Here is a 115,343-nt window from a genome sequence, read left to right as displayed (position 1 = left end):
TGAGCTGCTCCTGGACCCGCTGCGGCAGCTTGTCCCACAGCAGCTCCCGCGTCAGGCCCAGGCCAACAGCCAGCGAGGCCGCCTCAACTTTCGCCTGGCCGAGCTCCCCCGGTGTGGGCCAGCGGTCCGGGTTGGCCGGATTGGTGCCGGCGTCCAGCCCCCGGGCATACCAGTCAGCGATCCAGCCAGTGCCTTCCGGGTCCCCCGCCATCCGGAAGGAGGCCAGCAGGAATGTCCGTGCGAACGCTTCGAGTGAGTCGCTGCGCGGGCCGTTGGCACTGCTGGCGCCGGGAAGGTGGAGATTGGCGTGGTCGTCAGTGGCATGCCGGTGTGCCGAGCGCAGCAGGTAGTCCGCGTAGGCGCACCAGTGCTCGCGGGTCAGGCCGGTGAACGGCGAGAGCTGCCGGTCCAGCGGGGGCAGGGTCAAGGAAACGGGAGGAGCTGTGGCGGGCATGGATTCCCCAGGGGTCAGGTGGCGTGGGCAGGTCAAGCGGGTCAGGCAGGTCAGCGGGTCAGCGGGTCAGCCAGGACATGGCACGCCGCAGCAGTTCCCGGTGTTCCGGGGAGTCATAGGAGGCGGCGTCGTGGCCCAGGGCGTCGTAAAACGTGCGCCCGGCCGGGTGCCCGTCGGGTGACTGGCGGAGCAAAGACCACATGAGCGGGTGCTCAGTGCCTTCATGCGTATGGGTGGCGTGAACGGTGATGCCGGGGGCGGTGCGCAGCCAGCTGTAGCGCTCATCGGGCAGCGTAAAGTCCTGCATTTCCGCAACCAGGGGGCCGGACTCGGGCCGGATCCGGACGGCGGCCGGTCCGTAGTCGGGGTGCATGGACGTTCCGCGGACCCAGCGTCCCCCGAGGCCGCCTTCCCATTCCGGGAAGTCCACGAAGCTGGTGGAGCTGGAGTGGCTCACCAGCATGGGGCGTCCCGAGCCAAGCCAGCGCGCCAGCCCGGCGGCGGCAGCAGGAGTTCCGGGAGACGGACGCCCGTCGCGGGGCAGCCCAATGTTGACCACCAGCAGGTCCGGCAGGTGAGTGTCCGCGGTCCCGGCCAGCTCCTCAAGCGTGCTGTCCACGTCAGCGGGAATTACGACGTCGAACCCCGCCTCCCGCAGCAGGCCGGCCAGGGCGGCAGACGTCTCGGCGAACGGATGCCACGGATCCGCGTAACGGCCCACGCCGCTGAGCAGCAGGGCCTTCGGTGCTGCTGCCGCATCCCGGCCGGCAGGCGCGCCGGCAGCGTCCCGGCCAGCGGGCGGGGCGGTCACTGCGGGACCTGCGGCATGCCGGCCGCCGGGGACTGCGGGGCTCCCACCGAGGATTCACGCAGGATCAGTTCCGGGTTGAGCTCGACCCGGTGCACGGGCCGCATGCGGCCTTCCGCCAGCCGTGCCGCCATGAGCTGCACGGCCACCTTGCCCACGTACTGCTTGGGTGGCCGCACCGCGGAGATCGCTGGCTCCGCAAGGTAGGCCACTTCGTCGTCGTACCCCACAACGGCGATGTCCCCGGGCACCTGCAGCCCCTTGTCCACGCAGTGCTGCACGAACGCCACGGCCTGTGTGTCCGAGTGGACCAGCATGGCGGTGGTCCCGGTGTTTCGGCAGAGCTCCAGGACATGGTCGAAGTGGCCGGCCCGGTCCCCGCCGGGCTTTGCAGAATCGTCGTGCACGGAGCCTCCCTCGGGAATCTTCAGGGTGGACAACGCCTGGCGCCAGCCGCGCACCACGTGCGGGCTGGTGGGGCTGGAGGAATCCGTGAGGCAGCCGATCCTTCGGTGCCCCTCCTGCCACAGGTGCCGGACGGCCATCCCGGCGCCGAAGGCATGGTCCGTGGCCACCCACTCCAGCCGGTGGGCGGGAATCTCGATCGGTGAGCGCCGCTCGGCGAGCACCACGGGGATGGGCAGGGCGTTGAGCCAACGCAGCAGCTCCTGGCCTTGGTCCCCGGTCAGGTCCGGCGCCACGATCAGCCCGTCGATGTTCTGCGTGTCCAGCAGGGCCTGCACCTGGCGGCGGTTATCCGCGGCATCGTAGGCGGACCCCCGGACCAGGATCCGCAGGTTCTGCTCTTCGGCTTCCGCCCGCGCTCCGCTGATGACCTGCGGCCAGTAATACTCCAGCGAGGGCACAACCATACCGATGGCGTAGCTGTGGTGCGCCAGCCGGCCCGCAGCCGAACGGTCCAACTTGCTGGGCAGGGTGGCGCCGCCGTGCACCCGAGACACCAGCCCTTCATCCGCAAGAATGTTGACGTCCCGGCGGATGGTCAACTCGCTGACACCCAGTTTGGCCGCAATGCCGCGGACGGTGATTGCTCCGTGGGCGCGGAGTTCCTCCATCAGCCGTTCCCGGCGCTGCAGCGAGAACAGGGACTTCCCCGCCGGTTCGGCGGGTTGTTCCGGGCTCATGGCGTGGCCTCGGGGGTGGGGGCGATTGCGCAGGAGGCGCGGGACTTTTCCGTCATCGGCAGGCGGAGCCGCAACCGGGCCAGCTTTTCGTCCCCTACCCCGGCGAGGAGGGGTTCCTCATGACCCGAATTCCCGAGCTGGGTCTTTCCAGCAGGAACCAGAACGCTCGACCTGCTTTTGGCCAGCAACTGCACGGGACGGGGCGCTGAGGCACCAGCCCCACATGCGTAAGCCAATGGCATGGCTTTGCTGAGCATGGAACGGCCAGTGATGGAGAGGGAGTTCATGAGTCGATGCGCCTTTTGTTCATATCAGACCGAGTTAGACCGGTTGTGATCAATGTGGATGAACTGCATTGTCTACGAGTATCTACTGATTATTAGATGTGATGCAAGACGTAACCAGCCCGGCAAGGGCAACACCAGAAACAGGAAAGGAGGTCACCCGTGCCATCCAAACTCAAGGCGTTGCTGGTCATGAACCGTGGAACGTTTGCGGATCAATTCGATTCAACGCGGCTGGAGCGCCTTACTGGCCTCGTGGACCTGGGCCGGGAGCCCTGGACCGATTCGCTCGATGTCGTTGAACACCCCGAGCTCGCGGAGCGGCTGGCAGGGGTGGAAATCCTCCTGACCAGCTGGGGCGTTCCCCGCCTGGATGCCGACGCGCTGGCGCTCATGCCGAAGCTGCGCGCCGTGTTCCACTGCGCCGGTACGGTGCGGAGCTTTGTCAGCCAGGAAATGTGGGACCGGGGCATCCTGGTGACCAACGGCGCGGACGCGAACGCCATACCGGTAGCCGAGTTCACCTTCGCCTCCATCGTGCTGGCGGGCAAGAAAGCCCATGTTCTCTCCAACGACGCCAGGACGTTCCGCGAGGACTGGAGTTACACCACCAGCCGCGGCGAGCTGGGCAACATCGGAAGGACGATCGGGGTCATCGGCTTTTCCCGCATTGGGCGCAGGGTGGTCCAGCTGGTCCAGCAATTGCAGGACGTCACCTGCCTGGTCAGCGATCCCTACGCTGATGCCTCGGCCGTGGCAGCAGCCGGCGGGCACCTGGTTCCCCTTGCGGAGCTGCTCCCGGCTTCGGACGTGGTCACGGTCCACGCGCCGGCGCTGCCCGAGACGCGGCACCTGATCGGGGCACCCGAACTGCGGGCAATGAAGGACCACGCCACCCTGATCAACACTGCCCGCGGTTCACTCGTGGACACCGGCGCGCTGGAAGCCGAATGTGCCAACGGGCGTATCAACGCGCTTTTGGACGTCACGGAACCCGAACCGCTGCCGGCAACGTCGGTGCTCTACGACCTTCCGAACGTGGTGCTCACGCCGCATATTGCCGGTTCGCTTGGAACAGAAACCCGCAGGATGTCTGACGCAGCCCTGAACGATCTCGAACGGTACCTGACCGGACGGAAACTCCTGGCGCAAGTGGTCTCGGACGACCTCTCCCTCAGCGCCTGAAAACCTCACGCCGCAAGCGCGGTCACATCAAACCGAATTTAAGGAGAACGCAATGAAGCGCACAACGCTCGCCGCCATCGCCCTGGCAGTGACAGCAGGACTCGGGCTGACCGGCTGTGCCGGCGCCGCCGGTCCCGCGGAACCCCAAAGCCAGGACGGCAAAACCCGCCTGAAAGTATCCGTGTGGAATTACGAAGGAACTCCAGAGTTCAAGGCCCTGTTCGATGGCTACGAGGCAGCCAACCCGGACATTGACATTGAGCCTGTGGATATCCTCGCCGAGGATTACGGGCAGAAAGTCGTGACAATGCTCGCGGGCGGCGACAACACCGACGTCCTGACCATGAAGAACCTCATCGACTACGCCCGCTACGCCAACAACGGCCAACTCCAGGAAGTCAACGGCGTGGTGGACGCCATCGGCAAGGAGAATCTTGCCGGCGCCGATGCCTATGCCGTTGACGGGAAATACTTCGCGGCACCGTACCGGCAGGACTTCTGGCTGCTCTACTACAACAAGGATCTGTTCAAGGCCGCCGGCGTCGAAGAGCCCAAGGACCTGACCTGGGACGAGTACACAGCCCTGGCCCAGAAGCTCACTACCGAAACCAACGGCAAGAAGGTCTACGGCACCTACCACCACATCTGGCGTTCCCTGGCGCAGTCCCTCTCAGCGGCCCAGAACGGCGGTGACCAGATCAGCGGCGAGTACAGCTTCTTCGAAGACCAGTACAACACCGCCCTGGAACTGCAGAAGAGCGGCGCCACCCTGGATTATGGAACGGCAAAGAGCCAGAAGACCAGCTACCGGACGATGTTCGAAACCGGCCAGGCCGCCATGATGCCGATGGGAAGCTGGTACATCGCCGGCGTCCTTCAGGCCAAGAAGGACGGCAAAACCAATGTCGATTGGGGACTGGCACCCCTGCCCCAGAAGGAATCCAACGGTAAGGTGACCACCTTCGGCTCCCCCACTGCGTTTGCTGTCAACAAGAATGCCGCGCATTCCGAGGAAGCCAAAAAGTTCATCGAATGGGCCGCCGGTGAGGAAGGTGCCAAGGCCATCTCCAAGGTCGGAGTGGTTCCGGCGTTCAAGAACGACGAGGTGACGGACACCTACTTCCAGCTCGAGGGCCTGCCCACGGACGAACTGTCCAGGAAGACATTCACCCCGGACGAGAATGCCCTTGAAATGCCGGTCAGCGACAAGTCCGCTGCCACAGACACCATCCTGACCCAGGAGCACGACCTGATCATGGTGGGCGAACGATCTGTGGCTGACGGCATCGCCGAGATGGGCAAGCGTGTCAAAAGCGAAGTCCTCGGCGAGTAGGCGGCCATGACTACTGAGACACTTCCTTCCGTTGCCCCGGCTCCGGCACCTGCCCAGAGCCGGGGCAACCGGAAGCAGGCGCGGCGCAACACCCTGGTGGGCTGGACGTTCATCCTTCCGAACTTCCTGGGGTTCCTGGCGTTCACCCTGATTCCGGTCATGGCCGCCTTTGCCCTCTCCTTCATGGAGTCGAGCTCCTTCACGGCTCCGCGCTGGATCGGGCTGGAGAACTTCCAGCGTTTGTTCCAGAGCGATACCTTCTGGGTGGCGCTGCGCAATACCGTGGCCTACGCCCTGGGGCACGTACCCCTCACCATGGCCCTAGCGCTGCTCCTGGCCATGCTGCTGAACCGCAAGCTCAAGGGCATCGGCTTCTTCCGGGTTGCCATCTTCTTCCCGTACATCACCTCGCTGGTGGCCGTGGCCGTGGTCTGGAACATGCTGTTCAGCCCGGACAGCGGCCCCATCAACCAGTTCCTCAACGCGATCGGCATCGCCGAGGCACCCGGCTGGACCTCGAGCTCGGACTGGGCAATGCCTGCCGTCATCATCACCAGCGTCTGGCGTGACATGGGCTACTACATGATCCTCTACCTGGCCGGCCTGCAGGCCATCCCCAACGAGCTCTACGAGGCCGCGGAGGTGGACGGTGCCAGTGCGTGGCAGCGCTTCTGGAACGTCACCATCCCGTCCCTGCGCCCCACCACCTTCTTTGTGGTGGTCATGCTGACAATTTCCAGCTTCAAAGTGTTCGACCTGATCGTGGTCATGACCAATGGCGGGCCGGGACGCTCCACCACGGTCCTGTCCCAGCTCATTTACCAGTCGGGCATCGTCGAGGGAAAGTTCGGCTATTCGTCCGCCATCTCCTTGGTGCTGTTCGTCATCGTCCTGACGGTCACCGTCCTGCAGTTCAAGATCCAACAGCGGAGGGAACGCTGATGACCAACATGGCCGAAGACCTCAAGGCCGAGGCACCCTACGCCGGGGCGGGCCTGGCACCCACCCCGGAAGACCGCCGTCGAACGCAGGAGAGACGCTCACCGCGTGCGCAGAAGAAGCGCACCGCAGACCTCGTCATTTACGGCGTGCTGGTGGTGTTGGTGGCGGCGCTGATGGTGCCGTTCATCTGGATGGTGTCCTCCTCGCTGAAGGAGAACAACCAGGTCCTCACAGTGCCCATCCAATGGATTCCGAGTGAATTCGTCTGGAGCAACTACACGGACATCTGGACCCGGATCCCCATGCTGGGGTATTTGCAGAACTCGCTGTACCTCGCGGTGATCATCACCTTCCTGCAGGTCCTCACCGGTTCACTGGCCGCCTACGGCTTTTCCAAGGTGCGCTTCCCAGGCCGGGACGTGCTGTTCCTCGCGTACATCGGCACCATTGCCGTGCCGTGGCAGGCCTACATGGTGCCGCAGTACATCATGATGCAGAACCTGGGCCTGACCAACAGCTTCAACGCCCTGATCCTGCTGCAGGCCTTCGGCGCGTTCGGCGTGTTCCTGATGCGGCAGTACTACATGACCATTCCGGATGAGCTCTGCGAGGCCGCCCGGATCGATGGCCTGAGTGAGTACGGGATCTGGGCCCGGGTGATCCTGCCGCTGTCCAAACCGGCACTGGCCAGCCTGGCGCTGCTGACGTTCGTGAACGTCTGGAACGACTACATGGGACCATTCATCTACCTCACGTCCAACCGGCTCTGGACCGTCCAGCTGGGTCTAAAGTCCTTCGTGGGCCAGTTCGACGCCGAGTACGCCATGATCATGACCGGCTCCGTGATCTCGGTCATCCCCATCCTGGCGATCTTCCTTCTCGGCCAGCGGTACTTCATCCAGGGCCTCGCCACCAGCGGCATGAAGGGATGAATACCGTCCAGGAGGAGCCGAGAGGCACGAAGCCGAGGCGGCGTGCCGGACGTATCCATGGCGCAGGGTTTGAAACTTTCGGCAGCATCTTCGGTTTCATCTACACCTTCCTGGCCGGGAACGTGCTGCTGGCCCTGGCGAACGCCCCGCTGGTGCTGTGCCTCGCCCTGGTGGCGGACCCGGTTGCCGCCTGGCCGTTCTTCCTTACGCTTTCGGTGACCGTTCCGCCATCGCTCGCGGGCCTGTTTGCTTCCTTCCAGGCATTGAACGACGACGGCGCCGCGGTTAAGCCGGTTGCATCGTTCCTCAGGGGCTACGTCGGCGGTTTCCGGCGGGCCGCCCCGCTGGGGCTGGCCGCCGTGGCGGTACTGCTGTTCCTTGGCGTGGACCTGTCGATCACCCTGTCCATGCCGGCAGCGGCCGTGCTGGTTCCCATCATCGTGGTGGCCGCCGCCGTCACCGTGGCCGTCACCGTGACGGCGAGTGCCGGCGTCGTGCTCTTTCCTGAAACGGGACTCAAGGCACTGCTCAAGGCAGCCCTCTACCTGTGCGTGCAGCGCTGGTACCTGAGCCTTGCCGCACTGGTCCTGCTGGGCATCATCGCCTCTGCCGCGCTGCTGCAACCGGTGCTGGGTGTCGCCCTGGCACCAGCACCGCTGCTGTTTGTTGTCTGGAGTAATTCGGCATACGCCTTCCACGGAGCTCTCCACCCCGCTAGCTGGAAACACCAGAAGCTCACGACAGAGATTCGGTGCCCCAGTCCCCTGCTTGAGCAGAAGCAGGCCTCAAAACCCCTTCAACAGTAGGCACGAATTTGATAGCCAACGTCGCGTAAGACAAAGGATCAGGTTGAACCCACAGTCCCTTCAGATCGAGGTGATCATAAACCGCAAAGAGTCCAAAGATCGAGAGCTTGCCGGGCAGTCGAGGCACTCCTACCTGGAGCTGTTTTGTTGTCGGATTAGGCCGTAGGGTACGGCCGGATGCGCCCGGACGACGTAGCTACCTGGACCTGTTCTGGTAACCAGGACGCCAATCGAGTGGTTTGTCGCTGTTTTGGTGACGATGGCGATGGCGTCTTCCAGCGCCTGATCGAGGTCCTGGGCTCTGATTACGTTTACTTCGATCATTCCGGGGAGGCGGTCGGTCTCGCCTTGCACCTGCCGGGAGTCCGGCTGGTTCGCCGGGATGGTGCTGGTCATTTTCATAGGGTGCTTTCTAGTCTGGGCTCCTGCAGACAGCGAATCCAAAGCTGTGCCTACAAAGCCGAACAGCAGACCGTTTGCCTTTCGTCGGGTATGCGGCGGGGACGAGCCGGTGCGCCGGCTGACTTAGTCAGCCGGACACACCTGGCCTTGTCTGGACTATCCGTCGAGGTGAGTGAGGCAAAAGCTTCGGAATGTCGCGGATTTGGTCTTTCGTACGCCGTCTGCGGCGGCGATGCCGACGAAGGTTCCTGTGAATCCTCCTGCCGCTTCATCTGACATGTAGGTGATATCGATGGGGCCAGCAAGTGGTTCCCAGTGATTTTCTTGTCTCGAGAACCGGAACTGGACTGTACCGCTTCGAATCTCTGCCCGCAGAGTAATGCTCTCTGCCTCTGAGGGGACTGCCCTCTCGGTGAGGGGAAACTCGATTTTTTCGCCCTTCCGCGCCAGTATCACCCCGAGCACGGGGCTCTCTCGCTCTTCATCCCATGTCAGGCGTGCGTAGGCAAAGTTCAGGTTGTCGTAATAGACAACGAGACCTGCTGTTTGGGAGAAGTGTGAGGGGTCGAAAGAAAATGTGGTCTCTGCGTCGGCGTCGAATTCAGTGAGCCGGGTGGCGACGATGGAAGGATCAAACCTCGAAAATAGCGAGTCGCGCCCCACGAGCTTGAGACCTTCTTTTCCGGTCCTGCACCATGCCGTGGTCATGGGCCCGCGCAGTGATGCGAACTGTCGGTTCAAACGTGAATCGAACATGGTCTTGACGTCATTGCCGGAAGCTGGCGCCGCTCTCCCCTTGACGCTGTATGTTTCGCGCGCGAGGTTTCCTCCCGCTTCAAGCCGCAGCCACCCTTCGTCTGTCCACTTCACGTTCTGCAGTGAAGTCTCACGCCCGAGAACGGAGAGTCTGGTGCCCGGCAGGGTTCGCGACGACAAATGTGCCACATACCAATCGCCGTCGGGCGTGTCCACCAGGCTGCCGTGCCCTGCCTTCTGCACAGCCGTCGCGGGGTTGAAGTACTCCTCACGAAGGTAGGCGCGATTGTTGCGTCCAAAGTACGGAATCGGCCAACTCGTAATGAACGGGCTCCCGGGATCGGACTCGTAGGGGCCTTCGATCCTGGTGGAGCGGGCCAGGCAGACGCCGTGGCCAAATCCGGTCCCGCCTTCAGCGGTCATCAGGTAGTAGTACCCGTTGTGCTTGTACAGGTGGGGAGCCTCGACTGCTCCACGGTCCGTAATTCCGTGGTTGATGCGGATGGGGTCCCCCACCTCGCCATTGTCCGGATTGAACGACTGGATGACGATCCACCCTGGGTGCTCGTGCCCCTCACGGGTTTCCCACTCCAGGGTGACTACCCATTTCGATCCGTCATCGTCATGGAAGAGGGATGCATCGAAGCCTACGCTGGTCAGGTAATGGGGCTGCGACCATGGACCGGTGATGTCGTCTGCCCAAATGACGTAATTATCCACGTCGAACGCTTCGGCCACCTGGCTCTTCATGATGGAGAAGACAAGATAGAAGCGCCCGGTCGCCTGGTCAACGCTCAGACACGGGGCCCAGACACCGCCGGACGCCGGCACTCCTCGCAGATTGATGCGGTCATCGCTGATACCGTGACCGACGAGCGTCCAGTTGGCAAGGTCCGTTGAATGATTGAGCTGGACGGCAGGGAACCATTCGAACGTCGAGGTGGCGATGTAGTAATCGTTGCCGCGGCGCACGATCGACGGGTCCGGGTTGAATCCCCGCAGCACCGGATTGCTGATGCGCGTGGTGGCGTCCTCTTGCGTGAAGTTCTCATCCCGGATTGCAGTGCTGATCTCGTCCGACACACTCATGCTTCCCCCTTACTGGCGTTGGTAAGGTCAACGCTCAAACGTATGTCTTCATGGGACTCCCCCACCCAGTACTCCCTGTCTGGAGAAAAGTCTTGTGCGCCGGACGGCAACCAGGAACGCAACCGGTCCGCAGGCACATCAATCACTACCCTGAGTGTTTCCCCCGGCTGCATGTGGAAGCGACCGAAACCGGCAAGAACACGTTCAGGGCTGACACCCGCGCTGCTTGCCGGCCCGACATAGATCTGCGGTGTGGCGGTTCCGGGCCTTGGCCCGGTGTTCCGGATGGTGAATTGAATCTCGGTTTCTTCGTTCTGCCTCGTCACTGACAGCGCGCTGTAGTCGAACGAGGTGTATTCAAGGCCGTGTCCGAACGCGAACAGCGGCTGAACCCCTGCCCGATCAAACCACCGGTACCCCACCCGGGTGCCTTCCCTGTAATCGATCACGCCCGCCTCAGATACCGGGAGGGTCCCAGCCGCCACGTCCGCGTCTTCGGACCGGGGGAAACTGACCGGAAGCCGGCCCAAGCCCTGGACGTCTCCGAACAGGACCGAGGCGGTGGCATCTCCGAACATCTGCCCGGGGTACCAAGCCTGGACCACGGCTGACACGGCATCGATCCACGGCATCAGGACGGCGCCACCGGTGTTGAGAACAACGATTGTTTTCGGGTTCGCTGCCGCAACTGCAGAAATCAGTTCGTTTTGGTCTCCGGGTAGTGCCAGGGAGTGCCTGTCCATTCCTTCCGATGCCACAAAATTGGCGAAGACGATTGCTACGTCCGAATGTGCTGCGAGGTCGACGGCTTCGGCAACTCCCGAGGCGCTGGGGGGTTGCCAGGTGAGGGAGATCGAGGGGGCGTGGAAGCCGGCCGCTTCGGTGGTGTATTCGACGACGACCTCGACCGGGTGCTCTGCGGAGAGGTCGGCATAACCTGAGAGGGGCAGTTGCGGCCCGGCCAGAAAGACGATTTCCTCGCGTTCGCCGGACGCGATTTCCGTTCCGTCGACGAGCAGGCGTGCCCTTCCACTGAACAGCAGGGTGAAGTAGTGCCGCCCTGTCTCATTGGGCAGGAGAGTGGTGGTCCAGCGTGCCGAAAAGTCCTCCCCCATGTTTTCGGGCAGTCCCTCATGGAAGATCTGCTTCTCGACCCGGGTTACTGTCGGATCCCCATGGCGCTCGGTGGTGTTCCAATAGCTGGCGCTCCATCCCTGCTGACCGTTTTCGCCTGTCCGGGCCAGGCGGGCATCAATGCTGCCCGGGTAGGGGGCGTCAGCGCGGGTGCCTTGGGCGTGTTGCACCGTTATGCCGGGTCCGGACCGGGCGTGAATTGCATCCAGAGGTGTGCGCAGCTCTTCCACCGGTGTTGTGACGGCGGCGGACCCACCGATGGTGTAGATGGCGTCGAAGGCAGCCGGACCGATCACGGCAATCGTTGTCCCGGGCGCAGGTGCGAGCGGAAGCGTGGAGTCATTCTTGAGCAGGACCGACCCCTCTGCCGCGATCCTGGTGGCGAGTTCGCGGTGTTCAACGGTGCTGACGATCTCGCGCGGGGTGGCGGGAAGTGGGTTGTCGAACAGGCCGGAGCTGAAGACCATGGTGAGGATTCGCCGGACGCTGTCATCCAGCCGGTCCTCTGTGACGAGGGTCGAATCGAAGACGTCGCGGCCACGGCCACCGTTTCCCTGGTCAAACTGGGGCAGGTCAACGCCAGCTGCTGCCGCAGCTACCTGATCCCTTACCGCCCAGCGGTAGTCGGGTGTCACCACGCCGTCCCAGTCGGATTTAATGAGGTCGAGAAGGTGCTTGTTCTCGCACGCCTGCACACCGTCGAGCCTGTTGTAGGAGCACAGAACGGCGTCTGCGCCGCCGTCGCGGATGGCTTCGCGGAAGGGCTGGATATAGATCTCTTCCAAGGCGCGTTCGTTGACGTGAACATCGACGCCCGGCGTCCGGTCGCCGTCGCCGCGGCGGTATCCGATGCGTTCGGTTTCCTGGTTGTTGGAGACAAAGTGCTTGACCGTCTGGATGGTGTGTGTGGACTTGGCGCCCAGGATGGCGGCGCGGGCCATGCGACCGGAGAGTACGGGATCTTCGCCGAAGGCTTCCGTTTGGCGGCCGGCGTACGGTGATCGTGTGATGTCAACGGCTGGGCCCAGCCATACTGCACGGGCCTTTCCCCTGAGTTCGGTTCCAACGGCTTTGCCGAAGGCCCAGGCGAGGGCCTCATCGAAGGTCGCCGCGAGGGAATAGCCCGACGGGAAGGAGGTTGTGCCGGGCAGCGACAACCCGTTGGGCCCGTCCTGCGAAAGAAGTACGGGAATCCCGTACTTGTTCAGCGGTTCCAGGTCCCCTGTTGCGGCACTGATCTTCTCGTCCCGGGTGAGAACTGCCAGAAGGGATGCTGCACGTTGTTGTGTGGGCGTGTCCGGTGAGCGCCAGGGGCCGTCTATCTGATCATGTTCCTGCGTCATTTTCCGAATCCTGCTGTCAGGCCGGCCACGAGGTAGCGGCGTCCGAAGATGTAGGCTGCCAGCATCGGCAGCGCGGAGAGGACAACGGCAGCAAGGATTGCAGGCACGTTGACTGAGAACTGCCCCTGGAACGTCCACAGCGAGAGCGGGAGGACGCGGTTCTGGGGGCTTTGGGTAAGAATCAGCGGGAACAGGAATCCGTTCCAAACGCCAAGGGCATTGTAGATTCCCACCGTGACCAGCGCCGGCTGGACGAGAGGCAGGACAAGGGAACGCATGATCCGCCAGTCCCCCGCGCCATCCATGCGCATTGATTCGAAAAGTTCCTGAGGGATGTCCCTGAGGAAGTTCACGATGATCAGAACGCTGAGGGGAACTGCGAAGGCCGCTGCGGGAAGGATGATCGCCCACAACGTGTCATACAGTCCGAGCCGCGTAATCAGCAGATACACGGGAATGATCGTGGCCTGCAGGGGAATCGCCAGGCCGAGCAGGTACAGCGACATCGTCCCCTTGGCGAAGCGGCTGCTGCTGCGCACAATCGGGTAGGCCGCGAGGAGCGACACAACCAGGGTGAGTGCCGTCGCCACCACTGTGACAAAGAGGCTGTTGGTGAAGTACCGCGCGAAGTCGTTCTGCAGGACGAGAACATAATTCTCCAGCGTCGGGTTGGCGGGCAGCGCCAGTGGGCCATCTGCGTAGATATCAGCCTGCGTCTTGAGGCTGGTGATGATCACGTAGTAGATCGGGACGATGATGATGGCGAGCCACAGGAAACCGCCCAGCGCTCCAAGGATGTTCGGCGTGCTCCGGCCCCCGAGCCGGCGCCGTCCCTGCGCCTTTGGCGCTGGGCTTGTTGTTACGGTGTCGTCGGCAGTCAGCGCAGTCATTATGCACCTTCTCTCTGGCTTGTCATGCGGTTGGATCCGCTGAGGCGGCTCAGCAGGACCGCGAGCCCGACGCCCACCACCGCCAGGATGACGGCGATGACGCTGGCGACGCCCATGTTGTACGACCGGAACCCTCTCAGGTACATGTCGAGGGCGAGAACGCGGGTTGCAGTTCCGGGACCGCCTTGGGTCAGGACGAAGATCAGATCGAAGTAAGTGAGGGATCCGATCAGGATCAGCGTTGTTGATGTGATGAGGGTGTGCTTCAACTGAGGCAGGGTGATGTACCAGAACTGCTGGAATCTCCCTGCTCCATCCAGTGTGGAAGCCTCGTACATGGACGCCGGGATCTGTCGCACGCCGGCGGCAAAGAGAAGCGTGTGGAAGGGCACGAACTGCCAGGCGATCACGAAGATGACAGTGGCCAGAGCGAGGACCGGGTCCCCGAGCCAGTTCTGGGCAAGGATCCCGAGGCCCTTGATGGAGCCAAGTCCGAAAGTGGGGTCAAGCAGTGCTTTGAAGGCGATCGCGATGGCCGCAGAGGACAGCAAAAGCGGCACGAAGTAGAGCACCGACAGCACCGTCCGGTATTTCTGGTGCCCTGCCGTAAACACGCCCAACAGCAGGCTGAGAGGCGTCTGGACGATCCAGCTCACCACCATGACCAGCAGGGTCAGCCGCAGGGCGTTGTAGGTCAGTGGATCCGCGAATGCCTTGGGCCAGTTACCGAAGCCGACCCAGGTCGGCGTACCCAGGCCGTCCCAGGACGTGAGGCTGAGAAAGACGACGCCGAGAAGGGGGATAACGGCGAAAACGCCGAACAAAATGAGCGCGGGGGCGGCCATAATCAGGGTCGACCCGGCGCGGCGGCGGCCCGCGCCGGTTCCTGTCGTTATTGCGGTCACGCGATCACGAACCCAGTGTTGCGTTCATTGCGTCGACGAACCCCTGCGGGGTCATCTGGTTCAAGAAGACCTGATCAAGGTTGGTCAGGAGTGCCTGCGCCTGTGACGCAGGCAACGCCTGATCCCAGGAGAGCTGGAAACTCGGGGCATCTACTGCCCGCTTGTACACCCAGCCGAGGTAGCCGGCGTCATCGAGTTTGGCAATCTTGTCTTCGATTCCCTTGATCGGGGGAACGGCCCCGCCCTTCAGCAGACGGTCGACGTAGGCGTCATCCAGAACGGCTTTGTTCAGGTAGCTGGCGGCGGCATCCTGCGCTTCAGTGCTCGAGGAGGCAGAGACCGACCAGAAGTTCGCGGGATTCCCGACGATGTTCGCAGGGTTGCCCTTGCCGCCGCTGACCGCGGGGAAGTTCACATAGCCCACGTTCCCTGCGGTAAAGAAATCCTTCGCGTCGTTCTTGAAGTTGGGGTAGACCCACGACCCCTGCAGGATCATGGCGGTTTTGCCTGTGTAGAAGGCTGCAATGTCAGCGGTGGCATCCGCGGTGGTGGACTCGTAGCCCTTCATGAAGCCATTTGCCTTGACGAGGTCCTGAATCTTTTCGAGGGATTCTTTGAAGGCCGGGTCTGACCAGGCATCTTTCTTGCCGTCAACGACCGCCTTGAATGCTTCAGGTCCGCCGATGCGGTCGGCCAGGTACTCCAACCACATGAGTTCGGGCCACTTGCTGGCTCCGGCGAGGGCGAACGGCGCGATGCCCTTGTCATTCAATTTTGACACCAGTCCCATGAGGTCGTCCCAGGTCCGGGGCGGCTGCAGGCCTTCCTTTTCAAACAGGCCCTTGTTGTACCAGAGCACAACCGACTGCATGGAATTGTTCGGGACGGCATAGGTCTTGCCATCAACGACGCCGTTCGCGGCAACGGACGGGATCAGGCGCGACGTAAGCTCCTTCGTCTTATCCGCTATATCGACCACGTTCTTGTTCTTTACATAGTCGGTCAGCGTGCCGCCGGCCCAGGAGTAGATCAGCGTCGGGGCATTGCCTGAACCAACTGAAGACCGGACCTTCTCCTTGAAGGCATCGTTGGCAAAAAACTGGGGATCGATCTTCTGGCTGGGGTTCGCCTGGTTCCATTCGTCGAATGATCCCCGGAACGTCTGCTCGTCGCCGCCGGTGAGGGCCCAGGCGGAAGCTGTCTTGGACTCTGCACTACCGCCGCCGCCTCCGCAGGCGGATAGGCTCAGCGCTCCGACGACAGCAAATGCGATCGCAGAGCGGCGGGTTATTGGGGCAAGCTTCATTGCTTCATCCTTTTCTGGAAGATTGGCCTGCATCCGAAAAAGTTTCGAACTCGACCGATAATTTGTCGCCAAAACATTAGGTGCGTCCGCGGGTGGAGTCAAGGACTTTTTTCATTGGCCACAGCGATATAGTTGCCAGCAGCTACGAAAAAGTTGCCAGAACGGACCGTGTCAGGGAGATGGGCTTGAGCGAAAAACAGCAAACGGGGAAACAACGACGTGCAACCCTCAGTGCGGTAGCAGCCCGTGCAGGCGTCTCAGTAGGCACCGTGTCGAAGGTCCTGAATCTTCGCCCCGATGTTTCAGAGGAAACGCGTCAGCGCGTCATGCAAGCCGCCAAGGCCCTTGAATACTCTCCGACCACGTTTCGCTCCGATGCGCGCGACCCGGTCGTTGACATCGTCTTCGACAGCATCGTCAACCCTTACTCGACGCAGATCCTGGAAGGGGTAATCGCGGCCGGAACGGAGTTGGGGGTGGACGTTGTGGTCCGCATCATCCCCAGGGACGCGGAGGAAGATGCCGGCTGGGGCCGGGAGGTACGGGCCAAGGGCCGCACCGGCATGATCGTCGTGACCTCCCAAATGACCAGCCAGCACCTTCGCGCGCTGGCCAGGGCATCGGTGCCGCTGGTGGTTGTCGACCCGATCAACTTCGGCCGCCCGGACATCGTCAGTGTCGGTGCCACGAACTGGGCCGGGGGCTTGGAAGCGGCGCGGCACCTCATCGACCTGGGTCATGAGCGGGTCGGCTTCATCGGTGGGCCCAAGGCGTCCGGATCGAACCAGGAGCGCTATCACGGTTTTCGGGCTGCGTTGGAAACGGCCGGGCTTGAACTGGACCCCGCCCTGGCATCCTGGGGAACATTCACCTATGAGTCAGGCCGGGATCTTGCCATCAAACAACTCTCACTCCCCAAGCCGCCCACCGCCATCTTTGCGGGGTCGGACACGATAGCCCTGGGCGTTATCGAGGCCGCCCGGTCCCTCGACCTGACAGTACCGGACCAACTAAGCGTGGTCGGCTTCGATGACACTCGGCTCGCCTCATGGTCCTCCCCCCAGCTCACCACAGTCCGTCAGCCCCTTGAAGCGATGGGGCGCATGGCCCTTCGGACTGTCCTCCAACTGCACGATGGGCAGGAGCTGGACTCCAAGCACATTCAGCTGTCCACATCGCTTGAGGTGCGGGACTCCACTGCCGCCCCCGGCCGAAAGCAGCCCGGAAGCTGACAGGAATCCTCCACCGCAACCCCAAAGCCGAGAAAATTTCGCTTCATAGATCCCTTTTCTGCTATTGACACCGCTAGCCGGGCCTCTCTAGGGTTACCGGGCCGAGCGGAGCTAAGGCTTCGAAAAATTTTCCGGCGGCAGGGCGCTCCCCGGAAGGAGCTCTCCTGTGTTGTCCATGCAGCGACCCATCTTTGGACACCTCCTGCCCGGAAAGCTTGTGCCCCGGCTCCCGGCTGCGGCCGAAACCCATTCAAAGGAGAATCTCATGGGGTATTCCAAGCGAGGCCAACATCGGACGACACCCGAGGCACCGCGCGGTTCCCTTGTCCGGCGCGGGATGGTATCCATCGTTGTTTCGGGGATCGCCGCCCTGGCGTCCGCCGGCGTGACGCCGATGCTGCCGGCTTCGGCTGCAGAAACATGGCGACCGTACGCAGGGTCCGATATCAGCACGTTGACGGCAGCCTGGACAGCCGATTGCGCCACGGCGCCCTGGATGGACCGTTCAAAGACACCGGAGCAGCGCGCAGATGCATTGCTCAGTGTGATTTGTCGGATGGCGGGACAGCATCAAGTGCCATTCAGCATGTGGTCGAAAAAGCAGACTTAAGTTGTCCACACCACTTTGGCCGAACAACCGATCACATTGCCGCCCCACTCGACCACAGCAAGCTGCTGGGCGAAGCGAAATAGCTTCGAAGAATCTCGCCCACGTCATGTCACGTACTGTCTCACTCACGGATGCGACGAAGCACAAGGGCGTTCCGCAGGGTCAAGTGGGTGGGATTTGCGTAACCCCCATCTGACGTCGGGTCGGCAGCCGAAGCTCTGTCAGAGTAAAGTCCGATTCTGAAAGAGCAGGCTCAGGTAGTCACCCAGATAGCCGGGCGTCCAGACACGGACCGGCCGGATCAACCAAACCTGGACCGCCCCGGAAGAAGAGTCCGGATCCCACACACCGCCGCCCTGTCGGCGGATCGTGTGCCGGTTCCAATGACCAGCAAAGCGGGGAGGCCTTCTCTAGCTCGGACTGGGCGCGTCTGCTTACCAGGACGGCAGTGCCGGCGCCGGACCGTCAATATCCACGTGTTCAGCGTCCCCGCGCGCCAGCCACTGGAGCAGGCCCTCACGGTCGGACACAACGCGCAATCCGCCGTCGCCGATGACCCACTCGTCACGCTCTTCGGTCACCAGCGTCATACCGGGAGCACCCTTGGCACGCAGGGACCGCACTACGGCTTCGAGGGCATTCAGCAGCGAATCCGGATCGGCCTCTTCGACGGTCCAGGCGGTGTTGAGGTCGTGGTGATGCACCACCACCTCGGCAATACGGAGGGCCACGATGGACGTGGCGGGGACCGGCTTGCCGTTTACCTGCACTTCCGTGGCCGCGAGTTCGCCGCTAAGCCGTTGTGCCTGCTCAGCAAAGTTCCGGACGGACTCCCGCAGTTCCGCAATTAGCTCCTGGCGGGGCAGGGCCGCGAGTGCAACGATCTCTTGGGAGCGGGCCGCGGGTGACGCGTACAGGGGACGCTCCTCCCCGGAGGTGGCCCAGTCGATGAGATTTACCAGGACAAGGCCGCTGGTTGCGACGTGGGCTATGACATCAGCCCGGGTCCAGCCCTCGCACAGGGAGGGAACAGTCATTTCGTCGTCGGCAAGGGACTCAACGGTGGCCAGGAACATGTCTGTTTCCCTGCCGAGGCGGGACAGGTCCGAATGAAGGCGTGCAGGGTTGATCATTTTCCCAGCCTACCCACGGGCATGTTCTCAAACCACCGTTCACGACCCGCCGTTCCATATCCAGATCGTCTCGACTGAGACCGGCAGCACCGCCGAGGGTTACCTCGGCAAGGGGGGGCCGTTTGAGATCGGCGGCGTATGAATCGCCCCCGGGCGGAAAGCCGGGCATTCCCCTCATATGTCACGGGTCACACCTCTGTCAGGCTAAAAGCACTTGGAGGACGGCCCCTCGGGTTCTCCCGGCGCCGCAGGCCTCCACTTGAGTCAGAGAGGACTTAGGGACCATGTCACAACCGCACGCCGTTATAGCCGAAAATCCACAGAAGGAGGCGCGCACAGCCAACTGGGTGGCCCTCATCATCTGCACAGCCCTCCTGTTTGACGGCTACGACCTTGTCATTTACGGCACCGTACTGCCAGGACTGCTCGCGGACCCAAGCCAGATCGGAACATTCGATGCAGTCACCGCCGGCCTCCTCGGCTCATGGGCCCTCATCGGGGTACTCGTAGGCTCACTGGCTTGCGGCGCTGTCGGTGACTTTTTCGGCCGGCGGCGGCTGATGCTCCTGGGCATTGCCTGGTTCTCCATCGGCATGTTTGCCACAGCCTTTGCCACCAGTGTCCCTGCCTTTGGTGCCCTGCGGTTTGCCACCGGCCTTGGGCTGGGCATAGTTATCGCCAGCGCCGGTGCCACCATGGCTGAATTCGCACCTGCTGGAAAGCGGCAGTTCTACAACGCCATTGTGTATTCGGGCATCCCGGCAGGCGGCGTCCTGGCCTCCATCCTGGGCATCCTCTTCCTCGACAGCATCGGCTGGCGCGGGCTGTTCATCATCGGCTCGCTGCCGCTTGTCGTCCTCCTGCCCATTGCCTGGCGCAAGCTCCCCGAATCACCGCGGTGGCTGCTGTCCCGGGGCCGGGAACAGGAGGCCCTCGCCGCCGCACAGCGCACCGGCGTCCCGCTCATCGAAGAGCGGATCATCCTGGAGGTCGGCGCTGCACCCCAAAAATCGGGCTTTGCAGCCGTGTTTTCCCGCCAGTTTGCCGTCGCAGCGATTCTGCTGGGCCTGATGTCCTTCTGCGGCCTGCTGCTGACGTACGGTCTTAACACGTGGTTACCCAAAATCATGGAGGGCTACGGCTACGGGCGGACGTACTCCCTGTTCTTCCCGCTGGCACTGAACCTTGGAGCAGTAGCGGGCGGCCTGCTTGCTTCCCGGCTCGCGGACAAGAGCGGGCCGCAGCGGGTCATCGCGGCCACCTTCGCGCTGGCGACCATTTCCCTGGCGCTCATGACGTTCAGTTTTCCGTTGCCGCTGCTTTTTGCCTTCATCGCCCTCGCAGGCGTGGGAACGCTGGGAACCCAGGTGCTGATCTACGGGTTCCAGTCCAACTACTTCACCACCAATGCCCGTGCCGCAGGCGTGGCATGGTGCGCCAGCGTGGGGCGGCTGGGCGGCGTGCTCGGTCCAATCATCGGCGGGTGGCTGGCCGCCGCCGGCATCGGCGGATCCACAGCCTTCTACATCTACGGGGCCGTGGCCCTGGTCGGCGCCGTGGTCACCGTGCTGGTGCCTCGCCAGCGCAAGCTGGAGCAGGCCGAGCACAAGGTCGAGGAAATCGCAGAAGGCCGGGCAGAAAAGAGCATTCCTGCTGAACGGCTGCAGTAGTCACCGCCCACAATATTACGTCGTTGAAATATCCTAGTAGGGCTCATTAGGGTTATTCTTTGAATCAATCACGAGCCCAACAGAATCCATCGGGGCCGGTCAGCGGAAGGACGGCGCCACTTTGGACATCCGCCAACTGAACTATTTCATCGCCGTGGCTGAGGAAAGGCACTTCGGCCGGGCCGCCAAGCGCCTGCATATGGCGCAGCCACCTCTCTCGCAGCAGATCCGCCAACTGGAGGATCAGCTTGGAGTCAAGCTGCTCAACCGGACCACGCGCAGGGTTGACCTCACGGCGGCGGGTCAGCTCCTGCTGGACCGCGGACGGCAGATCGTCAACGACGTCGCCAAGCTTCAGGCCGATGTGTATCAGGTCGGTCGGGGCGCCACCGGCGTCCTGCGGGTGGGTTTCTCAGGTTCCGCAACCTACGGCGTCATGCCCCGGATCGCCCGTCTTGCCAAACAGGTCCTGCCAGGCCTGTCCCTGGCGCTGCACGGCGAAATGCTCACGCCGTCCATGGAAGCGGGCCTGCGGGACGGCACCCTGGACGCAGCGCTGCTGCGCCCGCCGGTCGCTTCGCAGGACATCGACTACCGGACGGTGACCCGGGAGCCGCTCGTTGTCGCGCTTCCCTCGTTCAGTGCGCTGGCCGTCGATCGTCCCGTGGCGATGCACGAACTGCAGGACCAGGACTTTATCGCGTACGGGCCGGAGTCGGTCCTCTACCGCACTACCGCAGACCTGTGCCGCCAGGCGGGTTTCCAGCCACGCATCACCCAGGTGGTTGGGGAGACTTCGACCATGCTGGCGTTCGTAGCAGCAGGCGGCGGGGTTGCGGTCATGCCGTCCAGCGTTCAGGCCTTCCAGCTTGAAGGCGTGGCTTACCGCGAGATTGAAAACGTCCCCGAAGTGGAACTCGCTGTCGCTTGGATGCGCGGGCATCATTCGGCGCTGCTACGCAATTTTCTGGACGTCGTGGTGACCGCAACTGCGGAACCGACGGCGCCTGCCCCGGTCCCCGGCCCTGCGCCGTTTCCCACTGATGAAAGGCTCACCCAGGCATGAAGATCGCAGCCATTGAAGCGATTCCGTACTCAATCCCCTACCTTCATCCACTGCACTTCGCGTCCGGTTCCGTGCACGAGGCGGACCATGTGCTTGTCAGGTTGCGCACGGATGACGGCGTGGTGGGCACCGCTGACACTCCGCCGCGCCCCTACACCTACGGGGAGACACAGAAGTCGATCATGGCGGTGGTGGAGGACATTTTTGCTCCGCAACTGATCGGCGTGGACATTTTCGACCGTGAGAAGGTCCAGGCCATCCTGTACCGGACCGTGCACAACCAAACCGCCAAGGGTGCTGTGGACATCGCGCTCTGGGATGTCATCGGCAAGACCCTCGGCCAGCCGGTCACAAAACTGCTGGGCGGGTACACCGACTCGCTGCGCGTCTCCCACATGCTCGGGTTCAAACCCGCCGAGGAATTGCTGGCATTGGCCTTGGAGTTCCGGGAGACGTACGGCATCAACACGTTCAAGCTCAAGACCGGCCGCCGCCCCCTGTACCTCGACGTCGAGGCCGCCCGGGTACTGCGCGAGGGCCTGGGCGACGATGCCGAGCTCTACATGGATGCCAACCGCGGCTGGTCAGCCAACGAGGCGGCCGAGGTCCTGCGCCGCACAGCGGAATTGGGCCTGCAGTTCCTTGAAGAGCCCGACGACGCCCGCGAAGTCCTGGGCCGCCGCCGCCTTGTGGAGAATTCCCCCATCCCGATCGCCGCAGACGAATCTGCCGCCAACCTCGGTGAGGCCGCACGGGAAATCCTCACCGGGGGCGCCAACCTCCTGGCGGTAAAGACGGCCCGGTCCGGTTTCACCGAGGCGGCCAAAATCGTCGGCATGGCCGAGGGCATGGGCATCGACGTCTACATAGGCAACCAGATCGACACCCAGGTCGGCACGGCAGCCTCGGTGACCTTCGGCGCCGCCTTCGCCCACACGGCCAAACGTGCAGCGGAACTTTCCAATTACCTCGACATGGCCGACGACCTGCTGGCCGAGCCTTTGGCCATCACCGGAGGACGCATCCGGGTTCCTGAAGGCCCCGGCGCGGGCACCGCTGTGGACGAAGACAAGCTCGCCCTCTACCGCACCGACCGATAGCAAACCCCGGTACCGAAAGGATATTCATGAAATACCTGGTCCACATGGACGTAAACCTGCCTGCCGACCTTCCGGCCCACGAAGCCGCAGAGATCAAGGCTACGGAGAAGGCCTACTCGCAGCAGCTGCAGCACTCAGGCAAGTGGCCGGAAATCTGGCGGGTGGTGGGCGAATACGCTAATTACTCGATCTTCGACGTCGATTCGAACGACGAACTCCATGAGATCCTGCAGAACCTGCCGCTGTTCCCCTACATGGACATCTCAGTGGTGCCACTGGCGAAGCACCCCTCGGACGTCAAGTAGGCGTCCTCGCAAAGTGCGGCAGGTCCGGCCGTGTCCGGGGTCAGTCCTTGGCCCTGAACACGGCCGCGAGCTCGCTGCGGGAGCGGATTCCCATTTTCCGGTAAAGCCGGGTCAGGTGGTACTGCACGGTCTTCTCGGCCAGGAACAGAGCCCGTGCTGCTTCCTTGTTGGTAGCGCCGGCCGCTACCAGCTCGGCCACCGCCCGCTCCTGCGCTGTGAGCTGGAGGTGGTGGTCGCTGACCGCAGCGAGCACGGGGTCGGCCGGGTCCGGCATGTTGCCGACGTCGAGGCCTGTCGCCTTGAGTTCCCGGTCGCACCGCTCCACATATGTGACCGCCCCCAGGGTGTCGTATAAGTCGCGTGCCGCGCGCAGAACGGTCGAGGCCAGGCGCCGTTTGCCCGCACGGCGCATGCTCTGGCCGAAAGCAAAACTAATCCGTGCCCGCAGATACGGCCGGTTGAGCCCCCTAAGGTGGCCCAGGGACGCCTCAAAATGTTCCCGTGCGGTGTCCGGGTCTCCCTGTGCGGCCACGAGTCGGCCTCTCGCCCACGCCATGCGCGCCATATCCGACGGGATCTCCCGCTCGCGTGGCACACGCTCGAACGCCGTCAGGAAGGAGTCGGCGGCGTCAAGCTGGTCGGTCATGACAAGGGCATTGACGTAGGTGTCCTGCCAAGGCCAGAAGGACACCCGGTGCTCGGTCCATGGGTCCAGCTCGGTCAGCGGCTGAAGGACAGCCAAGGCGCCCTCATAGTCCGCCCTGGCCTCGTGGAAGCGGGCACGGGCGAGGCTCGCCGGCACCTGCATGGCGCGGTATGTTCCAGGCTGGACTGCGGCCTGGGAAACGTAGTACCGGGCCCGCTCCCAGTCCCCCCGCATGGACCAGAGCTCCGCCGCAGTCCAGAAGAGCAGGGGGCGGATCAGGGGCATTCTCGAGGTCTCGAGGCGCACGGATGCGCGCGCCACGGTGGCGGCCGCTGCATCCCAGTTGCCGAGCACCAGGTGGGTGCGCGCCAGCCAGGCCTCGGCCCAGAGGGAGATCCGCATCGAGCCGCCGCGGTATTCAGTGGGGGCCGCGGACTCGAAGTTCACCAGCGCCGTCTCGGCGTTGTCAAGGCGCAGCGCCAGCCAGCCCGCGCCCATCTGGACGCGCTGCTTCTGGGCGTTCTCGGCAGCATGTTCGAAGGCCCGGTGGTAGGCGGCTTCCGCCTCCGAAATCCGGCCTTGCGCGTACAGGCCCAGGCCGTAAATGGCCTCCGACTCAACGTGGGCGGGGGTTCCAGGCTGCGTTAGGTCCATGGCCCGTTCAGCCCAGGTGGTTATCATCGGGCCGTCCCAGGACGCTACCCCGTGCAGGACGAAGCGTTGCGCCACCTGCGCAGCGGCAGACGGATCACGCTGCGGGTTGGAGGTGCGCCAGGCCATCTCCAACTGCGTCTGCGCGCTGTCGTTCTGCCCCGACGCCGTGGAAAGGTAGCCAAGGACGGAGGATCGAAGCGGCGACGGCGGCAGGGCGTCCACCGCCGCCATCCATATCTGGGCCTCGGCAATGTTGCCGGAACCCACCAGGGCATCCACAGCCCTGAGGAGCCTGTCGTTCCGGGAACGGATGTCGAGAGAAAGCCGGGACGCGGAGAACAGCGCTGTTGAGGCGTCCTGCCACGCGCCTACCCGGGCCTGACGCCGGGCGAATTCCTCCAGCTCCTCAGCCAAGGACTCGTCCGCGCCGGGGGTAGCGGCGACGCGGTGGCCCAGCCGCTGACCCTCGGGCTGCACCGCCGCAGCGGCCAGCCGGTGAAGCGCAATGCGCCGGCTGGGAACGATCTGTTCGTAGATGGCCTCCGCAGTGCCTGGTTCAAAGAACACGACGGCGGAACGGGCCTGGTCAACGGTCAGCCCCAGCAGCCCGGCACGGTGTCCCTCATCGAGTGCCTCCATGACGGACCCCACCCCGCTGACCTCGGAAACCTCTGCCACGCTTGCGGCGCTCCCGAGCACTGACGCGGCCTCCGCGACAGCAACCAGCCCCGGGGACGCTGCGGCCAGGACACTCCGCACCCGGGCGCGCACGCGAGACGTCGGAGGGAGGGAGGGAAACCACGTCTGCCAGGTTTCCGCCGGCAGTTCGTGGAGCAGCTCCACGATCGGTTGTGCGTGCCCGCCCGTGTGCCGCACCAGGCCGTGGGCCGCCGTCGCACTCAGATCGACGCCGAACATCCGCCTGGCGAGGTCCTGCACCTGTTGCGGGGTGAGGGGCTCCAGCGGGATCGTGGCCACCTGGTGGCCCGTCAGGAAGTCCAACGTACCGGCGGGGACGCGTAAGGCATCGTCCGGGTTGAGGGTCAGCACAAACATAATCCGCTTGCCGTGCAGTCGGCGCATCACGAAGGTGAGGATGCGCAAGCTCTCCACGTCGAGTCTATGGACGTCATCCACGGCGACAACCACGCTGCCATGGGACTGCAGTCCTTCCAGGTGGGTACTGAGCGTGGAAGCGTAATTAACCACCTGGTCGGGGGTAAGCGCCGCAACGGGCCCCGCGGGCAGCGCCGGGCCGCCGTCGTAATTCTTTGCCGAACGCAGCGGCGGGGTCAGCATGAGTTGGGAGTAGCCAGCGAGGGGAAACTGCGCTTCCCACTCATCGCCCATGGCGGACAGCACGCGGACACCACGGGCCGCCGTGCGGCAGTGCTCAAGGAAGAACTCCAGAACCGCGGTCTTTCCGGCCCCCGTGGGGCCGGCGATCACCACTGCCCCCACTTTGCCTTTGCGGACGGTCCGGAAAATCTCCAGCAGTTCCGCAAAGACCCCCGACCGGCCAACAAGCGCTAGATCCTCCGCCATTTCACCGTGTGTGGAGGCCCCTGTCATGGCCGCAACTCTACCGGAGACGCCCTGCCGGACCCGGCTGCGGCCATCCATCATGGCGTACTCAGCCCAGGTCCCCGCCAGCGACCGGAAGGATGCTGCCGGTGACGTAGGACGCTTCGTCTGATCCGAGGAACACGATGGGTGCGGCCTGTTCGTCCAATGTCCCGTAGCGTTTCAGAAAGGACGAGTCCACGGTCTGGTCAACGATCATCTGGTACCAGGCCTTTTCCGTGGCGGATTCCGCTTCGGGACCGCGCTTGACCTGGCGGGGCGGAGCCTCGGTGCCGCCCGGGGCTGCCGCTACCACGCGGATGCCGCGTCCGCCCACTTCCATCGCCAGCGACTGGGTCAGGGCGTTGACCCCGCCCTTCGCTGCCGAGTACGGCACGCGATGCATGCCGCGGGTGGCCACCGAGGAAACGTTGACGATGGTGCCTGAACCTTGCTCCAGCATGGCCGGCAGCACCGCGCGGCAGGTCCAGAGGGTGGGGAAGAGCGAGCGGCGGATCTCTTTCTCGATCCTCTCCTCGTCGTACTCTTCATACGGGCGGGCCCAGATGGTCCCGCCGACGTTGTTGACCAGGACGTCCACCCGGCCGTGGGCGGCGAGCGCCGCCGCCACGGCCTGCTGCGCTCCTGCGAAGGTCTCAAGGTCTGCGGTCACCGCGGTGGCCGAACCTCCTGAAGCGGAACCCTGCCCGGACGCCTGGATCTCCTGCGCCACCTCGTGGACCAATTCGGCCCGGTCTACCAGGACGACGGCGCCTCCCTCGGCACTGATGCGCTCGGCCACCTTCCGGCCAATTCCCTGGGCAGAACCCGTCACCATGGCCACCTTGCCTGCGTACCGGCCGGGGGTAACGAACTGTCCGGCGTATGGTCGGGTCATCAGCGGGCCGCCTTGGCTTCGATGGCTCCGGCCATGGTTTCTTTGGCGTCGTGTGCGTGGGCCATGATGACCTCCCGCACCCGTGCCTTGTCCTGGCGCTCAAAGGCGTCGACCACATCAAGGTGGTCCTGGGTGACCCGCTCGAAGATGGGGGTTCCCGCCTCGAAGGCCGCGGCCATCTGGGCGTGGACGTCGAGCCGGCGGTAGGACTCCAGCAGCATGGGGTTGTTGCAGGCCACGAAGAGGTATTCGTGGAACTCCTCGTTGGTCCGCGCGAACTCGTCCGGTTCCTGGATAGTGCCTTCTGTTACGGAGCGGGTGGTGGCCTCGGCGAGCCGGCGGAACTGGTGCAGCTGCTCTTCGCTGAGACGGCCCAGCATCAGCTCGCTCACCGCGAGCTCCAGGCCCATGCGAGCGTCCAGCTGGGCGAAGCTGTCCTCCTTGCGGAAGTCCAGCCGGCCGGTTTCCAAGGAAGAGACCGCCTCGCTGCGGCTCATTGTGTCGCCTTCGGCCGCAATCCGTTCTGCGGGTGCGGGTGCCCCTGTTTCGGCGTCGCCCCCGGTGGTTTCCTTCGGGGCAAACCGCTCAAAGTAGAAGTTGGCGGGTTTGATGCCCTCGGAATCCAGCCACTTCGACACAGCGTTGACCATGGGGGGCGGACCGCACAGGTAGATGTCGACATCGCCGTCGTTCAAGTGCTTTGGTTCGATGATCTGGGTGACGTAGCCCGTGTGGGGAGCAGATGTGCCCGGTTCGGAGGCAATGTAGTCCCACGTGAAAGCGGGCAGCTTCGCCTCATACTCGCGCAACCAGTCCAGGCCAACGATGTCCGCCTCCCTGGTCAGGCCATAAATCAGATGGACCGGTACGGACGGCGGGTTCTCGGAAAGCTTCTCGAGGATGGACAGGAGCGGCGCCAGGCCGGTGCCGCCCGCCAGGAGCAGCAGGGGCCGCTTGGGCTCGCGCAGGAAGAACGACCCGTACGGACCGGTGAACTCGATGGTGTCGCCCACCGCAGCCCGGTCCCGCAGATACTCGGACATCGCACCCTGCGGCGTCACCCGCACCATGAACGATGGGTCCTGAACCTCGGGGCCGCTGCTGAACGAATAGGAGCGCTCCGCGTCCGTTCCGGGGACCTTGATGTTGACGTACTGGCCCGGGAGGAAGGCCAGGGCGTCCCGGTTTTCCGTCTCCAGGGTGAAGGAAACCGTCGTTTCGGAATGCTTGTTGAGCTCCTTCACGGTGGAGGTGAAGGTGGTGGCCGAAGTCTTCGCTGATTCCGACGTGGCAGGGATCTGAATGCTCAGGTCCGACTCCGGAACAGCCTGGCAGGTGAGCAGGTACCCCTTCTCGAGCTCCGCCTCCGTCATCGCATCGTCAATGTAGTCGCCCGGGTCGAAGGAGCCGGAATCGCAAAAGGCCTTGCAGGTGCCGCACGCACCGTCCCGGCAGTCCGATGGAATGTTGATGCGTGCCTTGTACGCAGCGTCCATCACGGTCTCGTAGTCGCCGACCTTGATGACCTTGGTGACGCCGTCCTCGAAGCTGAGGGCTACTTTGTGGCCCATGGTTTCCTCCTGGCTGGGAATCGCGTCGACGCGACCCGGGTGGTTCGGATGTGCCCGACGGGCACGGATTTTGAAACGGCCAAGGTCGGTGCCGGGCAGGATGCCGGGCACCGGCCGGGAGCCGTCAGATCATGTAGACGTCCACGACGTGGTGGATGTAGTCGTTCTTGAGGACAACCTTCTTCTTCAAGATGACCGGCTCGCCGCCGGCGAGGTCGATCGTGTAGAAACTGGTCCCGAAGTACGTGTCCGTAGTGTTGTACCGGAAGTAGAGGGTTAACCAGTTGAAGCGCACCTTCACCTGGCCGCCGTCGTGCTCCATGATTTCGACGTCGGTGATGTTATGCCCGGTGCGGGGCTCGGGCAGGGACGTGGCCGAGGACCGGTCCGTTTTGATCCGGAAGACCCGGTCCTCAATGCCGCCGCGGTTGTCGTAGTAGATGAGCGAGATCTCGTTCTGCGGGTCCTCTGTCAGCCGGTCATCGACGTCCCATGCGGGCATCCAGAACTCCGAGTCCGGGTGGTAGCACTGAAGCCACTCATCGAACCGGCGGTCATCCAGCAGGCGGGCCTCCTTGTACAGGAAGGCGCGGACGGTCTCGAGGGTGGCGATCTCCCCGGCGTTCTTGAGCGCCGCAGCGGGTGTTGTCAGGTTGGTCATGGGTTGTGCACTCTCTCTGGTTCCACGTGGACGGGGGTCAGGCTGTGACTGGAAGAGCATCCAGGGTGGAGGTCTCCTCCTCCGCCAGCGCCCGGTCCATGACTTCCTTCCAGTACCCGTGCTGAATGGGGTAGAGCCCCTCGTCCTCCGTGCGCACCCCGGAGGCGATGACCCTGGTCATGCCCAGCGCCTGGGCCTGCTCGTCGGGGCCTGCGATCTCATGGGTGGACCCGCGGGTCATGTCGTTCCAAGGCGCCGAGGTGGCCCAGTAGGTCTTGTTGCAGGACCGGAACTCCTCGAGGTCGTCGGGCGTGGCCATGCCGGTGGCGTTGAAGAAATCCTCGTACTGGCGGATCCGTTTGGACCGGTTCTCCTGTGATTCGCCCTTGGGCGCGATGCAGTAAATGGTCACCTCGGTCTGGTCCGCCGAGATGGGCCGGAAGTGCCGGATCTGCGAGGAGAACTGGTCCATGATGTAGACATTCGGGTACAGGCAGAGGTTCCGCGAGATGTTGATCATGAAGTTGGCCATCTCTTCGCCGTACTTCGTGACGAGCTCCTCGCGGCGGTCCCACAGCGGGCGGTCCTCCGGGTTGGTCCATTCCTGCCACAGCAGCAGGTGTCCGTGGTCGTACGAATAGAAACCGCCCTTGACCTTGCCCCACTTGCCGGCGTCCATGGCCTTGGTCTTGTTGGCGGAGTCGCCGGCGGTGCGGCGGGCCGTGGTGGCCGCATAGTTCCAGTGCACGGCGGTGACGTGGTAACCGTCTGCCCCGTTCTCGGCCTGCACCTTCCAGTTGCCGTCGTAGGTGTAGGTGGACGATCCGCGCAGCACCTCGAGCCCCTCCGGGGACTGGTCCACGATCGAGTCGATTACCTTGGCGGCATCACCCAGGTGTTCTTCGAGCGGGAGCACGTCCGCCTTCAGGGAACCAAAGAGGAAACCGCGATAGGACTCGAAGCGGGCCACTTTGGTGAGGTCGTGGGAGCCCGCTTTATTGAAGGTCTCCGGGTAGCCCGCGTTTCGCGAATCCTTCACCTTCAGCAGCTCGCCGGAGTTCTTGAACGTCCAGCCGTGGAACGGGCAGGTGAAAGTGGTGCGGTTGTCCGTCTTGCGGCGGCACAGCATGGCACCCCGGTGCGAGCAGGCGTTGACGAGGCAGTTGAGTTTCTCGTCCTTATCGCGGGTGATCATCACGGGGGTGCGGCCGATGTTGGTGGTGAAGTAGTCCCCCACGTTGGGGATCTGGGATTCGTGGGCGAGATAGACCCAGTTGCCTTCGAAGATATGCTTCATCTCCAGTTCGAAGATCTCTTCATCGGTGAAAATTTCGCGCTTGGCACGGATGACGCCGTTCTCACGGTCGTCGATCACGGCGTCGGCAAGGACGTCGCGGAGGTGGGCCAGGTTCTCGGTCATGGCGTGCTCCTTCATTGGAGAGTGCTGGACGGATGGTCAGGAATTTTTGCCGGCGGCGGTGTTCCCGCGGGACGTTGTCAGGCAAGTCTTGCCCATCGTGATGGCTCTCACATCAGGCAAATACCTAGGTTCGACCAAGGGTTCCTTTATGTCTGCTTCTTGACAGAAAACCGGCCTAATCGATATTTGTTGCGTCCTTATTTGACGCCTACGATGAGACGGACATCACGGGAACTGCGCCGCGACAGGTTCAGATCCTGCCCCCAACCCGGTTGGCACCGGGTTCGGGAGCAGTTCCCGTCCCCTATTCAAAGAGGAGTATGGACATCACCATGACCGAGACCCAAGCAGACACCCGCCACGAGGACGAGGGCACTGCAGTCGAAGCCGGCTCCAAGGCCACGGAACGCTTCGCCGCATCAGGCAAGCTCTCCCACCTGGATGTGCCGAAGGAACGAGTGAGTCTGCTGGCGGGGGCACTCATCAAAGCCGCCAATGACATCGTCGTCGAGCACCAGGTCACCTACGAGGAATACAACGCACTCAAAGCCTGGCTTATCAAGGTGGGCACCGACGGGGAATGGCCGCTCTTCCTTGACGTGTGGCTGGAGCACACTGTGGAGGACGTCAACTCCCAGGATCGCCCCGGAACCGTGGGCACCATTGAAGGGCCTTACTACGTGCCGGGGTCCCCCGCGCTCCCGACCCCTGCCACTGTAGAGATGCGTGAGGACGAGGAGGGCACACCGCTGCACTTCAGCGGCCGCTTCACCGATACGGACGGTAACCCCATCCAGAACGCACAGGTGGAGATTTGGCACGCCGACAGCGCCGGGTTCTACTCCCAGTACGCGCCGGGTCTCCCCGAGTGGCTCTTCCGTGCAACGGTCAAAGCAGATGATGAGGGCCGCTTCGAAATCAACACGATGCGCCCGGCTCCCTACCAGATCCCCACGGACGGGGCATGCGGGCAGCTGATTAGCGCGGCAGGATGGCACGCCTGGCGCCCGGCGCACATCCACATCAAGGTTTCCGCGCCGGGATTCCAGGCCGTAACTCAGCAGCTGTACTTCCCGGGCGACCCGCACAACGCGGACGACATCGCCTCGGCAGTCAAGGCTGAGCTGATGCTGGAACCCAAGAGGCGCACGGATGGCGGGGCCGGCGAAGAAGTGGTGTATGACTACGTGCTCGCCAAGGAAGGCCAGCACAAGTAAGAGCCACCGCTGACAGATCGGTGCCGGCGCCTCGGCCCGGCACCGAGGGCGCTCTGGAGTGCAAGCTCCGGGGCGCCTTCCTTTTGCCGCCCCTGCAAGGAGCCCTGATGCCGCCATCCCGACAGAACCCGTCCGCCATCGCTCATGTGGAAGCCGTAGAGGCTCCGAAACGCCAACCGCTGTTGGAACGTCCGGGCGTTCGCCCCGCAGGCGTACGCCGGGTTCTCCGTGACCTCGGCCTGCCCTACGTCTCCAACGGCGTGATCGGCCTCATCTTCTCCGCCTCCGGCCCCATAGCCGTCACCCTCGCCGTGGGAGCGGCGGGAGGCCTCACCGAGGGCCAACTTGCTTCCTGGGTGTTTGGCATCCTTTTTTCGGGCGGGGCGGCGACGCTGGTGATGTCTCTCCTCTACCGACAACCCCTGGGCTTTGCCTGGTCCATTCCCGGGACGGTGCTCCTGGGTCCGTCCCTGCAGCACTTGTCCTTTCCAGAGGTGGTGGGGGCTTTCTTCGCGTCCGGATTGCTCGTCCTCGCGCTGGGCGCCACCGGATTGGTCCGCAGGATCATGGCAATGGTGCCCATGCCGATCGTCATGGCGATGGTGGCCGCGGTGTTCCTGAAATTCGGCACGGACATAGTTGGTTCAACCCAGGCCAACCCTGTAGTGGCTGCACCGATGGTGGTCGCATTCCTGGTCCTCACTGCCGCGCCTGCGCTAGGCAGGTATATTCCGCCAGTGCTCGGTACTCTTGCGGTTGGTGGTGTCGCTGTGGCGCTAAGTGGCCAATTTTCCCTCCAAAAAGGCGGCCCGGTTCTGGCCACCCCGGTCTTCACCGTTCCTGAGTTCACTTGGGCTGCCCAGCTGGAACTGGTTGTTCCCCTCGCCCTGACGGTCTTGTTTGTTCAGAATGGGCAGGGCATCGCGGTTCTCCGTGCCGCAGGCCACAACCCGCCGGTCAACGTGTTCGCCATCGTTTCGGGTGCGTTTTCGTTGATCAATGCCGGCTGCGGCGCTGTCTCAGCGTGCGTGACCGGTCCAACCAACGCCCTCATGACTTCCTCAGGAGCCAGGCAGCGCCAGTACACGGCGGCCGTGGTTTTCGGCGTCCTGGCCATGACCTGCGCCCTTCTCGCTCCCGCACTGACCCGGCTCATGCTCGCAACACCCAGGGAATTCATATTGACCCTGGGCGGCATTGCGATGCTTCGGGCACTCCAGCAAGCCTTTGTCACCGCGTTCGCCAATGCCTTCACGCTGGGGTCCTTGGTGACATTCGTGGTGACCATGTCCGGGATGAGCCTTGCCAACATTCACCCGGCATTCTGGGGCCTGGTCATCGGCTACACAGTGTCCCGGGTCCTTGAACGCGCGGACCATCCTGCAACAGGATCCTAGCGAGGTGTTTTCATGATTCTCCGCAGGGCGAGGTCATGACCTGGGCCCGCGACCGGTCCCTGGGACTGTTCAGAAGCGTCCTGTCCATCAACTCATGGCAGGCGTACACCCGCCCGAAGCCGCAGCCATTCCCCCGGCAGACCCTGGTCCGTGCCGCAGCATGCAGTAAGCAGGCTGATGGACGCCGACGCGGGCGGGCCTCAAACTGATTTGATGGACGATACGGAAAAACGAGAGACCATCGCCAAAGTCACGGACCGCCTGTCCGAACGATATCCCGAAACATCCCGGTACTACATCGCCGGGCTCGTCGCCGAAGAGTACGCCCGTCTGGACACCAGCCGGATCCGCACCTACATACCGACACTGATCGAACACGGGGCCAAGAACCGACTCCGGGGGAACGCCAACCGGCCACCGGCAGAACACTGACACCAACAGTCTCCCGCGATAGCACGGCGCATATAATCTGAGCATGCCAATCACGCACCTCACCCAGGACCTTCACGCCCGACAGCCTGCCCTCGACCACCGAGGGAGCGAGCTGTGAGCGGCGGTCTTGTCGCGCTGCTGGACGACATCGCAGCCCTGGCCCGCATAGCTGCCGCCTCGGTGGACGACGTCGCTGCCGGTGCCGCCAAAGCGGGGGCAAAGGCCGCAGGTGTGGTGATCGACGACGCCGCCGTCACCCCGCAGTACGTGTCCGGTGCAGACCCTTCACGCGAACTGCCTATGATCAAGCGGATCTTCTGGGGCTCGCTCAAAAACAAGCTGCTGATCATCCTGCCGGCACTGCTTCTTATCAGCGCCTTCTTCCCAGGGGCCATACCCTTCATCCTCATGGCAGGCGGCACCTACCTCTGCTACGAGGGCGCCGAGAAGGTCTGGCACAAGTTCCGCGGGCATCACTCCGCGGAGGAAGATACACCGGCGGTCGAACGGGGACCCGAGGCGGAGGCCAAGGTCGTCAAAGGCGCCATCACCACGGACTTCATCCTGTCCTGCGAGATCATGGTCATCTCGATGAACGAGGTGGCCACTGAATCCCTGTGGGTCCGGGCCCTCATCCTGGTCGTCGTGGCTCTCGTGATCACAGTGCTCGTGTACGGCGCCGTCGCACTCATCGTCAAAATGGACGACGTCGGCCTGCACCTGGCCGCTAAGGACTCCAAGGCTTCCCAGCACGTCGGCGAGATGCTCGTCAAGGGGATGCCCTCCGTGCTGGCCGCTATTACCTTCGTCGGGACGATCGCCATGCTCTGGGTTGGCGGGCACATCATGCTGCAGGGGGCCTACGACCTAGGCTGGCACGCCCCTTACGACCTCGTCCATGTCCTTGAGGAGCCCGCCGCCGGGTTCGCTGTGGTTGGCGGCTTCCTGGGCTGGCTCGTAAACACGCTGTGCTCGGCCGTCCTCGGACTCGCCTGGGGCCTCATTGTCATGGCCATCGTCGGCCCGCTGCTGAAAGTGCTGCCGTTCGGCAATAAGGAAAAAGGGCACGATGAGAGCGACGCAGTCGCAGCGCGCGGGCCGGCGAACCGTAACTCCGATCCGGCTTCATAGCTTGTGGCCGGTGGGGTGGCCGGGGTTTCCGCTCAGGCTCAAGGAAGGGCTTTGAGAGCACAGTGAGATCCGCTCCGGGCTCGCCGTCTGAGAAGCTGAACCGGGCTGTCCGCACACCTGCAGCTGACCGAGGGAGTCCTGCTCCCCGGCACACGGCTGACCGAATCCACCATTGCCGAGGACATCGGCGTCTCGCGGAACACGGTGCGCGAGGCCTATGCCGAGCTGGCCAGCGAACGGCTGGTGGTGCGGCACCCCAACCGGGGTTTGTGGCGAGCCTGGAGCCCGGCGACATCCACGACGTCTACACCGTCCGCCGAACCATCGAAGTGGGCGCTATCCCCGGCGGAGGCAGCCCGGAGGCTGTGGCAGCCCGTGCGCGCGCCGGTGGAGGAAGGCAAGATCGCCGCAGCAGCGGACGACGACGAGGGGCTGGGTGCCGCAAACCAGCACTTTCACGGGGCGATAGTCGCGTTGGCGGGCAACGGCGAACTCGAGCGGGCCGCCGAGCTGCTGCTGGCATACTTGGACCGCTCCGAGGCAAAGCAGGCCGAAGTCCACGGCGAGTGACGCCTGCGGAATTTGGCGTGGGTGTCGTCCTGGCGAACGCCCACACGCGCCGCCAAGGAACTGTTTGCTGGACCTCCGGACACAGCCGTGGGAAGCTCCAAGGGCGGGCTGAGCACCAAAATCCACCATGCGTGCGACGGTAAAGGCCGGCCACTGGCGATGATTGCGGGACTGGGGCAGGGCGGCGACTGGCCAATGTTCTTGCTGATCGTTTGCTTGTCTCTGCAGGGGGTGGACTGCCTGGCCCGCGTCAGCCATCATGAAAGCAGGCGCGGGGTTCCGGCGACCGCAGCAACACGGCCGCTCCTTGCGCGTTGGAGGCGCAGCGCAATGTCCCCAAGAACCGGCCCTGCAGATCATGCGCCGGCGGACCCTTCCGTCGAGGTACCGGACAAGTTCCTGACAGGCTACTACGAGCTTGTGGCCGACGACGACCTGCGGAACTACACTGCCGAATCGCTCCGGAACCGTGCGGAATACCATCGCTCGCTGGCCGCTACCCGGGGCCCGGGCAAGGCCGTCATCGGAGTGCTGAGTGAAACGGACGCCAGCATAGTGGCAATCGTGGCTGAGGATATGCCGTATCTGCTTCCCTCCATCACAGCGGCACTGGCCCGTGACAATGCCGCCATACGCTGGCTGGTCCACCCCACGTTCACCGTAGCCAGGGACCGCGGAACGAACAGGCTCGTGGACATCCAGCCGGTACCGCTGCGCACTGCCTTGCCGGTGGGAAACGAGCCTTCAGCGATGCCGTCATGGCCTGAATCGACTGGAGATTTGAGCTGCGCGGAAGCCTGGATCGCCGTCGAAATCGCCAGGCTGCCGGATCAGGCCAGTGCCGACCGGCTCACTCTGAATCTCCAGGCGGTCCTGGCCGATGTTCGGGCGGCCGCCGAGGATTCCGCAGCCATCCACCGGCACCTGACTGCGGAAATTGCCGACCTGGATGCCAGCGCGGCTGCGGCCAGCGACGCAACCGTGCAGGAGACCAAGGATTTGCTGCTGTGGCTGGACGACGGCAACTTCCTTTTTCTCGGGTACCGCGGGTATGGCCTGGACGACGACGCCGGACTGCCGGTCCTCGCGGCGCGGCCGGGGTCCGGGCTCGGGCTCCTCCGGCACCGGGAGCAGATCCGGCCTCTGCAAGGCTCCGCCATGCCTGGGCCCCCCGGTCCGGCCCTGGCCCTCACGAAGGCGAGCATCCGTTCCACAGTCCTCCGGGACGCCTACTTGGACGAAGTCAGCCTCCTGAGGTTTGACGTGGCCGGTAATCCCGCCAGGGAAGCGTGCTTTGTTGGCCTTTTCGCCCCCGGCGCTGCAAGCCGGTCCGTGCTTCAGATCCCGGTCATCCGGGACAAGGTGGCCACGGTACTGGACCGTTTCGGATTCCCGCCCGGGTCCCAGGCCGGCAAGGAACTGCTGGCCGCCATTGAGGCCTATCCGCGTGACGAACTCTTCCACATCGACGCGGACGATCTGGCCGGCCACACGCGCGAAATCCTCCGCCTCCAGGAACGCCACAGCACCCGGTTGTTCCTCAGGCCTGATTCCTATGGACGCTTCATGTCCGCCCTGGTTTTCCTCCCCCGCCGCCGCTACAGCACGGCGGTCAGGCTCAACATCGAGCGGGAACTGCGGGAGGCCTTCAACTCGAAGGCCGTCGAGTTCGAACTTCGACTCAGCGAGTCGGCCATGGCCCGCGTGTTTTTCCGGATCCTCCTTGCGGACGGAGGAGGGGCCGCCGTCGACGCCTCAGCACTGGAGCTGCGCATCATTGCTGCCACGAGGTCATGGGCCGAGGGCTTGGATGAGGCGCTGCAGGCCAGATTCCCCGCTGGCGACGCCGCCCGGTTGTCCATGCAGTGGGCGCGGGCGTTTCCGGCAAGCTACAAGGCTGACTACGAGGTGGAGGATGCCGTCGAAGACATCATCAAATTCGAAAGCTTTGACGGACCTGGCGGCAGGAACCGCGATGACCCGCTGCTTTCTGTCTACGCACGCCCGGGGACTGCGGTGCTGGCCGAGGACGCCCGGATCCGCCTCTACCTGACACGGCCGCAGAGCCTGACGCAGATTCTGCCGTTCTTCCACAACCTGGGGCTTGAGGTACTCGACCAACGGCCCTTCGACGTCCGGCGTGCCGATGGCCGAACCTTCTTCCTGTACGACCTCGGGCTGAAATACCCCTCCGGCGTGGACCCCCTGGGTACCAGCGAGCTGCTTGCCGACGCGTTTTGCGCCGCCATGAGAGGAGACATCGAGTCCGACACATTTGACGCACTGGTGATCAGGGAAGGAATCGGATGGCGTCAGACGGCCATCCTGCGCGGCTATGCGAAATACCTGCAGCAGCTCGGGACCACCAACTCCTACGGCTTCATGGCGGACACGCTGCGGGCAAACGTCCGGGCCACGCGCGCACTCCTTGCGTTGTTCGAGGCAAAGTTTGATCCGGATCTCGACCAGCCAACCCGCCTCTTCGACATGGACTCCGCCAGAAGCGAGCTGACGGCTGCCATCGACGCCGTGCCGGTCCTGGACGCCGACCGGCTGCTGCGTTCCTTCGCGAGTCTTGTCGAGGCCACCCTGCGCACCAATTACTTCCTGGACAAGCCCTACCTCAGCTTCAAGCTGAACCTCTCCGGCGTCCCCGTCGCACCTGCCCCGCGGCCAAAATACGAAATCTGGGTCTACTCGCCCCGGGTTGAAGGGGTGCATCTGCGTTTTGGCGCCATTGCCCGGGGCGGGCTTCGCTGGTCCGACCGCCGGGAGGACTTCCGGACGGAGATCCTGGGACTGGTGAAAGCGCAGACTGTCAAGAACGCTGTCATCGTGCCAACGGGTGCCAAGGGTGGTTTCTATCCGAAGCGGCTGCCCGACGCCGCCACGGACCGTGCGGCCTGGCTGGCGGAAGGCCAGGAGAGCTACCGGATCTTCATCCGCGGCATGCTGGACATCACCGACAATCTACTCACATCCCTGGACGGCGCCCACGGCTCCACCGAGCTGGTTGTACCGCCCGAGCGGGTGGTCCGGCACGACGGCGATGACTACTACCTGGTTGTTGCCGCCGACAAGGGGACAGCCGCGTTCTCGGACATCGCCAATGCCTTGGCCCTCGAGTACGGATTCTGGCTCGGCGATGCCTTCGCCTCGGGCGGCTCGGTAGGCTATGACCACAAGCAGATGGGCATCACGGCACGCGGGGCCTGGGAGTCGGTCCGGCACCATTTCAGCGAGCTGCTCATCGACTCCACGGCCCAGGACTTCACGGTAGTGGGCATTGGCGACATGAGCGGTGACGTGTTCGGCAACGGAATGCTGCTGTCCCGCCACATCCTGCTGGTGGCGGCGTTCGACCACCGACACATCTTTCTGGACCCGAACCCCGATCCGGCCGTCGCCTATGCGGAGAGGCAGCGGCTGTTCGGGCTTCCCCGTTCCTCCTGGGCCGACTACGACGTCTCGAAAATCAGCCCGGGCGGCGGCGTGTTCTCCCGGCTGGAAAAGTCGATCGAGATCACTGAAGCGGTGCGCCGTGCCCTTGGGCTGGAGCCGGGGACGACGGCGATGAGCCCACCGGAGCTGCTCAGGGCCGTCCTTATGGCCCCCGTGGACCTGCTCTACAACGGAGGCATCGGCACGTACGTCAAGGCCTCCACCGAGACCCACTCGGATGTGGGCGACAAGACCAACGATGCCATCCGTGTCAACGCCAGTCAGCTGAGGACCAGGATCATCGCCGAGGGCGGCAACCTCGGCATCACCCAGCGAGGCAGGATAGAGGCGGCACTGGGTGGGGTCCTGCTGAACACCGACGCCATCGACAATTCCGCCGGGGTGGAATGTTCGGACCACGAGGTAAACATCAAGATCTTCCTCGACCGGATGATCGCTGCGGGAAGGATGTCCCAGGACGAAAGGACAGGCTTCCTGCACTCCCTTCAGGAGGAAGTCGGACGCTTGGTCTTGAGAACCAATGCGGACCAGAACGTGCTCCTCCTCAACGACCGCCAGCTGGTGCTTCACTGGAGCCCGAGCTTTGAGCGGACCATGGACTGGCTGGAGGCCGTGACGGACCTGGACAGGAACCTTGAATGCCTGCCCAGCACGGAGCAACTGCACACCCGTCTGCAGACCGGCGCAGGCCTGACATCTCCGGAGCTCTCCGTGCTGGCCGCGTATGCCAAGATCGAGCTGGCCAGGGAACTTACACTCAGCGGACTGGCCGATGACCCTTGGTTCGCCCGGACGCTGCGTGACTACTTTCCGCGCCAGCTATCGGAGCGGTTCGGGGAGGAGCTGTCCACGCATCCGCTGCGGCAGCAGATCGTGGCCACTGTTATTGCCAACGACATGATCAATCTGGGGGGCATTGCCTTCGCCTTCCGGGCAATGGAAGAGACCACGGTATCGGCGGCCGCCGTGGCCCGCGGGTTCGTGGTCATGCGCGAGATCTGGGACTTTGACTCAATCGCCGAGGCCCTCTCACAGCTGCCGGCAAGCATCCCTAGCGAGCACGGGTGTGCCGTGGCGCTGGACATGCGCCGCACGCTTGACCGCTCGACACGGTGGTATGTCAACCACGATTTCCGGGACAAGCCAATCGCCGATGCAATGGCCCGGCTCGGGCCCCCCATGTCGCTTCTGCGCCCAAAGTTCAGCAGCTTCCTTCACGGCGTGAATCTGCAGCATGTGATGACCCGCCTGGCCCACACCGACGCCGTCGGCCTGCCCCATGAATTGGGTGTGCGTGCCTCCGAGATCCTGGTCAGCTATGGTCTTCTGGACATCACCGCCATATCGGAAGAACTCCAAGAGCCCGCGGACACCGTGGCCGAAGTGTACTTTGCCGTCTTCGAGCGGATCTCGGCGGTCCCCATTCTTGAACACATCACGGCGCTGCCGCGGGAAACCCACTGGCAGGCCCTCGCGCGGGCGGCGCTTCGAGACGACTTGTATCTGGTCCTTGCAGGCATGACGAAGGCTGTTGTGCGGACTACTCCACGCCCCTCCGCCCCCGGAACCGATCCAGTGGAGCGCATCGTCGTTTGGGAAACTGAAAACATCGAACAACTCGGCAGGATCCAGGAAACCATCAAGGAGGCCATCAAGCCGGGCCCGGTGGATATTGCAGCATTGTCCGTTGCGGTCAAGCTGTTGCGGGCCTTGGTCAGCCGCTAGCTAGAGGTGCATTCCCCGGCTCCGGTTCCATATCGAAGCCACTGGTCCACCAGACCCGGCCTGTCGAGCCAGATACACCGTTAATTCCACAGTCCCGTGGGTCAGGGTTGGAATCGGTAGCCGATGCCGGCTTCGGTGAGGAAGTGGCGGGGGGTGCCTGGTTCCGGTTCGAGTTTGCGGCGGAGCTGGGCCATGTAGACGCGCAGGTAGTTGGAGTCGGTGGCGTACGCGGGCCCCCAGACTTCGGTCAGCATCTGCCGCTGCGTGATGAGTTTGTCCGGGTGACGGACCAGGAGTTCCAGGATGTTCCACTCGGTGGGTGTCAGCCGAACGTCCTTGCCATCACGCATGACGCGGTGTCTGGCGAGGTCCACGGTGAATGAGTCCGTTTTGACGGTGGGATCCTGGCTATGGTCCGATGCCCGGCGCAGCAGGGCGCGCAGCCTGGCCAGAAGTTCGTCCGGTCCGAAGGGTTTCGTGATGTAGTCGTCCGCTCCTGCGTCCAATGCCTCCACCTTGTCCTCGGAGCCGTGCCGGGCCGAGAGCACGAGGATGGGAACCGGGTTCCAGCTCCTGAGCTCTTTGATCACGGCAGTCCCGTCCATGTCGGGCAGGCCCAGGTCTAAGACGATGAGCCGCAGCGGATGCTGCGTGGCGGCCAGGAGGGCGGATTTACCGTCCGTGGCGGTAGTGACGGTGTAGCCGTTGGCCTGGAGGGTGATCTTCAGGACTTTCAGCAGGAGCGGATCGTCGTCGACGACCAGGACAGCGGTCATGGGTTCTCCGTAGTGGACGATTGGAAGGGCCGCGAGTCGGTGCGCCTGGCCAGCAAGGACTGCGGCTGCACGGGCGCTTGCCGGTCACCGCCATCGGGGGCCGCACCGGTCGAGAGAGGAAGCAAGATGACCATGGTGAGTCCCCCGCCCGGGGTTTCTTCGGCACTGAGTGTCCCGCCCATGGCTTCCGTGAACCCCTTGGCGACGGCCAGTCCGAGCCCCACCCCGTTGGTTTGCGGGATATCGTCCAGGCGCTGGAACGGGCGGAACATTTCGACAACGCGTTCCGCCGGTACGCCCTGGCCGTGGTCGATGATCCGCAGCTCGCTGGCTGGCCGCCCGGCGATGGTGGCGGACCTGAAGCCGCCGACTGCTCCCACGAGGACGATCTCGGAATCGGGGGCGTATTTCACCGCGTTCTCGACGATGTTTGCAATGACGCGCTCGAGCATCCCCGGGTCGGCGTCGATTTCGGGCATGTTTGCGGGCAGTTCCACCCGGACACGTCCCGGGGGCGTGCCGTGCAGGGCGGCGGGGACGACTTCGGACCAGCGCACGGGACGGAGCAGGGGGTTGACGGAGTCGGCGCTGATGCGGGACATGTCCAGGAGGTTCCCGACCAGCAGGTCCAGCCTGTCTGCGGAGGCATCGATGGTCTGCAGCAGGTCCTCTTCTTCTTCAGGAGTGTATTTGACGCCGTGCTGGAGGAGGCCGCCGACGGCGAGTTTGATTCCGGCAAGAGGCGTCCGCAGGTCGTGCGACACGGCACGGAGGATGGAGGTGCGCATGGTGTTGCTTTCCGCGAGCCGGAGGACCTCCCGGCGGCTGGCAGCCAGTTGTTGGCGTTCCAGTTGGGCGGACAGGTGCACCCCGAACGCGCCGAGCAGCCTTCTGTCGCTGGCCGGAAGGGTCCGGCCGGTGAGAACCAGCCGGGTTGTGGGGTCGATCTGTTCGATGTTGTCGGCAGTATCCGGTCCGCCGGGAGGGCGTGTGCCGGCTTCTGCAACGGGCCGCCAGACGGTTCTGCCGGGCGCCCCTGTGTCCGTGTCGCCGGTGGATGTGTAGAGGGCTGCGCCGCTGACTTGGAAGACGTCCAGGGCCTGTTCGAGTAGTCCTTTCAGGGTGTCTTCGGCGCGGGCTGCGCCTCGGGTGAGGTCTCCGAGCGTGGTGGCTTCTGCGCGGGCGCGGGAGGCTTCTTTGGAGCGGCGTGCCGAGATGTCGACGACGACCGCGACGGCTGCGGAGACTCCGACGAAGACCACCAGGGCCAGGATATTCTGCGGGTCGCTGATGGTCAGTGTGCCGACCGGTGGGGTGGAGTAGTAGTTGACCAGCAGGCTGGACCAGAGGGCGGCGAGAATGGCCGGCCAGAGGCCGCCGATGAGTGCGACGAGTACGCAGCCGCTCAGCTGGATGAGTGCGGCTGTGGTGATGTTCGGTTCAGGATTCGCAGAGAGCATGAGCTGAACGAGTATGGGCAGTACGACGGCCAGGCCGAATCCGATGGTGACCCTGATCCTGCCGAGGTCGCGTTGCCGGACCGGACCAGTACCGCGCCCGCCGAGGGGGTGGGAGACCATGTGCACGTCGATGTCTCCGGAGTCGCGGACCACCCTGGTGCCGATGCCTCCGCCGAACAGTGCGCCCAACAGGCCGGCCAGCTTCTTGTGGCGGGAGATGCCAACGACGATCTGGGTGGCGTTGACGCTGCGGGCGAAGTCCAGGAGCGCGCTGGCGGGGTCTTCGCCTGCCACAATGTGGTAGCTGCCGCCGAGGTCCTGGATTAGGCGGCGCTGGGCCTCCAAGGCCTGGGGGGATTCCTCGGCGACGCCGTCGGCGGCGCGGACGTGCACGGCCAGAAGGTCCCCGCCGTTGACACGGTTCAGGATCCGGGCAGCCCTGCGGATGAGAACTTCACCTTCGGGGCTGCCGGTCAGCCCGACCACGATGCGTTCGCGGGCCGGCCAGGTGGCCTGGATGTCGTTTTCTTCCCGGTACCGTGCTAGTCCTTCATCCACCCTGTCGGCCAACCACAGCAACGCCAGCTCGCGCAATGCGGTGAGGTTGCCCAGGCGGAAGTAGTTCGAGAGGGCGGCATCGATCTTGTCGGCGGAGTAGATCTTCCCGTCGCCCAGGCGCTGGCGGAGGAGCTCCGGGGAGATGTCGACCAGGTGGATCTGGTCGGCCCTGCGGACGATTTCGTCCGGCACGGTTTCGGCCTGGCGGACGTCGGTGATGGCGTTGACGACGTCCCCGAGGGAGGCCAGGTGCTGGATGTTGACCGTGGAGAGGACGTTGATGCCGGCGTTGAGGAGTTCGTCGATGTCCTCCCACCGTTTGGGATGCCGGCTGCCGGGGATGTTGGTGTGGGCGTATTCGTCGACGATGGCTGTCTCGGGTGCCCGGGCCAGTACGGCGTCCAGATCCATCTCATCGAATTCGGTGCCCCGGTACGGCAGCCGCCGTGGCGGGATGACTTCCAGCCCGTCCAGCAGCGCGCGGGTGTCGGCACGTCCGTGGTCCAGGGCGAACGCGACGACGACGTCCTCGCCACGTTCGCCCAGACGGTGGGCTTCCTCGAGCATTTCGTAGGTCTTGCCGACTCCCGGGGCGGCCCCCAGGAAAATCCGTAGTGTTCCGCGTGCCATGGGGTCAGTCTTTCACCTGAACAGGGCACGGTCTCACGGCTGAGGGCCGGACTGTGCCGCTGATGCCACGGCCAAGTTCAGGGCGGTGACATTGACCGATGGCTGGCCCAGGAACGCCTCCAGACCGCCGCTGGTATGCCTCGCCACAAGAGCCCTGACCGCCTCGGGGCTCAGCCCGTGGGCCGCGGCGACACGGGGTATCTGGACCCGGGCATAGTCCGGCGAGATGTCCGGGTCCAGGCCCGAGGCGCTCGCTGTCACGGCGTCCGCGGGCACGTCCGCTTCGCTGATGCCTTCGGATCCGGCGACGGCGGAGCGGTTGGCCTTGACGGCGTCGAGGAGTTTGGAATCATTGGGCCCAAGGTTGCTGGCGGATGACGATGCCGGGTCCCACTTCACGGCGGAAGGCCGGGCGTGGAACCAGCGCAGATCCTGCGCGCCGGCGTCGTCGGCGGCTGACTGGGCGATTAGGGCGGACGCTGCGGGGGCCCCGCCGTCGTCTTTGAGGATGGAGCCGTTGGCCTGGTACGGGGCAACCACTTGCGCGGCGCCAAAGACGGCCAGGGGGTAGGCGACGCCGAGGACGAGGGTGGCCAGGAACAGGAAGCGCAGGGCGGTTCCGGCCTGGCGGAGGTAGCCGGTGAGAGCGTTCATGGGATGTTCCTAGCCGATTCCGGGGATGAGGGCGATGATCAGGTCGATGAGTTTGATGCCGATGAACGGGGCGACGAGGCCGCCGAGCCCGTAGACCAGCAGGTTCCGGCCAAGCGCCTGGTTGGCCGAAACGGCACGGTACTTGACCCCGCGGAGCGCGAGCGGCACCAGGGCGATGATGATCAGCGCGTTGAAGATCACCGCCGACAGGATGGCCGAGGCCGGTGTGGCCAGCGCCATGATGTTCAACAGCCCGAGTCCGGGGAAAGCTGCGGTGAAGAGTGCTGGAACGATGGCGAAGTATTTGGCGACGTCGTTCGCGACCGAGAATGTGGTCAACGCTCCGCGGGTGATGAGCAGTTGCTTGCCGATCCCGACGATGTTGATCAGCTTAGTGGGGTCGGAGTCGAGGTCCACCATGTTCGCGGCGTCCTTCGCCGCCGGGGTGCCGGAGTTCATCGCGACGCCGACGTCCGCCGCAGCCAGGGCGGGGGCGTCGTTGGTGCCGTCCCCGGTCATGGCCACGAGCCGGCCGGCGGCCTGCTCTTTCTTGATGACTGCGAGTTTGTCCTCCGGGGTGGCTTCGGCCAGGAAGTCATCGACGCCGGCCTCGGCCGCGATCGCCTTCGCAGTGATGGGGTTGTCGCCGGTGATCATCACCGTTCTGATGCCCATCTTGCGCAGCTCGGCGAACCGGGCGTGCATGCCGGGTTTGACGACGTCGGCGAGATGGATGGTGCCCAGGATGTCCGCGACGCCGTCCTTTCCGACCTTGGCGACCAGCAGCGGTGTTCCGCCCTGGGCCGAGATTTCTTTGACCCGGTTCTCTACCTCGGCCGGGGTGTGTCCGCCTAGCTCTGCGACGAATGCCCCCACCGTGGAGGCGGCGCCTTTGCGGATCTGCAGCCCGTCAAGATCCAGCCCGCTCATGCGGGTGCTGGCACTGAACGGAACCACCGCAAACTCGCCGGAACTGTGTTCCAGGGCGGCCAGATCCGGACCTGTCATTCCTTTGTCGGCGGCGAGGTCCACGATGGAGCGCCCCTCGGGGGTGTCGTCGGCCAGGCTGCAGACCCGGGCCGCCTCGATCAGATCGGTGCGCTCCACGTGGTTGGCGGGGTAGAAGTTGACGGCGCGGCGGTTGCCGTAGGTGATGGTGCCGGTCTTATCCAGCAGCAGCGTGGTGATGTCCCCGGCGGTTTCCACGGCACGGCCCGAGGTGGCCAGCACATTGTGCTGGACCAGCCGGTCCATGCCGGCGATGCCGATCGCCGGCACCAGCGCGCCGATGGTGGTGGGGATCAGGCAGACCAGCAGCGCCACCAGCACGATCGGCGACGGTGTGGCTCCGGCGAGGGACGCGAACGGCGCCAGTGACATGGTGACGGCCAGGAACACAATGGTCAGGGACACCAGGAGCACGTGCAGTGCGATCTCGTTCGGGGTTTTCTGCCGGACTGCGCCTTCGACCAGCTTGATCATCCGGTCAATGAAGGTCTGGCCCGGTTCAGCGGTGATGCGGATGACGATCCGGTCCGAGAGGACTTTCGTGCCGCCGGTGACGGAGGACCTGTCGCCCCCGGATTCACGGATGACGGGCGCTGATTCACCGGTGATGGTGGACTCGTCGACGCTGGCCAGGCCGTCGATGATTTCGCCGTCCGAGGGGATGACGTCTCCGGCCTCGCAGATGACGGTGTCGTTGAGCCGCAGTTCCGTGCCCCGAACTTCTTTGGTGGTGCCGTCGGGCTGACGGAGTCTGGCCATGACGCCTTTCCGGCTTGCGCGGAGGCTGTCGGCCTGGGCTTTGCCCCGGCCTTCGGCGATGGATTCCGAGAGGGTCCCGAACAGCACGGTGAGCCACAGCCAGGCGGTGACGGCGGTGCTGAACACGTCCGGTTTGAGGACGGAGATGACCGTGCATAGGGCGGCCCCGACGAGGACGGTGAACATCACCGGGGAGTGGATCATCTGGCCCGGCGACAGTTTTCGGACAGCGAGGGGCAGGGCCGCTGCGACGGAGGCGAGCGTCAGTTTCGCAGGTGCCTTGGTGTGGTGTTTGTGTTCGCCGGGGGTGCCGAGGGGGTTGCCGTCGGCGTAAGTCTGGGCGGCAGTGTCCGTCCGTGACGGGGTCATTTCAAGAGTCCTTCTGCGAGGGGGCCCAGGGCAAGGGCGGGGAAGTAGCTGAGGGCGGTCAGGATGACTGTCACGCCCAGCAGCAGCGAACCAAACAGCGCGCCGTGCGTGGGGACGGTACCGGCGGAGGCAGGAACCTTGGCCTGCCGGGCGAGGGATCCGGCAAGGGCCAAAACCAGCACAATCGGCAGGAACCGGCCCAGCAGCATGGCCAGGCCCATCATGACCGAGAGGAACGGCCCGGAGGTGGTGATGCCGCCGAACGCGGAGCCGTTGTTATTTGCCCCGGAAGTGAAGGCATAGAGCACCTCGCTGAACTGGTGCGGTCCGGTGGCGGGTGCGTTGGCCATGATGTCCGGCAGCAGGACGGTAATGCCGGCCAGGGCCAGAACCAGGGTCGGGGTGACGAGGATGTACAGGGCGGCGAGCTTCATTTGCTTCGGCCCGATCTTCTTGCCCAGGTACTCCGGTGTGCGCCCGACCATGAGTCCGGCGATGAAGACTGCGATGATGGACAGGATGAGCATGCCGTAGAGCCCGGACCCGGTGCCACCCGGGGCGACCTCGCCAAGCATCATGTTCACCATCGCAAGGCCACCGGCCAGCGGCGGCAGGGAGTCGTGGGCGACGTTGACGGCGCCGGTTGAGGTGAGCGTGGTGGACGCGGCGAAGATCGCGCTCGTTGCTGCGCCGAAGCGTTGCTCGAATCCTTCGCCCAGACCGCCCGTGGCCGCGGTGGCGGTGCCCTGGGCTGTGGCAACGGCCCATCCCATCAACGAAACCGAAGCCAGCCACAAGGCGCCCATCACGGCGGCCACCGTGTAGCCCTGCTTACGGTCCCCCACCATCCGGCCGTACGCGTACGGCAGCGCGGAGGGGATCAGCAGGAGCAGGAAGACCTGGAACAGGCTGATGAAAACATTGGGGTTCTCCAACGGGTGCGCGGAGTTGGCGTTGAAGTACCCGCCGCCATTGGTGCCCAGGATCTTGATCGCCTCCTGCGAGGCGACCGGGCCGCCGGGGATCGTCTGGCTGATGCCCGTTGCCTGGTTGGTGACGTCGGTGGACCAGAAGTTCTGGACCACCCCGCCGATCACCAGCACGACGGCGGCGGCTGCTGCCAGCGGGAGCAGGACGCGGAAGCTTGTCCGGGCCAGGTCCACCCAGAAGTTGCCGAGCCTGTCAGTCCGGGTGCGGGCGATGCCCCGGATCAGGGCGACGGCCACGACGATGCCGACGGCGGCGGATAGGAAGTTCTGCACTGCCAGCAGGGACATCTGCACGAAGATTCCGACGGTCGTTTCGGGGACGTAGGTCTGCCAGTTGGTGTTCGTAACGAAGGATATGGCAGTGTTCATCGCCACCCACGGATCAACCCCCGGCAGTGAACCGGCACCCGGGAGAACACCTTGGAGCCGCTGGAGGCCGAACACGGCCAGAATGGAGACGGCGGAGAAGGCCAGGACGCTGCGGAGGTACACGGGCCAGGTCTGTTCGGTGCCGGCGTCGACTCCGGCGAGCCGGTAGAACAGCCGCTCCGGGCGTGTCGACGTCGTGTCCTCAAAAACGCGGGCGAGATAGAGGCCCAGCGGTTTATGGGCGGCCGCCAGGGCCAGGATCAGGACGGCGATCTGGGTGAGGAAGGATGCGGTGTTGAACGTCACCTGGTACTCACCACTTTTCCGGGTGGATCAGCACTGCGAGAAGGTAACCGAACAAAGCCACGCCAGAGATGAGCAGGACCAGCCACATGATCGCGTCGAGGCTCATTGCCCGCCCTCCGGCCTGTCATCGGCTCCGCCGACCATTCCGGCCAGGACGTGGCCGATCCACATGACGAACCCCATGGACACCATGAGGATTCCGATAACAGCCAGGTCGGCCATTGCAGGTTCCTTTCATCCGCGCCCCGTTTGCGGGGCTACTGACAGTCAACTCCCCCGGCGGAGACAGAATGAGGTTCCTGATGTTTTCTTAACGCGCTCTCAGCGGATCTTGACGCCGTCTTAACGCGCCGGCCTGCAGCGGCAGTCAGCCTACGTGGACCCAAGGCCGTTTGGTGACGTCCGGTTCGGCTTCGCGGAGCACTTCGCGGGTCACCGGAGCGATTTCACCTTCACCCAGGAACAGGAACTTCAGCAGGTTAGTGACCGGATTGCCCTCGGTCCAGCGGAAGTAGATGTGCGGCATCAGGCCCGTCACGTCCCTGATATGCAGCAGCACCGAAGCGATCGTGTTCGGTACCACCGGTCCGTGGACCTCCAGAATCTGGTACCCGTGCCGGGTCACGCCGCGCACTTCCAGTGCTGTCTCAAAATCGGAGGAATCGTCCACTACCACTTCCAGGAACAGCGCCTGGTAATCAACAGGAATGTGGCTGACTTCGATCGCAGAGGTCAGCTTGTCCCTGTAGGCCTCCGGGCTCAGCCGGAGCGGTTCGTGGGCGATGAGCGCGATCGGGCCGGAAAGGTTTGAGGACATGAATTCCAACGCCTGCCGGTCCAGATGAACGTGGGTGGCGTGGAGTTCAAAGGACCGCCGGACCCGGGAGAGCAGCGAGATCACGATGATGCCGGCGATGAAGAACGAGGCGATCCGGATACCTTCGGGCCGTTCAAAGATGTTGGCCACCGTCGTGTAAATGAACACCACGGCGATGACACCGAACCCGAGGGTGCGTTTGCGCTGTTGCCGGCGCCTTGCCGACAGGGTCACGGCAACCGCTGCAGAGGTCATCAGCACCAGCACGCCGGTGGCGTATGCGCCGCCCTGGGCATCGACATCGGCGTCGAACAGCCAGGTGACCAGGAACCCGACGGCAGTGAACACGAGCACCAGCGGCCGCACAGCCCGTGCCCACCCGGGGGCCATACCGTAGCGGGGCAAATACCGCGGGACCAGATTCAGCAGGCCCGCCATCGCGGAAGCGCCCGCAAACCAGAGAATCGCAATGGTGCTCATGTCATACACGGTCCCGAAACCCGGGCCAAGGTATTCGTGGGCCAGGAAAGCCAGGGCGCGGCCGTTGGCCTGGCCTCCGGGCTGGAATTCCTGCTCCGGGATCAGGATCACGGTCGTGAAGCTGGTGGTGATCAGGAAAGCACTCATGATGACGGCCGCGGTGGACAGGAGCCGTCGGGTCCCCTCGATCCGGCCGACCGGCCTATTTTCGGTATCCCCGGGCCGGCCCTTGATCTGCGGCATCACGGCCACCCCGGTCTCGAAACCGGACAGGCCCAGCGCCAGCTTCGGGAAGACCAGCAGCGCAATCCCGACCACCATGAACGGATTCCCGTGCGAGGTGGTCAGTGCCTGCCACCAGCCGCCCACGGCAACGGGGTGAGTAAACGCTTCAAAGATGGTGGTGATCACCACCACGACATTCAGTCCCAGGTAGATGCCGACCAGGACGACCGCCACACCGATGGCCTCCTTGAAGCCGCGCAGGAAGACGGCGCCCAGCAGGGCGAGCAGGAACAGCGTGACCGGCCCATTTTGTCCCTGCATCCAACCCGGAACGAAAGGGTTTTGGATCGCATGGGCCGTGGCATCGGCTGCCGAGAGCGTCATAGTGATCATGAAGTCAGTCGCTGCGAACCCCAACAACACCAGAACCAGCAGTTTCCCGCCCCAGCGCGGCAGCAACCTCTCCAGCATGGCGATGGACCCCTCGCCCCGGTGGCTCTCCCCCGCAACCCGACGGTACACGGGCAGGGCACCCAGCAGGGTGACCGCAACCAGCACCATGGTCGCCAGCGGTGAGATCACGCCCGCCGCCAGGGCCGCGATGGCCGGCTGATAACCCAGGGTGGAGAAATAATCCACACCCGTCAGGCACATCACCTGCCACCACGGATGTTTCTTCAAGTGCGAATCGCCAACCGCGCCGGGCCCCTGGTGGACCCCCTTGGCGTCCACCAGGCCGAACAGCAACCATCGCCTGAAGTTGTCCCCGGCTCCCGGCCGTGCGGCCTGAGGATCCGCTGGCGGCCTGCTCATCGTGGTCATAGCGGCCTTCCTTGCGATGCGCGCCATCGCGTCCAATGCCGACGATAACACCGGCCCCGCGCGGCGCTCCCGGCCCCGGGACAATCTTGACGGATCCTTAACGCCGCAACGACCCGCGGTTCCCGCCTGACTCGCCGCGGGTGAGGGAACAGGCACTACTGAGGCGGAGGCGGAACTTCAATGTAAAGGTTGAATCCGGCGGTCGCCGGCAGGTACCAGTGCCTGCGGTGCCGCAACGGCCGGTAGACGTGACCGAACGGGTCCTTCACGTGGACATGTTCCGGCAGGTCCCGACGCGCGAGCCGGCGATCAACTTCCACCAGACCGGCCGGTTGCGTCCGCGGCAGCCTGGTACCGCTGGAACAACGCCAGTACTACCTCCGCGACGACGTCGTCACGGCAAATTTCGCCCCCTCGACCCTGGAAGGGGCTGCCGGAGCGGACGCCTGACCGCCACGACATTCGCCGCCAGTCCGGAACCGCAACTGGCGGAATCCCGGGTGTTGGCCCGGGCGGGGGCTAGCGTCTGACTCGAGGACCCGTACCGCGGCGCCTTGACTTACGAACTACCCGGACAATGGCCTGATGCTGAATTCATCCGAGTCCAGCAGCCGCCTGTCTCCCGTGCACGAATCGCTAATCCAAAAAGATTACTGGACTGAAGAATGCGGGCCACGCGGCCCCGATGAGCAAGCTGACCCCGGTACCACGCTTCAATCTCCAGGCCCACAGTAAGCGGCGCCCAAGAAGCAGTCAGAGCGGCGGAGGCTTCCTCAGCCAATTCGGGCTTCTGTTCAAGGCTATCCATCACAACTTAACGATGCCCGAGACACGTTTCCCTGGTCTTTCGAGAGGATGACCATCCGATGTCTGCGGGCATACCAGCCGGGGTGGGGTGCCACATTAAGGCCGCATCAGCGTGCCTCCTTGGTTTCGCCCGTCCTCGCATTCTGCACTCGCCCCTTGCCGTGTGATGAACCAGGCCGTGGACGGCTCTAGTCATTCCCGCACCCGAAGTTAACAGGAAAGGGTCTCTCATGCAGCCCCTCGACGGCGGGGAGTTCGTCGCGCACCCCGGTGGCCACCAGCACACGGCGGCTCGAAACCCTCTGGTCATCGGAGAGCAGGACCTTGAAACCGGACTGGCCGTCAGCGACAAGTTCATCAACGATGCCGCTACGGACTTCGCTGCCGTAACGCTGTACTTCGTCCCTGCCCATGGCCAGCAGCCGGGCCGGAGACATCCCGTCCCGGGACAGGAAGCCGTGCATGTGCGACGCCGGCGCGTTCCGTGGCGCCCCGGAATCGACCACCAATACTTTCCGCCGGGTGCGGGACAGTACCAGCGCGGTGGACAGGCCGGCGGCTCCGCCGCCGACGATTACCACGTCAAAATCGGGCATGACCCATCTTCTTTCCATTGGCGAAGGGTCAGGGTCACGGTGTCTGTACCTACAGCCCCGGCATGAGAGCGTTACGGACCGCGTCGATGGCCGCGTGGGCTAGGCCTGCGCCGGCCAGGTTGCCGGTACGGCGCCACGCCATTGACAGGAAGAATCCAATCAGGCTGTGCCAGACGATCACAAAGAGAATTAGGAGCGGAATGGGGAACCCGCTCGGGGAGACGGGAAAGTGCCACAGCCCCCACAGGGCGGAAATGAACAGGGCGGACTGCCGTCCGCGAGGTTCGCCGGGTTCGTGGGCGTGGGCGTCCAGGGCACCGCGGAAGGTGACTTCCTCGAGGACGAAGGTCACCGGGAGGTAGATCGCCAAGTATTTGAGGATGGTGCCGGCCGCTGCCAGCCCGTCGAGCGGAGAGCCAGTGATGATGTGGAGTCCACCCAGCCCCAGGCCCAACACGCCTGTACCGACCGCTGAGGGCACCACGGCGGAACGCAGCATCAGCTTGAATGGAATGGAACGCAGGGCGAACGCTGCGTACACGGCGCCGGCGGCGGCTACCAGCCACCAACACACCAGGGCCCACCGGGCCCCTTGTAGGAGTGCCTGCAGTCCTAAGTGCAGAGGGGTGACCATGAACGCTCCGGCGAGAGCCAGGCCGCGGCGGTCCAGCGTGAAAGCGGGAGCATCCCTGACCCACAGTTCGCGCAGCGGGCGTCTGCGGATGAGGAGCTGGAATGCAACCGTGAGCGGTACGCCCATCAACAGGTAAGTTTCGGAGTCGACCCGCAAGAGGTGTCCGAGGACTGCCCATACGGCAACGAATCCGGTCACCTCCACGAGGCGGCGCCTCTGCGACGTAGTTACAACAGTTAGGACGGAAGCCGCTTCGGGTTGAATCGGAGTACTGCTGCTCATGGTGATTCCTCCTGGGCTGTATGGGGAGACAGGATTCAGCGTGCGCTGAGAGGAGTGCCGGTGCGGACAGCTGTGACGACGTCGGTAATCGCATGGGAGGATTCTTCGGCGCCGTGCACTTCTTCGATCAGGCCCGCATGAGTGGACTCAACGTCCCTGTGCATGCAGTTGAAAGAGAGGGCTGCGAGCTTGTCCTGGGCTGCGTCCCATCCGGCTATTCCGAGGGATGATTCAGACGCAGTCAGTACAGCCAGTGGTGCCCCGTTCAGCGTGGTCAGGGCCTGCGCCTGCTGGAACACCTCAGGAATCATGGCGATCACGTCCCGCGCGTTCCTGGCGGCGCGGGCGGTGGAGGTCAGGGCCTGAACCCCGTCGGCTGCCGGGGCGGGAAGGTGCGATCCGGAGCTGAAGAGCGGACCCAAACCGATCCTTGCAAGGGTGGGTCCCATCGCCAGGCCGCGCAGCATCGCCGCGTACTGGCCAGGGTAGCTCGGGATGGCGGTCATCTGTTGGGGACTTGAACTGTCCAGCAGCACCATCCCGGAGACTTGCTCGGGGTACTTCGCTGCGAAGCTCATGGCGTAGGTCCCGCCGATAGAATGTCCGGCCAAGACGTAAGGGCCCTGTTCGCCGGCCTGGGCGAGCAGAAGTTGAAGTTCCTCGGCGGCGGTCACCCCGTCCTGGACAGAGGTGGCATCTTCGCTCCAGCCCTGCCCGGCGCGGTCGTAGGCGCACACCCGGGTGGTGCCGGCGAGTTGGTCAGTGACCCGCGCCCACGACCCCGAGAACTCCCCGAGTCCGTTGAACAGCACCACCGTGGGGCTGCCTTGGCCTCGGCAGTCAAGATGCAACTGGTGGTCTCCCACGGACACCAGCTTCCCGGTGGCCGGGTACGACTGCCGGGCATTGGTGTCGGCGATGTTGGAGGTGACAGCTCCGATGCTTGCGGCTGCCAGCACAGCAAGGACAGGTGCGATGAACCACCGGCCGCGGCCCTTCAGGGCAGCCAGCATTTTCACCGCGGACCAGGCAACGAGGGCAAGCATCACCGGCGGCCAGACCCAGTTCAGGACGGTAAGGGCGGCATCCCGCGGAGCGAACACCAAGAGTGCTAGACACATGGTTCCCATCACGGCCGCAGGAACGGTGCTCCAGCGCTGAGGCCGGGAGGTGAGCCTGGAGGTCAGCACAGCCAGCATCGCCCAGCCGAACCCGAAAGCCAGCAGCAACGAACCCGTGATGACATGCTCGGGCGCGCCCGGGACCACGACCAGGACAAGGAGGAGGGCCGCGACGCCGCCCGCCGTCAGGGAAGCGGCGACGACACGCCCAACCGGGGTGCCGTCCGGCCGCGTCTCCGCAGGCTGGGCGCCAGCAGCGTTGGTTGTCGGGGACTTGGTGTTCATGGCGGTCTCGCTTTTCGTTGGGGAGGGAACCTTGTTGTTCAAGTGTGTTTCCGACGGCCATCTGGTCGCCCCGGCAAGATGGCCGGGATCGCGAGAGTAATTCCTTCGCGTGGAGCCGGGGCCCCAAACGAAAGGGCCTCGACCGGGTTAACGGTCGAAGCCCTTTCCCGGCTCAGAAAAGCCGGGCGCTGAAGATGCGTTCGGCGGATCGCCCCTATTCGGAAACGTGGATGGCAATCTTGCCCCGAACACGGCCCGCCTCAAGCTGCCCCATGGCCTGCGGAACCTCTTCGAGTTTGTAAACCGTGTCAATGCTCGGCATCACCTGGCCCGCTTCGATAAGGGGAGCGAGTTGTTCCAGGTCGCTGGCGCGTTCCTTGGAAGCGAGCATGGCCAGGCGCTCACGCACAAAGAGCGAAAACAGTGGTGCCCGCAGGTTCCGTCCGAAGCCTCCGGTCCACTTGCCGCCCGACTCGCCGCCAACAATGATGGCCGTTCCACCGGGTGCGAGGGCCCGACGCAGCCGGGACAGCGGCGGGTTGCCTCCGATATCGAGGATCAGGTCGTAGCGCCGCGTCCCGTCGGCGAAGTCCTCCCGCGTGTAATCCAGGACGTGGTCGGCGCCCAGGGAACGCACCAGGTCAACCTTTCCGGTGCTGCAAACGCCCGTGACCTCGGCGCCATTTGACTTGGCCAGCTGGACGGCGAAGGTGCCAACGCCGCCTGAGGCGCCCAGGATGAGAACCTTTTGCCCGCGCTCCACCTTGCCGGCGTCCAAAGCCTGCAGAGCCGTGCCGGCCGAGATCGGCACTACCGCCGCCTGTTCGAATGACAAGTTGGAGGGCTTATGGGCGAGCTTTTCCTCCAGCACGGCGGCGTACTCAGCGAAGGATCCCCGGGAGATCCCGAATACTTCATCTCCCACCGAGAAGCGCGACACCTCGGATCCGACAGCGACGACGGTGCCGGCGACATCGAGCCCGGGCACCCGGTTTTTAGGTCCCCGCACGCCGAACCCGAGGATCCGGATCAGGTAGGGGCGGCCGGTCATCATATGCCATGTTCCCCGGTCCATGCCGGCCGCGTGCACGCGGACCAGCACTTCGTTCGCAGCGACCTCAGGCAGCGCGATCCGCTCCTGACGGTAGACGTCGACAGAGCCATACCTGTCCTGGACGATTGCTTTCATCGTATTGGCAGTGCCAGGCGTCTGCCCCTTGCTTGAGTTCATCTGTTCGGACATGTTCATTATGGGTCTCGCTTTCGCTAGGGAGGGAACCTTGTTCCTAGAGTTTCCTTTCTCCGCCACCCCGTCGCCCCGGCAACATTGCCGGGATCCGGCTGGTTTGGGGTCAGACGAGATCGAGCCGTGCGAGCTCGCTGCGGGAGGTGATGCCGGCCTTCGAGAAGATGTTGCGCAAGTGGAACGCGACCGTCCGGGGCGACACCCAGCACTCGGTGGCGACGTCCTTGTTGGACATTCCGGAGCCGACGAGCCGGGCGATCTTCAACTCCATGGGCGTCAGCTTGACCAGGGTGGAAGGATCGCGCTTCCGGGCGGTTTCGCCGGAGGCGCGAAGTTCCTGGGCGGCGCGCTCCGCGAGGGGTTCTGTGTGCGCATCCCGGAAGGTTTCAAGGGCCAGGCGCAGATGGTGCCGGGCGTCGACCCGGCGCTGGGCCCGCCGCAGCCACTCCCCGTAGGCGAGGTGCACGCGGGCCTCGTCCAGGGGCCGCCGGGCCCGGGAGTACTCCGTCAGTGACTCGCGGAACAGCGCGTCGGCGGGGGCCCCGTCGCTGGTGAGCGCCCGGCCGTACGCCGCCGCGGCGCGTGCCCAGGGACGGTTTGTCGCCTGGGCAAACTTTTCCAGCTCGTGCGTCCAGGCGCGTGCGCGGTCGATGTCCCCGGCGCGGACGGCTGCATCGAGCCGCTCCACGGCCGCCATCCGGGCCAGCGCCGGGAGCCGGAATCTGGAGAGGTGATGAAGTGCGCCGGACCGGTCGCCGGTAGATACTGCGCGCGCGCCCTTCGCCCAGCGGGTGAGATCGTGGACAGGGTCAGCGAGGATGCCCAACGCCTGGTTGGGGACGTCGTCGAGCCGCGACACCAGTCCGTCGTATTCGTCGCTGCCTTGCATCGCTGCCAACAAGCACAGCCACGCAGTGGGGAGCAAGGTCATCGACGGCTGGCCAATGCTGAGCACCAGCGCCATGGCTTCCTCAGCGGAGCTTCGCACAGCGGCGGCGTCGCCGGCAAGGAAATGGCTGAAGCACAGCCGCTGCAGTGCATAGGCCACCGCGGTGCCGGCACCCGCCTCGCGGGCACGCGAGAGTGCCCCGGAGTAGAAATGCAGCTGGGCCTCATCGTCTCCCAGGTGCAACGCGGCGTTGCCAAGATTCCATAACACCTCCCGGTCGTCCACGTCCGCGCTGCTCCCCGCCGCCCGGTCGAAAGCCTCAATCGCCTCGCCCCAGCGGCCTTCCACGCTGAGGTTCATGGCCGCGAACATGTCCTTCAGGCACCGGGTCCTCGGGGTGTCCCCGGCAGCCGGCTCCAGCGAGAGGCCATCCGCCGGGAAAGCTGTCCCGCTGTCGGCCTGATAGGCGCGCAGGGTTGCGGCCAGGACTGCCATTTCCAGGGCGCGGAGCGGCTCGGCGTGCTGCGCGGCCCTTGCCGCTTCCACGAAAATGCGGTGGGCGAGGCCTGCCGAGCCGAGATTGACCTCAATGTGCCCGCGCAACCGGGCGATGTCCGCTACCAGTCCGGGTTCCGCCGCGCCCCCGTCCGCCTCATTGAGCAAGGCGCGAGCGTGGAGCCCCTGCCCGCAGGCCCACGCGCTGCGGGCTGCGGCAAACGTCAGCGCCGCGCGCCGCTGCGGGTCGGAACTCAGGGAGGCCGCACGCTCGTACGTAGCCAGCGCCGAGGCGTGGGCGCCGCGCCGCACCGCCCGAAGCCCCGCACGCTCCAGGGCCAGGGCCAGGTCGGGGTCAGGCCCGTCCGCCGCCGCGGCGCGATGCCACGTTTCGCGCTCTGTGTCGCCGCCCGCCGCATGGACTCCAGCCAGGGCCAGATGGACCCGGCGGCGGTCCTGGGTGTTGGATGCCTGATAGACCGCGGAACGGACCAGCGGGTGCCGGAGGGTAGTCAACTCAGCACTGAGGATCAGCAGCCCCGAATCAGCGGCCTCCCGGAAGACGTCCGCCTCCAGCCCCAGGTGGTCAGCTGCCCGCCTGATGACTCCGGCGTCCTCCGTCTCGTCCGCCGCGGCCAGCAGCAGCAACAACTGGACCGGTTTCGGCATCTGCCGGATCCTGCCGAGGAAGACCTGTTCCACCCGTGTCGGCAGGTGCAGGTGCGGCGGGAGCGCTGCCGCACCCGTACGCTGGGCCTCGCTCAAGTCGGCCGCGATTTCCAGCAGGGCCAAGGCGTTGCCGCGGGTGTCGGAAACGAGCCGGTCGGCGACTTCGGCGGCGCAGGCCCCGGGTCCCGAGCTCATCAGCAGTTCGGTGGCAGCGCCGGGATCAAGCCCGCCCAAAGTCATCTCGGGCAGGCCGTGGTCTTCAATCCTGCCCGCGGTGCCTTCCCGGACGGCGAACAGCATGACTGCCCGGTCCGCTCCCAGCCTCCTGGAGCAGAAAAGCAAGGCATCGGCGCTGGCCGGATCGAGCCACTGGGCATCGTCGATGACGCACAGCAGAAAGTGCTCCTCAGCGGCGGCAGCAAGTACGCCCAGCGTCGCGATTCCCACCAGGAAAGGCTCCACAGCCGGGCCGTCTTCCTCGCCGAATGCCATGCGGAGTGCCCTGGCCTGGGGCGGTGGGATCTGCTGGCGCAGGCGGGTAACGGGCCGGAGCAGGCGGTGCAATGCGGCGAACGGAAGGGGGGCTTCAACTTCGATGCCCTGAGTGCGGAGCACTGTGGCGGGCGGGGATTTGCGCACCACTTCGTCGAGCAGGGCGGATTTTCCGACACCGGCTTCACCACGGATAAGCAGGTTGCCGGCCGATCCGTTACGTCCCCGGGCCACGATTCCGGCCAGGACTTCAAGCTCATGCTCACGACCAACCAGCACAGGCAGAGCTTACCATCGGCCGGCACCTTTGAACCTTCGCCAAACCCGGCCGTTTGACCGGGGCGAGACGCTCTTCAGGCCGCCAAACTTGTGAACATCACAACGGCCGTCGCCGCGCCGTCAATCCGCACCATCAGACACCAACGCCAGGAGGCCCAGCATGACCACCCCTTCACGCCCATCTGCCAACCGGAACCCAGCACCGCGAAGCAGCCGCCACATCAATCTGTTCCTCTTTGACGGCGTGGAGGAACTCGACGCCGTCGGCCCCTGGGAAGTCCTGGGCCACTGGACGCAGGAATATCCCGAGGACGGGTGGAGCATCAGTTGCGTATCCGTTGACGGCGCGGACGTCGTGGGCGCAAAGAACCTCGTCCTCGGCGCCCACGGCTCCGTGGCGGACTATCCCTCGCCCGATGTCCTGATCTATCCTGGCGGCCCCGGCACCCGGCGCCTCCTGAAGGAGGAGCCGCACCTGGAGTGGGTCAGGAAGCAGCGGGCAGAGGTTCCACTGATGGCCTCGGTCTGCACAGGGAGCCTCGTATACGCGGCGGCCGGGCTACTGACCCGAAGGCCGGCCACGACGCACTGGGCCTCGCTGAACCTGCTCTCCGAGCTTGACCCGACCGTCGTCACCGACGTGGACGCGCGGTTCGTGGACGACGGCGACCTCATCACCAGCGCGGGCGTCAGCGCCGGCGTCGACATGGCCCTGCACCTGGTCGCCCGGTTCGCCGGGACCGAACGCGCGCAGGACGTCCGCCGTGGCATCCAGTACGACCCCGAACCGCCAGTCTGAGGCCGCCGGCCAGAAGCCTGGACCAGGAGACCAGCAGAACGACCCTGAACATCCCACGGTGTGCGGTAATCACTGTGCAGGGTTCGGCCACTGCGCCAGGATTCCTCGTTGCATAGCACGGCCACGGACCTTATGGCGTCCAGCTGACCGGTGTCGTCCCCCTACGGAGAGAACCGTGGATTGCCCTTTTGGGGCGTTGGATGCCGCTCACGCCCAAACCGGCAGTTTGGCCGAGGCGAGCGTGTTAGGGGCTGTCACGCTTGAACCCGCCGCTGTCAGCCGGTCCCGGGGCGGAAGCAACAAAAGATTCACCAAAGCCAGCCACAGCGCAAAAAGAGAAAGGCAACCATCATGAAGGTGTCGAAAGCACGATTCACCCTACCTGTCCTCATTTCAGCTCAGTTCGTGATCATGCTGGACACTTCCGTAGTGAACGTGGCGCTGCCCACCATGCAGCGGGACCTCGACCTCACCTCTACGGGAGTTGCCTGGGTGGTCAACGCGTACTTCCTTGCTTTCGGCGGTTTCTTACTCATGTCTGGGCGTGCCGTGGACCTCTTCGGCAGTCGGCGGATGTTCATGGCTGGAAGCACACTTTTCGCGATGGCGACGCTATTGGCCGGTTGTTCCCCAAATGAAGCAGTACTGGTCTTCGCCCGCTTTGTGCAGGGCGTGGCCGCGGCCATGATCAGTCCGGCCGCACTGTCCCTAGTTCTCTCGGAGTTCCAGGGGGCAAGCCGTGCCAAGGCAATGGGCGCATGGGGAGCTGCCTCGACAGCCGGCGGGGCCTTAGGGGTAGGGGCGGGTGGTGCAGTTACCGGTACCGCGGGGTGGAGTTGGGTCTTCTTTCTTACGATCCCGATCTCCGTAACCGCGCTCGTGGCAGCTCCCAGGCTATTCCGGGGGCAGGCCAAGCAGACGAAAAATCGCCACTTCGACGTGAAGGGCGCCTCAGCCATAACCGGAAGCGCCCTCGCTGCAATCTACTCAATGCTCTCTGGCGCCGAACAGGGATGGACGTCCCCGGAGGCACTCGGTGGGGCGGGAATCAGTGTGGGACTGTCGGTGTACTTCATTCTCTGTGAACGAAAAGCACCTGATCCGATTTTGCCGTTGACCTTGTTCCGCAGCCGATCGGTCGGTGGCGGCATCCTCGTCGGGTTCCTCGGCGGGGCCGTGAGAGTATCAACCTTTGTTCTCAGCGCCCTCTACCTTCAGGAAGTCCTGAAAGCCAGCCCTTCCGTGGCAGGGCTGGCGATGATCCCTACATCGGTAGGGGGCTTTATCGTCTCGCTACTACTCTTGCCACGGCTCCTGCGGACGCTGGGCCCCGAGCGGACACTGACAGTGGGTCTGGTGTTGCTAGCAGGAGGCCACTTCTGGCTGTCTCGGGTGCCGGCAGACATCGGATATGCGGTTGATGTTCTTCCTGGCCTGCTCGTCGCTTCGGCGGGAGTGGCCCTTAGCTTCACGCCATCTACGATGGTCATCGCCTCCGGTTTGGCTCCTGAACAGGGCGGCCTTGCTTCTGGGCTGGCAACCGCCAGTTCCCAAATCGGGGCTGCTATTGGCGTCGCCGTCTTCACGGCTGTTATGTCGGTTGGAAGGAACGACTCAGTCGAAATCGGCTTTCAATACGCATTTGTGTCCTCGGGCACGGTGGCAACTGCCGCAGCCCTCATCGCACTATTTTTCCTCCGCTCGTCAACCCTGCACAGGGAGCCCCAAACCCTTCAAGCCGAAGCCTCTAAAAGTGACGCAAAGCCCGTTGGCAGACCCTGACCCCAATGCCATAGACCATTAGCCGAACTGCCAGCGGGACGTGTGCATCTGCCTGGTCGCGCCATCAAAATCTACCGCCCTCCCGGACGTGTAGCGGGCCTCGGAGCGAGCTGGAACGTGTCGTTCGAAGCGGACGAAAATGGCCCGGAAGCCGGGAATGTTGGATTCCCATGCCACGTTTTCCTTGTGCACCAAGGCGTTGGCCCCGGGGAAGTACGCCGCCGCGCCCTTCGCCGTCGGGTACGCCACCAGGCGGAACGTGTCCGCCTGCCGGTCGTTGCCCCGGAACGTGCTCACCACATCCACCAGGTCACGGTCCTTAAAGCCGAGTTCGGCCAGGTCCTCCGGATGCACCAGGATCACCCGGCGCCCGTCCGAGATGCCGCGGTACCGGTCATCCACGCCGTAGAACGTGGTGTTGTACTGGTCGTGGCTGCGGATGGTCTGGAGCACTTGCGCCCAATCCCTTCACCCGCTTGCTTGGAGTACCGGGCGGCCCGGGCATTGATCGCGATTGCGCATGAAGGATGACATTGATTATGGCTTACTTATCTCAGCTTCAGCAGGCAGTGGGTTCACCGAAGGGCAGTGACGTGCCGGCTATGAGCCAGGCGCTGCCGTCCCACTGCATTGCATATCGAAGCTTCCAGTTTGAACAGGTTTGGCCGTTTCTGCCGTGCGCTGCATCCTGGCGTGTTTGTAGGTTTACATCAGCGGAGAGGGCATCGCCGCTGCCGCTGACGTCTACGATTTCCACCTTTTGCCAGTACGAGGATCCAAGGTCAGCACTCCATGCAACTGAGTCACCGAAAGTTGACTGGAGTTCGGGAGTGAATTGCTTGAAGGCGGCGGCGTAGGCCCCTTGGTTGATGCCCTGGCCGTGGAGCAAGAGGCTCTGCCCGATGTTGCGTGCTTGATCGTGGCTGGCCAGGACGGTGAGCGGGAAGGATCCTGAACCCGGTGCCGGGGCGTTGCCGCAGTCTTTGAGCGTGACCGGCACCGATCGTTTCTGCCATTCCTGAACGGCGGCAGCAGCCCGCGGCGCAGTCACTGCGTAGGCGATGCCTTCGGCCCGGACGTTTTCGTCGAATTCGATGGTGACGATAACACCTGAAACCTGACCATCCTGGGTAATCAGGGGTCCACCGCTGTTTCCATGGTTGATAGCGGCATCGGTTTGAATCAGATTGCCAAGAACTCGGTTGCCAATTCTCTGTTCCGCGTTCAGAGCGCTTACTGTCCCTCGGGTCAAGGTGAAAGGCCGACCTAAGGGAAATCCGAGGGCAGCGACATCAGTTCCAATTGGCGGTTCAGTTGTTCTGAACTGAAACTGATGACCTTGGACGGGGGTCTCGGTTCTTACGAGCGCCAAATCAGCGAGTTCGTTCGTACCCAGTGTTGTGGCATTTACCGTTGTGCGACCAAACGAAATGCTTATCGCGGATGCGTCCCGCACCATGTGCGCAGCGGTGACGACCAAATCCGGGCCAACAAGAAAGCCGGTGCCCGTGAAACTGTTCTCACACCTCGTGACGCTGAATTGCCCCACACCCGACTGCGCCTGTGCAACAACCTCCGGCCAACTGCTGGGAACGGCCTCCGTGCTTGGGCTCGGGCTCTGGGATGGATTCTGGCTGGGGGTAGGAGTGCTTCCGCTTGGGACAGGCCCTTGTGCGGTGGGCGGTCCGGACGAACTGGTAGAGGAATCAGGGGAAGGTTCAGACTCAGTTGTGCATCCCGTTGTCCATAAACATAAGCTCACGACTGCCGCAATCGTACAAATCATGGGACTTCGCTTAGTGCTCATCAATTGCCTCCCGGTGCTGAAGGAACGGGACAACAGCCTCAGTACATGGGTGTGAACCACTCCTGCCTACTGCCCCGCAACGCCATTCATAAGTCGTGGAAGCGGCGCATGAAATACAGCTTTGAGCCATGGAGGCAAAATGGGAGATCCCTCAATGATTCAATCAGCGGCCGCTTTTCGTTACTCAGACACCCCAGCGATGACATACTAGCACCGAAAAAATCAGATTTTCCGGATCGGTCCTATCAAATTCGAATGTATGTCACGCCGCTTTACTCATCGGCCATTCGCATGAACGCCCCTGACTCATGAACAGGCTCTGCTCGTCGCCGCCCCTGATTGGGGCTAGACCATGGAACGTGGGTTCCGCGGCCGAGCACAAATCGGTAAGGGCATGTGTTCGAACAATCCTCCAAACCGCACGATCAGATAGCATCTACCGCTGGTGAATAGATAGGGTCTGGATCCAGTCTGGCCAGATCGCCGACGACAATTGCAGCGACCCGTCAGGTTCCGACTATGCAGCGCTGGTTGGAACTGTCCGGCTGCGGGCAACGGGTTCTGGAGCCCGCGTGCCATCATGCATGCCCGGCTCCAGGGCCCAGGCGGCACGATGGAGCAAATTCGCGAGTCGGCCACGAAGGTGACCGACCTGTTTGCGTTTCCTTTTGGCGCCTTTGCCTCGATAACAGGGGCACAAGGCAACGTGCTACGAGCGGAGGCGCGGATGGTCGCCGCTTCGGCCCCATTCCTCAAGCGGGTCTCCGCAGCAACGCATGAAACCACCCACCTGTGTGTGTGCTGCGAGGCGGGACTGTTCTAACCCTGAAAAGCGAAATGTCCAACCACACCTACCGCGCCCTCGGCTGGGAAGGTGTGAGCGTGGATGCCTGGAGCACATCGGCGGGCAGGGTGCTGGTCAGCGATTGGGATGAAACTGCACTGCAGGACTGGTTCGCCACCCACGCCGCCAAGATTTCTCCGGACGGGAAACCTGACAGAACGGACCTCTCACCACTGGCTCTCGAATCGGGCCAAAACGTCACCACTGGAGAGCTGAAGTCCAAGATCCAGACCTTCCAGGACCTGCGGACAGAGATCGACCTCATCCGCCGCCAGGGGTATGCCGTAGTGGACGAGGAATTCGAGCTCGGTGTCGTGGGGGTTTCCGCGCCCGTATACGACTTCAAGCAGCGCATAATTGCTGCCTTCAATGTCAGCGCGCCGAAGCAGCGCCTTGGCCGGCACCTGGAACAGGCTGGAATGCTAGCGGCAAGAGTTGCCTCCGAATTTTCCGCCACCTTGGGCGCATCCGACGGGGTGGAGGCGAATCGCAGGTTGGCCCTGCGGCCTGAGGAGACGAAACCGCCTGCGTGACCGTCGAGTTTCGAGCTCCAGCGGGGGGGGTGGCGGGCGAGATGCCCCCCCTTTATCAAATACTCACAGCTGAGTCGTTTCCGCCGCCGCAGGCAGCACAAGGTTTACTCCACAAGCTGGTCACCGATGGGGGAACCCGGCTCCTGCTCCCCCGTCGGCTAATTCCGCAAGCATGCGGTACACCCCAACCTGACGTCGGGCACGAAGCCGAAAGGCTGTCAGAATACGGCCCGGTCCGGTCCGGTACTTCTGACAGTGGCTCCAGAAAGTCTCAGATGCCAACCTGACGGAAATGTCTCGAAAGACTTGGCGAGGACACCGAGATCGCGCCCGGTTGTGAGACATAACAACGAGGCGTTCTTCAGAAGGTAGTGATGGGGCCGCTGTGTCTCGGTTCGCCGTCTTTCAACCCTCAGCTTGGCGGACAAACTCCGTATGCCGAATGCCCGGCGGCGTTATGCGCCGGCCATTTCCGGTCATCCTCGCTTGAGCCCATGGCCGTCGAAGATCAGACCTTGAAAGTCACGAAGATAGCCGCGCACCCGGACACGGAACGGCTAGGACGGATCAACCAGACTAGGACGACTCGGAAGAAGAGTCCGGATCCCACACACCTGCACTCTGTCGCCGGGTGGGACGCCGCAGCTTCTGATAGCCCAGAAACGTTCCCGCTAAACCCTGAACGTCCTAGGAAACCTACGCTCCGGGCCGCAAAGTCATGCCGCCTGCAACAGAGCCCTGCATGAAGTGGTGAAAGCAGAGCCAGGAGGAGGGGGTCAAAATGTAGGCCGAAGAGCCGCCCGCGGAAAGGCTGTGGACAATGTCCACACCCTTTTGGCGGAACAATCGGCCACATGCCCACCCACCTGCACGAGAGAAAAGCGCCAGGACGACGAAAGTTCCTCAGGAAACCTCACCAGAGGTCACGTCGTCAGCACAACCCCACCCATGAATAGGTGAAGGACCAACCCGGCCACCAAAGAGACAAGAACGGAGCCCCAAATCACCCCACATCCCGGCCAGCACACGGCCCACAAGCCAGGGCACTAGCCCCGCCACCCAAACAACCGAATAGGCCACCGCGGCACCAGGTGCAGACCGCGGACAACGTCAGAGGGACCCGCCGAGAGTCAATGTCCACACATTAAAGCAAAAACCCCTCTGACGAGGGGTCATGCGTGCCCGAGCTGGGACTCGAACTGCATTCCTGGCCTTGAAAACGCTGGGAGGTCGCGGAAAAATGCGGAATCCGAAGCAGTCCGAAGCCAACAGGAGCCGATCCGAAGCCAAGAGTGTGGACAATGTCCACACTCTCTTCTGAGCAACTTTCAATCCGTTCGGGGTAGGAATAAGCCTCCGCCCGTGGACCGCTTAAGCGCCGCTTGGGACGTATACACTGGCAGCGCGTGCATTGGGGGGCCGCCGATGACGCGTGTTCCGACGCCGTTCAGCTATCCTTCCCGTAAAGGACCAGCAGGTCACGGCTGAACTGGTGTGGCGAAGTTTCACAGGGACTGTGCCCGCCGCTGTAGACGGCGATCCGGGCTCCGATCACCTGCGCGAAACGCCGGTGCAGGTGCAAAGGCCATAAGTCATGCTCACCGACCGCAACGAACTTCGGGAGTGCGGCGTCGGCCAGGAATTTCCTCAGGTCCGGTGCATTCTTCATTAGTCCATAGATGTCCCGGACAGAGGCCCGGCGGGTAAAACGGAAGCGGTAGTTGACGAACCGCCGGCGCCCCTTGGGAACCGGGACAAAACCCCTGCGAATGCCCCAAATCAGCAGGGCTGCCCCGATCCGGTCATTGGCCCAGCTGCTGAAACGGCCGATCCGGCCGACGCCACGGAAGCTTTGCCCGGGCTCCGGCGGGCAGCTCAAAAGGGTTAGGCTCTTGAACAGGTCCGGTCTCTTCGAAAAGGCGATTTGGGCAACAATGGCGGCGAAGGAGTAAGCCACTATATGCACGGGTTTGCCGGCGGCCTCGATGACTGCAAGGAAATCCTCGGCAAAGAGTTCGTAGTCGTAACGCCGCTTTGGTGGAACCAGCTTCTCCGGCCCCGCTGCCGCTGACTCATACTGACCGGCCAGGTCATAGCTCAGTACAAAAAAGCCCCCGCCGGCCAGGTCCGGCATCATGAGCGAGAAGTCCTCTTTCGAGCCAGTGGCGCCCGGAACCAGTACGATCCATGGATCGTCGGGGTCACCCATTGCCAAGGCCGCAAGTTGACCGCTGGGTACGGGGATGCGCATGGTCACGGAACCAGCAGGCGGGATGGTCCACTCTACGTCCCCCAGTTGGGCATCCCGCAGGGCAGCCGTATCAACCCTCGCGGAGCAATTCCCCTCTGGACCGACCCCGGACGGTTCCTGACCCTGCGTCTGCGCTGCCATGGTCCAAACATAGCCCGGACGGCTGCCTATGGTGCGGGGTCATGGTCAACAGCCTGCTGTGAGACATTCCGGACGAAAGCGCGCAGGCGCCGGTATACCTCCTGGGATTCCGGATAGCGGTAGTCCTGCTGCCATGTGTGTTCAGTGTTGGCATTCGCCCAGGAGTAGATCAACATGTCTACTGGCACGGCATTCTGTTGAAGCCGTTTAATGAAGTTCACGTTCGCCTCGTAAAAGAAGTCGCGCTCGGATGTAGTGACGAACACCGGTGGGAAGCGGCCGTCGAGCCACTCAATGGGAGACACGAAGCCGGTCGCGGTCCTTAGCCGTTCCATGCCCGGGCCAGTGGAGAAGGCACTCTGCATCCAGCCCCTAGCCTTGCCGGCCGATGGCAGCAACATTCGGACGAAGTTCAGGCTGAGGACAAAGCCGCTCTTGAAAAACACAGAGAAATCAACCACGCTGCAGTGCTGAACCAGTCCCTTCAGGTGCTTCCCGGGGACAGCTGGCTTCAAGGAGTAGTGCGCGGCGAGCTCAGGCCTGAAGATGGTAGCGGTGAGCAAAGCCGCGATCTGACCGCCGGCGGAGTCACCCCCTAAGATCACGCATTCCGGATCCCCGCCGTATTGGCCTATGTTGGCACTTACCCACGCCAAGGCTGCATTTGCATCCCTCAGAACATGGCCCATGTGGAAACGGGGAGGCTGGCGGTAGTTGACGTTGACCACAACCATCCCGCCGAGCGCCTGGTTCGCGCAGTACTTGGTCAGCGCTGACTTGTCCCCGGACGTCCAGCCTCCGCCGTGGAAATAGACGTAGACAGGAAAGGACTTTTGGTTCCCGGCTCTCCCCTCAGGGCTGTCCACAGCCGGAGCAGCAGGGGTGAGCACGTCCAGGTGGTGCGCCCGCACATTGTCGCCCAGGTAATTTATGTCGTGGACGTAGTCCACTTCCGTGATGGGTTCGCTGTTAAACCTCGTCCGCTCACGTGAGCTCACCGAGCGCATGAGGAGCCGCCATGTCCAGACCGGGACGCGGCGCACCACTCCTCGCGCCCGGCGTGCCAGCGAGAAGGCACTTTCGGAATGGTGGACCGCAGTGGTCATCCAATAATGCTAGCCGGAAGACCAGAAATGCCGAACGTCGGCGGGCCCGGGGGCCTTTCGTCCTTGTTGCCTGTTTCGCCCGCAGTATGTATTGGAGGAACACCGGTCCGCTGAAGGCCCTTCCTTGCCCAGGGTCTGGGGAAGCTGTCATGTCTGATCTGCTGAAATGGTGTCCTTTCGCGACGACCCGTTGGACCCTGCTATTCAACACGCTTATGCACCCCGTCTGGGCTGATGCACTCCCTGGACAGACTGTTTGACTCCCAGCGCTTCCGGTCCGAATTCCGGTACGGACCCTTCAGCCGCAGCGTCCCGCTTCCCGACGATGTCAAGGAAGGAGATATCAAAGCCACCTACTCCGACGGGGTATTGGAAGTCCCTGCCCACCTTTCGGACCAAGCAGCGCAGCCGGCGGCCCCGAAGACACCGGCAGTGGTTCATGGACCATACCGGCGCAGCCGCCCCGCCCACACCATCACCGCCGTGCTGTTCCAGGCAGCTGGCCAGCTCCTGTCCCCGGGATTCACGGCCAAGTCCGGCTCGCCGCGGACGACATGCTGTTCACGCGGAACCGGGCCCAAAGCGCCTTCGCCGTCCATGACACCGAACGGCTCTTTGAAAGCTGCATTAGAACGGCCTCAGCAGCGGTCGCCACGCACATGTGCTGCCGGAGACCTGGTAAGCACACAACAGTGGACACCCAATGGCAACGTCGAGCACAGCAGGTATGGCACCCGATTGCGATAACAGCGGCAGAGGGCCACCACCTTGGTCGGCCAAGTTACCTTGAGCCGTGGCTGGCCAGGTAGTTGACCATGCCGTCAACCGTTGCCACGGCCGGATAGTCGCCTTCCGGAATGTCCACGCCCATGGTCTTTGCGATGATTTCCACGAGGTGGAGAAAGTCGAGTGAGTCGAGCTCTAGGTCCTGTCGCAGCCGGACGCGGCCGGCGAGGTTTTCAAGCTCGACGTCGGGGGGCACCTGGCAGATAGCTGCCTGCACGGCCTGACGGGCGTCCTGTCCTTCATAACCTCCGGTGACTGCATCCTCCGGTGACTGCAGCAATTCAGTCCCTAAAGGTCGTGTCCGGCCGGTCCCGCGGGAACGATGCGAGGGGGTGGCGAGGGCCCCTCGACGCGGACGGGCAGCTCGTCGTCCCCCCGAAGAATGGCGCGGAGCAGCCGCCGCTCCTCTCCCCTGAGCGACATGAGCGCGTCGCCGCGCCGCAGTACCAGACCCCCGTCCGCGGTGGCGTAGCGCTTCTGCAGATCTCCCAGCTCCTCGGCTCGCAGCAGCGCGACCGTGCTAGCCCCAGCCAAGTCAACCACGCGGACCAGCGAGGAGGGTCCCGTCAGATCCGTCGCAACGACGCGCCGCTCGCTCTCGGCGAGTATCGTCTTCTGCGCTGCGCGTGTCACGACCAGGGGACGGGACGGCCCGTCCAGCAATCCGGTCAGCACGTCCGCTGCAGCGTTAGGGCGGCCCGTTCTCCGCGCCGCCGCCTGCATCCGCTGCAGGCGACCCGGCTCCCGCAGCAGCTCGTCGATCTTCCAGCCGATCGTCGCGGGAGTGTTGCAGCGGACCGCCGCCCCCTGTTCCATCAGGTAGTCGCCGTTGCGAACCTCCTGCCCCGGGATGGTGTTCACAAGCACCATGGGCAGTCCTGCAGCCATGCACTCCGACGCCGACAGGCCGCCCGGCTTGCCCACAAACAGGTCGGCGCGGCGCAGCAGCTGCGGCATCTCCGCCGTGAAGCCGAGCACGCGGTAGCGGTCGCCAGCGGGCGCCACCAGCTGCTCGATACGCTGCCGCAGCGCATTGTTGCGTCCGCACATGACCGTGGCCGTGAAGGACGAGCGCATGTGCAGCGTCTGCCGCACGACCGAGACGGCATAGTCGCCGCCAGTCGCACCCGCCGAGATCAGAAGCATCGGGGGCTCGTTTGCATCGCGCGCAGGCGCTACGTTCAGCTGGGTAGCGATAGGGATCCCCGTGGCCGCGACGCGGTCGGGGGGCAAACCCAGCGCCATCAGTTCCACCCTCCCCTCCTCCCTGGCCAGGAAGAGCGCGTGGAACGCGCCCGTAAGCCATAGGCCCTGGAAGTCGTAGTCCGTTGTAACGACGGCGGTCCTCGCGTCAATCACGCCGCGAAGGAGCAGTGACGCCAGCAGTTGGGCTGGCAGGAAGTGCGTGCAGATGATCGCGGTCGGCCGGAATCGCTTGATCGCACCGATCACCGGAAGAGCGTTCACCCGTGTCCAGGGGTCTACTGGGCCCCGGCGCCGGAACGGACGGTCGTTGATGTCGTAGCCCCACTCGACCAGCCAGGGCAAGTCCTCGACCAGGACGAAGTAACCCCTGCCCAGCAGTGTGCGGTAGAGCACGCTGCTCACCTGCAGCACGTCCAGCACCTGCACCTCGTCGATGTCGGCGCGCGCGGCACACGCCTGCTGCACCGCCGCCGCGGCGCTGTTGTGCCCCGCTCCTACCCCTGCTGACAGGATAAGTACGCGCTCCCTCCCAGCGGTGTCGGGGCCTCGTGCCGACGTTCTGCGCATGAAGAGAGTCTAGATGAGTAATTCCTATTGCGTAGGGCGGTGGGGAGCCTTTTAAAGTCAGACGGAGAGTGTTAAACCCGGTGTGACCAGTGGACGGATTCTTTGGCCCTGTCCAAAAACACCCAGTTCCCGCGGTCCGGAACGGGCCGTCCACCCTCTCGGGGGCGGGAGGTTGTTACCGTAGTCGACGGCGGTTTGCCTTTTCCTCGCCCAAGAGGGCGGATGGGGTGACTGGAGAAGGGGGGCTGCCGTGTTCGTCGGCCGCCCCTGGGCCGTTATTGTTCACTTGGGAGAGGGCGACGCGGGCGCGGCGGACAAACCTGACAGCCCGCCATCCCCCGTAGAGAGCGGCAGCCAAGAGGACTAAGCCAGTGGCAAGCAGGGCCCACGGTGCGTAGAGGACGCGCGTAGCTGCTTGGCTGGTGCCGGCCTCAGAGGTCAGCGTTGCCTCGGCGGTGCCGTTCTGGACAATGGGTGCCTGTGCGAGACGGGCGTGCAGGTCAATGCTCGCTCCTGGAAGCAGTCCATCGGGGGCGTCGAATTTCAGGCTGGTCGCCGTGTCAGGCCAGCCGGAGAGGTTCATGTCAGCGGACGGATGCAGGATGGTGTTACCGGTGTTGCGCACGGGCAGAATGAAGTCGAGGCTGTCCCTGTTCTGCTTCCAGCTCAGATTGCCGTGGGCGAGTGATTTAGCCGCGGTGCCGGCGACGTTGAGGTAGATACGCACGCCTTGGCGTTGGATCGTGTCCAGTCGGAGGGCGGTATCGCCTTTGACTGCGGTGGTCTTGCCCTGGACGGTGGGGCTTTGGATTATGAGCCCGCCTGCATAGTCTCCTGGAGCGGTGCTTTGGGGAACGGTGAGACGGAAAGGGACTTTCAGGTCCGTGTTGGCGGGGACGGTAACGCGTTCGGCATCAAGCTGAATCCACGCGCCGACACCGTTGCGTGGATCGGATTGTGCAGCCATGGCGAACGTTCCCTGCACGGTGTTCTCCCCGTCTACGGGGTAGGTGAGCAAGGTCACCGGTGAGGAGGTGTGGTTGGAGACGACGGCTGTGGCCTCCGTCGCTGCCCCGGGATAGAGGGACAGGTGGAAGAAGTCCGATTCTGTCTCCGGCCGGATACCCAATGTCCCATTGTCGACCGCAGATACGGGTTCGGCCGCGATGAAGATGCCCAGGGTCAGCAAGACCATGGCGAAGATCACTCGCAAGGGCCGGTGTGAGTGCTGGTGCGGAGACGGGGGTTTCACGTTTTTCAGTCCTAAAAGGCTTCCGGATGACCGGGGATTGCTGTGCTGTGGTGTGGAAAGGGAACGGCCGGCGGGCTGGCCAGCGGAGGTTGCCTGCTTTCCGGCCCGCCCGCCTTCCCCTGTCGGGGGCAGCGGGCGGGCCCGTGCGCTTAGCCGATGGTGTAGGTAATGGTGGAGGTGTAGGGGTTCAGGGCGCCGCTCGTGCCAACAGCGTAGTTAGAGCGGAAGGCGTTGGCCGGAATGGCGAGGCTGAACGCCGGCGTCAGTGTGTACGTGCCCATGTTCTGGCCCAAAGTGGAGACTAGAGCTTGAGAGGACGTTGACAGGGCCAATTCCGGAGCGGTGATGGTTGCAGCAGCGTCCGATCCGGCGCCTGCGGTGATGGTGCCGGGCGCTATCGTCAAGCCGCTGACTGGGAGAGTGCGGGCGGTCAATTCATCCGTTCCGGCGGCGCTGGTCGGCGTGGTTGCGCTGACCGAGAGAGCCCATGCCGCACCGGTGCCGCGGGCATCGGTGATAGTCCATTCCGAGGAGGCATTGCCGGTGGAGGTCTGGGTATTCGATCCGTTCAGCGTGACCCCTGTCAGGGTGGCTCCGGACGTGGTGGCCGTAAGCGTTCCGCCGGAGATCGTGGAGTCGACGACGTCCGCGGAGGCGGGGGTCAGCCCGATGGAGAGAGCGATACCGGCCGTGGCGAGGACGGCCGAGACTTTGGTAATTCTACGCATGGTTGTTTCCTGTGTTTTGGGTTGATAAAGGTGAAAACGCGCACTGCCGGATGAAAGGCCGGGCACTAAATGAGCGCTGTGGAGCGTCGTCGTTGCGGGCAGCATGCCGTGGCAGTGAGACCGGTATCGCCACGGTTGCCAGCGCAAAAGTCCGTGCGGTTAGCGGTGATGGCGGGCGCCCTTCACTTACGATGTTCCTGCCGGCTTTCGATCCCGCTGGGGCGGGGAACCGATTATCAGCGTGAATTAGTCTATGGTTTTTGATGATGCGAAAAAGTGGCGATGAATTCGATTCATGCAGACTTTTGCCACAAAGGCATCACTTCGTGCAGAGAAGCCGGTGAGCGCCGGCTCATTCAAGTCCAGTCCGGCCGGTCTCCCACGACGTCCGGTCCTGAGGCCAGCCCAGCAGGCTCGGCGGGATTCAGGGACTGGTGCATGCTTGTCGGGTACATCGCCGTCCGCGTCGGGATACAGACCGCAACGCTGCATGATTTTCAGTCTTCTCATTAAGTCAGTCAGACGCTGGGATTCTTCTCACCCGACTGGAACGGGGACACGCGCGGCCCATAAGGGACGATGGCGGGAAACCGCCCGCCGTCGTCCGCTGTTATTGGGCTACTTCGTGAGTGCCCCCTCCAACCAGGACCTCAGCACCGGCGCGGGAGCCGCACCGGCCTGCCTCGCGACGATCTTGCCGTCGACGATGACCAGTAACGTTGGCACCGCCTGAATGGCGAACCTGGCGGAGAGCTGCGGCGAGTGGTCCACGTCGACCTTCACAAGTTTGATCTGCCCCGCGCGTTCGTGTGCCAACTGGTCCAGCACGGGGCTCACCATCCTGCAGGGTCCGCACCACACCGCCCAAAAGTCCACCATCACCGGAACGCCGGACCGTTCGGCGATCTCGCCGAAGTCATCGTCGCCCGCTTCAACCACCCAGGGAAGCTCCCGGTGGCAACTCCCGCACCGTGGTCGGCCCTCTGCGACAGCCGGAACGCGGTTGGACTTGCCGCAGTGGGGACATTTGATGATGGCCTTGTTCATGCGGTTCCGGCCCCTTCCAGCTCCCTCGTGCTATAGTCAACCACTAGTTCCCCTCCGGATGCGGTCACCGTGACCACTCCGCCCTCCGCGATGCTGCCACGCAGCAGGGCCCGGCCCACCTGTGTTTCGACCACATGGGAAATATAGCGGCGCAGTGGCCGGGCTCCGTAGACCGGATCGAAGCCGCGTTCGGCGATCAGAAGACGTGCCTCCTCGGTCAGGTGCAGCTCTATTTGCTGCTCGGCCAGCCGCTGCCGCAGCTGCTGGAACTGCAGGTCGACGATTCGTTCGATTTGCGGCAGCCCCAGGGGTGCGAACAGGACCGTATCGTCCACGCGGTTGAGGAACTCGGGGCGGAAATGCGCCCGGAGCTCCCCCATAACCATGCCGCGCGCCTCCTCGGTGATCGCCCCGCCTTCGGCCGAACCCTCCAGAAGATACTGGGAGCCGATATTGGAGGTCATGATGATGACGGTATTGCGGAAATCGACGGTCCGGCCCTGCGAGTCCGTAATCCGTCCGTCGTCGAGCACCTGCAGCAAGGTGTTGAAAATGTCCGGATGCGCCTTTTCCACCTCATCGAACAGCACCACCGAGTACGGCTTCCGCCGTACCGCCTCCGTGAGCTGTCCGCCTTCGTCGTAACCGATGTAACCAGGAGGCGCACCCAGCAGGCGGCTCACCGTGTGGCGCTCCTGATACTCACTCATGTCCAGCCGGACCATTGCGTTCTCGCTGTCGAAGAGCGCCGCAGCCAGAGCCTTTGCAAGCTCGGTCTTCCCGACACCGGTCGGGCCGAGGAAGATGAAGGAGCCGATAGGCCGGCGGGGATCCCGAATACCGGAGCGGGCGCGGATGATGGCATCCGACACCGCGCTAATCGCTTCTTCCTGCCCCACGACGCGGGCGCGCAGGATTTCATCCAGGTGCAGGACTTTCTCACGTTCGCCCTGCTTCAGCCGTGCGACCGGTATGCCTGTCCAGGCCGCGACAATGTCGGAGATCTCGTCTTCCGTCACCACCTCGCGGAGCAGGCGTTTTTCACCCTGTTTCGCGGTCAGCCGTTCTTCCTCGCCGGCCAGCCGCCGTTCGAGGTCGGCAAGCCGGCCGTAGCGTAGCTCCGCCGCCCGGTTGAGGTCGTAGTTCCGCTCGGCTTCCTCAGCCTCCAGCCGCACCCGCTCCAGTTCACTGCGGATTTCCTGCAGCTTGTGGATCGCCTGGCGCTCGGCTTCCCATTGGGCCCTCTTCGCGTCGGCCTCGGCGCGAAGGTCTGCCAATTCACGCCTCAGCTCCTCGAGCCGGGTCTTGCTGGCCGGATCGGTCTCCTTGGAGAGTGCCGCCTCTTCGATTTCAAGCCGCGTGACCCTTCGGGTGAGCTCATCCAGTTCCGCCGGCATCGAATCAATTTCCGTCCGCAGCCGGGCGCACGCTTCATCCACGAGGTCAATGGCCTTGTCCGGAAGAAACCGGTCAGTGATGTACCTGTGGGAAAGGGTAGCCGCAGCCACCAGAGCACTATCCTGGATCCGTACACCGTGGAAGACCTCAAGTCGCTCCCGCAGCCCGCGAAGGATGGAAATGGCGTCCTCGACGTCGGGCTCGTCAACCGTGACCGGCTGGAAGCGGCGTTCCAAAGCCGCATCCGACTCAATGTGTTTGCGGTATTCGTCGAGGGTGGTGGCGCCGATCATGTGCAGCTCCCCGCGGGCCAGCATGGGCTTCAGCATGTTCCCTGCGTCCATCGACCCCTCGGACGCGCCTGCCCCGACGACGGTGTGCAACTCGTCCACGAAGAGCAGGATCCTGCCTTCTGCCGCCAGCACCTCGGCCAGCACCGCCTTCAGCCGCTCCTCGAATTCGCCGCGGTACTTGGCACCGGCCACGAGGGCGCTCAGGTCGAGCGAGAAAATGGTCTTGTTCTTCAGGCCTTCCGGCACATCCTGCCGGACGATCCGCTGGGCCAGTCCCTCCACAATGGCGGTTTTGCCGACTCCAGGCTCGCCGATAAGCACCGGATTGTTTTTGGTCTTGCGTGAAAGTATCTGGACGACCCGCCGGATTTCCGCGTCACGGCCGATGACCGGATCCAGCTTTCCGGTGCGGGCGTCCGCCACCAGATCGCGGCCGTACTTCTCCAGCGCCTCGTAGGTCTGCTCCGGCGTTGCCGAGGTGACGCGCTGGTTTCCCCTGACCTGGGTCAGGACCGAGAGGAACGCCTCACGGGTGATGCCGTGCTCGGCCAGCACCCTGCCGGCCGCCGTGGACCGGCCTTCCTCCGCCAGCGCGACCAGCAGGTGTTCCACCGAGACGTACTCGTCCCTGAGCCGTTTGGCTTCACGTTCAGCGGCATCGAGGAGTGTCCCGAGCCTGCGGCTCACGTACACCTGCCCTGGCGCCGCCCCCGGACCGGTGACCTTCGGCTTCCGCCGCAGCTCGGTCTCGACCGCCCTGTTCAGCTCATCCACGTCCACCTGCATGCCAGCGAGTAGCCGCGGAACGAGGCCCCCCTCCTGCTCCAGCAGGGCCGCCAGCAGATGCTCCCCGTCGGTCTCGGTATGGCCGTGTTGCTGGGCGATCCGCTGGGCCCCGGCCAACGCCTCCTGCGACTTCTGGGTCAAACTCTCCATGTTCATCGCGAAGTAGTCCTTTCCACTTGCGTGATTTCAACCAAACGTCGTTCCAGCGTGTCCACCCGCGCCAGCAAGTCCAGTACCAGCGGAATTGCCGCATAGTTCAGCGCCAGCTCCGAATGCAGCCGGAGGACGAGCGCGATCAGTTCCGGGGCCTGCGGACTGAACCAGGGGCCGCCCGGAGCATCGCCTCCTAGCGGCCGAACCAGATCCAGCTCTACGAACCGCCTGACGACGTCGGGGTGGACACCGCTGCTGCGCGCCACCGCCTCGAGATTCAGGCGCCACGGGTAGGCGAGCGCATACACTTCGCTCATTGTTCCTCCCTCGGATTAAAGTCGGAGATGCTGGCGAGTTTCTCGTACAGCTTGCGCTCCTCCGTGCTAGGGCTCGGGGGCACCATGATTTTGATCTCCGCATACAGGTGCCCCGGTAATCCCCGCGGGTTGGGCATACCCTGTCCTCGCAGCCGCAGCCTGCGGCCGCTAGAGGAGCCCTCGGGCACGGTGATTGTGACTGTCCCGGTTGGCGCCTGGGTCTTGATCCTGGCCCCTACGGCGGCCTCCGAGGGCGACACCGGAAGGTCGATGTAGATGTCCCGGCCCTTTAGCCGGTACCTGCTGTCGGGCTGAAACCGCACGGTCAGTAGGAGGTCGCCCGCCGGGCCCCCTTCGCGGCCCGCCGCGCCTTCCCCGGCCAGACGGATGCGCTGCCCATCGAGCACACCGGGAGGCACGTCGACGTCATAATCACGGGTCTCCCCGTCCGGCTGAGCCAACCTGACGGTGTGCTTTCCGCCGCGGACAGCTTCCTCGACGGTCAGCCATAGTTCGGCTTCGTGGTCCGCCCCCCGGGACGGGCCCCCTGCCTGTTGCCGGAACCAGCCACCGAGCAGATCCTCCCAGTCGACGTCGCCTCCCATGTCGACATGGGCGTTGCCGTACGCGCCGCGTCCCGGGCGCGGGCCCGGTCGGGGGCCGGGGCGCGGCCCGCCGGAACCCCACCGCGTGCCGCCGCCCCCCGGCCTAGCGCCGCTGTCGGCGTACTGCCGGTAGTCGGCGCCGAACCGGTCATAGCGCGCCCTGGTTTCGGGATCTGACAAGGTGTCGTAGGCCTCGCCGATCTCTTTGAACTTGTCGGCGGCATCCGGCTCCCGGTTGACGTCGGGATGGTATTTTCTTGCCAGTTTGCGGTAGGCGCGCTGGATTGCGTCAGGCTTCGCCGTGCGCGGGACGCCGAGAACTGAGTAGTGATCCTTAGCCACGGTCCGGGGTCACCGCCCGGCTCACAACGACGGCGGCTGGCCTGAGGATGGTGTCCGTGCCGCCGTAGCCCGGGCGCAGTACGGTCAGTACAGTCCCCGGGGGAGCTTCGTCCGTTTCCGACACACTGACCACCTCGTGGGTCCGTGGGTCGAAAGGGACGTTCTCGGCGTCGATCCGCGGGTAGCCGAGGCGGGCCAGGGTGTCGATGGCCTGGGATCGGATAGCGGCTATGCCATCGACGAGCGGGTCCCCGGCAGACGGGGCGTGAGCCAAGGCCAGTTCCAGGTTGTCCAAGACCGGCAGCCACGCCAAAGAGACCGCTGCGCGCTCCTGTGCCCTCAGCTGTGCGCCGTCCCGGGCGGCGCGCTTTCGAACGTTATCGGCGTCAGCCAGGGCACGGCGCCACCGGTCCTCCATTTTGGCCAGCGCGTCCGCCTGTGCCGCCTCTTCGGTTTCCCTTTCCTCGGGTGCGGCGGCCTCTGCCCCGTCATTTCCTGGATGGGCCTGTCCAGCCTGTCCAGCCTGCCCTGCCTGGTCGCTCATGGCCGTTCCTAGCCACGATCGAATTCTGCATCGACGATGTCATCGTCATCTACATCGTTGGACGCTCCGGGCTGAGACGCAGATCCCTGGCCAGCCCCTGCAGTGGCCGCGGAGGCCGCCGAGGCGCTCAGCGCCGACTGCAGCTGCTGGAGCTCGGAAATCAGTTCCCTCGCGGTGCCAACGTCCGCCTGGTTGCTGACGGCGTCGCGCGCCTGGCCAACCAGCAGTTCCGCTCTGGCTTTGTCGTGCACCGGGACTGCGTCACCAAGGTCTTTGACGGCCCGCTCGACGCGGTAGGCCACCGCGTCGAGTTCGTTGAGGGTGTCGATTCGCTCCCGGTTCTGCAGGTCCTCGCTTCTGTGAGACTCAGCCTCGGCAATCATGCGCTCAACTTCCTTGGCGTCGAGGTTGGAGCCTTCGCTGATCGTGATGCCCTGTTCCTTGCCCGTGTCCTTGTCGCGGGCGGTGACGTTCAGAATGCCGTTCGCGTCGACGTCGAACGTGACCTCGACCTGCGGTTCTCCGCGAGGCGCTGGCCGGATATCGGTCAGCTGGAACCGGCCCAGCACCCGATTATCCGCCGCCAGTTCCCGCTCCCCCTGCAAGACCACCACGTCCACGGCGGGCTGGTTATCGTCGGCGGTGGAGAACACTTCGCTGCGCCTTGCGGGGATGGTCGTGTTGCGCTCGATGATCTTTGTCATCACACCGCCGCGGGTCTCGACCCCCAGGGAAAGCGGCACAACGTCCAGTAGCAGGACATCCGAGACCTCGCCTTTAAGCACTCCGGCCTGGATCGCCGCACCGATAGCCACGACTTCGTCTGGATTGACGCTCATGTTGGGATCTTTACCGCCGGTCAGACGCCGAACGACGTTCTGTACCGCGGGAATGCGGGTGGAACCGCCGACCAAAATCACTTCGTCGATGTCGTTGGCGGTGACCTTGGCATCCGTCATCGCCTGCTTGACCGGATCCATGGTGCGTTCCACCAGATCATGGGTGATGTCTTCAAAGACGGAGCGCCGAACGGTGGTCGTCAGATGCTTGGGGCCCGTGGCGTCGGCAGTGATAAAAGGAAGGTTGACCTGGGTCTGGGTCACAGAACTCAGCTCGACCTTCGCTTTCTCGGCCGCCTCAAACAGGCGCTGCAACGCCTGTGCGTCCGACCGGAGGTCGATGCCCGCCTGCTTCTGGAAGGCGTCGGCCAAGTAATCGACAAGGCGACGGTCAAAATCGTCCCCGCCAAGGTGCGTGTCACCCGCCGTAGAGCGGACCTCCACAACCCCGTCCCCCACGTCCAGCAGGCTCACATCAAAAGTTCCGCCGCCAAGGTCGAAAACCAACACCGTCTCATGCTGACGTTTGTCGATGCCATAAGCCAGGGCCGCTGCAGTAGGTTCGTTGATGATCCGCAGGACTTCCAGCCCCGCAATCCTGCCCGCGTCCTTGGTCGCGGTGCGTTGTGCGTCGTTAAAGTACGCGGGAACCGTAATGACGGCCTCCGTCACCTTTTCGCCCAGCTGCTTCGCAGCGTCGTCCACTAGCTTGCGGAGAACGAGCGCACTCACCTCTTCGGGTGCGACTTTCTTGCCCTGAACCTGGAAACGCGCCACGCCGTTGTCGTCCGCTGTGACGTCGAAACTCACGGCCTTGGCCTCATCCGTGATCTCGTCATAGTGTCGGCCGATGAACCGCTTAGCCGACGTGATAGTTCCCTTGGGGTTGAGAATCGCCTGCCTTCGGGCCAGTTGACCCACAAGCCGTTCCCCGGTGTCGGTGTACGCCACAACTGACGGAGTGGTCCGGGCACCTTCCGCATTGGCTATGACGCGAGCCTCCCCGCCTTCCCAGACGGCGATCACCGAGTTGGTTGTGCCGAGATCAATCCCTACTGCTTTGGCCATGACGCGCTCCGGTCCTAGAGGGCGATCGGTCCGGTGGGGGCGTCCGCCCGAGATTGCACCGCATGACTCACCCCCTGTCCTGTTGGGCCACGAGGCGCAACGGGCTTTGTCATCGGCCTTATGTGTTTGAGTCTGCCCCTTAGACCAGAGCGACGGCATGACCCTCTAGGGTCCAAATATGCCCGACGGAATTGACCTCTCAGGGCTAGGCCCGCCAGGCGTATCCTCCGCGGCGCCGAGATGCGGCGGCCGAGGGATTGCACGGCTCCGGTCAAGCGCGAAGTCGAAGCGCACACCAGCGGCAACGGGTTGACCTGGGGGATTCATATGCGGGCCGCTTTTAGGCATTCCGGGGCCATGCGGACACGATGGTCGTGGAGGAGACTCAACCTGTGACCTGTTTCCTAGACAGCCAGGGAAGGCAGCGGGAATCCAATGAGTACGAGCAGACCAGCGGCCTCCGCGAAAACGGCCCCACTCCCGGCGCTACGCCGCAGGGGGTCGTGGACCGCCGTTCTCTGCGCGGGGATCCTTGTGTTCGGGTCGGCGTGTACAGGGTCGCCTCCCGCTCCGGCACCGCAATCCGCCAGCTCCGGGGGTTCGAGTTCCACAGGGGACCTTTCCGCCGTTCCTGGAATCGTCAGAGAAGTCGAGCCCTCTGTGGTCACGATCGAGACGTCAGGCGGCATCGGTAGCGGAGTGGTCTACCGCAGCGACGGCACCATCGTCACGGACGCCCACGTGGTGGAGGACCAACAGAAGAAGCCATTCAAGAGCGTCCGGATCCGCTTCGCGGACGGATCTCAGGCGTCGGCCATCGTCCTCGGTGTTGACGACCCAACGGATGTGGCAGTGTTGAAGGCTGACCGGGGCAATCTTCCGGCTGCCAAGTTCTCGACGGCGCTTCCCGAAGTTGGGCAGCTGGCGGTTGTTATTGGCAGTCCGCTCGGCTTGGAGCAGACCGTCACGGCGGGCATTATTTCCGCACTTCACCGTAATATGCCACCGTCCGAGGGATCGCCGCAGGGGCTTATCGACCTGATCCAGACAGACGCGCCCATCTCCCCGGGAAATTCCGGTGGGGCCGTGGTCAACAGCAGGTCGGAGATCATTGGACTCTCAGAAGCGTATCTGCCGCCCAGTTCGGGAGCCGTGTCGATCGGGTTCGTGACTCCCGCGGCCACGGTGATCGACGTGGCAGACCAGATACTGAAGAGCGGAGTGGCCACACATCCGGTCCTCGGAATCGTTCCGACCGACATCTCTCCTGAGGTCGCAAACCGCTTTGGCCTTCCTACAACGTCGGGCGCGCTTGTCATCGAAGTTGCCCCGGGGGGACCGGCAGCCAAAGCGGGATTGCAGCCAGGAGACATCATTACCCAGTTCGACGGGCAGAAGATCACCAGTGTGACCGACCTCCTTGCCGCTGTCCGCAAGAAGGAGCCGGGCCAGCAGTCCGACATCGGGCTTCAGCGCGGGCAAGACACAAAGTCAGTAAAAGTCACGTTGGGGAGCACTGCAAAGGAATAGACCTGTTCCTGGGAGCCCTACCAGCAAGACTACGATGAACCATTTCCAGAAACAGAGGCATGGCCATGTCTGACCCACTGGCACAACAATTGTTTACGGGATCAGGAGCTGCGTTGATTATCCGGGGCATTGCGGCCGTTCTATTCGGCATTTCGGCTGTCGTCTGGCCCGGTGTTTCCGTACTCGCAATGGTGATCCTCTTCGGAATTTACGCTGTCTTTGACGGCACCACCAATATCGTGCACTACGTCACGCGCAAGCGGCGCCGGTCCGTCTGGCAACTAGTGGGCGGCATCATCTCCGTGCTCGCGGGTCTCGTCGCCTTCGTCTGGCCGGGCATCACCGCCCTTTCGCTGGCGCTCGTCATCGGCCTGTGGGCGGTCATTCTCGGTGTCTCCCAGATGGCGCTGGCCTTTGAAATCAAAAGGACTCTCGAGCTATGGTGGCTCTGGCTGATCACAGGTATCGTAACTACCGTTTTCGGCCTCTTCTTAGTCGTTCTTCCCGGCCCGGGCATACTCAGTCTCCTGGGGCTGCTCTCGTCGTTCGCAGTTCTCTTCGGAATACTTCTCATCGGCTCCGGATTTGTAATGCGCAGGCTGGGCAGAAACCCCAGCACCCGGCTCTCGATGGGCTAAGAGCCTGCCAACGGGGCAACGGCTTCCAGGCAAGGGCTTCGAGCGTGCGTGGGGGTCTAATCCCCGATCAGCCGGCCCGAGGCAGCAGGTCCAAGGAATTTCGCGGGGCCGCGACTTCATCCCTCGGGTACCGGACTCGCTGCATTTCCGGATCTCCCGGAGGCATTGACACGCCAACGATCCGGGTCTACTACTGGGCTTATCCGGTGCACCCAATCGCCCCCATGATGGTGCCCATGCCGCCGATCAGTGCCAATGTAACGCTTGTACCAGCTGTCGCGACGATGCCGGCTCCGTGGCCGGGGACTGACATAGGAGCCAACATGATTTCTGGATTTCGTGATCCACATCTCGCGCAGATTCGTCCGGTTCGGGTACGCACGCCGCAGGGCTGCGAGGAGTGTCTGTCTTTGGGCACTCCATGGGTACATTTGCGTTTGTGTCTCTCCTGCGGCCATGTCGGATGTTGTGATTCTTCCCCTCTGCGGCACGCGCGAGCTCATGCCACCGAGTTGCATCCAATTGTTCGTTCATTGGAGCCCGGCGAGGACTGGCGCTGGTGCTATCCCCATGAGGCATTCGTCTAAGGTACCGGCGCAACCAGCTGATGGAACCTGTCGAAGGCTCGAGGATGATCGAGACACCGGACGTTTCCGGTGCCTATCCACGGCTCGGCCAAGCCCAGATTGATTTGTTGGGCCGTGCCGGCCACAGCCGGGCTACCTCCGCCGGAGAAGTCCTCATACAGGCGGGAAACTTCGACACTGACTTCTTCGTCGTCCTGCAGGGCACGGTACTGGTCGTGGAGGGGCTGCATGTCGCCGGGAGCAGACAGCCTGCTGATCTGGGCCCCGGCACGCGGATCCTCGAAGTTCACGGTCCGGGTCGGTTCCTCGGCGAATTGGGTCTGGTCGAGGGGCAACCGGCCTTTGCCAGTACTGTGTCCGCCGAGGCAGGCGAAGTGCTCCAGATCAGCGGGGAGGATCTGCGCCGTGTGGTCCTGACCGACGCTGAGGTGGGCGAGACCATCCTGCGGGCACATCTTCAGCGCCGGATCCTGATGATCAGCTGGGGCGCGGGCATGCGCATCGTTGGATCCCGTTTCAGCCGTGACACGATTCGCCTCTTGGAGTTTGCAGCCGCCAACCGCCTGCCCCACCGCCTGGTCGATCTGGAGAATGACGAGCAGGCGCACGCCATCCTGGACCGGGTCGGGATCCTCGCGAACGACCTGCCCGCAGTGGTGCTCAGCGCCTCGCGCGTCCTCAGAAACCCTTCAACCGCAGATCTGGCCGTTGCCATGGGGCTACGGGCGGTAAAAGAGCACTCGGCCTCCTACGATCTCATGGTGGTCGGGGCCGGGCCGGCAGGCCTGGCGGCCGCCGTCTACGCAGCGTCCGACGGATTGTCGGTCGTCCTTAAGGAAGGTTTCGCGATAGGTGGGCAGGCCGGGACGTCTCCGCGGATCGAGAACTTTCTCGGCTTTCCCGCCGGGATCTCCGGCGGGGAACTCACTGAAAGAGCGGTCATTCAGGCCCGCAAGTTCAGAGTCCAGATCAACGTCGCCTGCCGGGCAAGCACCATCGAGTTGAGGGACGGCGAGTTCCGCGCCGAGTTCAACGGGAGTGGCCCGGCCACCTCGCGGGCTGCGCTGCTCGCAACCGGGGTTCATTACCGCCGGCTGCCAGTCCTCGGGCTGGAGGAATTCGAGGGGATTAGTGTCTTCTACGCCGCCACGGTCCACGAGGCCAGGCTCTGCGGATCGCAGCCGGTTACCGTCGTCGGCGGTGGAAACTCCGCGGGACAGGCCGCTCTTTTCCTGGCCGGCACGGGAGCACCAGTGCGGCTGGTAGTGCGCGGGGCGGACCTCCGGGCGGGCATGTCCACGTATCTCGCGGAACGGATCGAAGAGCACCGTGGCATAGAGGTGCTGCTGCGGGCCAACATCGTGGGCGTGGACGGTTCAAGCGCCCTTGAACGGATAATCGTCGATCTGGGAGCCACAGGCGAACAACGCATCTTCGAGTCCCGTTACCTATTCATTTTCATTGGGGCCAAGCCGCACACAGAATGGCTGCAGGGTAAGCTCGCCCTGGATGACGACGGCTTTGTTCTTACCGGCGCTGATCTCGAGGACTTTCCTCCTGAATTCAGCCATCTGGGCCGCAGACGAATGCCCTTGGAAACCAGCCTCCCCGGGATGTTTGCGGCCGGCGATGTTCGGCATGGATCGGTGAAACGCGTCACGGCTGCCGCCGGTGAAGGCTCAACAGCAGTGGCAATGATCCACGAGCACCTGCGTCTCCTCCGGGATGGACCATCCAGGGCGCGTTGGAATGAGGGCCAGTGAAGTTCAACAGGAACGTGCCGACCTCTGGGTGTCATGTGACGGCACGGGCACCAATGCCGGCGATTTTCAGTCACGTCGCCTCGGCCACTAGGTTGTGCCTCTTCGAGATGGACGATCGAAACGCAGATCCGGCTGGAGGCCATACGAGCGTAGCTTGGCGGTATTGGAGCGCCGATCCCGGCCTTGCCGCATCGGCCGCAGAATTGGCCGAGCCCGCAAGAGACGACCGTGGGTCTCCCGGCCAAGTAAGGCGTTCGACGGCCTGCGTCGAGGGTTCATGTTCAGGACGGCATACCGAGGGACCCTAAAATGGCCGATTCTAATCTCCGTGATGGGGACAAGCGGCTCAAGCCCGGACCCCGATCACAGAGGGCAACGGAGTATGGTCGGCCAGGCTCGTATTCCCTGTAAGAGCCCCTTTGCTGTGGACGAGACGAGGATCATTATGTTCGATCGAAGTATGGCAGAGGAAATCCTCAACACGACCGCGCAGTCGGTCTCGGAGATGTCGTTCTGCGAGGTCACCGACCGTTACGTCGCGGTGAATGGCCAGTTGGATCCCGTCCCCGAACGCGCGGCGTTGCCTCAGGACCTGGACGTCCGGCGTCTCAATGGCAGGGACTCCGTTCTCCCGTGCGCCAGGCCAGGCTGGCGATATGCACTGTTCACCGTTGGCGATGCTGGCGAGCTGAGCGGGTGTCTGGTGCTGTCCGCCGCCAGCTCTCCAGATCTCCCGCAACTGATACAGCTGCGGACAGTTGCGGGGACAACGGGAAGGACTCATGCCAGGGGATCCCCCGGGGAACTCCCGAATGACTCAACCGGTCAACTGCTCCGCAGTGACGACATGAACCAGCGTCTCCTGTCCCTCTCGGCGACGGTACTTGAGCTTGAAGAACACGCCAGGATCCGGGATGCCTTGGACCAGGGCGCGACTCCCGACCTCGGAGACAGTGACTCAAGGGAGAGACTCCTGGCGGAGGTCCTTTCACAGCTGACGGGGCGGCCCATCTGTATAGAGGACGAATTCGGGCATATTAGGGCGGCGGCCGGGACCGGGTCCAGACGTCCCTATCCAAGGCTTGGCGCGGCGGCCAGGTCGCGCACTGCGCAGCTCTGGCTTGCCTCCGGCTCACCGGTCCGCGAACCGCGAAGGCTCGTTGCCCTTGCCCTGTCACGCGGGGAGGTGTTGGGGGCTATTTGCATGCTGGAAACAGACAGGCCGGTCACAGCCGGCAACGTCTTCGCTTTGAAGTACGCAACGCGGCTCTTGGAGGTCGAGTTGTCGCACCGCCGCAGCCTGGCCCGGCTGGAAATGAGGCTGGGGCGCGACCTCGTGAACGAACTCGTGTCCGGAATGGATGGTGCGATGGCGGGCGTTCGAACGGAGGCACTGGGATATGACATCAGTGGTCCGCAGCACGTCATCGTGGCGGAGTGGCAGCCGCCAAGAACCGACGATACTGTCGTGGTCGCACTGCGCAGGACGTTGCTGGAACTCCGTTCATCCGCGCTCGTTTCACGGCGCGCGGACATGGCTGTTGCCGTGGTCCGCGGAGATCCGTTGGGTGCCGAGGTCTTTTCCGTTGTCGCCCGGACCCTACGAAGTGCCACGGGGGCTGTGGGCATCGGCGGTCCAAGCCTGGATGTCGGCCAGATTCCGCGCTCCTTCTCGGAAGCCCTGCACGCGCTGCACATTCGGTCCAGTTCAATTGACCGCTACGGTGTCACCCGCTTTGATCAACTGGGGATCTACCGCATCTTGGACACAGCCGGAGGCGAACCGGATCTGGCGGGCTATGTCGACGAGTGGCTGGGTGACCTTCAACGCGCCGACGATACCCGGGGGTCTGACCTGGTGCAAACCCTGGCCCAGTACCTGGACCACGGCGGCAACTATGACAGTACGGCCGAGAGCCTGACCATCCATCGAAGCACCCTGCGTTACCGCCTGAAGTCCATCCGGCAGATCAGCGGCTTCGACCTTGCCGATCCCGAGACCCGACTCAACCTGCACGTCGCAACGCGTGCATGGCGACTTCGTCCGCACGGCGCCCCATTTCACGTCCCATAGCCGACATCAACAGGCCGAACAGCCGCGGTGAAGGCGGTGCCGGCTGACCTGCCGGATTCGAATATGGGCAGTTTTGGACGGGCAGGGCCATGCCGCTTCCATGGCGGCAGAGGAACTCCTAGGTGAGGGCGCTGCCGTCAGCCTCTGACCGAGTGATCAGGAGAAGCCCGCAGGGCCACGAACCGCGGCGGCCGGAGCAGACCCACCGGAGTGAGGCATCGGAAACCTGTGTCCACGGCGACGGTGACCTCAAAGTCGCTGGTCATAGACACTAAATCGTAGGAGGCCAAGCGTGGCGGAAAGTTCGGGCGACGTGAACCCTACCAGTGCACGTACGCTGGGCGTGCTCGCCGAACCGGAGGTCACCGCGGAGTTTGCCGAGCGGAACGGGCGCGAAGTGGGCCTTCTTCTCAACCTTGCCGATGAGCGCCACGACTGGTCTGTGGTGATCGAATACCAGGATTTTACGGCAGGCAACGGGTTGGCGCCGATGCTGGAGTCCATGGAGAAGCACCGGATCCACCGTGCATGGGATGTCATGGTGTGCCTGACCGATCTTCCGATTCGTTTGGAGGGCCGGACGGTGGTCGCGGAAGTTGCGCTTGGGGAGCCGATCTCCCTGGTGTCCTTGCCCGCGCTCGGCGCCGTCAACATCGACCGCCGGGTCCGCACTGCCGTTGCCGACCTCGGCTGGGCGATGCACCGCCACTTCGATCCCGAGGATGACGCCGGGGAATTCGGTCCGCCCTCCCTGCACCAATCGCGGCATATCGAGACCGCTGTTCTTGACGACGGGCCGATTGGGTTCCGCTATGTCTCAGCGACCCGCCTCGGCCGCGGGCGGTTGCTAGCGGGCATGCTGCGTGCGAACCGTCCTTGGCGGCTGGTCTTCGGATTGAGAAGCGCTATGGCTGCCGCCATCGCCACGGGCGCCTTCGCGCTCGTCACGGACACGATCTGGCAACTCGCAGACCTGCTGGGGGCACCGAGGCTAACGTTGCTGATGGTCCTTTCGATTGGTTCGATGGTGTGCTGGATCATCACCCAACACGATCTGTGGGAAAGCCCCCGGCGCGACGATTCCCTCGAACGATACAAGGCCTCCCTATATAACATCTCTACTGTGTGGTCGTTGATGATCGGCGTGGTGATCAGCTACGTCCTGCTGTTCGTGGCTGTGCTGCTGGCCGCGGCGTTCACTATCGACGATGTCCTATTGGCGCTGACCCTGCAACATCCCGTGACTGTTGGGGACTTTGTGGAAGTCGCCTGGATGACGACATCGGCGGCGCTCATCGGCGGCGCGTTGGGATCGGGATTCGAGTCAAAGGACGACATTCTTCGGGCGGCCTATGGCCAACGGGAACGTCATCGTCGCCAGTCGATGGACGCAGGCGATTAATCCGGCGTTCCCGGAGGCCGGTGCGGGACAAAATCATCGCCCGGAAACCCGGACGCAGCTATGATCCTCGGTGACCTCCTGGGAACTAGGCTCGTAAACGACCTCGCCGAAGCCACGGACGAAAAGATGCCGGCCAAATCCGTCGCTGAATTCGGCGGCATGGACCTGCTGTGCATCGAAGGCGCGGGTTCATGCAACTAGTCCGCCGCGGCGCCGAACCCCTGTTCTCGGTTTTGACATAGCGCGAAGAGAAAGATTCGTCCCGAAGAGTTATTACCTCCCCCGGCGGTCTAGCCGTCATGGCTGCCTGGTCCGCGCCCCCATCCCGCAGCTTGGATGGGTCGATGCGCCAGACCTCTCCCGCGGGCCCCGATCTGCCGCCCTTCCGAAGGCATTGGTCACAATCACTTGCCAAGTCCATGCCATTGACCAATGCATTTCCACAACCACCGGACCGGCCTAAAACAGGGCCCGGGCGGTCCCGTTGGGACCGGTTGTTCTACTACCCGGCGTCTGGGCAGGGCACCCGCCGTTCACGTCCGGTTCCAGTGCCCAGGCGGCCCGATGTAACACATTCGAGAGTCGGCCACGAAGGCGACTGACTCGTCTACGTTTGCTTTTGGCGCCACCAGGTTCGATCACAGGGGCCCCTGGCAACGCACTGATGGCTTCAGTGTTAATGGCGCCGAGAAGCGGGTAAGCCAGCTGGGAATAATCCATTGTTCTCTTCTTGTCTAGCTGGGCGGTCGCGGCCGGCTACGACCGCACCCGACCGATTACTAAGTATGCTTATCAGATCGTATGGCAGCTCAGCTCAGAGATTCCTGAGGCAATGAAGTTGGCCGGGGTGCGCGAAACGAGCACCCCGGCCAACTCCCCCAACTTATGCCCTGTAGCCCGAGGGCGGTGTGAGCACGCCGCGCTCGATGAGTTTCTCGATATTGGCGGCCCGGGTTGAGTCTTCCCGGGCGAGCCATCCCTCGCTCGGGGGTGCGTCGAGGTACTGGTTCTTCGGGTAAATCGGGTTGTCGTAGATGACCCGGTACTGCTCGGTGCGCAGGTCCTTGAACTGGTTGTACAGGCCGTTGGCGACCCGGGCCCGGCGGAGCGCTTCGATGTCGATTGTGGTGCAGACGAACGAGTCGCCCGAGGTCCAGCCCTGCTGCTTGGTGAGGATCTGCCCGCGTGGACCGACGATCATGGACTGGCCGCCGAACAGGTCCTGCATGCTCCCGTCGTCGCGGACTTCGGGCCCCAGGTTCGGAGCGACGACGTACGCCGAGTTGAACATGGCGTGTGCCCGGTTCTGCAGTTCCCACATGCCGTTTTGGACGGCCGGCTCGATCAGGGTGCCCCGAATAATGATCTCGGCGCCGTTCATCGCGAGCCCACGCGGCACCTCGGGGTAGACACCCTCGTGGCAGATGGCGTACCCGATGTTGCCGATCTCGGTCTTAGCCACAGGGAAGATGGCGTCCATTGCGTTGCCGTTTCCCTTCTTTTCAATCCACTCGTCCCACACGTCGTGCGGGTTCATGTTGCCGAGCATGCCGCCTTCGTAGGCATCACTGGTGGCCTTGTAGCGCTTGTAGATGATCTCGCCCTGCGGATCGATGATGAAGGCGACATTGAAGTGGCGGTCCGGGAAGTCCTCGTCCTTGACCATGTACAGCTCGGCAGCAATGTAGGTATTGAGTTCCACGGCCTTCTTCGCCAGCTCGTCCGTCTCCGGACCAGGGATCGTCACGGCAAAGTGGCGCTCCTTCTCACGGTTCCCCGGCGTGTTGGCCATCATGCCCTGGATCGCCATCTCGGGCAGGACTACCAGCTTGACCGGAGAGCCTTCCCAGGCCCCGACCATGACTGCGGTGTCGATGAATTCGTTGATTCGCTTGACGTTCGCGACGCCGTCACCAGGATTTTTTACATTGATTGTCCGCGGCGAAACCGCGACGACGACAAATGGATCGACCATTGTTTTCTCTCTTTTCTCTTCTTTGAGTACCTGAGTTAGCGCTAACTCACGATATTCCGATTAGGTGGGAAATTGCAAGACCTTTGGGTTCATAGCTTTTCAAGAAGCGGCTAGGGCCCTCTTCAGTTCCCAGCCAAGGAGTTCAGCCCCGAGTAGGACTGTAGGTAGTCAGCGGAGTGGTTTAGCGCTGACTTGGGGGTGGCGCTGTGGTGTCGCGGAGTACCAAACGCGGTTCCAAAAGAGGGATATCTCCCTCAGCCTCGTCTTTTATCATGGCCAAAATGCGACCCACAGCAATGTGGCCGATGGCTTCGAAATCAAGCCTTACGGTCGTTAGTGCCGGACGAAAGAAGGGCGCTTCTTTGACGTCGTCAAATCCCACGACGCTGACATCTCCCGGGACGTCGCGCCCGGCCTCGTCCAGTGCCTTGATCACTCCCAGCGCGAAGGGATCATTGGCGGCGAAGACTGCTGTGACGTCCTCCCTTGCGGCGAGCTCACGGCCGACGCGATATCCCTCGGCGGCTGACCAGTCGGTCGTTGCGATCGGCGTCGGAACGAAACGTCCAGACGCCCCCAGTTCCGCTGCCCATCCCTGGACCCGGGCGGATGTTGCCATCCATCCGGGCGGGCCTTGGACGTGCCACACTGTTTCGTGCCCGAGGTCCAGCAAGTGGCGCACCACCATCCGGGCACCACGTACTTCGTCAACGGAAACGCTTGTCGGGCTCGGGTGCGATCCTTGCTGGAACGTCACCACGGGGACACCGATGTCGAGGTCCTCGAGCACAGTGATCGCATCCAGCAGGGGCGCGAGCACGATCACGCCGTCAACCGTGTCCGAATTGATGGATTCGAAGGCAGCCCGGATATCACGGCGTTCGAGACTGGCCAGAGTGACTAAACGCGTCGCGTAGCCATGTTTCCGGGCTTCCTCGGAGATACCGTACAGGGCTACCGTAGGTCCCAGGACAGACAGTTCGAAGCTGACAACACCGATCGTCATGGTCCGGTTGCTGGCGAGAGCCGCGGCCGCGGGATTTCGACGGTACCGCAGTTGGGCGATTGCGTGTTCGACGCGTTCACGGATGTCCGGATCGACATTGGTCGCTCCCCTGACAACCCGCGACACCGTCTGCTGGGACACCCCGGCGAGCCGGGCAACGTCGGACATCCGGGGAGCCTTTGACCTGGAGGCCAGCCGCTCCCCGCGCCCATTGGAGTTTCGGGCGTTTGAGGGAGCGGGGGTCGTGGACACATCTACATTATCCCCGGATACCCCCGGGCAGCCACGGAACGTGGCTCCGGTCGGCGCGCCAACTGTCACGGGCGCCGGTACCGCAGGACCTCAGGATGCTGGTCGTATGGCCACTCGGCCCCCTCCACCATGTACTTGCGGGTGGTGTAGGTGCCGTCCATGGTTGAGGCCAGCGACGGAGGTCCATCGAAGCCGATGACACCCCAACCGACGCGGTTCTCGTTCCCTCCGTACACCGGGTCGCCGTAAAACCCCTGACGGGTGTTAAGCACCAGAAGCGGGAAGAACTCCAGAAAGTCCTCGTTGACCGGTTGGTTTCCTGCCGGCGCGCCCCCAAGGCCAACCTCGGAGTGCTCCAGTGAAAAAGCGTTGGGCTTGGCCAAGCCCGACAGCGTCTCGAGCACCGCGTCCTGGTCCGCTTCCGTCAGTTCGATGAACTCGGCGTCTGCACGCTCTTTCGCCAGCCGGTCCAACTCCACAACGCCCTCGCGGTAAAACTCCCGGCGCTGCTTGATTCGCTCCTGCCATGCGGCCTCCTCGAGGCCCTCCATCCGGAGGAACCCGTTGCCGTCCGCTGCCGGAAAGATGAACTGCGTTCCGGCGAGCATCCGGTCAATGAAGCGGACCACCCTGGCCTCGCGCGCACCCGGGTGGTGGTCGGCGGGGATAATCCGGGCCGACGCCGCTTCGATCGTGTTCCACTCGTGCTCGGTAAAGAAGACCGGCCCGTCCACGTCCCGTGTTGAGATGGGTACCGTAGCCCATTCCGCCTGTCCCATATGGCATCTGTCCTTTCGTGTCCTGTATGAAGTGCGAATCAGTTGTCGGACCAGCCGTGGCGGTCCACCTGGAGGATATGGTCAGAGCACCTCCAGGCGTTGGCCATGATCGTCAGGGCCGGGTTGATGCCGGTCGCCGTCGGGAAGAAGCTCGCGTCGAAAACGTAGAGGTTTGGTACTTCATGCGAGCGGCACCAGCGGTCCACGACGGACGTCGCCGGATCATTGCCCATCCGGGCGGTGCCCAGTTCATGCGAGGTGTTGCCCGTGATCCGTTCCATATTGACCGGAATGACCTTCTTCGCCCCGGCAGTCTCGAGGATTTCCCCGTTCTTGGCAACCTGCCAGCGTTCCTGGGCAAAGTCGTTGGAGTGGGGCGTGTGGGTAATACGGGCCACCGGAAGACCCCATGCGTCTTTGACGTTCGGGTCAAGGTCGACACGGTTGTCCTCCACCGGCAGGTCGTGCAGGAGGACACCGATTTTCATGCTGTGGTTGAAAAAATCGCGGTCGGCGTCCTTGGCCGCCTGGCCCCACGTAGGCCGGCCGGGGAAGCTCCAGTTCACCGGGTGGCCGATCATTGACGGGAAAATCAGTGATCCCAGGATGTGGCCCCGGCTCTCGTCCGTCTCGTAGAAGTCGAACGAACACAGGCTCATGTAGTGGCCCGCCCACCCGTAAAGCGGGTCGCTGACCTCGCGGTCGAACAAGCCGACCGAGAATGAGTACTGATGGAAGGTGGCGTTCTTACCCACCATGCCGCTGCCGTTGCCGAGTCCGTCCGGGAAGAGCCCTGACTTCGACATGAGCAGCAGGCGTGGGGTTTCGATGCCGCCGCCACAGACGATCACGGCTTTCGCGTGCTGGACGAACTCGTCGCCGTCCTCGTCCTGGTAACGGACACCGGTGGCGCGGCCGTCCTTGCCTACGAGTATCTCGCTCACGTAGGAATCGGAGCGGAGGTCGTAGCGCCCGGTCGCAACCGCGTCCGGAATGAAGCTGATCAGCGTGGATGACTTGCCTGTTCCCGGGTCCGGGTACTGCTGCCAGAAGCCGTTCTCACTGAATGGCTGACGTCCCCGATAGGGTTCGGTGACCATGCCCTGCGGCATGGGGAATGTGCCGTGCCCCAGCTTGGACATCGCGGTGGCGAAGGTCCGCCCAATCTGGCTCAGCGGTGACGGCTTGGTGGGGTAGCCGCGGCTGCGCCACGCTTCCCACTTGTTCGCCCCGGCAAGACCCGACGTGCCGAACTCCCACTCAACGCGTGTGTAGTACGGCTCCAGTTCGTCATAGGAGATGGGCCAGTCGACCAGGCTTGCGCCCGGAACATCGCCGTGCAGGCTGCGCAGCTTGAAATCGCTCTCGGCCATGCGCGGGACCATGCCACCCCAGTGGGTGGTGCCTCCGCCGACGACCTGCGGCGTGGCGGAAAAGTTGGTGATTTCCGCCTCTACCTTGTCGTTTGGGCGGTAGGTCCGCGGCTTGGTCTTCGGATCCTGCCAGATGAAATTCCGGTTGAGGAACTTGAGTTCGTCTCCCGAGGCGTGCTCGGGCTTCAGCCACGGCCCACGCTCGAGGCCGACCACCTTCAGGCCGGCCTCCGACAGCACCTTTGCCGCGGTTGCCCCGCCCGCGCCGGCACCGACGATGACGACGTCAACCGGCTCAGGCTGCTTCTTCCTGGTCATTGCATTGTTTCCTTTCGTAAATTTCCTGCTTCGCACCCCGGCGGTCAGACCGTCACGGCCTCAATGCCGTTTCGGCCCTCACGTGCAAGAGGCAGGAGCTGGTCCCAGAGTTCCTCAGGGATGTCATGGTTGAGCAGGCGGAGGGTTTCCTCGACCCGGCCCGGCTGGGACATTCCGACGATGGTGGACGCCACGCGCTCATCACGTACCGAGAATTGCAGGGCAGCTGCTGCGAGCGGGACGCCATGCTGCCCGCACAGTTCTTCCATATGCAGGACCCTGTCGATCGTCGCCTGGTCCACCGGTGCGTAGCAGTACCGCGGGACGGCCCTCGGTCCCTTGACGAGCATCCCGCCGCCGAACGGGGCGGCGTTGACGAAGGCGACTCCGCGGCGGGCCGCATCCTCCAGGAGCGGCTCGGCGGTCTGTTCAACGAGGGTGTAGCGGTTGTGGCTGATGACGGCGTCGAATGCGTCCGTCGCAAGGTACTGCAGCTCCAGATCGATAGGGCCCCCGGCGACGCCCAGGTGCTGGATGACACCCTGGTCCCGGAGATCGATGAGGGCTTCCAGCGGACCTCCCTTGGCCACCCCCTCTTCGAAGGAAATCTTCTCGGGATCGTGCAGGTAGACGAGCTGGAGTTTGTCGAGCCCGAGGCGCACGAGGCTCTCCTCAACTGACCGGCGGACGCGGTCCCCGGAGAAGTCGGTGCTGCCGGGAAGCGGATCGACCTTCGTGGCGACGACGTATCCCTCGGGGATGCCGCCGCGCTCGGCAATGGCCCGGCCAATCCGCTCTTCACTTGCACCCCCGCCGTACTCATTCGACGTATCAATGAAGGTAAAGGGCCCGTCGAAGACACGCTGAATAGTAGCGACGGCGGTGTCCTCATCGACCTCGTAACCGTATTGGGCGGGAAAGCTGCCGAGCGCACTGGTGCCGACACAGATATCGGAGACGGTCAGGCTGGTGCGGCCAAAGGGGCGAATGGACATGGTTCCTGCTTTCTGGAGCTGAATGGGAAGACGGGGGTAGGCGGTCAGACGGCGCGGGTGCGCGGGAAATGTTTCGAGAAGAATCCGGAGATCCTCTGGACGCCGCCTGCGCTGGAGAGGAAGACGGCGAGGATGATGACTGCGCCCTTGATTACCAGCTGCGGCTCGGAGGAGATCCCGACGAGGTTCATGATGTTGATGATGGTGGTCAGGATGAACACCCCGATCACCGCGTTCAGGGGATCACCCTTTCCGCCCATGAGGGAGGCGCCGCCCACGACGACGGCCGCGATGGCGTCGAGCTCGTAACCTACACCGATGAGCGAGCTTCCCTGCCGCAGCTGGGAGGCGGCGATGAGGCCTGCCAGGCCGGCGAGCACCCCGGAGATGGTGTAGGTGATGATCAGGTTCCGTGCGACCGGCAGGCCCGAAAGCCGCGAGGCTTCAGGGTTGCCGCCGATAGCGTAGAGCGAGCGGCCAAACGTAGTGTATTTGGCCACGAGCGCTGCGGCCACGGCCACGATAATGAAGATCAGGACGGGGTTGCGGATCCCGAGGAAGCTGCCGCGGGAGAAGGTCTCAATGATCCACTGGTCGCGGATCTCGATCAGGCTTGTCGACTGGATGATGTAGCTGAAGCCCTTGACGGCGCTCATCATGGCGAGAGTGGCGATGAACGGGGGGATGTTCAACCAAACGACGAGGATGCCGTTGATCAGTCCGGCAGCAGCGCAGCAGGCAAGCACGAACACAACGGATGCGCCGGCGGGCATCCCGGCCTGCAAGGTCAGTGCGGTGATTACCGTGGACATGGCGAGGATCGAGCCTACGGAGAGGTCAATTCCGCCCGTCAGGATGACAAAATATTGGCCGATCGCCAGCACGACGACGATCGAGGCGGCCGTGATCACGTTCTCGGCATTGCGGAACGTCAAGAAGTCGTCGGAGACGTAATAGCCCACCGCGATGATCGCGAGAAGCACGAGGATAAGGTAGCTCTTTGGCAGGGCGCGGAGGGCGCTGCCCCGCAGTCGGGAGCTGATACTGGCTGAGGGCGATGGGGAGGGCGCGCCGCTCGTTGGCGGCAGGGGCGACAAGGTCCGGGACATGGTTGTACTCCTGAATAGAAACTGATTGAGGGGGCCGTCAGGCGAAACGCTCGAGAATGGCGTTGCCGGAGGGGTCGATGTCGTCGTGATCGAGTTCGGCGACGACTCTGCCGCGCGCCATGACGAGGACGCGATCGCACATCATCGCTTCCGTAATCTCCGAGCTCGCCACCACGACGGTTCCTCCCGCCTGGGCGAACTCGCGGATGAGCTCGTACATGTCCTCCTTCGCCCCGACGTCGACGCCGCGGGTTGGTTCGTCGCACACGAGGATGCGCGACTGGCGGACAAGCCAGCGGGCCAGGATGGCCTTCTGCTGGGTTCCCCCGCTCAGCGTTTTGAGCGGTTGGTGCACCCCGGATACCTTCATGCCGAGCCGGGCCACCATCTCCCCGGCCACACTGCGCTCCCGCCGGGACTGGATCACGCTCAGCCTGCTGAATTGCGGCAGGCTGGCGAGCGTGATGTTGCCTGCAACACCCATGTCAGGGATGAAGCCCGCTGCCTTACGGTCCTGCGGCAGCAGTCCGATCCCCCGGCGGATCGCGTCGCGGGGGGCACGGAAGTCCACCGCTTTCCCATCGACGCGAATCTCGCCGGAGGTCCGCCTCCTCGCACCGGCGATGAGGCCGGCCAGTTCTGACTGGCCGCTGCCGATGAGCCCGGAGATGCCGAGCACTTCGCCTTCACGCAGCTCGAACGACACCCTGTCCACATGCCCCTGCTCGGAGAGGTCGCGGGCAGAGAGAATGACATTCTCCCGGGGACCGGCCCCCAGGCTGGGCGAGCGTTCCCCGCGGAGGGCCGCATCGGCAATGGAGCCTTCAAGGCTCTTTCCGACCATTGCCGTGACGACGTCGGCGGGCTTGGAACTTGCCGTTTTCAGGTCGGCGGCGTTCACGCCATCGCGCAGCACGGTGACGGCGTCACAGAGCGAAAACAGCTCATCCATGCGGTGCGAAATGTATAGCAGCGTCACGCCTTGTTCCGAAAGGGAGCGGAGGACGGTGAACAGCCGCTCGACATCGGGCAAGGGCAACGTGGAGGTGGGTTCATCCAGGAGCAGGACCCGGGCATCCTTGTGCAGGGCCTTGGCCAACTCCACGGCCTGTTGTTCCGCTGTGGAGTAACTTCCCACGGGGCGGCGGACATCGAGATGGAAACCTACGCGGTCCAGCGCGGTCCGGGCTTCGGCCTGCATACGCTGCCAGTCGACGGAGGCCCCCGCCCGTCGAGGCAGCTGGCCAAGGAAGATATTCTCCGCCACCGAAAGGGACGGCACGAGCGAGAGTTCCTGGTAAATGGTGTGGATCCCGGCGCGCTGGGCGTCCATCGGATCACGGAAGCGCTGAAACTCGCCGCCAAGGCGTATGCTTCCGCTGTCCGGGGACTCCGCTCCGGAGAGAATCTTGACGAGTGTCGACTTGCCTGCGCCGTTCTGCCCGGCAAGTGCATGAATGGATCCACGGGCGACGCTGAAGCTGACTCCCTTCAGCGCCTGGACGCCAGGATAGGACTTGGTGACGCCATCGAGCCGCAGCTCCGAAGCGCCGTCGTGGGTGTCTCGTGCCGTCTCCGCCGCTGCGGTGGAAGGCGAGACCGGGTTATGGGCGAGCATCATGCTCCTTATATAGGGCTCTGGATGGATCGGCCGGCCGCGGGGCGGCGCCGGTCAGGGAGCTCAGTTTTTTGCGCGGACGTAGGTGTCCGAGGGGACGTAGTACTCTGGCGCCTCGACGGGCGTGATCACCGTCGTGTCGATGTAGTTCGTCTTGTCCGGGCACTGGGACTGGTCGCCATTGAAGGCGGCAAGTGCCATCCGTACGGCGGCAACTCCCTGGTCCCACGGCTGGTTGGACGCGTCGGCCTGCAACGGACCCTTGGGGTCGTCCACCATTTCCTTAATGGCTCCCATGCCGCCGTCGTAGCTGGCCATGATGATCCCGTCGCCCCAGAGCCCGGCCTGCTGAAGCCCCTGGACAATGCCGCCGTGCATGACGTCGCTCATGCTGTAAATGACCTTGAGGTCCGGGTTGGCGGTGGCAACGTCCCGGATCGGGGCGAGCGCCTTGTCCGGCTTCCACTCCCCGTACTTCGTTTCGAGCTTCACCGTGGTGACGCCCGGGTGCTTTTCCATCACGCGGTTCCAGCCAGCCATAAAGCCGTTAAACCGCAGGTCGCTCAGCACGTCACCCGGGAAGCCTCCGATACCGACAAGCTTGATCTGGCCGTTGTCGCCGTACTTCTCGAGCGCCTTCTGGGCAGCGACTTCCCCGGCGAGTGAACCGGTATGTTCCTGGTCCTCCGCAACGTAGCAGAACATGTCTGGGACCAGCGACTTATCCAGACTTGAGTTGACGGTGACTACAGGTATGCCTGCATCCTTAAGCGCTTGAACTGAGGGGCCGACGCCGATCGGGTCGTTCGGGTTCATGACGACGACGTCCACGCCCTTGGTGATGAGGGTCTGCACGTCAGCGTTCTGCCGCACGGTGTCACCATTAGCATCAAGCAACTCGAGTCGCGCCCCGACCTTGCTTGCCTCGGCCTGACCGCCCTCGACAAGGGTCTTCCACCAGTCGCTGCCGCTGATGCCTCGCTGGCTCCAGCCGATGACCAGTCCCTTGCCTGTTGCCTTCGCCTCCTCATCGGCGGCGGCGGCCGCTCCACTCTTGCAGCCAGCGAGTCCGAGCGTTGCGACAGTCAGGATTGAAGCGCAAAGGGCCGCCGCGGCCAGCCTACTGCTCCGACGGGTTCCAGTTTTGGTTCTTTGCATGAACAACACTTCCTTGTGTTCGTGAGTGCCCCAGTTTGGGGCTTCGTGAGCTAAGTTACACCGTGAGTTAGCGCACTATCAAGAGCTTTCAAGAAATATGTTGAGGACTTCGAATCTCGCTGGCTAGGGATCAAGATAAGCGCAAGCAAAGGGATTTTACCCATTGTCTGGTATTCAATTTAGCCGTAGCATTGTTGAGTTACCGCTAATTCAAGCCTTCTAGGGGAGCTGCCGGAAGGAGGGGTTGCGCCCGGATACGGGAGGCGAGGCTCGCTCCGGCAGCAACCCGAGCGACATGGGGAACGTGGCCGCCTCAGGCGGTGTGGGCGTATCTTCGCAGATCCCGGCAAGCAGTTCGGCATCGATCTCCAAGGGGTCCTCTAGGATGACTTCAATGCGTCACCGGTTGGCCGACACGCGCGCGGCGCGGTGAACCGGTGCCGATTCGAGTCTCCCAGTCCGAACGATGCTGACCAGAATCCTGCCACGCGAGGACGGATACGCATAGACGCACATCCGTGGACCACGTCGAACGACGGCGCGTTCTCCTGCAGCTCACGCCCTTCAAGTGCAGATATCTTGTCCAGAAGCGAGCTGTATACGCTGGACGAAATCGGGTCACCATCCACGCGTTCTCTTGCCGGGCGAGCCATCCAGCAACCACAAGGCCGCAGGACGCAGCCCATACTCCGACAACGCCAACGGTCGTCAGGGACGACCCCGGACGCATGCTGCCGCTCACGCTTTGTTTGGGGGCTTTTCAGGTGTCTTCTGGTGACGTGCTGCGGGGGTGGCGCGAGCGGAGCTGTTGCGTACTACGAGTGTCGGCGTGATCGGCGTGCGGTCGACGTCCCGGCCCTCCATGGCACCGAGAAGCACCTCCGTGCTCATGAGTGCCAGCGCGGTGAAGTCCTGGCGCACAGTGGTCAGGGGCGGCAGAAAATAGTCCGACCCTTCGATGTCGTCGAATCCGACGACACTGACATCGTCCGGGACACGGACGCCATTTTCGGCGAAAGCGCGAATAAGCCCGAGGGCGGTATGGTCACTGGCTGCGAAGATCGCCTGAGGGATCCTTCCCTCCCGGACGAGCTGGAGGCCGGTCTGGTAAGCCCATTTGGGGCTCCAGTCGCCCTCGATGCACAGCCCTGGTGCAAGTCCGGCATCACGAAGCGCGGCCTCCCAGCCGCGCTTGCGTACGCGTCCGTCGAACCAGTCCATGGAGCCGGCGAAGTGGGCGATGTCGGTGTGGCCCAGGTCTATGAGGTGCTGGGTGGCCAGCCTCGCTCCGAGCTCCTGGTTTTCTGAGTATGTGAAGACGTTTGGAGTTGATGATGCTCCGGCCGCAATCATCTCCACTGGTACACGGCATGAGGCGTTCCAGACAGCTGCTGCCATGTCGACGAGAGGTGCGATGACTATGATCCCCCCGACGCCGGTATCGTCCAGGGTGTCGAGGGCGGCTTGCACAGACTCTTCATAGGGTTTTTCGACACTGATGACGGTTGTGGCGTAGCCCTTCTTACGCGCAATGTTCTCAAGGGCCATGAGCGTCCCGACAGGGCCGAATCGTGGCGAGCCGTCCGAGAGTATGCCGATGGAAGTTGACCGGCTGGTGACCAGCGCGGTCGCGGCCCGATTCCGCCGGTACCCGATGTCTTTAACGATCTGCAGAACTCGTTCGCGAGTTGAAGCACTGACGTCCGGCGCGTTGTTGAGGACTCGCGAAACAGTCCCGAATGAGACGCCAGCGATTTGTGCCACATCGTTGATAGTCGGCTTCCGCCGCAAGGAAGTGTCCGGAAGTCGCTCATTCGCCTCGCGGGAGATCGCTGTTCCTCTCACGTGCTCTCCTGTCCTGCACTGGCCGGGCCGAGTCCGCGGTCGTTGCGTGCGTCTTAATCTTACGTCGCCGCGGGCTTCCCGAAACTCAAACCGGCCCGGAGCGTGATGGTTGACACACACGTCCGTAAACGTTTACGATTTGGAGCGTAAACGTTTACGGTATCGGCGTAAACGTTGACGGAGTCAGACTTCAACGAAGAGGGAACGGTATGAGCAACACCATCGTCGATGCACTTTTACTCGATCCCAGCGTTGGGCTACGAAATATTGACCCGGCCCAGTGGGCCAATTTGGAAGTGCTCCTGACGGACGCAGCACGTGATGATCTCGCAGCCGCTGTCCGCACCTTCGTCTCCGCAGGCTCCTCGGGCGTCGTCGGCATCTTCGATGACAACCTCCTTTGGGCGAGCCTGGTGGTCTCCGTCGACCAATCAGGCGCGCCGACGTCACTGTCAACCATTGACGGCTCGGTCACCGAGACAGCCGGCGCTGAAATGACCAAAGCGGCAGGCGAAGCGGTCCGGTGGGTTCAAGCCCATCACGGACCGTGTTCCCTGGGCCTCTTCGTCGACAAAGTGCGGGCAGAGGCGGTCCTGACGTCGTCAGACAAGGCCGCTGCTATCCGCACGGCCGCCGCCGCCGGCGGGCTCGTCCTCTCGCCGGTTCCCCCGGCCCTCGCCATAGCCCTGGCCTGACCCAACACCACCATCCCACCTATCCATACACTCACAAGCACTGGAGAACAATGATGATCCGCAGGCTTCCCATTGTGGCCTTGGCCGCAGCCCTGTCCCTTTCCGTCGCTTCCTGCAGCAGTTCGACAACGGGCACCTCAAACGCTCCCGATGCAGGAGTGTCCGAGAAGGCCCAGCAGGCCCTTGACAAGATCAAGGGACAGGTCCTGAGCAAGGGCCCCAACGGCGAGACGCCCTCCCCGTCATCCGTTGCGGATCTGACGCCCGACGAGATCGAGAAGGTCAAGGCACTCAACGCCAAGGCCGCAATCGTGATGCACTACGGCGGCAACGACTGGGCAACCGCCCAAACCAACGGGCTTAAGAGCGAATTCGAAAAGCTCGGTATCAAGGTAATCGCCACAACCGATGCGAACTTCAAGCCGGACAAGCAGGTTTCGGACATCGAGACTGTCATGACGCAGAACCCGGACGTCATCGTCTCCATCCCCACGGACCCCGTGGCAACGGCCTCCGCCTACAAGAAAGTCGCGGCCGCCGGAACCAAGCTCGTCTTCATGGACAACATTCCCCAGGGGCTGACTGCCGGCAAGGACTACGTCTCTGTCGTCTCCGCCGACAATTACGGCAACGGCGTCGTTTCCGCCCACCAAATGGCCAAGGCCATCGGTGGCAAGGGAAAGATCGGACTCGTCTTCCACCAAGCCGACTTCTTCGTGACCAAGCAGCGCTATCAGGGATTCAAGGAAACGATCACCAAGGAGTACCCCGACATCAAGATCGTCGAGGAAAAGGGCATCGCCGGGCCGGACTTCGCAGGAGACGCCCAGGCCGCTGCGAACGCCATGCTGAGCAAATACGCCGACCTGTCGGGCATCTGGGCGGTCTGGGACGTCCCCGCAGAAGGTGTCATGGCCGCAGCCCGTGCTGCAGGCCGACAGGATTTGAAGATCGCCACTGAGGACCTTGGCAAGAACGTCGCCATCGCCTTGGCCAAAGACCAACTCATCGTCGGCCTCGGGGCCCAGGTTCCGTTCGACCAAGGCGTTACGGAGGCCCGGCTGGCCGCAGGAGCGCTCATCGGGAAAAAAGCGCCGGCATATGTGGCGCTGAGTGCACTCCCCGTTGACCATTCCAACGTCCTCGAAGCCTGGAAGCAGGTTTACCACGAGGACGCTCCCAAGGACATTCAAGAGTCCTACAAAAAGTAGCCAGACCCGACGGCGGGGGCACCCACCCTCCCCCACTGTCCCGAAAGGGCAACAATGAACACCGCAGACAATGTCGTCGAGATGCGCTCGATTTCCAAGGGCTTCAACGGGGTTTCAGTCCTGAAGGATGTCAGCTTCGACGTCCGGAAGGGCGAGGTCCACGCCCTCGCAGGAGGCAACGGGGCCGGGAAGTCCACCCTTATGAAGATCCTCCAAGGCGTCTATCAGGCAGACGCTGGCGAGATCCTCATTGGAGGCAAACCGGTCGCCATCAACTCGATCCAGGACGCGAAGTCCGCCGGCATCGGGATGGTTTTCCAGGAATTCAGCCTCGTACCGAGCCTGACTGTCGCTCAGAACATCTTCCTTGCTGGTGAACCGCTCGGGGCGGCCGGCCTCATCGACGACCGCGCCTCGGAGCGGCGGGCCAAGGAGATCTTCGCCGAGATGGAGGTAAACGTCGACCCCCGAGCCGAAGTCTCCCGGCTCGGCACGGCCTACTGGCAGCTGACCGAGATCGCCAAGGCACTCTCGCAAAACGCCCAGGTGCTCATCATGGACGAACCCACCGCCAGCCTTGCCCGGCACGAGTCCGAAGCGCTCTTCGAACTGATCGACCGTCTCAAGCAGCGCGGCATCTCAATCATCTACATCTCCCACCGCATGGACGAGGTATACCGTCTGGCCGACCGGATCACCATCCTGCGCGACGGTCGTCGACTCCTCACCGAGCCGCTGACCGGCGTGACACCCGAACAGATCGTGGAAGGCATCGTCGGCAAGAAGATCGAGGGCCAACTTGCCTACCGCGAGCGGGACCAGGTGGCTCATGACAGCGCCCCGCTGCTGGAGGTCCGGGGGCTGAACGCCGGGCCGCGGGTAAGGGACATCTCCTTCTCGCTTCGACCCGGTGAGATTCTGGGCCTGGCCGGTCTTATGGGTAGCGGTCGCACAGAACTGGCCCGCGCACTCTTCGGCATCGACCGGCGGGACAGCGGTGAGATCTTCATCCGGGGGGAGCGAATCAATCTAACCTCGCCGCAGCAGGCCATCACTGCGGGTGTCGCCCTCATCCCGGAGGACCGCAGGGCCCAAGGTCTCGTCTTGGAGCACTCAGTCCAAGACAACCTGCTGCTGCCGCTGCTTGGCCAGATCCAGCGAGGACCCTTTCTTGACGGTGCCAGGGGCAAGGAGTTGTCCTCTTCGCTGATCAAGAGGTTCGCAGTAAAAGTCGCTCACCCCCACCGACCGGTGCGGCTGCTCTCGGGCGGCAACCAGCAGAAAGTGGTCATCGCCAAGTGGCTGGGCACTGATCCGGACATCCTGATTCTGGACGAGCCAACGGCCGGCGTTGACATCGGCACCAAAAGCGAAATTTTGGACATGATCCGCGAGTTGGCAAGCGCCGGCAAAGCCGTCATCGTCATCTCTTCCGAGTACCCCGAACTACTCGCGGTCAGCGACCGCGTCCTCGTCCTTAAGGACGGCTCCATTATCCGCGACATCCCCCGCAGCGAGATCGCTGACGAGGAATATCTCCAACTTGCAGTCCAGGGAGTCTGAACAGTGAGCAAGGCAAACACCATCGCGCCCCGGGACACCGCGGCACCACGCAATTTCGGCACCATCCTGAAAGAACTCGACTGGCGACGTTACGTCATCTACATCGGCTTTGTCGTCGTCTTCCTCTTCTTCGCCATTCTGCTCCGCGATCAGGGCTTCCTGTCGCCGAACAACCTGCTGAACATTTTCCGGCAAACTGCCACAATCACCGTCATCGCCGTAGGTATGACATACGTCATCTCTTGTGCAGAAATCGACCTAAGCGTCGGATCGGTGGCCGGGTTGTCCAGCGTCTGCACGGCCATGGCGTTGTCCCAGTGGGGCCTGATCCCCGGAATCCTCGCCGGCCTTGCCGTCGGCCTCGTGGTCGGGTCAATAAATGGCGCACTGGTCAGTCTCCTTGGCATCCCCTCCTTCCTGGTGACGCTCGGCATGCTGGGTATCGCCGTCGGAGTCGCCCAGTGGATCACGGCCTCAGCCCCCCAGCCGATCCTGAATGACACCTTCAACATGCTGTTCGGATCCGGTGACTTCGGCCCCGTACCGGGCCTGGTTGTCTGGAGCGCTATCTTCGTTGCCATCGGCGCCGTCGTATTGAACCGCACCAAGTTCGGCCGACAGGTCCTAGCTACCGGCGGTAACCGCAACGCCGCGGAATTCACGGGCATCAACACCAAACGAATCAAATTCCAGGTGCTCCTCATCTCCGGCATGGTCGCGAGCGTTGCCGGCATGCTGTACGCCGGCCGCCTCCAGTCCGGCCGCTTCCAGTGGGGATCGGGCGATGAGCTCTCCGCCATCGCCGCCGTCATCCTCGGCGGGACAAGCCTGTTCGGCGGATTTGGCTCCATCATGGGAACGCTCTTCGGCGCCCTCCTGATTGGCTTGATCAACAACGGACTGATCCTGGCCGGCCTCGACAGCAGCCAGCAGCAGGTGGTCCGCGGCGCCATCATCATCCTGGCCGTCGCCCTCGCCCGGAAGAAGTAGCACCCGTGACCTTAAAACTACGAGCCGGAATTATCGGTACAGGATTCATGGGCTCCGTCCACGCGCATGCAGTGCGCGCAGCGGGGGGCGAAGTCAGTGCAGTCGCCGGGCGCAGTCCGGCTGCCGCTGAGGCAGCCGCAGCCGGACTCGGCGCCCGAACCGCGGCAGAGTCCCCCGAGGCGCTGATCGCAAGAGACGACGTGGATGTCGTACACATCTGCACCCCCAACACCACTCACGCCGACCTCGCACGCAAGGCCATCGCAGCCGGGAAAGCCGTGGTTTGTGAGAAGCCCCTCGCGACCAGTGTTGAGGACGCCCTCGAACTGACCGACCTCGCGGACAGGGCAGGCGTCGTCACGGCTGTGCCCTTCGTCTACCGGTTCTATCCGGCCGTTCGCGAAGCACGCGATCGTATCCACCGCGGTGACGCCGGCCAGCTTTGGCTGCTCCACGGCTCGTACCTTCAGGATTGGCTGGCCGGCGCAGACGCCACAAACTGGCGGGTCGATTCGACGCTCGGAGGAGCCTCCAGGGCATTCGGTGACATCGGCGTGCACTGGTGCGACCTGATGGAATTCACCACAGGGCACAGAATCACCAGACTAGTGGCCAAGACCAGCCGGGCTTACGACCAACGCGAAACCGGAGGACAGTTGTCCTCCGTGGCTACCGAGGACGGGGCCGCGCTCCTATTCGAGACCGACCACGGAGCCACAGGCTCCCTGGTAGTCAGCCAGGTGAGCCCGGGCCGAAAAAACCGCCTGTGGTTCTCGTTCGACGGGACCGAAGCTTCGTTCAGCTTCAACCAGGAGCGGCCGGACACACTTCACATCGGCCGCACGGACTCCAGTGCCCAAATCGCCGTCGGACCGCAAACCCTCACCACCTCTGGCGGACGCCGCTACAACAGGCTTCCCCCGGGTCATCCGCAGGGATACCAGGACAGCTTCAATGCCTTTGTCGCGGACGCATACGCGGCCGTCCAGGGTCAAGAACCCGAAGGGCTGCCCACCTTTCGGGACGGACTCCGGGCAGCCCGCCTCACTGAGGCACTGGTTACCTCCGCCGCCCGGCAGGTGTGGGTCAACGTCCCCGGACCTACATCCCCCTCTAATATTTCCAACCTTCCTTCGGAAGTTGAAAGGCAAAAGCAATGAAACTTGGTTACTGTTCCATCACTTGGGGCGGCGTTGTCGGCCATCCCGGAGGCGTGACAAGCGTCAAAGACCTCTTCTACCTAACCCACGGATCCATGAAGGACGCCATCCACGACATCGCATCTGTCGGATACGAAGGCGTCGAGATGTTCGACGGCAACCTTGCGGAATACGCAGACAAGCCCGAGGTGCTAAAAGAGCTCCTGAACAGCTCCGGGGTCTCCCTGACTAGCGTGTATACCGGCGCCAATTTCATCTATGCCGACATCCTTCCCGATGAACTGCACAGAATCCACCGCTCTGCCGAACTAGCAGCGAACTTCGGAGCTGACCGACTGGTAGTCGGAGGTGGAGCACGGCGCGCAGCAGGTACCACAGACGAGGACTACCACCGCCTCGGCCGGGCGCTGGACAGCGTGACGGACATCGCGGAAAGTTTCGGGCTGTCAGCAAGCTACCACCCGCACCTGACCACGATCGTCGAAAGCCCGGACGAGCTGGACAAGCTGATGCCGCTGACCCGAATCGGCTTCTGCCCGGACACCGCCCATCTCGCGGCCGGCGGAGCGGACCCGGCCGCGGTCATCCGGAAGTACCCCGACAGAATCCGACATGTCCACCTCAAGGACTTCCGGCAAGACCCGTTTACTTTCCTCCCCCTGGGCCAGGGCGAACTCGACTTCCCGGACATCCTCGCCGCAATCCGAGAGAGCGGATACGACAGCTGGCTCATGGTCGAACTCGACAACTACGACGGGGACCCCCGGGAAGCTGCCGAACTGAGTATGAAGTACCTCGAGAAGCTCCTCTAACCATCCACCACTTTGACCGCAAGGGAAAGCCACAATCGGCACCTCCCGCTTTCTTCCGGAAGGAACAAGATCCAGATGCAAAACCTCAACGTCGGCCTCATCGGAGGCGGCTTCATGGGCAAGGCCCACTCCCTCGCTTACGCCGCCATGCCCATGTTCTTTTGGCCAGCACCGGCGCTCCCGGTCCGCAAAGTCATCGCTGAAGCCAACACGGAACTGGCTGCTGAAGCGGCCCGCCGCTTCGGTTTCGAGAACTCCACTTCGGACTGGCGCAGCATCATCGACGATCCGGACATCGACGTCGTAGACATCGCCACGCCCAACCACCTCCACGCCGAAATCGCCATAGCCGCCGCCGAAGCAGGCAAGCACATCATCTGCGAAAAGCCGCTTGCACGCACAGGCGAAGAAGCCAAGGCTATGTACGATGCGGTCAAAGACGCCAATATCGTCCACATGGTCGCATTCAACTACCGGCGGACCCCCGCAGTCGCGCTGGCGAAGAAATACATTGAGGAAGGATCCATAGGCCGCATCCTCAGCTTCCGCGGAACCTACCTGCAGGACTGGAGCGCCGACCCCAACTCCCCCTTGTCCTGGCGTTTCCAGAAGTCGGTCGCCGGTTCCGGCGCCCTTGGCGACATCGCAACACACGTCATTGACATGGCCAGGTATCTTGTCGGAGAGTTCAGCGCCGTCAATGCCGTCCTGTCGACGTGGATCCCGGAGCGCCCCCTCCAAACGGGCGGTGCCGATGCACTTGGCACCGTTCGCGGCGGTGAAGGCCCGCGTGGCCAGGTTGACGTCGACGACGAAGTCATGACGATGATCCGCTTCGCAAATGGAGCCGTGGGATCCGTCGAGGCGACACGTAACGCGCATGGGAGGAACAACTACATCACCTTCGAAATCCATGGAACGGAAGGCAGCATCGTCTTCAACTACGAACGACGCGACGAGCTGCAGGTGTGCTTCGCTTCGGACCAAGCCGACCGGCGGGGATTCCGGACCGTGTACACGGGGCCGGCTCACCCATACGGAGAAGGCCTCTGGCCCATTCCAGCTCTAGGCATCGGCTATGGGGAAACGAAGATCATCGAAGCGTACGACTTCTTCAAGGCCATCGCAGAAGGCGGATCAGTAAGCCCCAATTTCGCCGACGGCTACCAGACCGCGCTCATTGACGACGCCATCGTCGAATCCGCTCAAAAAGAGTCATGGGTCGCGGTTCCACTGATCACCGATTGATCTTCTTGGGAGGGACGGCCAAGAATCGTCCCTCCCAAACTCACCGACCGTCACTAAGGAAGACAGATGCTTAATTCCCTCCCGGCCCGCCAAGAGACGGCAGGCGTCTGGCTAATGCCGGTTTTCGTCGCCAAAGCGGGGCACGAAGTAGACCTTCGAAACGCCCTTCACTCTCTCCAGACGCTAAGCCGAAACGACCCAGGATGCCTGGAGTACACCGTATTCTCGGACGGGCAGCGGCCCGGCACCTTTATCCTCTTCGAAGGCTGGGCTCGTAACGAGGATCTCGAAGCTCACAACGAAGAAGTCCATGTAAAGGAATTCTTGACAGGAGCGGAACCGCTGTTAGCTGTTCCTTTCGCCGTGACTCCGCTAACGCCTCTCACCTAACATTCCAACTCACCTAAAGGACTGACATGCCCCGCCCGTACACCCTGTTCACCGGCCAGTGGGCCGACCTCCCCTTCGAGGAAGTCGCCCGCCTGGCCTCCGGCTGGGGCTACGACGGCCTCGAAATCGCCGTCTCCGGGGACCACCTCGACGCCTGGCGCTGGGACGAACCAGGCTACGTCGAGTCCAAGCTCGCCGTCCTGGAGAAGTACAACCTGAAGGTCTGGGCCATCTCCAACCACCTCAAGGGCCAGGCCGTTTGCGATGACCCCATCGACTTCCGCCACGAAGCGATCGTCGGGTCCAAGGTCTGGGGCGACGGCGACCCCGAAGGCGTCCGCACCCGCGCCGCCGAAGAAATGAAACACACCGCCCGGCTCGCCAAAGCCCTCGGTGTGGACACCGTCGTCGGATTCACCGGTTCCTCCATCTGGCAGTACGTCGCGATGTTCCCGCCCGTCCCCGAAAAGGTCATCGAGGCCGGCTACCAGGACTTCGCGGACAGGTGGAACCCCATCCTGGACGTCTTCGACGAATGCGGCGTCCGCTTCGCCCACGAAGTCCACCCCTCCGAGATCGCCTACGACTACTGGACCACCGTCCGCACCCTCGAAGCGATCGGCCACCGGCCCGCGTTCGGGCTGAACTGGGATCCGTCCCACTTCATGTGGCAGGGCATCGATCCCGTCTCCTTCATCTGGGACTTCAAGGACCGGATCTACCACGTGGACTGCAAGGACACCAAGCTCCGCCCCACCGGCCGGAACACCGTCGTGGGCTCCCACCTGCCCTGGGGCGACCCGCGCCGCGGCTGGGACTTCGTCTCCGCAGGCCGGGGCGATGTGCCCTGGGAATCGTCCTTCCGCGCCCTCACCGCGATCGGCTATGACGGCCCCATCTCCGTCGAATGGGAAGACGCCGGCATGGACCGCCTCCACGGCGCCCCCGAGGCCCTCGCCGCGCTCAAGAAATTCGACTTCCCGCCGTCGAACACCTCCTTCGACGCCGCCTTCAGCAGCAAGGACTGAAGTTATGACCGTTCCCCCTCGCGTTTCGGCGGGAGAGGTCTTCCAGCATTTTCGTGGCTCGTCACCGTTGACCCGTGCCCGGCTTTCAGAAATGACTGGCCTTTCGCGGGCCGCAACGACAGACAGGATGAGAACCTTAGCGTCGCGGGGACTCATTGGTCCCGCCAACGAGGCGCCCTCGACGGGTGGCCGGCGATCCGCTCAGTATCGACTCATGCCGAACGGCGGAGCGGTTATGAGCGTCCTGCTGGGTGCCAGCGAGGCAAAGGTACAGGCATTCGACCTTTCCGGACAGCCGTTATCTGCTACGAAGCCGATGGCAACCGTACGTGGCGGGTCTGCCGCTATCTTGGATTCCTGCCTGGCTTCGGCGTATTCGCTCCTGAATTCCATGGACCACCTTCCTGTCCAGCTCGTAGCAACGGGCGTTGTTCTGGATGAAGGTGCGCCGGATCTGGAATGGCCTGAATATTTTGCTGGCCGCCCGGTCGTCGTCGACTCCGCGCTGGGGGCCATGGCAACGGCGGAGGCCCTGTCGCGAACCCCTCGTCTGCAGAACATGTTCTTCCTGGACGTGGGAAAGACCATTGACTGTGCCGTGCTGGTTCACGGTAGGACGCTGGGGGTTCTCAGGACTTCCAAGGGGGCGTTCGGGCACACGCCGGTGAAGGGCACGTCGATGCGGGCCTGTGCTTGCGGCATCATGAATTGCCTGCAGGCTATCGCAGGGGAAGAGGCAATAATTGCGGGCCTCTCGTCAGACTTTAGAGACGAACCGGACGCGATCAGCGATGCTGTCCGGCGGAGCGATGCGGCTGCAGTCAGTGCTCTGCGACAGGCAGGTCGGTACATAGGAGAAACCCTGTTAGGGAGCATCCACCTCCTTCGACCTGAGTTCGTCACTGTCAGAACCCGGTGGCCGGGTGCCGCCGACTTTTTGCTGGCCGGCCTTAGGGAGGCAGTATACGAAAGCGGCGCCCCCGCTGTGACGGAGAAGCTGGTGTTGGCGAGTTCAAGGACCGGGTCTCCCGCCACCGGGATTGCACTTCGAGCCCTGGACGCCGGACTGGCGGTGGATCCAGTGGACCAATTGCTGTCAGCTCCACCCAACCTCAGCGAACAGCGGATCTATTGACCAGCACCGCCCAAGTCGACCGACCGTCATCGGCACGCCAGCTGACCGGCCGCGGGTAGAATCTACTGGCGATCGACAACCCATACAACACGATCACTTGCTGCGGCACACTGGGCTCATTGGATCTCGGTTCAGCTGGAAGGTCCCAAGCCCATGGATGAAGTATTTCGCGACGACGACGTCGCCGGCGATCCGGACAGGTCACCGCACGATCAGATCAGACGCTATAGTGTTCCGGCCGGGCTGAACCCCGACGAAAAATTCGAACATTGGCGGAGCTGGTACGGCAGCGCGATTGACGCTCCCGTTCGGTTGGAAAAAACCGACAAGCTAGTGCGATCCGGCTTCAATCCAACCGCCCTGAGCCTCGAGAGCCCGGGCTTCAGTCTTGTTGACGTCACGAATGAACCCGCCAGTTGCTACTGGAACGGGGACACGAATCCCAGCGACTGGCTCGTGTATTTCAGGACTTCATGTGACAAGTTCAGCTTCTCAGGACGCTCCGAGGCCGTCTCTCCCGGAACAGTCAGGTTCTTTGATCTTTCTTTGCCAGGAAACTTCCATGCGCCCGCCGGCTAAAGCGCTGTGCGGGTCCATTTCGACCGGAGCCTGCTCGGCTTGGACGACAGATCCGTCAAACGGCTGCAGGGATTGGCCGACATCAGAGAAAACCCCATTATGCGTGGGCTGATTCTTCCAGCCTTGTCCGGCTGGCAGCAGTCGGTCATAGCCCCGGAGATGCCGCGTCTTCAACCGGTCGTCCGGTCGATGATGACGGCCTTGGTCAGCTCTTTGCTCGAAACCACGGCCGATCCCGGCGACATAAAACTGGCCCGCATCGCAGCGATCAAGAAATTCGTGCGCAGGAACTTCAGAAACCCTGCCCTCACAGTTGACGAGGTCGTGGCCTACTCATTTCTTTCACGCCGTGCCCTTTACTACCTCTTCGAAGACGAAGGGCTCCAGGTCAGCGGACACATCCGCGCTCTGCGGACCTTGGAAGCCCTTGAGCTCCTCGCCGAAGCAACCTCGTGGAAACGCTCTCTGACGGACATAGCGGGTGCCAGCGGGTTCACAAGCCTGCAAGCCATGCGGCGTGCCGTCAGGGAACTAACAGGGCTCTCGCTTGTGGACGCGCAGGAGAAACCGGAACTCCTGCGGACTCGAGCCGCCGAACTAAGAAAATTGACCGGGCTGTGAATCGGCCGGACAGAATCCCGCCTGGCATATAGTCCGTTCCACGCTTTCGCCGGACTCCCCGCCTGCCTCGATATCTGATGGGTCCCACACGACTCGTCCGCTTCGAAGGTGCCGACGCTGTCATGGATTTCTGGACCCGGGACCAAATGTGCCCCAAAGAGGGTACGACGCGGGTCCGCTCCTTCTTTTCTTGCCGGTAACTTTGACGATGCCGTGGTCTTCCCCATGGCCGAGCCATAAATTACGATCGGGCCCGGGCAGGACCCGGAGGGTCCCTCGGGTGATTGTCTTACCCAGCGAAGGTGCTTCGATGGATCCGCGCGGAGCCCCGAGGGCTCTTGGTGGTCCGAGGCCGGACGCTACGAGGCCGCGTCGAAGGACGATGTATGCGGTGGTGTCATTCAGGTGCCCCGTCCCGAAAGCTCGGACGGTTTGATCTCGAGCCAGCACGCAAACGATGACACTTTCCCGCATAGTCGCGGCGCCGGTGCTCCGAGCAGGGGCACAGGGCGCAACTCGCGCCCGGCTGGGCCATTGCTGGGGAGATCAGCCGGCTCCGGCGGATTGGCCCTTAGGTCTCAAGGCTATCCGCATCTCCATTCGCTGACGACCGGTTCCGCTGCCTCCAACGGGACCAGTCCGACGGAAGCACGGATGGTCTACCCAAGAGGTAGCCTTGCCCGATGTTCACGCCCATCTCGGTAACGGCGGTTAATTCTGCATTGGTTTGGATTCCCTCGGCGACAAGGCTTGCCCCGATCTGTGACGCGAAGCTGACCATAGCCGTGCACAGGGCTCTCTGGTTGGGGTCACAGTCGACGCCCGCAACGATGGTCCGGTCAAGTTTGATGAGTTCCGGGCTGAGCCTAAGGATGTGGCGCATGGATGAGAACCCGGCTCCGACGTCGTCGATAGCTATGCGTACGCCAGCGCTTCTGAGTGGGGCCAGTGCTTCCGCGAGACGTGCATAGTCAGCCACGGCTGAGCGTTCGGTCAACTCTACGACGATCCGCCCGGGGTTCAGACCGGAATTCCTCACGATGTCGCTCAGCCTCGGGTCAAGGCATGCCGACGGGGAGAGATTGACGGCGGCATAAATGTGGCCGGGAAGATCCGCTGCGGCCGGCGGCGCCACACCTGGGGCCACCGAATATCAGCGGAGCGTTGTCCAGCTCAAGGGTGCCTTCAACTCGTTCCTGATCTGGGACCGTATCAAGTCCTCCGCTCCCAGCAGGTTCAACCTGCACACGCTCACCACGAGCATCGACCAGACCCCTGGCAAGCTCACTGCGCACGGCTACAAGGGCGTCGATCTAGACGTTCACCTGCTGGGGGCGGCACAACCATCGGTGGCCCTGGACTCCGGCAGGGTCTCGGGCGACTGGCCCCAGCCGAACCAGCAGTGGATCCAGCTTGGCCAACCGGCCGGCACCGATCACACCGTACTGCTGCAGCCGCGCGCGACAGGCGAGAAGGCCCTGGAAACCATCGAACACCCCACCGGCACAGCGACCTTGAAGGCGTATGAGCTGGTTGCGGCGAACGGTGAACGCGCCATGGTCCTGCTCAACAGCGGTGACGCCGTGGCGCAGGCTGACCTCGGCCTGACAAGCGGTTGGACGGCCGCCACCCCCGCCGAGAATGGATCCGTCAACGGAACGACCATTAATGTCGCCGCCCACCAGGCCCTGGTGCTCATCAAGACCCCGTAAGGGAGCTGCTCCCACGGTAGCTGAGGCGGGCCTCACGGGCCCGTCTCAGCCACCTGCATGACAGCCGCCGAGCACGGCAGGTATGGAGCACGGCAGGCATGGAAAGGGCCGGTGGTGATGGGCATGTATCTGCCATCACCACCGGCCCTTCCGGCTGCTCAGTTGCCGGGTACTTCCACGAGAAGCCCGGCGCTGCTGACCGTTCCCCCTCCGGGCCGCTTCCCCACGACCTTGTACGTCCGGTTGCCGGATGCCTCCGGCAACGTAAACGTGGTTTGCCAGAGTCCGTCGGCGATGGCAACCGATTCCCTATCTGCACTGACCTCATGGATGTCGAAAACCGTCACAGTCCTTGGCTTGGTCCACGCCAGTTCCGCACGTGCCCCCTGATAGCTCACCGACAGTATCGGAATCTCCGGATCGAGTCCCGTCAGGTCGACCTCTTCGAATACACAGGCACTGGTGGTGCAGACACCGGCGTGCACGATCTCCGGCAAGGGAATGATGTCCCGCGCCACCCGCTGCCAGGTCCTGCCGTTCGCGGAAACCAGTGCGGTGACGAGGTGGCTCCTGGCATCACGTTGCAGGCGCAGCCACGGCCGGTCCCCCACATTCATGTGGATGAGCTCCCGCAGATACGGGCTACGGATCTGACCTCCACCCGCGTCGTCACCCGGATTGCCGGCGCCATAGTCTTCCCGGGTGTCCAGGGTGCGGGTGCGCAGGACCAGCCGGCCATCGAAGCCGACTCCGAAGAAGACATAACTCGATCGCCCCGACAGGTCAGAGCGCAGCAGGACTCCGCCCGTGGCCGGGACAGCGGCGAGGCGGGCCGTGATTTCGATCGAGCCGGCAGCAAGGTCGGTTGCCGCGGCCAGAGAGTCCTGCCCATCGCGCAGGTACAGGTGTGCGTCATCGCCGCCTGCGAAGCCGCTGGCCGTGACATCTTTGAACTCGTAACCGTTTTCGGGGCCAGGCATCACGAGGGCCGCTCCGGACCCGATCCAGGCGGCGGTGAACCGGGGCCCTGTCCCGCTGGGCAGGGCACGACAGGACACGGACTGCGACTGCGGTCCTGACCGGTGGTCGTTCGTTGCGGTGACGGTGTATTCAGCCTGGGCTTCGCCGGCGGCAACGATCGCCGTCGTGCCCGGGATGCCCTCGGCCACGACGACGGGTACCGAACTGTCCCCGATTCTTGTGACGGTGTAGCCGGTGGCCCCTTCGACTGCTTTCCAGCTCAGACCGATCTTCCCATGTCCGGCCGTGGCGATGACTGCCGGTACCCTCGCGAGGCGGGGGCAGTCGTTCGAGAACAGCTCGCCTGTTTTGAGGACGACGGCGGACAGCGGCCCAAGCGTCAGCTGGCCGTTCTGGACAGGCTGGGATGTGCCGCTGACGAGGTCATGGACGGATGCGCAATTGCAGCCCGCTGGGAGCGGGACGGGAATGGCACGATCGTTTCCGTGTTCCGTTCGGGTGGTGTTGATAGCGATGAGGTACTCCCCCAGATGCGCCACCACCAGGTCTGGATAGGCCGAGTAGGGATTGTCCTCGACGAAGTTGTCGCGGCGGATTACACCCACTCCGGGTTGCCAGGCCACGGGCAGGAGCTCCCCGGTCAAGGCGAAGGGCCGGCCCTCAATGACCTCATCCTGTGCCTTCTGACGGTATTCCTCACGGGTGGCGCCGCGAAGCATCACGTAGCTGTAGGTCATTTCGGTGCCGGCCTGGAACTGCAGCAGCTGCTCGGTTCCTTCGTGCTGAATGTGGGCCCTGCTGGCCCCTGACAGGCCCGTATTCCTTTCGAGCATATTCACGAACAGATGGGTGTCACCGTCGCGCGCTGAGACCAGAAGGTTGTCGATATCCACCCAGGCAAAAGAGGAATTATCCCAGGCAACGTCGACACCAAGGTCCTGCAACTCCTCCGGAGAGTACGCGTTTAGGCGTGAGTGCGGCAGGAGCCGACCTGCTCCTGCCTTTCCAAGGAGCTGCTGCCTGCCACCGGTGACATACGCGAACGTTTCCCGGATCCGAAGGTCATATTTGAGCTTGCGGTCAAGCCAGCGGCGGTGGAAGGAGTCGAAGAACTGGCCATCCAGCAGTTGCTGCTGTGCGTAACCCGTCGCTTCCCTGGCATACTCGCGGTACTCCTCCCACTCAGGGGTGGAGTACCGGTCCGGGTTCCGGGCCATGAATTCCTCCAGCGACGCATAGCGCAGGGCGGCACCGGATTCCTCGTCCGTGCCGTAGGCGGGGCGTCCCGGGTAATCACTGTTCCTGTCATCGATGACCTGCTGCATGAACATGGCACGGTGCCCGGTTGCCGTTTGCCCCTGATACCGGGTAAACCCGCGGGCGTGGAGGTTCTTCAGGGCCACTTTCA

Annotated in this window: 91 protein-coding genes and 1 pseudogene (2 of these 92 running past the window's edge); 40 read left to right on the top strand and 52 right to left on the bottom strand. The window is 63.6% G+C overall.

Annotation, left to right across the window (positions count from 1 at the left end; genetic code table 11):
- The 3 genes in view from ACSQ12_RS10115 to ACSQ12_RS10105 are tightly spaced (at most 58 nt apart) and all read right to left on the bottom strand, a layout consistent with a single transcriptional unit that may run on beyond the window.
- A protein-coding gene (locus ACSQ12_RS10115) for a DUF2264 domain-containing protein (protein ID WP_436065301.1) crosses the window boundary here: on the bottom strand, positions 1-454 show its beginning. It extends 1,481 nt beyond the left edge of the window; only the first 454 of its 1,935 coding nucleotides appear in the window; its start codon is at positions 452-454; its stop codon lies beyond the left edge, outside the window.
- Positions 455-512: 58 nt separating this feature from the next.
- Positions 513-1,265: a ThuA domain-containing protein gene (locus ACSQ12_RS10110; RefSeq protein WP_436065300.1), complete on the bottom strand. Its 753-nt coding sequence runs from the start codon at positions 1,263-1,265 to the stop codon at positions 513-515.
- Positions 1,262-2,407 carry a LacI family DNA-binding transcriptional regulator gene (locus ACSQ12_RS10105; RefSeq protein ID WP_436065299.1) on the bottom strand — a complete coding sequence of 382 codons (1,146 nt, stop codon included), beginning with the start codon at positions 2,405-2,407 and terminating at the stop codon, positions 1,262-1,264. Before ACSQ12_RS10105 ends, ACSQ12_RS10110 begins: the two co-directional genes overlap by 4 nt.
- A 446-nt stretch (positions 2,408-2,853) precedes the next feature.
- On the opposite strand from ACSQ12_RS10105, the gene ACSQ12_RS10100 reads away from it, so the two are divergent.
- The 5 genes from ACSQ12_RS10100 to ACSQ12_RS10080 are packed head-to-tail and all read left to right on the top strand — an operon-like array spanning position 2,854 to position 7,889.
- Complete coding sequence (locus ACSQ12_RS10100; RefSeq protein ID WP_436065298.1) at positions 2,854-3,876, top strand: hydroxyacid dehydrogenase; 1,023 nt, start codon at positions 2,854-2,856, stop codon at positions 3,874-3,876.
- Positions 3,877-3,928: 52 nt separating this feature from the next.
- Positions 3,929-5,209 carry an ABC transporter substrate-binding protein gene (locus ACSQ12_RS10095; protein ID WP_436065297.1) on the top strand — a complete coding sequence of 427 codons (1,281 nt, stop codon included), beginning with the start codon at positions 3,929-3,931 and terminating at the stop codon, positions 5,207-5,209.
- Between the two features lie 6 nt (positions 5,210-5,215).
- Complete coding sequence (locus tag ACSQ12_RS10090) at positions 5,216-6,151, top strand: carbohydrate ABC transporter permease (RefSeq protein ID WP_436065296.1); 936 nt, start codon at positions 5,216-5,218, stop codon at positions 6,149-6,151.
- Positions 6,151-7,083, top strand: coding sequence for a carbohydrate ABC transporter permease (locus ACSQ12_RS10085; protein ID WP_436065295.1), 933 nt, complete (start codon positions 6,151-6,153; stop codon positions 7,081-7,083). Before ACSQ12_RS10090 ends, ACSQ12_RS10085 begins: the two co-directional genes overlap by 1 nt.
- Entirely contained in the window at positions 7,080-7,889 is an 810-nt protein-coding gene (locus ACSQ12_RS10080) for a hypothetical protein (RefSeq protein ID WP_436065294.1), read from the top strand. Before ACSQ12_RS10085 ends, ACSQ12_RS10080 begins: the two co-directional genes overlap by 4 nt.
- 129 nt (positions 7,890-8,018) lie before the next feature.
- Here the strand turns inward: ACSQ12_RS10080 and ACSQ12_RS10075 are convergent, their stop codons facing one another.
- The 6 genes from ACSQ12_RS10075 to ACSQ12_RS10050 all read right to left on the bottom strand — a co-directional run bounded on the left by ACSQ12_RS10075 (position 8,019) and on the right by ACSQ12_RS10050 (position 15,714).
- Complete coding sequence (locus ACSQ12_RS10075) at positions 8,019-8,291, bottom strand: hypothetical protein (protein WP_436065293.1); 273 nt, start codon at positions 8,289-8,291, stop codon at positions 8,019-8,021.
- 156 nt (positions 8,292-8,447) lie between these two features.
- A complete protein-coding gene (locus ACSQ12_RS10070; RefSeq protein ID WP_436065292.1) occupies positions 8,448-10,136 on the bottom strand; it encodes a glycoside hydrolase family 43 protein in 1,689 nt (562 codons plus the stop codon).
- Positions 10,133-12,613: a glycoside hydrolase family 3 protein gene (locus ACSQ12_RS10065; RefSeq protein ID WP_436065291.1), complete on the bottom strand. Its 2,481-nt coding sequence runs from the start codon at positions 12,611-12,613 to the stop codon at positions 10,133-10,135. Before ACSQ12_RS10065 ends, ACSQ12_RS10070 begins: the two co-directional genes overlap by 4 nt.
- Positions 12,610-13,503: a carbohydrate ABC transporter permease gene (locus tag ACSQ12_RS10060; RefSeq protein WP_436065290.1), complete on the bottom strand. Its 894-nt coding sequence runs from the start codon at positions 13,501-13,503 to the stop codon at positions 12,610-12,612. Before ACSQ12_RS10060 ends, ACSQ12_RS10065 begins: the two co-directional genes overlap by 4 nt.
- Positions 13,503-14,348: a carbohydrate ABC transporter permease gene (locus tag ACSQ12_RS10055; RefSeq protein ID WP_436066972.1), complete on the bottom strand. Its 846-nt coding sequence runs from the start codon at positions 14,346-14,348 to the stop codon at positions 13,503-13,505. Before ACSQ12_RS10055 ends, ACSQ12_RS10060 begins: the two co-directional genes overlap by 1 nt.
- Before the next feature lie 64 nt (positions 14,349-14,412).
- Positions 14,413-15,714, bottom strand: a complete 1,302-nt coding sequence (locus tag ACSQ12_RS10050) for an extracellular solute-binding protein (protein WP_436065289.1) — start codon at positions 15,712-15,714, stop codon at positions 14,413-14,415.
- Between the two features lie 185 nt (positions 15,715-15,899).
- On the opposite strand from ACSQ12_RS10050, the gene ACSQ12_RS10045 reads away from it, so the two are divergent.
- Positions 15,900-16,946 carry a LacI family DNA-binding transcriptional regulator gene (locus ACSQ12_RS10045; RefSeq protein WP_436065288.1) on the top strand — a complete coding sequence of 349 codons (1,047 nt, stop codon included), beginning with the start codon at positions 15,900-15,902 and terminating at the stop codon, positions 16,944-16,946.
- A 1,044-nt stretch (positions 16,947-17,990) separates the two neighbouring features.
- Here the strand turns inward: ACSQ12_RS10045 and ACSQ12_RS10040 are convergent.
- Positions 17,991-18,689 carry a maleylpyruvate isomerase family mycothiol-dependent enzyme gene (locus ACSQ12_RS10040; protein ID WP_436065287.1) on the bottom strand — a complete coding sequence of 233 codons (699 nt, stop codon included), beginning with the start codon at positions 18,687-18,689 and terminating at the stop codon, positions 17,991-17,993.
- A 284-nt stretch (positions 18,690-18,973) separates the two neighbouring features.
- On the opposite strand from ACSQ12_RS10040, the gene ACSQ12_RS10035 reads away from it, so the two are divergent.
- The 4 genes from ACSQ12_RS10035 to catC all read left to right on the top strand — a co-directional run bounded on the left by ACSQ12_RS10035 (position 18,974) and on the right by catC (position 22,830).
- The gene (locus ACSQ12_RS10035) at positions 18,974-20,359 is read left to right on the top strand and encodes an MFS transporter (protein WP_436065286.1); all 1,386 of its coding nucleotides are present in this window, start codon (positions 18,974-18,976) and stop codon (positions 20,357-20,359) included.
- Positions 20,360-20,480: 121 nt separating this feature from the next.
- The gene (locus ACSQ12_RS10030) at positions 20,481-21,425 is read left to right on the top strand and encodes a LysR substrate-binding domain-containing protein (protein WP_436065285.1); all 945 of its coding nucleotides are present in this window, start codon (positions 20,481-20,483) and stop codon (positions 21,423-21,425) included.
- The gene (locus tag ACSQ12_RS10025) at positions 21,422-22,525 is read left to right on the top strand and encodes a mandelate racemase/muconate lactonizing enzyme family protein (RefSeq protein WP_209745248.1); all 1,104 of its coding nucleotides are present in this window, start codon (positions 21,422-21,424) and stop codon (positions 22,523-22,525) included. The genes ACSQ12_RS10030 and ACSQ12_RS10025 overlap by 4 nt, the downstream gene beginning before the upstream one ends.
- Positions 22,526-22,551: 26 nt before the next feature.
- Positions 22,552-22,830: a muconolactone Delta-isomerase gene (gene catC, locus ACSQ12_RS10020; protein ID WP_209745251.1), complete on the top strand. Its 279-nt coding sequence runs from the start codon at positions 22,552-22,554 to the stop codon at positions 22,828-22,830.
- Positions 22,831-22,870: 40 nt separating this feature from the next.
- Here the strand turns inward: catC and ACSQ12_RS10015 are convergent, their stop codons facing one another.
- The 5 genes from ACSQ12_RS10015 to benA all read right to left on the bottom strand — a co-directional run bounded on the left by ACSQ12_RS10015 (position 22,871) and on the right by benA (position 30,243).
- Positions 22,871-25,702, bottom strand: a complete 2,832-nt coding sequence (locus tag ACSQ12_RS10015; RefSeq protein ID WP_436065284.1) for an ATP-binding protein — start codon at positions 25,700-25,702, stop codon at positions 22,871-22,873.
- Positions 25,703-25,763: 61 nt separating this feature from the next.
- Entirely contained in the window at positions 25,764-26,591 is an 828-nt protein-coding gene (locus ACSQ12_RS10010; RefSeq protein WP_436065283.1) for a 1,6-dihydroxycyclohexa-2,4-diene-1-carboxylate dehydrogenase, read from the bottom strand.
- Complete coding sequence (gene benC, locus ACSQ12_RS10005; protein WP_436065282.1) at positions 26,591-28,162, bottom strand: benzoate 1,2-dioxygenase electron transfer component BenC; 1,572 nt, start codon at positions 28,160-28,162, stop codon at positions 26,591-26,593. The genes ACSQ12_RS10010 and benC overlap by 1 nt, the downstream gene beginning before the upstream one ends.
- A 124-nt stretch (positions 28,163-28,286) precedes the next feature.
- Positions 28,287-28,823: a benzoate 1,2-dioxygenase small subunit gene (gene benB, locus ACSQ12_RS10000; protein ID WP_436065281.1), complete on the bottom strand. Its 537-nt coding sequence runs from the start codon at positions 28,821-28,823 to the stop codon at positions 28,287-28,289.
- Between the two features lie 37 nt (positions 28,824-28,860).
- On the bottom strand, positions 28,861-30,243 hold the full coding sequence (benA, locus tag ACSQ12_RS09995) for a benzoate 1,2-dioxygenase large subunit (RefSeq protein ID WP_436065280.1): 1,383 nt from the start codon (positions 30,241-30,243) through the stop codon (positions 28,861-28,863).
- A gap of 320 nt (positions 30,244-30,563) precedes the next feature.
- Here benA and catA point away from each other — a divergent pair, with 320 nt between their 5' ends.
- From catA to ACSQ12_RS09965, 6 genes are all read left to right on the top strand, one after another.
- Positions 30,564-31,460, top strand: coding sequence for a catechol 1,2-dioxygenase (gene catA, locus ACSQ12_RS09990; protein ID WP_436065279.1), 897 nt, complete (start codon positions 30,564-30,566; stop codon positions 31,458-31,460).
- 107 nt (positions 31,461-31,567) lie between these two features.
- Positions 31,568-32,857 (top strand): benzoate/H(+) symporter BenE family transporter, encoded by a 1,290-nt coding sequence (locus tag ACSQ12_RS09985; RefSeq protein ID WP_436065278.1) that lies wholly within the window; start codon positions 31,568-31,570, stop codon positions 32,855-32,857.
- Between the two features lie 177 nt (positions 32,858-33,034).
- On the top strand, positions 33,035-33,289 hold the full coding sequence (locus ACSQ12_RS09980) for a three-helix bundle dimerization domain-containing protein (RefSeq protein ID WP_436065277.1): 255 nt from the start codon (positions 33,035-33,037) through the stop codon (positions 33,287-33,289).
- Between the two features lie 114 nt (positions 33,290-33,403).
- Positions 33,404-34,420 (top strand): DUF808 domain-containing protein, encoded by a 1,017-nt coding sequence (locus ACSQ12_RS09975; RefSeq protein WP_436065276.1) that lies wholly within the window; start codon positions 33,404-33,406, stop codon positions 34,418-34,420.
- 105 nt (positions 34,421-34,525) lie between these two features.
- Complete coding sequence (locus tag ACSQ12_RS09970; protein ID WP_436066971.1) at positions 34,526-34,990, top strand: GntR family transcriptional regulator; 465 nt, start codon at positions 34,526-34,528, stop codon at positions 34,988-34,990.
- Positions 34,991-35,320: 330 nt separating this feature from the next.
- The gene (locus ACSQ12_RS09965) at positions 35,321-40,177 is read left to right on the top strand and encodes an NAD-glutamate dehydrogenase (RefSeq protein WP_436065275.1); all 4,857 of its coding nucleotides are present in this window, start codon (positions 35,321-35,323) and stop codon (positions 40,175-40,177) included.
- Positions 40,178-40,278: 101 nt separating this feature from the next.
- Here ACSQ12_RS09965 and ACSQ12_RS09960 read toward each other — a convergent pair whose 3' ends face one another.
- The 12 genes from ACSQ12_RS09960 to ACSQ12_RS09905 form a co-directional block, all read right to left on the bottom strand.
- Positions 40,279-40,953, bottom strand: a complete 675-nt coding sequence (locus ACSQ12_RS09960) for a response regulator (RefSeq protein WP_436065274.1) — start codon at positions 40,951-40,953, stop codon at positions 40,279-40,281.
- Entirely contained in the window at positions 40,950-43,601 is a 2,652-nt protein-coding gene (locus tag ACSQ12_RS09955) for a DUF4118 domain-containing protein (protein ID WP_436065273.1), read from the bottom strand. The genes ACSQ12_RS09960 and ACSQ12_RS09955 overlap by 4 nt, the downstream gene beginning before the upstream one ends.
- Before the next feature lie 33 nt (positions 43,602-43,634).
- Positions 43,635-44,255 carry a K(+)-transporting ATPase subunit C gene (gene kdpC / locus ACSQ12_RS09950; RefSeq protein WP_436065272.1) on the bottom strand — a complete coding sequence of 207 codons (621 nt, stop codon included), beginning with the start codon at positions 44,253-44,255 and terminating at the stop codon, positions 43,635-43,637.
- A 9-nt stretch (positions 44,256-44,264) separates the two neighbouring features.
- Positions 44,265-46,391, bottom strand: coding sequence for a potassium-transporting ATPase subunit KdpB (gene kdpB / locus ACSQ12_RS09945; RefSeq protein ID WP_436065271.1), 2,127 nt, complete (start codon positions 46,389-46,391; stop codon positions 44,265-44,267).
- A complete protein-coding gene (kdpA, locus tag ACSQ12_RS09940) occupies positions 46,388-48,055 on the bottom strand; it encodes a potassium-transporting ATPase subunit KdpA (protein WP_436065270.1) in 1,668 nt (555 codons plus the stop codon). The genes kdpB and kdpA overlap by 4 nt, the downstream gene beginning before the upstream one ends.
- 7 nt (positions 48,056-48,062) lie before the next feature.
- Positions 48,063-48,161, bottom strand: a complete 99-nt coding sequence (locus ACSQ12_RS09935; protein ID WP_209745299.1) for a potassium-transporting ATPase subunit F — start codon at positions 48,159-48,161, stop codon at positions 48,063-48,065.
- A gap of 261 nt (positions 48,162-48,422) precedes the next feature.
- The gene (locus ACSQ12_RS09930) at positions 48,423-50,399 is read right to left on the bottom strand and encodes an amino acid transporter (RefSeq protein ID WP_436065269.1); all 1,977 of its coding nucleotides are present in this window, start codon (positions 50,397-50,399) and stop codon (positions 48,423-48,425) included.
- 995 nt (positions 50,400-51,394) lie between these two features.
- Positions 51,395-51,802, bottom strand: a complete 408-nt coding sequence (locus ACSQ12_RS09925; protein WP_436065268.1) for an NAD(P)/FAD-dependent oxidoreductase — start codon at positions 51,800-51,802, stop codon at positions 51,395-51,397.
- A gap of 49 nt (positions 51,803-51,851) precedes the next feature.
- On the bottom strand, positions 51,852-52,718 hold the full coding sequence (locus ACSQ12_RS09920) for a CPBP family glutamic-type intramembrane protease (RefSeq protein ID WP_436065267.1): 867 nt from the start codon (positions 52,716-52,718) through the stop codon (positions 51,852-51,854).
- A 35-nt stretch (positions 52,719-52,753) separates the two neighbouring features.
- Positions 52,754-54,124, bottom strand: a complete 1,371-nt coding sequence (locus tag ACSQ12_RS09915; RefSeq protein WP_436065266.1) for an alpha/beta fold hydrolase — start codon at positions 54,122-54,124, stop codon at positions 52,754-52,756.
- A 214-nt stretch (positions 54,125-54,338) separates the two neighbouring features.
- Positions 54,339-55,373: an NAD(P)-dependent alcohol dehydrogenase gene (locus ACSQ12_RS09910; RefSeq protein ID WP_436065265.1), complete on the bottom strand. Its 1,035-nt coding sequence runs from the start codon at positions 55,371-55,373 to the stop codon at positions 54,339-54,341.
- A gap of 103 nt (positions 55,374-55,476) precedes the next feature.
- On the bottom strand, positions 55,477-58,194 hold the full coding sequence (locus tag ACSQ12_RS09905; RefSeq protein WP_436065264.1) for a helix-turn-helix transcriptional regulator: 2,718 nt from the start codon (positions 58,192-58,194) through the stop codon (positions 55,477-55,479).
- A gap of 160 nt (positions 58,195-58,354) precedes the next feature.
- Here ACSQ12_RS09905 and ACSQ12_RS09900 point away from each other — a divergent pair, with 160 nt between their 5' ends.
- Both ACSQ12_RS09900 and ACSQ12_RS09895 read left to right on the top strand, forming a co-directional pair.
- A complete protein-coding gene (locus tag ACSQ12_RS09900; RefSeq protein ID WP_436065263.1) occupies positions 58,355-58,993 on the top strand; it encodes a DJ-1/PfpI family protein in 639 nt (212 codons plus the stop codon).
- A 351-nt stretch (positions 58,994-59,344) separates the two neighbouring features.
- Positions 59,345-60,775, top strand: coding sequence for an MFS transporter (locus tag ACSQ12_RS09895; RefSeq protein ID WP_436065262.1), 1,431 nt, complete (start codon positions 59,345-59,347; stop codon positions 60,773-60,775).
- An 18-nt stretch (positions 60,776-60,793) separates the two neighbouring features.
- Here the strand turns inward: ACSQ12_RS09895 and ACSQ12_RS09890 are convergent.
- Together ACSQ12_RS09890 and ACSQ12_RS09885 are read right to left on the bottom strand one after the other, a co-directional pair.
- Positions 60,794-61,228, bottom strand: a pseudogene (locus ACSQ12_RS09890) (molybdopterin dinucleotide binding domain-containing protein); the annotation flags it as partial.
- Positions 61,229-61,334: 106 nt separating this feature from the next.
- Positions 61,335-62,324 (bottom strand): S1C family serine protease, encoded by a 990-nt coding sequence (locus ACSQ12_RS09885; RefSeq protein WP_436065261.1) that lies wholly within the window; start codon positions 62,322-62,324, stop codon positions 61,335-61,337.
- A 1,095-nt stretch (positions 62,325-63,419) separates the two neighbouring features.
- Here ACSQ12_RS09885 and ACSQ12_RS09880 point away from each other — a divergent pair.
- On the top strand, positions 63,420-63,959 hold the full coding sequence (locus tag ACSQ12_RS09880; RefSeq protein WP_436065260.1) for an IclR family transcriptional regulator domain-containing protein: 540 nt from the start codon (positions 63,420-63,422) through the stop codon (positions 63,957-63,959).
- Between the two features lie 1,447 nt (positions 63,960-65,406).
- Here ACSQ12_RS09880 and ACSQ12_RS09875 read toward each other — a convergent pair.
- Positions 65,407-66,210 carry an alpha/beta fold hydrolase gene (locus ACSQ12_RS09875; protein ID WP_436066970.1) on the bottom strand — a complete coding sequence of 268 codons (804 nt, stop codon included), beginning with the start codon at positions 66,208-66,210 and terminating at the stop codon, positions 65,407-65,409.
- Between the two features lie 167 nt (positions 66,211-66,377).
- Positions 66,378-67,457, bottom strand: a complete 1,080-nt coding sequence (locus ACSQ12_RS09870) for an alpha/beta hydrolase (RefSeq protein WP_436065259.1) — start codon at positions 67,455-67,457, stop codon at positions 66,378-66,380.
- Between the two features lie 234 nt (positions 67,458-67,691).
- Here ACSQ12_RS09870 and ACSQ12_RS09865 point away from each other — a divergent pair, with 234 nt between their 5' ends.
- Positions 67,692-68,204, top strand: coding sequence for an Hsp20/alpha crystallin family protein (locus ACSQ12_RS09865; RefSeq protein ID WP_436065258.1), 513 nt, complete (start codon positions 67,692-67,694; stop codon positions 68,202-68,204).
- 34 nt (positions 68,205-68,238) lie between these two features.
- On the opposite strand, the gene ACSQ12_RS09860 is transcribed toward ACSQ12_RS09865, so the two are convergent.
- From ACSQ12_RS09860 to dnaK, 10 genes are all read right to left on the bottom strand, one after another.
- Complete coding sequence (locus ACSQ12_RS09860; protein WP_436065257.1) at positions 68,239-68,523, bottom strand: acyl carrier protein; 285 nt, start codon at positions 68,521-68,523, stop codon at positions 68,239-68,241.
- 8 nt (positions 68,524-68,531) lie between these two features.
- The gene (locus tag ACSQ12_RS09855) at positions 68,532-70,016 is read right to left on the bottom strand and encodes an MGDG synthase family glycosyltransferase (RefSeq protein WP_436065256.1); all 1,485 of its coding nucleotides are present in this window, start codon (positions 70,014-70,016) and stop codon (positions 68,532-68,534) included.
- 175 nt (positions 70,017-70,191) lie between these two features.
- Positions 70,192-71,268, bottom strand: a complete 1,077-nt coding sequence (locus ACSQ12_RS09850) for a WxL protein peptidoglycan domain-containing protein (protein ID WP_436065255.1) — start codon at positions 71,266-71,268, stop codon at positions 70,192-70,194.
- A gap of 149 nt (positions 71,269-71,417) precedes the next feature.
- On the bottom strand, positions 71,418-71,996 hold the full coding sequence (locus ACSQ12_RS09845) for a WxL domain-containing protein (RefSeq protein ID WP_436065254.1): 579 nt from the start codon (positions 71,994-71,996) through the stop codon (positions 71,418-71,420).
- 618 nt (positions 71,997-72,614) lie between these two features.
- Positions 72,615-73,043: a thioredoxin gene (gene trxA, locus ACSQ12_RS09840; RefSeq protein ID WP_436065253.1), complete on the bottom strand. Its 429-nt coding sequence runs from the start codon at positions 73,041-73,043 to the stop codon at positions 72,615-72,617.
- Complete coding sequence (gene clpB / locus ACSQ12_RS09835; protein ID WP_436065252.1) at positions 73,040-75,676, bottom strand: ATP-dependent chaperone ClpB; 2,637 nt, start codon at positions 75,674-75,676, stop codon at positions 73,040-73,042. The genes trxA and clpB overlap by 4 nt, the downstream gene beginning before the upstream one ends.
- Positions 75,673-75,990 carry a chaperone modulator CbpM gene (locus tag ACSQ12_RS09830; protein ID WP_436065251.1) on the bottom strand — a complete coding sequence of 106 codons (318 nt, stop codon included), beginning with the start codon at positions 75,988-75,990 and terminating at the stop codon, positions 75,673-75,675. The genes clpB and ACSQ12_RS09830 overlap by 4 nt, the downstream gene beginning before the upstream one ends.
- Entirely contained in the window at positions 75,987-76,937 is a 951-nt protein-coding gene (locus ACSQ12_RS09825; protein WP_436065250.1) for a DnaJ C-terminal domain-containing protein, read from the bottom strand. Before ACSQ12_RS09825 ends, ACSQ12_RS09830 begins: the two co-directional genes overlap by 4 nt.
- Positions 76,930-77,481: a nucleotide exchange factor GrpE gene (locus ACSQ12_RS09820; RefSeq protein ID WP_436065249.1), complete on the bottom strand. Its 552-nt coding sequence runs from the start codon at positions 77,479-77,481 to the stop codon at positions 76,930-76,932. Before ACSQ12_RS09820 ends, ACSQ12_RS09825 begins: the two co-directional genes overlap by 8 nt.
- A gap of 8 nt (positions 77,482-77,489) precedes the next feature.
- Positions 77,490-79,388 (bottom strand): molecular chaperone DnaK, encoded by a 1,899-nt coding sequence (gene dnaK / locus ACSQ12_RS09815; protein WP_436065248.1) that lies wholly within the window; start codon positions 79,386-79,388, stop codon positions 77,490-77,492.
- A 660-nt stretch (positions 79,389-80,048) separates the two neighbouring features.
- Between dnaK and ACSQ12_RS09810 the strand changes: the two genes are divergently transcribed.
- The 7 genes from ACSQ12_RS09810 (at position 80,049) to ACSQ12_RS09780 (ending at position 87,583) form a co-directional block, all read left to right on the top strand.
- Complete coding sequence (locus ACSQ12_RS09810) at positions 80,049-80,918, top strand: S1C family serine protease (protein WP_436065247.1); 870 nt, start codon at positions 80,049-80,051, stop codon at positions 80,916-80,918.
- Between the two features lie 59 nt (positions 80,919-80,977).
- Positions 80,978-81,556, top strand: coding sequence for an HdeD family acid-resistance protein (locus ACSQ12_RS09805; RefSeq protein WP_436065246.1), 579 nt, complete (start codon positions 80,978-80,980; stop codon positions 81,554-81,556).
- Positions 81,557-81,780: 224 nt separating this feature from the next.
- Positions 81,781-82,143 (top strand): UBP-type zinc finger domain-containing protein, encoded by a 363-nt coding sequence (locus tag ACSQ12_RS09800; RefSeq protein ID WP_436066969.1) that lies wholly within the window; start codon positions 81,781-81,783, stop codon positions 82,141-82,143.
- Between the two features lie 44 nt (positions 82,144-82,187).
- On the top strand, positions 82,188-83,906 hold the full coding sequence (locus ACSQ12_RS09795) for an FAD-dependent oxidoreductase (RefSeq protein WP_436065245.1): 1,719 nt from the start codon (positions 82,188-82,190) through the stop codon (positions 83,904-83,906).
- A gap of 1,204 nt (positions 83,907-85,110) precedes the next feature.
- Positions 85,111-85,980, top strand: coding sequence for a PucR family transcriptional regulator (locus tag ACSQ12_RS09790; RefSeq protein WP_436065244.1), 870 nt, complete (start codon positions 85,111-85,113; stop codon positions 85,978-85,980).
- Positions 85,981-86,272: 292 nt separating this feature from the next.
- The gene (locus ACSQ12_RS09785; RefSeq protein WP_436065243.1) at positions 86,273-87,382 is read left to right on the top strand and encodes a hypothetical protein; all 1,110 of its coding nucleotides are present in this window, start codon (positions 86,273-86,275) and stop codon (positions 87,380-87,382) included.
- A 60-nt stretch (positions 87,383-87,442) separates the two neighbouring features.
- Positions 87,443-87,583 (top strand): hypothetical protein, encoded by a 141-nt coding sequence (locus tag ACSQ12_RS09780; RefSeq protein WP_436065242.1) that lies wholly within the window; start codon positions 87,443-87,445, stop codon positions 87,581-87,583.
- 682 nt (positions 87,584-88,265) lie between these two features.
- Here ACSQ12_RS09780 and ACSQ12_RS09775 read toward each other — a convergent pair.
- The 9 genes from ACSQ12_RS09775 to ACSQ12_RS09735 form a co-directional block, all read right to left on the bottom strand.
- Complete coding sequence (locus tag ACSQ12_RS09775) at positions 88,266-89,357, bottom strand: nitrilase-related carbon-nitrogen hydrolase (protein WP_436065241.1); 1,092 nt, start codon at positions 89,355-89,357, stop codon at positions 88,266-88,268.
- A 181-nt stretch (positions 89,358-89,538) separates the two neighbouring features.
- On the bottom strand, positions 89,539-90,531 hold the full coding sequence (locus ACSQ12_RS09770) for a LacI family DNA-binding transcriptional regulator (RefSeq protein WP_209745394.1): 993 nt from the start codon (positions 90,529-90,531) through the stop codon (positions 89,539-89,541).
- Positions 90,532-90,680: 149 nt separating this feature from the next.
- Positions 90,681-91,394: a gluconate 2-dehydrogenase subunit 3 family protein gene (locus ACSQ12_RS09765; RefSeq protein ID WP_011691772.1), complete on the bottom strand. Its 714-nt coding sequence runs from the start codon at positions 91,392-91,394 to the stop codon at positions 90,681-90,683.
- A gap of 38 nt (positions 91,395-91,432) precedes the next feature.
- Positions 91,433-93,085, bottom strand: a complete 1,653-nt coding sequence (locus ACSQ12_RS09760) for a GMC family oxidoreductase (protein WP_436065240.1) — start codon at positions 93,083-93,085, stop codon at positions 91,433-91,435.
- Between the two features lie 44 nt (positions 93,086-93,129).
- Positions 93,130-94,080 carry an aldo/keto reductase gene (locus tag ACSQ12_RS09755; RefSeq protein ID WP_436065239.1) on the bottom strand — a complete coding sequence of 317 codons (951 nt, stop codon included), beginning with the start codon at positions 94,078-94,080 and terminating at the stop codon, positions 93,130-93,132.
- 44 nt (positions 94,081-94,124) lie between these two features.
- Positions 94,125-95,189 (bottom strand): ABC transporter permease, encoded by a 1,065-nt coding sequence (locus ACSQ12_RS09750; protein WP_436065238.1) that lies wholly within the window; start codon positions 95,187-95,189, stop codon positions 94,125-94,127.
- 37 nt (positions 95,190-95,226) lie between these two features.
- Positions 95,227-96,810 carry a sugar ABC transporter ATP-binding protein gene (locus tag ACSQ12_RS09745; RefSeq protein WP_436065237.1) on the bottom strand — a complete coding sequence of 528 codons (1,584 nt, stop codon included), beginning with the start codon at positions 96,808-96,810 and terminating at the stop codon, positions 95,227-95,229.
- A 60-nt stretch (positions 96,811-96,870) separates the two neighbouring features.
- Positions 96,871-97,965 carry a sugar ABC transporter substrate-binding protein gene (locus ACSQ12_RS09740; RefSeq protein ID WP_209745408.1) on the bottom strand — a complete coding sequence of 365 codons (1,095 nt, stop codon included), beginning with the start codon at positions 97,963-97,965 and terminating at the stop codon, positions 96,871-96,873.
- A gap of 738 nt (positions 97,966-98,703) precedes the next feature.
- Positions 98,704-99,810, bottom strand: coding sequence for a LacI family DNA-binding transcriptional regulator (locus tag ACSQ12_RS09735; protein ID WP_436065236.1), 1,107 nt, complete (start codon positions 99,808-99,810; stop codon positions 98,704-98,706).
- A gap of 209 nt (positions 99,811-100,019) precedes the next feature.
- On the opposite strand from ACSQ12_RS09735, the gene ACSQ12_RS09730 reads away from it, so the two are divergent.
- From ACSQ12_RS09730 to ACSQ12_RS09675, 12 genes are all read left to right on the top strand, one after another.
- A complete protein-coding gene (locus ACSQ12_RS09730; protein WP_209745415.1) occupies positions 100,020-100,505 on the top strand; it encodes a hypothetical protein in 486 nt (161 codons plus the stop codon).
- A 50-nt stretch (positions 100,506-100,555) separates the two neighbouring features.
- Positions 100,556-101,716, top strand: a complete 1,161-nt coding sequence (locus ACSQ12_RS09725) for a substrate-binding domain-containing protein (protein ID WP_209745418.1) — start codon at positions 100,556-100,558, stop codon at positions 101,714-101,716.
- 54 nt (positions 101,717-101,770) lie between these two features.
- The gene (locus ACSQ12_RS09720) at positions 101,771-103,279 is read left to right on the top strand and encodes a sugar ABC transporter ATP-binding protein (RefSeq protein ID WP_436065235.1); all 1,509 of its coding nucleotides are present in this window, start codon (positions 101,771-101,773) and stop codon (positions 103,277-103,279) included.
- Positions 103,280-103,282: 3 nt separating this feature from the next.
- On the top strand, positions 103,283-104,269 hold the full coding sequence (locus tag ACSQ12_RS09715) for an ABC transporter permease (RefSeq protein WP_011691762.1): 987 nt from the start codon (positions 103,283-103,285) through the stop codon (positions 104,267-104,269).
- 5 nt (positions 104,270-104,274) lie between these two features.
- A complete protein-coding gene (locus tag ACSQ12_RS09710; protein WP_436065234.1) occupies positions 104,275-105,429 on the top strand; it encodes a Gfo/Idh/MocA family protein in 1,155 nt (384 codons plus the stop codon).
- Positions 105,426-106,241 (top strand): sugar phosphate isomerase/epimerase family protein, encoded by an 816-nt coding sequence (locus ACSQ12_RS09705; protein WP_011691760.1) that lies wholly within the window; start codon positions 105,426-105,428, stop codon positions 106,239-106,241. The genes ACSQ12_RS09710 and ACSQ12_RS09705 overlap by 4 nt, the downstream gene beginning before the upstream one ends.
- Before the next feature lie 75 nt (positions 106,242-106,316).
- Positions 106,317-107,489: a Gfo/Idh/MocA family protein gene (locus ACSQ12_RS09700; protein ID WP_209745424.1), complete on the top strand. Its 1,173-nt coding sequence runs from the start codon at positions 106,317-106,319 to the stop codon at positions 107,487-107,489.
- Positions 107,490-107,555: 66 nt separating this feature from the next.
- Positions 107,556-107,879 carry a putative quinol monooxygenase gene (locus ACSQ12_RS09695; RefSeq protein WP_209745427.1) on the top strand — a complete coding sequence of 108 codons (324 nt, stop codon included), beginning with the start codon at positions 107,556-107,558 and terminating at the stop codon, positions 107,877-107,879.
- 26 nt (positions 107,880-107,905) lie between these two features.
- A complete protein-coding gene (locus ACSQ12_RS09690) occupies positions 107,906-108,907 on the top strand; it encodes a sugar phosphate isomerase/epimerase family protein (protein WP_436065233.1) in 1,002 nt (333 codons plus the stop codon).
- 235 nt (positions 108,908-109,142) lie between these two features.
- A complete protein-coding gene (locus tag ACSQ12_RS09685; RefSeq protein ID WP_436065232.1) occupies positions 109,143-110,042 on the top strand; it encodes an ROK family protein in 900 nt (299 codons plus the stop codon).
- A gap of 153 nt (positions 110,043-110,195) precedes the next feature.
- Entirely contained in the window at positions 110,196-110,621 is a 426-nt protein-coding gene (locus ACSQ12_RS09680; RefSeq protein WP_436065231.1) for a hypothetical protein, read from the top strand.
- Between the two features lie 39 nt (positions 110,622-110,660).
- Positions 110,661-111,242, top strand: coding sequence for a helix-turn-helix domain-containing protein (locus ACSQ12_RS09675; RefSeq protein WP_436065230.1), 582 nt, complete (start codon positions 110,661-110,663; stop codon positions 111,240-111,242).
- A gap of 571 nt (positions 111,243-111,813) precedes the next feature.
- Here the strand turns inward: ACSQ12_RS09675 and ACSQ12_RS09670 are convergent.
- On the bottom strand, positions 111,814-112,281 hold the full coding sequence (locus ACSQ12_RS09670) for an EAL domain-containing protein (protein WP_436065229.1): 468 nt from the start codon (positions 112,279-112,281) through the stop codon (positions 111,814-111,816).
- 58 nt (positions 112,282-112,339) lie between these two features.
- On the opposite strand from ACSQ12_RS09670, the gene ACSQ12_RS09665 reads away from it, so the two are divergent.
- Positions 112,340-112,954, top strand: coding sequence for a hypothetical protein (locus ACSQ12_RS09665; RefSeq protein WP_436065228.1), 615 nt, complete (start codon positions 112,340-112,342; stop codon positions 112,952-112,954).
- 158 nt (positions 112,955-113,112) lie between these two features.
- Here the strand turns inward: ACSQ12_RS09665 and ACSQ12_RS09660 are convergent, their stop codons facing one another.
- Positions 113,113-115,343, bottom strand: the 3' portion of a protein-coding gene (locus ACSQ12_RS09660; protein WP_436065227.1) for a hypothetical protein. 1,699 nt of this gene lie beyond the right edge of the window; 2,231 of the gene's 3,930 nt are visible here — the last part of the coding sequence; its start codon lies beyond the right edge, outside the window; its stop codon occupies positions 113,113-113,115.

Origin of the sequence: Arthrobacter sp. LjRoot14, assembly GCF_964253905.1 — a bacterium.
GTDB lineage: Bacteria > Actinomycetota > Actinomycetes > Actinomycetales > Micrococcaceae > Arthrobacter.
The sequence above is the reverse complement of the archived record's forward strand: the minus strand, read 5'-3'. Positions and strand labels throughout refer to the sequence as shown.

Coding starts and splice junctions, on each gene's coding strand:
- ACSQ12_RS09820 (WP_436065249.1), bottom strand. CDS start 77,481: ATGAGCGACCAGGCAGGGCAGGCTGGACAGGCTGGACAGGCCCATCCA.
- kdpB (WP_436065271.1), bottom strand. CDS start 46,391: ATGACCCCGTCACGGACGGACACTGCCGCCCAGACTTACGCCGACGGC.
- dnaK (WP_436065248.1), bottom strand. CDS start 79,388: ATGGCCAAAGCAGTAGGGATTGATCTCGGCACAACCAACTCGGTGATC.
- ACSQ12_RS10090 (WP_436065296.1), top strand. CDS start 5,216: ATGACTACTGAGACACTTCCTTCCGTTGCCCCGGCTCCGGCACCTGCC.
- trxA (WP_436065253.1), bottom strand. CDS start 73,043: ATGAACAAGGCCATCATCAAATGTCCCCACTGCGGCAAGTCCAACCGC.
- ACSQ12_RS09925 (WP_436065268.1), bottom strand. CDS start 51,802: ATGCCCGATTTTGACGTGGTAATCGTCGGCGGCGGAGCCGCCGGCCTG.
- ACSQ12_RS10070 (WP_436065292.1), bottom strand. CDS start 10,136: ATGAGTGTGTCGGACGAGATCAGCACTGCAATCCGGGATGAGAACTTC.
- ACSQ12_RS09800 (WP_436066969.1), top strand. CDS start 81,781: ATGATGGTGCCCATGCCGCCGATCAGTGCCAATGTAACGCTTGTACCA.
- ACSQ12_RS09695 (WP_209745427.1), top strand. CDS start 107,556: ATGCTTAATTCCCTCCCGGCCCGCCAAGAGACGGCAGGCGTCTGGCTA.
- benB (WP_436065281.1), bottom strand. CDS start 28,823: ATGACCAACCTGACAACACCCGCTGCGGCGCTCAAGAACGCCGGGGAG.
- ACSQ12_RS09665 (WP_436065228.1), top strand. CDS start 112,340: ATGTGGCCGGGAAGATCCGCTGCGGCCGGCGGCGCCACACCTGGGGCC.
- ACSQ12_RS10060 (WP_436065290.1), bottom strand. CDS start 13,503: ATGACTGCGCTGACTGCCGACGACACCGTAACAACAAGCCCAGCGCCA.
- ACSQ12_RS10025 (WP_209745248.1), top strand. CDS start 21,422: ATGAAGATCGCAGCCATTGAAGCGATTCCGTACTCAATCCCCTACCTT.
- benA (WP_436065280.1), bottom strand. CDS start 30,243: ATGACCGAGAACCTGGCCCACCTCCGCGACGTCCTTGCCGACGCCGTG.
- ACSQ12_RS09775 (WP_436065241.1), bottom strand. CDS start 89,357: ATGGTCGATCCATTTGTCGTCGTCGCGGTTTCGCCGCGGACAATCAAT.
- ACSQ12_RS09790 (WP_436065244.1), top strand. CDS start 85,111: ATGCTGGAAACAGACAGGCCGGTCACAGCCGGCAACGTCTTCGCTTTG.
- ACSQ12_RS09740 (WP_209745408.1), bottom strand. CDS start 97,965: ATGCAAAGAACCAAAACTGGAACCCGTCGGAGCAGTAGGCTGGCCGCG.
- ACSQ12_RS09680 (WP_436065231.1), top strand. CDS start 110,196: ATGGATGAAGTATTTCGCGACGACGACGTCGCCGGCGATCCGGACAGG.
- ACSQ12_RS10055 (WP_436066972.1), bottom strand. CDS start 14,348: ATGGCCGCCCCCGCGCTCATTTTGTTCGGCGTTTTCGCCGTTATCCCC.
- ACSQ12_RS10105 (WP_436065299.1), bottom strand. CDS start 2,407: ATGAGCCCGGAACAACCCGCCGAACCGGCGGGGAAGTCCCTGTTCTCG.
- ACSQ12_RS09955 (WP_436065273.1), bottom strand. CDS start 43,601: ATGGCACGCGGAACACTACGGATTTTCCTGGGGGCCGCCCCGGGAGTC.
- ACSQ12_RS09895 (WP_436065262.1), top strand. CDS start 59,345: ATGAAGGTGTCGAAAGCACGATTCACCCTACCTGTCCTCATTTCAGCT.
- ACSQ12_RS09700 (WP_209745424.1), top strand. CDS start 106,317: ATGCAAAACCTCAACGTCGGCCTCATCGGAGGCGGCTTCATGGGCAAG.
- ACSQ12_RS09900 (WP_436065263.1), top strand. CDS start 58,355: ATGACCACCCCTTCACGCCCATCTGCCAACCGGAACCCAGCACCGCGA.
- ACSQ12_RS09855 (WP_436065256.1), bottom strand. CDS start 70,016: ATGCGCAGAACGTCGGCACGAGGCCCCGACACCGCTGGGAGGGAGCGC.
- ACSQ12_RS09920 (WP_436065267.1), bottom strand. CDS start 52,718: ATGAGCAGCAGTACTCCGATTCAACCCGAAGCGGCTTCCGTCCTAACT.
- ACSQ12_RS09915 (WP_436065266.1), bottom strand. CDS start 54,124: ATGAACACCAAGTCCCCGACAACCAACGCTGCTGGCGCCCAGCCTGCG.
- ACSQ12_RS09690 (WP_436065233.1), top strand. CDS start 107,906: ATGCCCCGCCCGTACACCCTGTTCACCGGCCAGTGGGCCGACCTCCCC.
- ACSQ12_RS09960 (WP_436065274.1), bottom strand. CDS start 40,953: ATGACCGCTGTCCTGGTCGTCGACGACGATCCGCTCCTGCTGAAAGTC.
- ACSQ12_RS09765 (WP_011691772.1), bottom strand. CDS start 91,394: ATGGGACAGGCGGAATGGGCTACGGTACCCATCTCAACACGGGACGTG.
- ACSQ12_RS09725 (WP_209745418.1), top strand. CDS start 100,556: ATGATGATCCGCAGGCTTCCCATTGTGGCCTTGGCCGCAGCCCTGTCC.
- ACSQ12_RS09705 (WP_011691760.1), top strand. CDS start 105,426: ATGAAACTTGGTTACTGTTCCATCACTTGGGGCGGCGTTGTCGGCCAT.
- ACSQ12_RS09870 (WP_436065259.1), bottom strand. CDS start 67,457: ATGACCACTGCGGTCCACCATTCCGAAAGTGCCTTCTCGCTGGCACGC.
- ACSQ12_RS09830 (WP_436065251.1), bottom strand. CDS start 75,990: ATGAGCGAAGTGTATGCGCTCGCCTACCCGTGGCGCCTGAATCTCGAG.
- ACSQ12_RS10075 (WP_436065293.1), bottom strand. CDS start 8,291: ATGAAAATGACCAGCACCATCCCGGCGAACCAGCCGGACTCCCGGCAG.
- ACSQ12_RS09875 (WP_436066970.1), bottom strand. CDS start 66,210: ATGCGCATCCCCGTACCCAGCGGTCAACTTGCGGCCTTGGCAATGGGT.
- ACSQ12_RS09795 (WP_436065245.1), top strand. CDS start 82,188: ATGATCGAGACACCGGACGTTTCCGGTGCCTATCCACGGCTCGGCCAA.
- ACSQ12_RS10010 (WP_436065283.1), bottom strand. CDS start 26,591: ATGACCCGACCATACGCCGGACAGTTCGTTACCCCCGGCCGGTACGCA.
- ACSQ12_RS09720 (WP_436065235.1), top strand. CDS start 101,771: ATGAACACCGCAGACAATGTCGTCGAGATGCGCTCGATTTCCAAGGGC.
- catA (WP_436065279.1), top strand. CDS start 30,564: ATGGACATCACCATGACCGAGACCCAAGCAGACACCCGCCACGAGGAC.
- ACSQ12_RS09685 (WP_436065232.1), top strand. CDS start 109,143: ATGAGCGTCCTGCTGGGTGCCAGCGAGGCAAAGGTACAGGCATTCGAC.
- ACSQ12_RS09985 (WP_436065278.1), top strand. CDS start 31,568: ATGCCGCCATCCCGACAGAACCCGTCCGCCATCGCTCATGTGGAAGCC.
- ACSQ12_RS09980 (WP_436065277.1), top strand. CDS start 33,035: ATGGACGCCGACGCGGGCGGGCCTCAAACTGATTTGATGGACGATACG.
- benC (WP_436065282.1), bottom strand. CDS start 28,162: ATGGGCCACAAAGTAGCCCTCAGCTTCGAGGACGGCGTCACCAAGGTC.
- ACSQ12_RS10015 (WP_436065284.1), bottom strand. CDS start 25,702: ATGACAGGGGCCTCCACACACGGTGAAATGGCGGAGGATCTAGCGCTT.
- ACSQ12_RS09755 (WP_436065239.1), bottom strand. CDS start 94,080: ATGTCCATTCGCCCCTTTGGCCGCACCAGCCTGACCGTCTCCGATATC.
- ACSQ12_RS09730 (WP_209745415.1), top strand. CDS start 100,020: ATGAGCAACACCATCGTCGATGCACTTTTACTCGATCCCAGCGTTGGG.
- ACSQ12_RS09745 (WP_436065237.1), bottom strand. CDS start 96,810: ATGATGCTCGCCCATAACCCGGTCTCGCCTTCCACCGCAGCGGCGGAG.
- ACSQ12_RS09805 (WP_436065246.1), top strand. CDS start 80,978: ATGGCCATGTCTGACCCACTGGCACAACAATTGTTTACGGGATCAGGA.
- ACSQ12_RS09780 (WP_436065242.1), top strand. CDS start 87,443: ATGATCCTCGGTGACCTCCTGGGAACTAGGCTCGTAAACGACCTCGCC.
- ACSQ12_RS10065 (WP_436065291.1), bottom strand. CDS start 12,613: ATGACGCAGGAACATGATCAGATAGACGGCCCCTGGCGCTCACCGGAC.
- ACSQ12_RS09880 (WP_436065260.1), top strand. CDS start 63,420: ATGTCCAACCACACCTACCGCGCCCTCGGCTGGGAAGGTGTGAGCGTG.
- ACSQ12_RS10080 (WP_436065294.1), top strand. CDS start 7,080: ATGAATACCGTCCAGGAGGAGCCGAGAGGCACGAAGCCGAGGCGGCGT.
- ACSQ12_RS09770 (WP_209745394.1), bottom strand. CDS start 90,531: ATGTCCGACGTTGCCCGGCTCGCCGGGGTGTCCCAGCAGACGGTGTCG.
- ACSQ12_RS09935 (WP_209745299.1), bottom strand. CDS start 48,161: ATGAGCCTCGACGCGATCATGTGGCTGGTCCTGCTCATCTCTGGCGTG.
- ACSQ12_RS09930 (WP_436065269.1), bottom strand. CDS start 50,399: ATGACCACGATGAGCAGGCCGCCAGCGGATCCTCAGGCCGCACGGCCG.
- ACSQ12_RS09845 (WP_436065254.1), bottom strand. CDS start 71,996: ATGCGTAGAATTACCAAAGTCTCGGCCGTCCTCGCCACGGCCGGTATC.
- ACSQ12_RS10095 (WP_436065297.1), top strand. CDS start 3,929: ATGAAGCGCACAACGCTCGCCGCCATCGCCCTGGCAGTGACAGCAGGA.
- ACSQ12_RS10050 (WP_436065289.1), bottom strand. CDS start 15,714: ATGAAGCTTGCCCCAATAACCCGCCGCTCTGCGATCGCATTTGCTGTC.
- ACSQ12_RS09750 (WP_436065238.1), bottom strand. CDS start 95,189: ATGTCCCGGACCTTGTCGCCCCTGCCGCCAACGAGCGGCGCGCCCTCC.
- ACSQ12_RS09965 (WP_436065275.1), top strand. CDS start 35,321: ATGTCCCCAAGAACCGGCCCTGCAGATCATGCGCCGGCGGACCCTTCC.
- clpB (WP_436065252.1), bottom strand. CDS start 75,676: ATGAACATGGAGAGTTTGACCCAGAAGTCGCAGGAGGCGTTGGCCGGG.
- catC (WP_209745251.1), top strand. CDS start 22,552: ATGAAATACCTGGTCCACATGGACGTAAACCTGCCTGCCGACCTTCCG.
- kdpC (WP_436065272.1), bottom strand. CDS start 44,255: ATGAACGCTCTCACCGGCTACCTCCGCCAGGCCGGAACCGCCCTGCGC.
- ACSQ12_RS10035 (WP_436065286.1), top strand. CDS start 18,974: ATGTCACAACCGCACGCCGTTATAGCCGAAAATCCACAGAAGGAGGCG.
- ACSQ12_RS09865 (WP_436065258.1), top strand. CDS start 67,692: ATGCACTCCCTGGACAGACTGTTTGACTCCCAGCGCTTCCGGTCCGAA.
- ACSQ12_RS09910 (WP_436065265.1), bottom strand. CDS start 55,373: ATGAACATGTCCGAACAGATGAACTCAAGCAAGGGGCAGACGCCTGGC.
- ACSQ12_RS10040 (WP_436065287.1), bottom strand. CDS start 18,689: ATGATCAACCCTGCACGCCTTCATTCGGACCTGTCCCGCCTCGGCAGG.
- ACSQ12_RS10085 (WP_436065295.1), top strand. CDS start 6,151: ATGACCAACATGGCCGAAGACCTCAAGGCCGAGGCACCCTACGCCGGG.
- ACSQ12_RS09760 (WP_436065240.1), bottom strand. CDS start 93,085: ATGACCAGGAAGAAGCAGCCTGAGCCGGTTGACGTCGTCATCGTCGGT.